The organism is Streptomyces griseoloalbus (assembly GCA_014650015.1).
Taxonomy (GTDB): Bacteria; Actinomycetota; Actinomycetes; order Streptomycetales; family Streptomycetaceae; genus Streptomyces; species Streptomyces griseoloalbus.
This window is the reverse complement of the sequence record BMUD01000026.1, coordinates 1-111690: the sequence shown is the minus strand read 5'-3', so window position 1 is coordinate 111690 and position 111690 is coordinate 1. Positions and strand designations below refer to the sequence as shown.

At 70.7% G+C, this 111690-nt stretch carries 105 protein-coding genes, 1 tRNA gene and 1 pseudogene; 37 read left to right on the top strand and 70 right to left on the bottom strand.

Annotated elements, in window-relative coordinates:
- The 3 genes from IE178_RS29990 to glgB form a co-directional block, all read left to right on the top strand.
- Positions 1–115, top strand: a 115-nt coding sequence (locus IE178_RS29990) for an alpha-glucosidase C-terminal domain-containing protein (RefSeq protein ID WP_193514466.1), incomplete at its 5' end; no start/stop codon positions are given.
- Between the two features lie 110 nt (positions 116–225).
- Entirely contained in the window at positions 226–1641 is a 1416-nt protein-coding gene (locus IE178_RS29985) for a maltokinase N-terminal cap-like domain-containing protein (RefSeq protein ID WP_193514465.1), read from the top strand.
- Between the two features lie 37 nt (positions 1642–1678).
- Positions 1679–4246 carry a 1,4-alpha-glucan branching enzyme gene (gene glgB / locus IE178_RS29980; protein WP_193514464.1) on the top strand — a complete coding sequence of 856 codons (2568 nt, stop codon included), beginning with the start codon at positions 1679–1681 and terminating at the stop codon, positions 4244–4246.
- 76 nt (positions 4247–4322) lie between these two features.
- On the opposite strand, the gene IE178_RS29975 is transcribed toward glgB, so the two are convergent.
- From IE178_RS29975 to IE178_RS29960, 4 genes are all read right to left on the bottom strand, one after another.
- On the bottom strand, positions 4323–6554 hold the full coding sequence (locus IE178_RS29975) for a HelD family protein (RefSeq protein WP_193514463.1): 2232 nt from the start codon (positions 6552–6554) through the stop codon (positions 4323–4325).
- 201 nt (positions 6555–6755) lie between these two features.
- Positions 6756–7070 (bottom strand): thioredoxin family protein, encoded by a 315-nt coding sequence (locus tag IE178_RS29970; protein WP_184764724.1) that lies wholly within the window; start codon positions 7068–7070, stop codon positions 6756–6758.
- Positions 7071–7084: 14 nt separating this feature from the next.
- A complete protein-coding gene (locus IE178_RS29965) occupies positions 7085–7513 on the bottom strand; it encodes a MerR family transcriptional regulator (protein ID WP_193514462.1) in 429 nt (142 codons plus the stop codon).
- Positions 7514–7719: 206 nt separating this feature from the next.
- Complete coding sequence (locus IE178_RS29960) at positions 7720–9114, bottom strand: cation:dicarboxylate symporter family transporter (protein WP_193514461.1); 1395 nt, start codon at positions 9112–9114, stop codon at positions 7720–7722.
- Positions 9115–9269: 155 nt separating this feature from the next.
- On the opposite strand from IE178_RS29960, the gene IE178_RS29955 reads away from it, so the two are divergent.
- Together IE178_RS29955 and IE178_RS29950 are read left to right on the top strand one after the other, a co-directional pair.
- Positions 9270–10904, top strand: coding sequence for a sensor histidine kinase (locus tag IE178_RS29955; protein WP_193514460.1), 1635 nt, complete (start codon positions 9270–9272; stop codon positions 10902–10904).
- The gene (locus IE178_RS29950; protein WP_193514459.1) at positions 10901–11596 is read left to right on the top strand and encodes a response regulator; all 696 of its coding nucleotides are present in this window, start codon (positions 10901–10903) and stop codon (positions 11594–11596) included. The genes IE178_RS29955 and IE178_RS29950 overlap by 4 nt, the downstream gene beginning before the upstream one ends.
- Here IE178_RS29950 and IE178_RS29945 read toward each other — a convergent pair.
- Positions 11593–13983 carry a tetratricopeptide repeat protein gene (locus IE178_RS29945; RefSeq protein WP_221492498.1) on the bottom strand — a complete coding sequence of 797 codons (2391 nt, stop codon included), beginning with the start codon at positions 13981–13983 and terminating at the stop codon, positions 11593–11595. The genes IE178_RS29950 and IE178_RS29945 overlap by 4 nt on opposite strands.
- A gap of 65 nt (positions 13984–14048) precedes the next feature.
- A complete protein-coding gene (locus IE178_RS29940; protein ID WP_184764507.1) occupies positions 14049–14588 on the bottom strand; it encodes a hypothetical protein in 540 nt (179 codons plus the stop codon).
- Positions 14589–14621: 33 nt separating this feature from the next.
- Here IE178_RS29940 and IE178_RS29935 point away from each other — a divergent pair, with 33 nt between their 5' ends.
- Together IE178_RS29935 and IE178_RS29930 are read left to right on the top strand one after the other, a co-directional pair.
- Positions 14622–15491 (top strand): 5'-methylthioadenosine/S-adenosylhomocysteine nucleosidase family protein, encoded by an 870-nt coding sequence (locus IE178_RS29935; protein WP_438874421.1) that lies wholly within the window; start codon positions 14622–14624, stop codon positions 15489–15491.
- 55 nt (positions 15492–15546) lie between these two features.
- The gene (locus IE178_RS29930) at positions 15547–17685 is read left to right on the top strand and encodes a tetratricopeptide repeat protein (RefSeq protein ID WP_193514458.1); all 2139 of its coding nucleotides are present in this window, start codon (positions 15547–15549) and stop codon (positions 17683–17685) included.
- A 228-nt stretch (positions 17686–17913) separates the two neighbouring features.
- On the opposite strand, the gene IE178_RS29925 is transcribed toward IE178_RS29930, so the two are convergent.
- Both IE178_RS29925 and IE178_RS29920 read right to left on the bottom strand, forming a co-directional pair.
- Positions 17914–18507: a recombinase family protein gene (locus IE178_RS29925; RefSeq protein ID WP_318280318.1), complete on the bottom strand. Its 594-nt coding sequence runs from the start codon at positions 18505–18507 to the stop codon at positions 17914–17916.
- A gap of 51 nt (positions 18508–18558) precedes the next feature.
- A pseudogene (locus IE178_RS29920) lies at positions 18559–19770 on the bottom strand (IS3 family transposase).
- On the opposite strand from IE178_RS29920, the gene IE178_RS29915 reads away from it, so the two are divergent.
- Positions 19761–20630 (top strand): ABC transporter permease, encoded by an 870-nt coding sequence (locus IE178_RS29915; RefSeq protein WP_193514457.1) that lies wholly within the window; start codon positions 19761–19763, stop codon positions 20628–20630. The pseudogene IE178_RS29920 and the gene IE178_RS29915 overlap by 10 nt on opposite strands.
- Positions 20631–20737: 107 nt before the next feature.
- Here IE178_RS29915 and IE178_RS36335 read toward each other — a convergent pair whose 3' ends face one another.
- On the bottom strand, positions 20738–21319 hold the full coding sequence (locus tag IE178_RS36335) for a Tn3 family transposase (RefSeq protein WP_318280317.1): 582 nt from the start codon (positions 21317–21319) through the stop codon (positions 20738–20740).
- Positions 21320–21411: 92 nt separating this feature from the next.
- On the opposite strand from IE178_RS36335, the gene IE178_RS29905 reads away from it, so the two are divergent.
- Together IE178_RS29905 and IE178_RS29900 are read left to right on the top strand one after the other, a co-directional pair.
- A complete protein-coding gene (locus tag IE178_RS29905; RefSeq protein WP_193514456.1) occupies positions 21412–22428 on the top strand; it encodes a hypothetical protein in 1017 nt (338 codons plus the stop codon).
- A 194-nt stretch (positions 22429–22622) separates the two neighbouring features.
- Complete coding sequence (locus IE178_RS29900; protein ID WP_193514455.1) at positions 22623–23537, top strand: hypothetical protein; 915 nt, start codon at positions 22623–22625, stop codon at positions 23535–23537.
- Between the two features lie 103 nt (positions 23538–23640).
- Here the strand turns inward: IE178_RS29900 and IE178_RS29895 are convergent, their stop codons facing one another.
- Positions 23641–24666, bottom strand: coding sequence for an ATP-dependent 6-phosphofructokinase (locus IE178_RS29895; protein ID WP_184764511.1), 1026 nt, complete (start codon positions 24664–24666; stop codon positions 23641–23643).
- A 202-nt stretch (positions 24667–24868) separates the two neighbouring features.
- Here IE178_RS29895 and pta point away from each other — a divergent pair, with 202 nt between their 5' ends.
- From pta to pyk, 3 genes are all read left to right on the top strand, one after another.
- Positions 24869–26959, top strand: coding sequence for a phosphate acetyltransferase (gene pta / locus IE178_RS29890; protein WP_184764512.1), 2091 nt, complete (start codon positions 24869–24871; stop codon positions 26957–26959).
- Positions 26956–28221 carry an acetate kinase gene (locus tag IE178_RS29885; protein WP_193514454.1) on the top strand — a complete coding sequence of 422 codons (1266 nt, stop codon included), beginning with the start codon at positions 26956–26958 and terminating at the stop codon, positions 28219–28221. The genes pta and IE178_RS29885 overlap by 4 nt, the downstream gene beginning before the upstream one ends.
- 73 nt (positions 28222–28294) lie before the next feature.
- On the top strand, positions 28295–29722 hold the full coding sequence (gene pyk, locus IE178_RS29880; RefSeq protein WP_184764514.1) for a pyruvate kinase: 1428 nt from the start codon (positions 28295–28297) through the stop codon (positions 29720–29722).
- A gap of 95 nt (positions 29723–29817) precedes the next feature.
- Here pyk and IE178_RS29875 read toward each other — a convergent pair whose 3' ends face one another.
- The 4 genes from IE178_RS29875 to IE178_RS29860 form a co-directional block, all read right to left on the bottom strand.
- Entirely contained in the window at positions 29818–31104 is a 1287-nt protein-coding gene (locus tag IE178_RS29875; RefSeq protein ID WP_193514453.1) for a hypothetical protein, read from the bottom strand.
- Positions 31094–31678, bottom strand: coding sequence for a DUF6114 domain-containing protein (locus IE178_RS29870; protein WP_184764516.1), 585 nt, complete (start codon positions 31676–31678; stop codon positions 31094–31096). Before IE178_RS29870 ends, IE178_RS29875 begins: the two co-directional genes overlap by 11 nt.
- Before the next feature lie 184 nt (positions 31679–31862).
- Positions 31863–32504 (bottom strand): DUF6230 family protein, encoded by a 642-nt coding sequence (locus IE178_RS29865; RefSeq protein WP_184764517.1) that lies wholly within the window; start codon positions 32502–32504, stop codon positions 31863–31865.
- A gap of 655 nt (positions 32505–33159) precedes the next feature.
- The gene (locus IE178_RS29860) at positions 33160–34137 is read right to left on the bottom strand and encodes a tetratricopeptide repeat protein (RefSeq protein ID WP_193514452.1); all 978 of its coding nucleotides are present in this window, start codon (positions 34135–34137) and stop codon (positions 33160–33162) included.
- A 232-nt stretch (positions 34138–34369) separates the two neighbouring features.
- Here IE178_RS29860 and IE178_RS29855 point away from each other — a divergent pair, with 232 nt between their 5' ends.
- On the top strand, positions 34370–35011 hold the full coding sequence (locus tag IE178_RS29855) for a TetR/AcrR family transcriptional regulator (RefSeq protein WP_184764519.1): 642 nt from the start codon (positions 34370–34372) through the stop codon (positions 35009–35011).
- 109 nt (positions 35012–35120) lie between these two features.
- Positions 35121–35933 (top strand): SAM-dependent methyltransferase, encoded by an 813-nt coding sequence (locus IE178_RS29850; RefSeq protein WP_193514451.1) that lies wholly within the window; start codon positions 35121–35123, stop codon positions 35931–35933.
- Between the two features lie 16 nt (positions 35934–35949).
- Here the strand turns inward: IE178_RS29850 and icmA are convergent, their stop codons facing one another.
- Both icmA and IE178_RS29840 read right to left on the bottom strand, forming a co-directional pair.
- Positions 35950–37650: a coenzyme B12-dependent isobutyryl-CoA mutase large subunit gene (gene icmA, locus IE178_RS29845; protein ID WP_184764521.1), complete on the bottom strand. Its 1701-nt coding sequence runs from the start codon at positions 37648–37650 to the stop codon at positions 35950–35952.
- A gap of 78 nt (positions 37651–37728) precedes the next feature.
- Complete coding sequence (locus IE178_RS29840) at positions 37729–38061, bottom strand: DUF3817 domain-containing protein (protein WP_193514450.1); 333 nt, start codon at positions 38059–38061, stop codon at positions 37729–37731.
- 443 nt (positions 38062–38504) lie between these two features.
- Between IE178_RS29840 and IE178_RS29835 the strand changes: the two genes are divergently transcribed.
- Positions 38505–39419: a YceI family protein gene (locus IE178_RS29835; protein ID WP_193514449.1), complete on the top strand. Its 915-nt coding sequence runs from the start codon at positions 38505–38507 to the stop codon at positions 39417–39419.
- Positions 39420–39492: 73 nt separating this feature from the next.
- Here the strand turns inward: IE178_RS29835 and IE178_RS29830 are convergent, their stop codons facing one another.
- From IE178_RS29830 to IE178_RS29820, 3 genes are all read right to left on the bottom strand, one after another.
- A complete protein-coding gene (locus tag IE178_RS29830; protein WP_193514448.1) occupies positions 39493–40002 on the bottom strand; it encodes a MarR family winged helix-turn-helix transcriptional regulator in 510 nt (169 codons plus the stop codon).
- Positions 40003–40063: 61 nt separating this feature from the next.
- Positions 40064–40366 (bottom strand): MTH1187 family thiamine-binding protein, encoded by a 303-nt coding sequence (locus IE178_RS29825; RefSeq protein ID WP_184764525.1) that lies wholly within the window; start codon positions 40364–40366, stop codon positions 40064–40066.
- A complete protein-coding gene (locus IE178_RS29820) occupies positions 40363–40707 on the bottom strand; it encodes a DUF3817 domain-containing protein (RefSeq protein ID WP_184764526.1) in 345 nt (114 codons plus the stop codon). Before IE178_RS29820 ends, IE178_RS29825 begins: the two co-directional genes overlap by 4 nt.
- A 315-nt stretch (positions 40708–41022) precedes the next feature.
- Between IE178_RS29820 and IE178_RS29815 the strand changes: the two genes are divergently transcribed.
- From IE178_RS29815 to IE178_RS29800, 4 genes are all read left to right on the top strand, one after another.
- Complete coding sequence (locus IE178_RS29815) at positions 41023–41655, top strand: AIM24 family protein (protein WP_184764727.1); 633 nt, start codon at positions 41023–41025, stop codon at positions 41653–41655.
- 1 nt (position 41656) lies between these two features.
- Positions 41657–42307 carry an AIM24 family protein gene (locus IE178_RS29810; RefSeq protein ID WP_193514447.1) on the top strand — a complete coding sequence of 217 codons (651 nt, stop codon included), beginning with the start codon at positions 41657–41659 and terminating at the stop codon, positions 42305–42307.
- Positions 42304–43104 (top strand): AIM24 family protein, encoded by an 801-nt coding sequence (locus IE178_RS29805; RefSeq protein ID WP_193514446.1) that lies wholly within the window; start codon positions 42304–42306, stop codon positions 43102–43104. The genes IE178_RS29810 and IE178_RS29805 overlap by 4 nt, the downstream gene beginning before the upstream one ends.
- Before the next feature lie 97 nt (positions 43105–43201).
- A complete protein-coding gene (locus tag IE178_RS29800) occupies positions 43202–43678 on the top strand; it encodes a MarR family winged helix-turn-helix transcriptional regulator (RefSeq protein ID WP_184764529.1) in 477 nt (158 codons plus the stop codon).
- Positions 43679–43734: 56 nt separating this feature from the next.
- Here IE178_RS29800 and IE178_RS29795 read toward each other — a convergent pair whose 3' ends face one another.
- On the bottom strand, positions 43735–45252 hold the full coding sequence (locus tag IE178_RS29795; RefSeq protein ID WP_193514445.1) for a sensor histidine kinase: 1518 nt from the start codon (positions 45250–45252) through the stop codon (positions 43735–43737).
- Positions 45249–45914 carry a response regulator transcription factor gene (locus IE178_RS29790; RefSeq protein ID WP_184764531.1) on the bottom strand — a complete coding sequence of 222 codons (666 nt, stop codon included), beginning with the start codon at positions 45912–45914 and terminating at the stop codon, positions 45249–45251. Before IE178_RS29790 ends, IE178_RS29795 begins: the two co-directional genes overlap by 4 nt.
- 116 nt (positions 45915–46030) lie before the next feature.
- Between IE178_RS29790 and IE178_RS29785 the strand changes: the two genes are divergently transcribed.
- Positions 46031–46792 (top strand): PepSY domain-containing protein, encoded by a 762-nt coding sequence (locus IE178_RS29785; protein WP_193514444.1) that lies wholly within the window; start codon positions 46031–46033, stop codon positions 46790–46792.
- Between the two features lie 149 nt (positions 46793–46941).
- On the opposite strand, the gene meaB is transcribed toward IE178_RS29785, so the two are convergent.
- Both meaB and IE178_RS29775 read right to left on the bottom strand, forming a co-directional pair.
- Positions 46942–47913: a methylmalonyl Co-A mutase-associated GTPase MeaB gene (meaB, locus tag IE178_RS29780; RefSeq protein WP_193514443.1), complete on the bottom strand. Its 972-nt coding sequence runs from the start codon at positions 47911–47913 to the stop codon at positions 46942–46944.
- A 53-nt stretch (positions 47914–47966) separates the two neighbouring features.
- Positions 47967–49199, bottom strand: coding sequence for an acetyl-CoA C-acetyltransferase (locus IE178_RS29775; RefSeq protein ID WP_184764534.1), 1233 nt, complete (start codon positions 49197–49199; stop codon positions 47967–47969).
- A 147-nt stretch (positions 49200–49346) separates the two neighbouring features.
- On the opposite strand from IE178_RS29775, the gene mce reads away from it, so the two are divergent.
- The 7 genes from mce to IE178_RS29740 all read left to right on the top strand — a co-directional run bounded on the left by mce (position 49347) and on the right by IE178_RS29740 (position 59184).
- On the top strand, positions 49347–49787 hold the full coding sequence (gene mce / locus IE178_RS29770) for a methylmalonyl-CoA epimerase (protein WP_184764535.1): 441 nt from the start codon (positions 49347–49349) through the stop codon (positions 49785–49787).
- Positions 49788–50017: 230 nt separating this feature from the next.
- The gene (scy, locus tag IE178_RS29765) at positions 50018–53998 is read left to right on the top strand and encodes a polarized growth protein Scy (protein ID WP_193514442.1); all 3981 of its coding nucleotides are present in this window, start codon (positions 50018–50020) and stop codon (positions 53996–53998) included.
- 183 nt (positions 53999–54181) lie between these two features.
- Entirely contained in the window at positions 54182–55120 is a 939-nt protein-coding gene (locus IE178_RS29760; protein WP_193514441.1) for a coiled-coil domain-containing protein, read from the top strand.
- Between the two features lie 85 nt (positions 55121–55205).
- Positions 55206–56159, top strand: a complete 954-nt coding sequence (locus IE178_RS29755) for an ABC transporter ATP-binding protein (RefSeq protein ID WP_193514440.1) — start codon at positions 55206–55208, stop codon at positions 56157–56159.
- Positions 56160–56161: 2 nt separating this feature from the next.
- The gene (locus IE178_RS29750; RefSeq protein ID WP_193514439.1) at positions 56162–56935 is read left to right on the top strand and encodes an ABC transporter permease; all 774 of its coding nucleotides are present in this window, start codon (positions 56162–56164) and stop codon (positions 56933–56935) included.
- Positions 56936–57055: 120 nt separating this feature from the next.
- The gene (locus IE178_RS29745; protein ID WP_184764540.1) at positions 57056–58294 is read left to right on the top strand and encodes an ABC transporter ATP-binding protein; all 1239 of its coding nucleotides are present in this window, start codon (positions 57056–57058) and stop codon (positions 58292–58294) included.
- Positions 58291–59184: an ABC-2 transporter permease family protein gene (locus tag IE178_RS29740; RefSeq protein WP_193514438.1), complete on the top strand. Its 894-nt coding sequence runs from the start codon at positions 58291–58293 to the stop codon at positions 59182–59184. The genes IE178_RS29745 and IE178_RS29740 overlap by 4 nt, the downstream gene beginning before the upstream one ends.
- A gap of 13 nt (positions 59185–59197) precedes the next feature.
- Here the strand turns inward: IE178_RS29740 and IE178_RS29735 are convergent, their stop codons facing one another.
- Positions 59198–59530: an Rv1322 family protein gene (locus tag IE178_RS29735; protein WP_142193114.1), complete on the bottom strand. Its 333-nt coding sequence runs from the start codon at positions 59528–59530 to the stop codon at positions 59198–59200.
- Positions 59531–59773: 243 nt separating this feature from the next.
- On the opposite strand from IE178_RS29735, the gene IE178_RS29730 reads away from it, so the two are divergent.
- Positions 59774–60802 (top strand): LLM class flavin-dependent oxidoreductase, encoded by a 1029-nt coding sequence (locus IE178_RS29730; protein ID WP_193514437.1) that lies wholly within the window; start codon positions 59774–59776, stop codon positions 60800–60802.
- 80 nt (positions 60803–60882) lie between these two features.
- Here the strand turns inward: IE178_RS29730 and IE178_RS29725 are convergent, their stop codons facing one another.
- Positions 60883–61275 carry an SCO5389 family protein gene (locus IE178_RS29725; protein ID WP_145867205.1) on the bottom strand — a complete coding sequence of 131 codons (393 nt, stop codon included), beginning with the start codon at positions 61273–61275 and terminating at the stop codon, positions 60883–60885.
- A 289-nt stretch (positions 61276–61564) separates the two neighbouring features.
- Here IE178_RS29725 and nucS point away from each other — a divergent pair, with 289 nt between their 5' ends.
- Positions 61565–62236, top strand: a complete 672-nt coding sequence (gene nucS / locus IE178_RS29720) for an endonuclease NucS (RefSeq protein WP_184764543.1) — start codon at positions 61565–61567, stop codon at positions 62234–62236.
- A 68-nt stretch (positions 62237–62304) separates the two neighbouring features.
- Here the strand turns inward: nucS and IE178_RS29715 are convergent, their stop codons facing one another.
- The 4 genes from IE178_RS29715 to IE178_RS29700 form a co-directional block, all read right to left on the bottom strand.
- Positions 62305–64890, bottom strand: coding sequence for an ATP-binding protein (locus IE178_RS29715; protein WP_193514436.1), 2586 nt, complete (start codon positions 64888–64890; stop codon positions 62305–62307).
- Positions 64891–65151: 261 nt separating this feature from the next.
- The gene (locus tag IE178_RS29710) at positions 65152–65475 is read right to left on the bottom strand and encodes an STAS domain-containing protein (RefSeq protein WP_145867208.1); all 324 of its coding nucleotides are present in this window, start codon (positions 65473–65475) and stop codon (positions 65152–65154) included.
- Positions 65476–65626: 151 nt separating this feature from the next.
- Positions 65627–66475 (bottom strand): 3-hydroxyacyl-CoA dehydrogenase family protein, encoded by an 849-nt coding sequence (locus IE178_RS29705; protein ID WP_193514435.1) that lies wholly within the window; start codon positions 66473–66475, stop codon positions 65627–65629.
- 125 nt (positions 66476–66600) lie between these two features.
- Positions 66601–67242, bottom strand: coding sequence for a TetR/AcrR family transcriptional regulator (locus tag IE178_RS29700; protein ID WP_193514434.1), 642 nt, complete (start codon positions 67240–67242; stop codon positions 66601–66603).
- A gap of 79 nt (positions 67243–67321) precedes the next feature.
- Between IE178_RS29700 and IE178_RS29695 the strand changes: the two genes are divergently transcribed.
- The 3 genes from IE178_RS29695 to IE178_RS29685 are packed head-to-tail and all read left to right on the top strand — an operon-like array spanning position 67322 to position 69454.
- Positions 67322–68104 (top strand): ABC transporter ATP-binding protein, encoded by a 783-nt coding sequence (locus IE178_RS29695; protein WP_184764547.1) that lies wholly within the window; start codon positions 67322–67324, stop codon positions 68102–68104.
- Between the two features lie 14 nt (positions 68105–68118).
- Positions 68119–68868, top strand: a complete 750-nt coding sequence (locus IE178_RS29690) for an ABC transporter permease (protein ID WP_184764548.1) — start codon at positions 68119–68121, stop codon at positions 68866–68868.
- A 13-nt stretch (positions 68869–68881) separates the two neighbouring features.
- A complete protein-coding gene (locus IE178_RS29685) occupies positions 68882–69454 on the top strand; it encodes a cob(I)yrinic acid a,c-diamide adenosyltransferase (protein ID WP_193514433.1) in 573 nt (190 codons plus the stop codon).
- Positions 69455–69626: 172 nt separating this feature from the next.
- On the opposite strand, the gene IE178_RS29680 is transcribed toward IE178_RS29685, so the two are convergent.
- Entirely contained in the window at positions 69627–69824 is a 198-nt protein-coding gene (locus tag IE178_RS29680; RefSeq protein WP_193514432.1) for a DUF5708 family protein, read from the bottom strand.
- Positions 69821–70405 (bottom strand): hypothetical protein, encoded by a 585-nt coding sequence (locus tag IE178_RS29675; protein ID WP_193514431.1) that lies wholly within the window; start codon positions 70403–70405, stop codon positions 69821–69823. The genes IE178_RS29680 and IE178_RS29675 overlap by 4 nt, the downstream gene beginning before the upstream one ends.
- A 152-nt stretch (positions 70406–70557) precedes the next feature.
- Between IE178_RS29675 and IE178_RS29670 the strand changes: the two genes are divergently transcribed.
- The 3 genes from IE178_RS29670 to IE178_RS29660 all read left to right on the top strand — a co-directional run bounded on the left by IE178_RS29670 (position 70558) and on the right by IE178_RS29660 (position 74348).
- Complete coding sequence (locus tag IE178_RS29670) at positions 70558–71751, top strand: sensor histidine kinase (RefSeq protein ID WP_184764552.1); 1194 nt, start codon at positions 70558–70560, stop codon at positions 71749–71751.
- Positions 71748–72389: a response regulator gene (locus tag IE178_RS29665; protein ID WP_193514430.1), complete on the top strand. Its 642-nt coding sequence runs from the start codon at positions 71748–71750 to the stop codon at positions 72387–72389. The genes IE178_RS29670 and IE178_RS29665 overlap by 4 nt, the downstream gene beginning before the upstream one ends.
- A gap of 135 nt (positions 72390–72524) precedes the next feature.
- Entirely contained in the window at positions 72525–74348 is a 1824-nt protein-coding gene (locus IE178_RS29660) for a glycoside hydrolase family 18 chitinase (protein ID WP_193514429.1), read from the top strand.
- A gap of 13 nt (positions 74349–74361) precedes the next feature.
- On the opposite strand, the gene IE178_RS29655 is transcribed toward IE178_RS29660, so the two are convergent.
- From IE178_RS29655 to IE178_RS29535, 25 genes are all read right to left on the bottom strand, one after another.
- On the bottom strand, positions 74362–74808 hold the full coding sequence (locus IE178_RS29655; RefSeq protein WP_184764555.1) for a DUF2550 domain-containing protein: 447 nt from the start codon (positions 74806–74808) through the stop codon (positions 74362–74364).
- A 128-nt stretch (positions 74809–74936) separates the two neighbouring features.
- Positions 74937–75314 (bottom strand): F0F1 ATP synthase subunit epsilon, encoded by a 378-nt coding sequence (locus IE178_RS29650; protein WP_184764556.1) that lies wholly within the window; start codon positions 75312–75314, stop codon positions 74937–74939.
- A 132-nt stretch (positions 75315–75446) separates the two neighbouring features.
- Positions 75447–76883 carry a F0F1 ATP synthase subunit beta gene (atpD, locus tag IE178_RS29645; RefSeq protein WP_184764557.1) on the bottom strand — a complete coding sequence of 479 codons (1437 nt, stop codon included), beginning with the start codon at positions 76881–76883 and terminating at the stop codon, positions 75447–75449.
- Complete coding sequence (locus IE178_RS29640; protein WP_184764558.1) at positions 76883–77800, bottom strand: F0F1 ATP synthase subunit gamma; 918 nt, start codon at positions 77798–77800, stop codon at positions 76883–76885. Before IE178_RS29640 ends, atpD begins: the two co-directional genes overlap by 1 nt.
- A gap of 21 nt (positions 77801–77821) precedes the next feature.
- Positions 77822–79411: a F0F1 ATP synthase subunit alpha gene (atpA, locus tag IE178_RS29635; RefSeq protein ID WP_184764559.1), complete on the bottom strand. Its 1590-nt coding sequence runs from the start codon at positions 79409–79411 to the stop codon at positions 77822–77824.
- 138 nt (positions 79412–79549) lie between these two features.
- A complete protein-coding gene (locus IE178_RS29630) occupies positions 79550–80365 on the bottom strand; it encodes a F0F1 ATP synthase subunit delta (RefSeq protein WP_193514428.1) in 816 nt (271 codons plus the stop codon).
- Entirely contained in the window at positions 80362–80910 is a 549-nt protein-coding gene (locus IE178_RS29625) for a F0F1 ATP synthase subunit B (protein WP_184764561.1), read from the bottom strand. Before IE178_RS29625 ends, IE178_RS29630 begins: the two co-directional genes overlap by 4 nt.
- A 40-nt stretch (positions 80911–80950) precedes the next feature.
- Complete coding sequence (gene atpE, locus IE178_RS29620; RefSeq protein ID WP_031485821.1) at positions 80951–81184, bottom strand: ATP synthase F0 subunit C; 234 nt, start codon at positions 81182–81184, stop codon at positions 80951–80953.
- Between the two features lie 75 nt (positions 81185–81259).
- Positions 81260–82078 (bottom strand): F0F1 ATP synthase subunit A, encoded by an 819-nt coding sequence (atpB, locus tag IE178_RS29615; RefSeq protein ID WP_498370649.1) that lies wholly within the window; start codon positions 82076–82078, stop codon positions 81260–81262.
- A 225-nt stretch (positions 82079–82303) separates the two neighbouring features.
- Complete coding sequence (locus IE178_RS29610) at positions 82304–82741, bottom strand: Cg1360 family ATP-synthase-associated protein (RefSeq protein ID WP_184764562.1); 438 nt, start codon at positions 82739–82741, stop codon at positions 82304–82306.
- 315 nt (positions 82742–83056) lie between these two features.
- Complete coding sequence (locus IE178_RS29605; protein WP_184764563.1) at positions 83057–84397, bottom strand: MraY family glycosyltransferase; 1341 nt, start codon at positions 84395–84397, stop codon at positions 83057–83059.
- A 138-nt stretch (positions 84398–84535) separates the two neighbouring features.
- On the bottom strand, positions 84536–85774 hold the full coding sequence (gene glyA / locus IE178_RS29600; RefSeq protein ID WP_193514427.1) for a serine hydroxymethyltransferase: 1239 nt from the start codon (positions 85772–85774) through the stop codon (positions 84536–84538).
- Between the two features lie 173 nt (positions 85775–85947).
- Positions 85948–86625, bottom strand: a complete 678-nt coding sequence (locus tag IE178_RS29595) for an arsenate reductase/protein-tyrosine-phosphatase family protein (RefSeq protein WP_193514426.1) — start codon at positions 86623–86625, stop codon at positions 85948–85950.
- Positions 86622–87269, bottom strand: a complete 648-nt coding sequence (locus tag IE178_RS29590) for an L-threonylcarbamoyladenylate synthase (RefSeq protein WP_184764566.1) — start codon at positions 87267–87269, stop codon at positions 86622–86624. Before IE178_RS29590 ends, IE178_RS29595 begins: the two co-directional genes overlap by 4 nt.
- 53 nt (positions 87270–87322) lie before the next feature.
- Positions 87323–88168 (bottom strand): peptide chain release factor N(5)-glutamine methyltransferase, encoded by an 846-nt coding sequence (gene prmC, locus IE178_RS29585; RefSeq protein ID WP_184764567.1) that lies wholly within the window; start codon positions 88166–88168, stop codon positions 87323–87325.
- A 28-nt stretch (positions 88169–88196) separates the two neighbouring features.
- Positions 88197–89264 (bottom strand): peptide chain release factor 1, encoded by a 1068-nt coding sequence (gene prfA, locus IE178_RS29580; protein WP_184764568.1) that lies wholly within the window; start codon positions 89262–89264, stop codon positions 88197–88199.
- A gap of 328 nt (positions 89265–89592) precedes the next feature.
- A complete protein-coding gene (gene rpmE / locus IE178_RS29575) occupies positions 89593–89814 on the bottom strand; it encodes a 50S ribosomal protein L31 (protein WP_145867232.1) in 222 nt (73 codons plus the stop codon).
- 171 nt (positions 89815–89985) lie between these two features.
- Positions 89986–91098, bottom strand: a complete 1113-nt coding sequence (locus tag IE178_RS29570; RefSeq protein ID WP_193514425.1) for an LCP family protein — start codon at positions 91096–91098, stop codon at positions 89986–89988.
- Positions 91099–91423: 325 nt separating this feature from the next.
- Complete coding sequence (gene rho / locus IE178_RS29565) at positions 91424–93499, bottom strand: transcription termination factor Rho (RefSeq protein ID WP_193514424.1); 2076 nt, start codon at positions 93497–93499, stop codon at positions 91424–91426.
- Between the two features lie 420 nt (positions 93500–93919).
- The gene (thrB, locus tag IE178_RS29560; protein ID WP_193514423.1) at positions 93920–94837 is read right to left on the bottom strand and encodes a homoserine kinase; all 918 of its coding nucleotides are present in this window, start codon (positions 94835–94837) and stop codon (positions 93920–93922) included.
- 576 nt (positions 94838–95413) lie between these two features.
- Positions 95414–96472 carry a threonine synthase gene (thrC, locus tag IE178_RS29555; RefSeq protein ID WP_184817797.1) on the bottom strand — a complete coding sequence of 353 codons (1059 nt, stop codon included), beginning with the start codon at positions 96470–96472 and terminating at the stop codon, positions 95414–95416.
- A gap of 6 nt (positions 96473–96478) precedes the next feature.
- Complete coding sequence (locus tag IE178_RS29550; protein WP_184764573.1) at positions 96479–97771, bottom strand: homoserine dehydrogenase; 1293 nt, start codon at positions 97769–97771, stop codon at positions 96479–96481.
- A gap of 155 nt (positions 97772–97926) precedes the next feature.
- The gene (gene lysA / locus IE178_RS29545; RefSeq protein WP_193514422.1) at positions 97927–99318 is read right to left on the bottom strand and encodes a diaminopimelate decarboxylase; all 1392 of its coding nucleotides are present in this window, start codon (positions 99316–99318) and stop codon (positions 97927–97929) included.
- A gap of 22 nt (positions 99319–99340) precedes the next feature.
- Entirely contained in the window at positions 99341–100435 is a 1095-nt protein-coding gene (gene nrtL / locus IE178_RS29540; protein ID WP_193514421.1) for an ArgS-related anticodon-binding protein NrtL, read from the bottom strand.
- 98 nt (positions 100436–100533) lie between these two features.
- Complete coding sequence (locus IE178_RS29535; RefSeq protein WP_193514420.1) at positions 100534–101037, bottom strand: response regulator; 504 nt, start codon at positions 101035–101037, stop codon at positions 100534–100536.
- Positions 101038–101164: 127 nt separating this feature from the next.
- Here IE178_RS29535 and IE178_RS29530 point away from each other — a divergent pair.
- Positions 101165–101236 (top strand) — tRNA-Arg (locus IE178_RS29530).
- A gap of 233 nt (positions 101237–101469) precedes the next feature.
- Here IE178_RS29530 and IE178_RS29525 read toward each other — a convergent pair.
- From IE178_RS29525 to IE178_RS29460, 14 genes are all read right to left on the bottom strand, one after another.
- Entirely contained in the window at positions 101470–102876 is a 1407-nt protein-coding gene (locus tag IE178_RS29525) for a tyrosine-type recombinase/integrase (RefSeq protein ID WP_193514419.1), read from the bottom strand.
- Positions 102873–103067 (bottom strand): helix-turn-helix transcriptional regulator, encoded by a 195-nt coding sequence (locus IE178_RS29520; protein WP_193514418.1) that lies wholly within the window; start codon positions 103065–103067, stop codon positions 102873–102875. The genes IE178_RS29525 and IE178_RS29520 overlap by 4 nt, the downstream gene beginning before the upstream one ends.
- On the bottom strand, positions 103043–104404 hold the full coding sequence (locus IE178_RS29515; RefSeq protein ID WP_193514417.1) for a replication initiator: 1362 nt from the start codon (positions 104402–104404) through the stop codon (positions 103043–103045). Before IE178_RS29515 ends, IE178_RS29520 begins: the two co-directional genes overlap by 25 nt.
- A gap of 119 nt (positions 104405–104523) precedes the next feature.
- Positions 104524–104853: a SpdD-like protein gene (locus tag IE178_RS29510; protein ID WP_193514416.1), complete on the bottom strand. Its 330-nt coding sequence runs from the start codon at positions 104851–104853 to the stop codon at positions 104524–104526.
- Between the two features lie 20 nt (positions 104854–104873).
- On the bottom strand, positions 104874–105029 hold the full coding sequence (locus IE178_RS29505) for a hypothetical protein (RefSeq protein WP_193514415.1): 156 nt from the start codon (positions 105027–105029) through the stop codon (positions 104874–104876).
- A 15-nt stretch (positions 105030–105044) separates the two neighbouring features.
- The gene (locus IE178_RS29500) at positions 105045–105224 is read right to left on the bottom strand and encodes a mobile element transfer protein (protein WP_145868410.1); all 180 of its coding nucleotides are present in this window, start codon (positions 105222–105224) and stop codon (positions 105045–105047) included.
- Positions 105225–105239: 15 nt separating this feature from the next.
- Positions 105240–105947 carry a DUF2637 domain-containing protein gene (locus tag IE178_RS29495; RefSeq protein WP_193514414.1) on the bottom strand — a complete coding sequence of 236 codons (708 nt, stop codon included), beginning with the start codon at positions 105945–105947 and terminating at the stop codon, positions 105240–105242.
- Between the two features lie 22 nt (positions 105948–105969).
- A complete protein-coding gene (locus IE178_RS29490; protein WP_145868412.1) occupies positions 105970–106182 on the bottom strand; it encodes a hypothetical protein in 213 nt (70 codons plus the stop codon).
- 82 nt (positions 106183–106264) lie between these two features.
- Entirely contained in the window at positions 106265–107626 is a 1362-nt protein-coding gene (locus IE178_RS29485) for an FtsK/SpoIIIE domain-containing protein (protein ID WP_193514413.1), read from the bottom strand.
- Between the two features lie 5 nt (positions 107627–107631).
- A complete protein-coding gene (locus IE178_RS29480) occupies positions 107632–107979 on the bottom strand; it encodes an SCO3933 family regulatory protein (protein ID WP_193514412.1) in 348 nt (115 codons plus the stop codon).
- A gap of 178 nt (positions 107980–108157) precedes the next feature.
- Entirely contained in the window at positions 108158–108979 is an 822-nt protein-coding gene (locus IE178_RS29475; RefSeq protein ID WP_193514411.1) for an integrase, read from the bottom strand.
- The gene (locus IE178_RS29470; protein ID WP_193514410.1) at positions 108976–109827 is read right to left on the bottom strand and encodes a sigma factor-like helix-turn-helix DNA-binding protein; all 852 of its coding nucleotides are present in this window, start codon (positions 109825–109827) and stop codon (positions 108976–108978) included. The genes IE178_RS29475 and IE178_RS29470 overlap by 4 nt, the downstream gene beginning before the upstream one ends.
- A 175-nt stretch (positions 109828–110002) precedes the next feature.
- Positions 110003–110392, bottom strand: a complete 390-nt coding sequence (locus IE178_RS29465) for an ATP-binding protein (protein WP_193514409.1) — start codon at positions 110390–110392, stop codon at positions 110003–110005.
- Between the two features lie 97 nt (positions 110393–110489).
- Entirely contained in the window at positions 110490–111317 is an 828-nt protein-coding gene (locus IE178_RS29460; protein WP_318280316.1) for a helix-turn-helix domain-containing protein, read from the bottom strand.
- Between the last annotated feature and the right edge of the window lie 373 nt (positions 111318–111690).

Here is a 111690-nt window from a genome sequence, read left to right as displayed (position 1 = left end):
TCCCGTCGAGCTGTTCGGCGGGGTGCGCTTCCCCGCCATCGGCGAACTGCCGTATCTGCTGACCCTCGCGGGCCACGGCTTCTACTGGTTCCGGCTCCGCAAGGACGCCGCGTAGAACCCGGGGCGGGGCGGTTTCTCCCGCTCCGCCCGGGGCACGCATCAGTAACACCCCGCCCACCGGCGGCGCCCCCCGGGCGGGCCGAAAAGGGGAAAGGACGCGACGCCATGTCGGAAGCCGTCACACGCACCGTCACGACACCGCCCGGTCTCCTTGCGTCACTGGATCCGCTGCTGAGGGAGTGGCTGCCGCGGCAGCGCTGGTTCGCGGGCAAGGGCCGCCCGGTCACCGGGTTCGCCCTGGTCTCGGCCACCGAGCTGCTGCCGCCCACCGCCAAGCTGAGCCTGTACCACCTGCTGGTGCGCGCCCACCAGCCGCTACTGGCGGGCCACGGCGGCCATGAGCAGCCCGGCGACTGCTACCAGCTGCTGATAGGCGTGCGCGAGGCGCTGCCGCCCCGGCTCGCGCCCGCGCTGATCGGTCATGTGACGCGGGGCCCCCTGGCCGGACGGACGGTCTACGAGGCCCTGCACGACACCCGGCCCGCCGATCTGCTCCTGGAGGCCCTGCGCACCCGGGCGCGCATAGGCGGGCTTCGCTTCGAGCGGGTCCCGCACCAGGAGGTCCGGTCCGGTCTGGTGCCCCGCCTGATGACGGCCGAGCAGTCGAACTCGTCGGTCGTCTATGGAGATACGTTCATCCTCAAGCTGTTGCGCCGGATCGTGCCCGGGATCAACCCCGACCTGGAGCTGCCGCTGGCGCTGGCCCGCGAGGGCTGCCCCCGGGTGCCCCCGCCCACGGCCTGGCTGGTCGCGGACCCCGAGGGTGCGGGTGCGTCGGCCCCGGCGGAGCCGTACGTCCTGGGTGTCCTCCAGCCGTTCGTGCAGGGTGCGACGGACGGCTGGGAGCTGGCGCTGCGGGAGCTGGCCAAGGGCGAGGACTTCGTCGCCGAGGCGCGGGCCCTCGGCCGTGCCACGGCCGAGGTGCACACCGCTCTGGCCCGGGCGCTGCCGACGGTCACCCTGGGCCACACCCAGCTCCGCTCCCTGGTCGACGGCATGACCCAGCGGCTGGAGGCGGCCGTGCACGCGGTGCCCTCGCTGCGGCCGTACGCGGGCGGGCTGCGCTCGGCGTTCTCGGCGCTGGACCAGCTGGCCGCCGAGGGCAGCACCTGGACCGCCCAGCGGGTGCACGGGGACCTGCACCTCGGCCAGTGTCTGCGCTCCCCGGCCGGCGAATGGTCGCTGATCGACTTCGAGGGCGAACCGGCCCGGCCGCTGGCCGAACGGCGGATGCCGCAGCCCGCGGTCCGGGACGTGGCCGGCATGCTGCGGTCCTTCGACTACGCGGCGCGTTCGGTGGACCCGCCGCAGCCGGACTGGGCCGGGCACTGCCGGGCGGCGTACTGCTCCGGGTACGCGGAGGCCGCGGGCCGCGATCCGCGCACCGACCCGGTGCTGCTGCGCGCGTACGAGACCGACAAGGCCGTCTACGAGGTGGTCTACGAGGCCCGGCACCGTCCCGAATGGCTGCCCGTACCGCTGGCGGCCGTGCAACGGCTCGCCTCGCCCGACCCGACCTGACCCGCCCCACCCGACCTTCGTCCAGGAGGCTTCGCCCGTGACCCCCCGCCCCGAGTCCAGCGGTCCGTTCCCGGAGCAGCCGGCCGAGCAGCGGCGTGCCGAGCCGCCCATGCCGACACCGGCGCGGAAGAAGGCAGCCGCGAAGAAGGCCGTGGCCGAGAAGAAGGCCGTGGCCGAGAAAACGGCGGCCGAGAAGACGGCGGTGAAGAAATCGGTGGTGAAGAAGGCGGCGGCCAAGAACCCGGCGGCGAAGGCCGCGACGAAAAAGGTCTCGGCGAAGAAGGCCTCGTCGAAGAAGGCCGCAGCGAAAAAAGCCCCGGCCGAGAAGGCCGCGGCCAGGAAGACGGCGGTGCGGGACACCGCCGCCGTGCCGGGCACCGCCGCCGCGCAGTCCCTCCCGCCCGAGATGGAGATCGCCGTATCCCCCGCGGTGGACGCCGCCGACCGGGAGCGGCTGCTGGACGGTACGCATCACGCCCCGCACTCCGTGCTGGGCGCGCATCCGGTGCCGGGCGGAGTCGTCTTCCGGGTGTTCAAGCCGTACGCCCTGGTGGTGACCGTCGTCTCCGGGGGCCTGACCGTCGAGCTGCACGACGACGGGGACGGCTTCTTCTCCGGCCTGCTCCCACTGCGCGAGGTCCCGGCGTACCGGCTGCTGGTGACGTACGAGGGGACCGTGCAGGAGGCCGAGGACGCCTACCGTTTCCTGCCCACGCTCGGCGAGCTGGACCTGCACCTGATCGGCGAGGGCCGGCACGAGGAGCTGTGGACCGTGCTGGGCGCGCACCCCATGACCCACCAGGGCGTGGCCGGCACCCGGTTCTCGGTGTGGGCGCCGAACGCGCGCGGCGTGCGGGTGGCCGGCACCTTCAACTTCTGGGACGGCACCGCCTTCCCCATGCGGTCGCTGGGCGCGACGGGCGTCTGGGAGCTGTTCGTGCCGGGAATCGGCGAGGGCGAACTGTACAAGTTCGAGATCACCCGCCCCGACGGCTCGAAGACGATGCGCGCGGACCCGCTGGCCCGCCGTACGGAGGTCCCGCCGGCCACGTCGTCCATCGTCACGTCCTCGCGGTACGAGTGGGGCGACGACGCGTGGCTGGAGCGCCGGGCGGAGGTGCCCGCGCACCGGGCGCCGTTCTCCGTGTACGAACTGCACCTGGCGTCCTGGCGCCCGGGACTGACGTACCGTCAGCTGGCCGAACAGCTCCCCGCGTACGTCAAGGACCTCGGCTTCACGCACGTCGAGCTGATGCCGGTCGCCGAGCATCCCTTCGGCGGCTCCTGGGGCTACCAGGTCACCGGGTTCTACGCGCCCACGGCCCGCCTCGGCACCCCCGACGACTTCAGGTACCTGGTCGACGCCCTGCACCGGGCCGGGATCGGCGTGCTGATGGACTGGGTGCCCGCGCACTTCCCGCGCGACGAGTGGGCGCTGGCCGAGTTCGACGGCAGGCCGCTGTACGAGCACGAGGACCCGCTGCGGGCGGCGCACCCCGACTGGGGAACCCTGGAGTTCGACTTCGGCCGGCGCGAGGTGCGCAACTTCCTGGTCGCCAACGCGCTGTACTGGTGCGAGGAGTTCCACATCGACGGGCTGCGGGTGGACGCGGTCGCCTCGATGCTCTACCTCGACTACTCGCGCGAGGCGGGCCAGTGGACGCCGAACGAGCACGGCGGCCGGGAGAACCTGGACGCGGTGGCGTTCCTCCAGGAGATGAACGCGACCGTGTACCGCAGGGTGCCGGGCGTGGTGACCATCGCGGAGGAGTCCACGGCCTGGGACGGCGTCACCCGGGCCACCCACCACAAGGGTCCGAGCGGCTTCGGCGGGCTCGGGTTCGGGCTGAAGTGGAACATGGGCTGGATGCACGACACGCTCCAGTACATGAGCCACGAGCCGGTCCACCGCCGGTACCACCACGGCGAGATGACCTTCTCGATGGTGTACGCCTACAGCGAGAACTACGTGCTGCCGATCTCCCACGACGAGGTGGTGCACGGCAAGCGGTCCCTGGTGTCGAAGATGCCCGGCGACTGGTGGCAGCAGCGCGCCGACCTGCGCGCCTACCTGGGCTTCATGTGGGCCCATCCGGGCAAGCAACTGCTGTTCATGGGGCAGGAGTTCGCGCAGGGCGCCGAGTGGTCCGAGGCGCACGGCCCGGACTGGTGGCTGCTGGACCCGCACTACGGCGCCGAGGCCGACCACCGCGGGGTGCGCGATCTGGTGCGCGACCTCAACACCGTCTACGGGCACACCCCGGCACTGTGGCAGCGGGACACCGAGCCGGACGGTTTCCGGTGGGTGACCGGGGACGCGGCCGAGGACAACGTGCTCGCTTTCCTGCGGTACGACGGCGACGGTTCGCCGCTGCTCGCCGTGTGCCACTTCGCCCCGGTGGTCCGGCACGACTACCGGATCGGGGTCCCCGACGACGTGCCCGCCTGGCACGAGGTCGTGAACACCGACGCCGGCCGCTACGGCGGCGGTGACATCACGAACCCGGACCCGGTCAAGCCGGAGCCGCAGGGACGGCACGGGTTCCCGGCGAGTGTCCGGCTGACCCTGCCGCCCCTGGCGACGGTGTGGCTGCGCCCGGCCTGAACCCCGACCGGGTTCCGGACCCACCCCGGCCGGATCCGGCCCCCGACCCGACCGGATCCGGCCCCCGGCCCGGGTGCTACGCCAGGGCGTCGGCCAGCGGCTTCGGCAGCGGCTCGGTGTGCAGCACGCCGAGCCGCTGGGTGGCGCGGGTGAGCGCCACGTACAGGTCGCTGGTGCCGTAGCGCCCCGGCTCGACCACGAGGACCGAGTCGAACTCCAGCCCCTTGGCCTGGCGCGGGTCGAGCAGCACGACGTCGTGCGTCAGGTCGGGTTCCGCGCCCGCCGTCACGCCGTCGAGGCGGGCGGCCAGGGCACGGTGCGTCTCGCGCGGGGCGATGACGGCGAGGCGACCCTCCGCCGGGGTGAGTTCGGCGACGGCCTGGGCGACCGCGCCGGGCAGGTCGTCGGTGGCACGGGCCCAGGGGGCCACGCCCGTGGACCGCACCGAGCTGGGTGGTGCGAAGCCGGGGTGCTCCGCGCGGACCACGGCCGCGGCCACGTCCATGATCTCGGCCGGGGTGCGGTAGTTGACGCCGAGCCGGGTGTGCTCCCAGCGGTCCTCGACGTACGGCGACAGGATGTCCGCCCAGGAGCCGACCCCGCCCGCCTCCGAGGTCTGGGCCGGGTCGCCGACCAGGGTCATCGAGCGGGTCGGGCTGCGCCGCATCAGCAGCCGCCAGGCCATCGGGGAGAGCTCCTGCGCCTCGTCGACGATGATGTGCCCGAACGCCCAGGTGCGGTCGGCGGCGGCCCGCTCGGCGGCGCTGCGGTGGTCCTCCTCCTCGTGCCGCTCGGCGAAGCGTTCGGCGTCGATGATGTCGTGCGCGGACAGCACCTCGGAGGACTCCGGGTCGTCGTCCTCCTTGTCCTCGAACTCGAAGGTCCGGGAGGCGTACGAGACGTCCAGCACGCCCTGGGCGAAGGCGATCTGCGTCTGCCGCTCGCGTTCGGCCCGCTCGCGCGCCGGCCGGTCGTCCTCACCGAGGAGCTCGGCGGCCTCGTCGAGCAGGGGCACGTCGGAGACGGTCCAGTGCCGGGTGACCGGGCGGCGGACCGCGGCGGCGTCCGCGTCCGGCAGGTGGCCCTCGGGCGCGGCGAGGAAGTCGGCGACCAGGCGCTGTGGGGTGATCCGGGGCCACAGCCGGTCGATCGCGGACCAGACCTCGGGGTTCTCGGCGAGCTCGTCGCGGATCTGGGTGATGTCGCTCGGGTCGAGGAGGTTGCTGCCGTCGTACGGGTCGGTGCCGATCCGTTCGGCGACCATGTCGGTGAGCGCGTTGAGGATGTGGCCCTCGAAGTGCTCCCGGGCCGCGTTGTGCGGCAGCTTGGCGGCGCGGGTGCGTTCGCGGGCGACGTTCACCAGGCCGTCGTCGAGCATGAGGATCTCGCGGTCGTGCTCGATCGCGATCACCGGGTCGGGCAGCGCCTGCCGGTCGCGTACGACCTCGGCGAGCACGTCGGCCATCTCCGCCCGGCCCTTGACGGCGGCTGCCTCGGGAGTGTCCGCCCGGGTGGTCTTCACGCCGGGGAACAGCTCGCCGACGGTCGCCAGCAGCACACCGGTCTCGCCGAGGCTGGGCAGTACCTCGCCGATGTAGCCGAGGAACGCCGGGTTGGGGCCGACGATCAGGACGGCGCGGCGGGCGAGCAGTTCGCGGTGCTCGTAGAGGAGGTAGGCGGCGCGGTGCAGGGCGACGGCGGTCTTGCCGGTGCCGGGGCCGCCCTCGACGACCATGACCCCGCGGTGCGGGGCGCGGATGATGCGGTCCTGGTCGGCCTGGATGGTGCGCACGATGTCGCCCATGCGGCCGGTGCGGGCGGAGTTGAGCGCGGCGAGCAGGACGGCGTCGCCGGTGGGGTCCTCGTGTCCGGTGCGGGTCTCGTCGCCCAGGTCGAGGATCTCGTCGTGCAGGGCGGTGACCCGGCGGCCTTCGGTGGAGATGTGCCGGCGGCGCCTGAGGCCCATCGGGGTGTGACCGGTGGCCAGGTAGAACGGGCGGGCGACGTCGGCGCGCCAGTCGATGAGGACCGGCGTGCGCTCGGCGTCGTCGGCGCGCAGGCCGATGCGGCCGATGTGGTGGGTGTCGCCGGAGACCGGGTCGATCCGGCCGAAGCAGAGGGATCCGTCCACCGCGTTCAGCGCGGCGAGCAGCCCGGAGCGCTCGGCGACGAGGATGTCCCGCTCCAGCCTCGCCTGCATCGGGGTGTTGCCCTGGGCGAGCGCTTCCGTGACGGAGACCTCGGCGTCGCCGCGCAGGGCGTCAACGCGTGCGTACAGTCCGTCGATGAATTCCTGTTCCTGGCGCAATTCATCGTCCGGAAATTCGGTGTTTGACAATTCCACTCCCGCCCGGATATACTGTGCTCATTGAGCTTCGCTGTGACTTCTCTCTTTTGAAGTCGCGAACCAATGAATATACGCAAAGAAAACCCCCGGGCGCAATTGCCCGGGGGTTTTCTTGTGTCGATCCACTGCCGATCCGCTGCCGATCGGCTGCCGATCCGCAGGTCAGAGCACGTCCGCCAGCTCCTCCAGCAGTCGCCGCTTGGGCCGGGCCCCCACCATCGACCGCAGCGGCTCCCCGTCGCGGAACACCATGAAGGTCGGCATCGACAGCACCTTGTACGCGTTGGTCGTTTCGGGATTGGCGTCCACATTCAGCTGGACCACCTTCAGCCGGCCGGCCTCCTCCGCGGCCAGCGCGCTCAGCACCGGGGCCATCTGCCGGCACGGCGGGCACCAGTCGGCCGTGAACTCCACCAGCACCGGCAGCCCCGCCCCGATCACCTCCGTCGCGAAGTCCGCGTCCGTCACCTCGGCCACACCACTCGCCCTGCTCACCGTTGCCGCCCTCCCAGTTCGCACACCGGCTCCGGACCTCCCGGAACCGCCGCGTCGGCGGCCAGCCCGTCCCGTGCCGACTCCGCTCGCGCCAGCTGTCGTCCGACCTGCGCGCGGACGGCCGTCAGCTCGCCGATCAGCGCGTCCAGCTCGTCCAGTTTGCGCCGGTACACCTGGAGCGACGCGGGGCACGCGTCGCCCTCGGGATGACCGGCCCGCAGGCACTCCACGAAGGGCCGGGTCTCCTCCAGGTCGAAGCCGAAGTCCTGGAGCGTCCGGATCTGCCGCAACAGCTTCAGATCACCCTCGTCGTACGTCCGGTATCCGTTGTCCGTCCGCCGCGCGGGCAGCAGCCCGCGCGCTTCGTAGTACCGCAGCGTCCGCGTGGTGGTCCCGGCCCGTGCGGCCAGCTCGCCGATTCGCATACCGCCGAACCTAAGCCTTGACGTCGGCGTCAGGGCAAGGGCGGACGGGACGGAAGCAGCCGAGCGGCCGGGCTCACGGGGGGAGAGCCTGACCGCTCGGCACTGTGGAGGCCCGGATACGGGCGGCGGGCCTCCGGCACCGGGCGGCTGGGCAACGGGGGAGTGTCCCAGCCGCCCGGGTCTGTGGGGGCTTGTGAAGTCGGCCGTCAGGCCTTGGCGAGTTCCTTCTCGCCGCCCTGCTCGGGCACCTCGGCGCGGGCGTCGTCGGAGCCCCCGGTGCCGTGGTCGTCCAGCAGGGTCTTCTCGTCGAAGGGGGCGCGGCCGGCCAGGACCTCGTCCACCCGGCCCCGGTCGATCTCCTTGGTCCAGGTGCCGATCAGGACGGTGGCGACGGCGTTGCCCGCGAAGTTGGTGAGGGCGCGGGCCTCGCTCATGAAGCGGTCGATGCCGACGATGAGGCCGATGCCGTCCACCAGGGCCGGCTTGTGCGACTGGAGGCCACCGGCCAGCGTGGCGAGACCGGCGCCGGAGACACCGGCCGCGCCCTTGGAGGCCACCAGCAGGAAGAGCAGCAGCGGGATCTGCTCGCCGATCGACATCGGCGTGCCCATGGCGTCGGCGATGAACAGCGAGGCCATGGTCATGTAGATCATGGTGCCGTCGAGGTTGAACGAGTAGCCGGTCGGGACGGTGATGCCGACCACCGGCTTGCTGACACCCAGGTGCTCCATCTTCGCGATGAGGCGCGGCAGCGCCGACTCCGACGAGGAGGTGGAGAGGATCAGCAGGAACTCGCGGCCCAGGTACTTGAAGAGCGAGAAGACGTTCACACCCGAGACGACGCGCAGCATCGTGCCCAGCACCAGGAAGATGAACAGGACGCAGGTGGTGTAGAAGCCGAGCATCAGCACGGCCAGGCTCTTGAGCGCGTCGACGCCGGCCGAGCCGGTGACCGCGGCGATGGCACCGAAGGCACCGATCGGGGCCGCCCACATGATCATCGCCAGGACGCGGAAGACCAGCCGCTGGATGTGCTCGATGCCGCGCAGGACGGGCTGCCCGGCGGAGCCCATGGCCTGCAGGGCGAAGCCGCAGAGCAGGGCGACCAGCAGGGTCTGCAAAACCTCGCCGGCGGTGAACGCGGAGACGATCGTGGTCGGGATGATGCCCATCAGGAAGTCGACGGTGCTCTTGGCCTCCGCGTCGACCTGCGCCTGACCGGTCTCCTTGACGGCGTCGGTGACCGCGAGACCCGTACCCGGGTCCAGGATGTTGCCGACGACCAGGCCGATGGCCAGCGCGACGACCGACATCACCATGAAGTAGGCCAGGGCGATACCGCCGACGGCGCCGACCTTGGCGGCCTTCCGCACCGAGCCGATGCCCAGCACGATCGTGCAGAAGATGATCGGCGAGATCATCATCTTGATCAGGTTCACGAAGCCGGTACCGAGCGGCTTCAGCTCGGTCGCGAAGTCGGGTGCGATCAGACCGACGGCGATACCGAGGGCGACCGCGATGATCACCGCGATGTAGAGATAGTGCGTGCGGTCCCGCTTGGCCTTGGGCTCGGCAGGTGCCGTAGCGGCTGTGCTGGTCACGGCGGCCCTCCTTGACGACGTCGTCGGCATCACCGGCGTGCGGCTCACGTCCGGGAGATGGGTATGGGGAATGCCGTGACTATGTCCTGCCTTGTGAGCGCGGTCACCCTTCCGTTCATTTAGTTCATCGTGGAAGGGGGAGGCAGACTGACGACATGCGCATCCCCGTCCCCGCCCCCCGCAGCCTCGCGGGCCAGCTCTTCGCCATGCAGGCCGTGCTCATCGCGGTCGTCGTGGCCGGGTACGCGCTGTTCACCTACGTCAGCGACCGCAGCCAGGCCGAGCAGGCGGCGGGCCGCCAGGCCACCTCGGTCGCCCGCACGGTCGCCGACTCCCCCTCCGTGCGGGAGGCGATCCGCACCGTTGCCCCCTCGGCGAGGCTCCAGCCGTACGCGCTGGCGGTGGTGCGCGACACCGACGTCGACTTCGTCACGATCATGGATCCGCGGGGCATCCGCTGGACCCACCCCGATCCGGACCAGATCGGCCTGGTCTTCCAGGGCCACACGGCCCCGGCGCTGCGGGGCCGCACCTTCACCGAGACCTACACCGGTACCCTCGGCCCGTCGGTCCGCGCGGTCACCCCGATCCGGGACGGCGAGCGGATCGTCGGCCTGGTCAGCGCGGGCATAAGGGTCGAGGAGATCAGCCAGCGCGCCCAGGGACAGCTGACCGCCCTGCTCGCGGTCGCGGCCGGCGCCCTCGGGCTCGGCGCGATCGGCACGTACGTGATCAACGCGCGGCTGCGCCGTCACACCCACGGCATGAACGCGACCGAACTCAGCCACATGCACGACTACCATCAGGCCGCGCTCCACGCCGTGCGCGAGGGGCTGCTGATGCTGGACGGGCAGTACAGGGTGGCGCTGATCAACGACGGCGGCCGGGAGCTGCTGGGCGTCGACCAGGAGGAGGACGTGGTGGGCAGATCGGTGGCGCGGCTGGACCTTCCGGCGCCGCTGACGGGCGCGCTGCTCGCCTCGGAGCCCCGGGTGGACGAGGTGCATCTGACGGCGGACCGGGTGCTGGTGGTGAACACCTCGCCGGTCACCGGCGGGCAGCAGCACGGCTCGGTGGTGACCCTGCGGGACGTGACCGAGCTCCAGTCGCTGATGGGCGAGCTGGACTCCGAGCGGGGCTTCACCCAGGCGCTGCGTTCACAGGCGCACGAGGCGGCGAACCGGCTGCACACCGTGGTCTCGCTGATCGAGCTGGGCCGGGCCGAGGAGGCGGTGGACTTCGCGACCGCCGAGCTGGAGCTGGCGCAGGCGCTCACCGACCAGGTGGTGGCGGCGGTGAGCGAGCCGGTGCTCGCGGCGCTGCTGCTGGGCAAGACGGCCCAGGCCAACGAGCGGGGCGTGGAGCTCGTGGTGTCGCCGGACAGCCGCATGGACGACGGCCTGCTGCCGGACACGCTGCCCGCCCGGGACCTGGTGACCATCCTCGGCAACCTGATCGACAACGCCGTGGACGCGGCGCAGGGCGGGGTGCGGCCCCGGGTGACGGTGACGGCGCTGACCGAGGACGGCTCGGAGCTGATCCTGCGGGTCGCCGACACCGGCCCCGGAGTGGACCCCGACCACACGGAGGCGGTCTTCCAGCGGGGCTTCTCGACCAAGCCGTCCGGGCCGGGCGGACGTGGCCTGGGTCTGGCGCTCGTACGGCAGGCGACGAGCCGGCACGGCGGGGCGCTGTCGGTGACCTCCGCGGACGAGGGCGGTGCGGTGTTCGAGGCCCGGCTGCCGCTGAAGGACGCCGCGGTCGCGAAGAGCCCGGGAGGCGTCATATGAGCGGGGAGCCCATCAGAGTGCTGGTGGTCGAGGACGATCCGGTGGCCGCCGACGCCCATGTGATGTACGTCGGCCGGGTGCCGGGCTTCGTCGCCGTGGGCAAGGCGCACACCGGGGCGGAGGCGCGGCGGGCACTGGAGCGGACACCCGTCGACCTGCTCCTCCTTGATCTGCACCTGCCCGATGTGCACGGACTCCAGCTGGCGCGCTCGCTGCGGGCGGCCGGCCACCACACCGACGTGATCGCGGTGACCTCGGCGCGGGACCTCACGGTCGTACGCGAAGGGGTGTCGCTGGGGGTCGTGCAGTACGTGCTGAAGCCGTTCACCTTCGCGACCCTGCGGGACCGGCTGGTGCGCTACGCCGAGTTCCGCGCGTCCGTGGGCGAGGCCAGCGGCCAGGACGAGGTGGACAGGGCGCTGGCGGCGTTGCGGGCGCCGGGGCCGGCCGCGCTGCCGAAGGGGTTGAGCGGGCCGACGCTGGAGCGGGTGACGGGGGCGCTGCGGGAGGCGGAGGACGGGCTGACCGCGGCGGGGGTCGCCGAGACCGTGGGGATCTCCCGGATCACGGCGCGGCGGTATCTGGAACATCTGGTGGAGGCGGGGAGGGCCGGGCGGGCTCCGGTTTATGGGCAGGTGGGGAGGCCGGAGCTGGTGTACCGGTGGGTTCGGGGGTTGGAGAAGGGGCGTTAGGGAGTGGTGGTGTCCAGGGCGGCGGCGTAGGTGCGGGCCTGGACGGCTTCGGCGGGGGCGTTGGCGCGGGTGTAGGCGTCGGCGGCCTGGAGGTAGGCGGCGCGGGCCTCGGCGGGGCGACGGGCGTCCTCGTGCACGCGGGCCAGGTTGTGGAGGGTCTGCCCCTCGCCGTACCAGTCCTCGAACTCCCGGCAGATCTCCAGGTCCTTGCCGTACGCCTCGACCGCCTCCTCCACCCGGCCCGCCTCCCACAGAGCGACGCCGAGGTTGTTCCACGCCCTGCCCTCGCCATGGCGATCCCCGGTGATCTGGTACAGGTCGCGGGAGCGGCTGTGGGCGTCGATCGCCTCCCCCGCCCGGCCCGCCACCCCCAGGGCGTTGCCGAGGTTGTTCCACGCCCTGGCCTCGCGGCGGCGGTCTCCGGCGTCCTGATGAAGGTCGCGGGAGCGGGTGTGGGCGTCGATCGCCTCCTCCACCCGGCCCGCCACCTGCAGGGCGAGGCCGAGGTGGTCCCACGCCAGGGCCTCGCCAACGCGATTTCCCGCGGCCTGGAACAGGTCGCGGGAGCGGGTGTGGGCGTCGATCGCCTCCCCCGCCCGGCCCGCCTTCCGCAGGGTGAGACCGAGGTGGTCCCACCCGATGGCCTCGTCCAGCCGGTCACCCGACCGGTGGGCGGCCTGCCGCGCCACCTCCGCCACGGCGATCAAGTCGTCGAAATACCGACGCCAGGACAGGTACTCCCCCAGACACTGGGCCAGCCGCACCGCCGCACCCGCGAACCGCTCCTCCCGCCCCCACCCCACCGCCGCGACCAGACCCGCCCGCTCACCGTCCAGCCACGCCAGCGCCTGCCCCCGGTCCTCGAACCGCTCCGGCTCCGCTGCCCCCGGCAGCCACCGCAACCGGTCATCAGCCGCATCCGCCCACCGCACGTAGAACCCCAGCACCCGCTCCCGCGCCGCCTCCCCCTCCTCCCGCAACCCCGCATCCCCCGCCACCACACCCACCCCGAACACCCGCACCAAGTCGTGCAACCGCCACCATCTGCGCCCGCTCCCCCGCTCAACGAGGTGTGCACGGGCCAATGCCTTGAGGTCGCGCACCGGAGGCTCCCCGACACCGACCAGCGCGGCGACGACCTCGTCACTCACCTCGGGTCCCGGAGCGAGGGCGAGCAGGCGCAGCAGCCGCGCGTGCTCGGGCGGCAGTCGGCGGTAGGAGAGCTCGAAGGCGGCGCGGACGCTGCGCTCGCCGTCGTGGAGGTGGTCGAGACGGTCATGGGACTCGGCCAGTTCCGCCACGAGTTCGGTCACCGGCTTGCCCGGGTCCTCCGCCAGCAGCGCGGCCGCGATCTGCAGGGCCAGCGGGAGGTGCCCGCAGAGGCCGGCGAGTCGCTCGGCCGTGTCGGGGTCGTCGACCACCCGGCTGTCGCACGGGTCGGCGATCCGCAGGGCACGGTCGAGGAGTTCGTACGCCTCCCTCGGGCTGAGCTGGTCCAGGGGAACGAGCCGCGCACCCAGTTGGGGCAGCCGGTCGCGTGACGTGGCCAGGACATGGTGCCGGGAGTCGCCCGGCAGGAGGGGCCGTACCTGGTCCGGCGAGGAGGCGTTGTCGGCCAGGACCAGCACCGCGCCGCGCTCGTGAGCCCGGGCGGCCAGCGTCGAACGGTAGAGCGCCGCCCGCTCGTCCGTCGTGGTGGGGATGTGTTCCGGCGGGGTGCCGAGGGCGCGCAGCAGAGCCTGGAGGGCACGGTCGGCGGTGACGGGCTCCCGGTCGTAGCCGTGCAGGTCGATGAAGAGGATCCCGCCGGGGAACCAGCCCCGTTCACGGGCCAGGTGCGCGGTCTCGACGGCGAGCGCGGTCTTGCCGATGCCGCCGAGACCGGACACGGCGGCGACGAGGGTCGCCGCCGACTCGGCCGGCCGCGCCCCGGCCGGGTCCAGCGCACGCAGCAGTTCCCTCGTCTCGCGCTCCCGGCCCGTGAACCCGCCGGGCCTCGGCGGCAGGCCGGCCACCGCCTCCGGGACGGCGGCCCCGCCCTGCTGGATCACGACCTGCACGCCGACCACCTCGCGCAGGAAGACCCCGCCCCGGAAGTCGGTGTGATCGCCGTCGTACCAGGACATCCCGCTTCCCGGCGCGGACCGCTCCATGACCCGCGCGACGGCACCGGCGACGCCCTGCGGATCGGCGGCGAGCAGGGCGGCCACCGCCTTACCCCACTCCTGTACGGCCTCCCGCCGTGCCGGGTCCTCCGCCGCCTTGGCGATCTCCCGGGCGGGTGCGCCGGCGTCGAGCCCCAGCGCCCGCGCCAGCTCCTCCACCGCCCGGCGTCCGCCGTCCCCACCCGCGCCCTCGGCCAGGGCCGTCAGCAGTGCCGCTTCCATACGCCGTACTCGCCCCCGTCGACAGCTGATGACCGTACGTCAAAGGTAGTGCGGTGATGAGGCGTTCATGCTGCCTTCGCGTACCACACAACCTGCGAGGCGAGCCCAGCCACGGCGAGCGCTTCCAGCACCGACAGCGCGACCATCAGCCCGCCACCCTCGCCGTTCGCCCAGAAGACGACCAGGGCGGCCAGCGGTACCGCACAGAACGCCGTCAGGTCGATCACGGTCTGAATCGCCTTACGGGACCGGCGCCGGGTGTCGCCGCGGTGGTACGCCTCCCACCCGAACGTCGTGAAACCACCCCCGTGCGCCGCGAGGCCGGCCAGCCGGGGTCCCAGATCGTCCCGGACGTAGAGACCGATCGCCGAGATCTTCTCGTCGTTGACGAGGTAGGTCCATCCGAGGACCACGCACACCGGCGGCAGCGCCAGGAGCATGGAGGGTTGCTTCGCCTGGGCCGCGGCGGCGATGACGGCGGCCACGACGGCCAGTGTCACGTAGAGGAGGTTGTCCCGGAACCCGATCCTCGCCTTCTGCTCGTCCTTCACACTCTGGTACTCGGCGAGCAGCAACTGCCCGACCGTAACGTCCTGTTCCGGCACTCGATTCCCTTCTCCCAGCTATAACTTATGACTATGCAGGAGACCCGGCCCACTGTTCTGGTCCTGACCGCACTCCCCCTCGAATACGCCGCTGTCCGCGCGCACGTCGAGGAGCGGGAGGAGTTGGTGCACCGTGACGGGACCCGAATCGAGTGGGGCCGACTGCCGGGTACTCCCTGGCACGTCGCCCTCGCCGAGCTGGGCATGGGCGCCGAACGGGCCGCCGCTCTCACCACACAGCTCATCGACTGGCGGCACCCCGAGGCCGTTTTCTTCGTCGGTGTCGCCGGCAGCCTGAAGGACGACGTCGAGATCGGCGACGTCGTCGTGGGCACGCAGGTGTACGAGATCCACGGCGGCAAGCAGACACCGGAGGGCTTCCTCGTCCGGCCGAAGGCCCTGCCCGGCTCGCACGCGCTCGAACAGGCGGCCCGTTCCGCCGTGCGGGACATGCCCGACGTACGGGCGCACTTCATGCCGATCGCCACGGGAGACGTCGTTCTGGCGGACGACGAGTCCGAGATCGCCCGGTTCATCCACAGGAACTACAACGACACGGGCGCGATCGAGATGGAAGGCTCCGGTGCGCTCCAGGCTGCCCACCTGAGCGGCCAGTTGAACGCCCTGGTGATCCGGGGCATCAGCGACCGCGCCGACGCCAAGAAGCACAAGGCCGACGCCTCGGGTTCGCAGATGCGCGCCGCCGAGCAGGCCGCGGCGGTGACGGTGGCGCTGCTGCGCAAGCACCGGCCCCGCGAGGGTTCCTCCGTTTCCTCCGACTCCGAGGAGGGTCCCCATCGGCACGGGGACGGCGGAGCGACGTACGGCGGAGACCACATCGACTTCCGGGGCGGCACTTTCCACGGCCCCGTCACCGGCAAGCAGAGTGGAGGGCAGCGGTAAGGGGACCGTCCACGGGCCTGTCCCGCGAGCGACCGCCACCCTCCCACCCCGCCCGATGGGCTTCACCGGCCGATCGGAGGATCTGGACCGCCTGCTCCCGCATCTCTCCCCCGGCGAGGACGACACGGCCGCGCTGCCGCTCCTCATCTTCGCCGTCACGGGCATGGGCGGCGTCGGCAAGACCGCGCTGGCCGTGGAGGTGGCGCACCGGGCCCGTGCAAAGGGCTGGTTCCCGGGCGGAACGCTCTTCGTGGACCTACGCGGGTACGACGAGGACCCGGCCACGGCTGATCAGGCGGTGCTGGCGCTGCTCGACGCGCTCGGCGTACGGAATGCGAACCTTCCAGCGACGACGGAGCGTCAGTACGACACGTATCGGGCGCTCCTCGCCGAACGACGGGACAGGATGCTGCTGATCCTGGACAACGCCTCGGATCCCGCCCAGTACCTGCCGCTTCTGCCCGGCACGGACCACCACCGGGTGCTCATCACCTCCCGGGACCGTCCCGACGCCCTCCCGGTACGCCTGATCGACCTGGAAACACTCACCCTGGACGACTCCGTCGCCCTCGTGACCCGTGCCCTGCACGACACCGACGAACGGGACGACCGCCCGGTGCGTGAACCCGAGGCACTGCGCGAGCTGGCCGATTTCTGCGGCCATTTGCCCTTGGCCCTCCAGATCGCGGCGGGGATGCTGCGTCGGCGGCGGCATCGTGACATCACCTCTCTGGTGGCAGAGATCCGCGAGGCCGGGGACGCGACCACCGTCCTCGACCACGGCAGCCCCGGGACGGACCTGTACGGACGCCCACTCGTCCTGCGGCCCGTGCTGGAGACCTCGTATCGCCGGCTGCCGCCCGACCTGGCACGGCTGTTGCGGCTGCTCTGTCTCGCTCCGGGCGCGGAGACCGGTACGGAGACGATCGCCGCCCTGGCCGGCCTCGAAACAGATGTGACACTGCCGCTGCTGGAGGACCTGGCCGCCGCGCATCTCGTCTCGTCGCTGCCCTCTGCCGACGGATCGGCCACCGGCATGCTGTGGCGCGTGCACGACCTGGTCCGGGCCTTCGGAACGGGTGTGGTGGCACGGGACGCGGAGTCACGGGAGGAGGGCGAGGCGGCGCGCGAGCGGGTCGTACGGTTCTACATCGAGCGGGCACATGCGGCGAGTGGCCTGCTGTCGGGGCTTCCGCGGGATCATCAGCGGCCTTTCACGGACCGGGCCCAGGCCGTGGCGTGGCTGGACAGGGAACGGTCAGGCCTCGTGGCGGCGGTGCAGTGGGCGCGGGAGGAGCGGTTCGCGGACACGGCGGCCCTGCTGGCGGACTGCCTGGCGCGCTATCTGAACTGGCGGCGGCACTTCGACGACGCCATCGCCGTCGCGCATGCCGCCAGGAAGGCCGCCCGCCAAGCCGGGGACCGGCGCCGCGAGGCGGGGGTGCTGAACGACCTCGGCCAGGCCCTGTCGAAGGCGGGCCGGACGGAGGAGGCGATCGACGCGTACACCCGCGCCCTCGACCTGTTCCAGACCATTGGAGACCGCCGTGAGGAAGCCGGGTTATGGAGCAACATCGGCAACGCCTTGGCCCTGGCGGGCCAGGCCAGGAAGGCGATCGCCGCCTACACCCGCGCCCGCGACCTGTTCCAGGACATCGGGGACCGCTACCACGAGGCCATGCTGTGGATGAGCCTGGGCGTCGCCCTGCGCGACGCGGGCCGGACGAAGAAGGCGATCAAGGCCTGCACCCGTGCCCGCTCGCTGTTCCAGGCCATGGGAGACGGCCTCGGCGAGGCCATGGCCTGGGGGAGTCTCGGAAATATCCTGGAGCGTGAGGGCAACGTGAAGGAGGCGATCACCGCGCACATGTGCGCCCGCGCCCTGTTCGCGGCCGCCGGCGACCGCTACGGCGAGGCCACGGAATGGGGCAACGTCGGCAACGCTCTGCATCGGGCGGGACGCGCGCGCGAGGCGATCGACGCACACGGCAAGTCCCTGGAGATCTTCCGGGAGTTCAAGGACTGGTACGGCGAAGCGGTGACCCTCGACAATCTTGCCGTGGCCCACAAGGCCGCCCGCCAGCACGACCAAGCCCGCGCCGCCCACCTCCAGGCCGCCGACGCCTTCACCCGGGCCAACGCCCCCACCGAAGCCGCCCAGGCCCGCGCCCGCGCCGCCGAACAACCGGAATGACTCGCCCACTCGGGCCGACCCACCTCCGCATACCTCCGGGTGTACTCAGCCACTGAAGAGCTCGCCATATAGCGTATGGAGGAACGGCCCCCGACCGCAGAAGAGGTTCACGCAGCCGGGGCGCTGCCCGTCCCGTCGGGGGAAGCGGGACGGGAGTCACATGTTGCTGCCCTTGCGCCTCGGCCCTGGAGTCCTAGCTCAGACACCAGCCGCAAACGAGCCGGATGATCACGCGCCCGCCGCCGTGGCGGCCTGTTCGTCGTGCTCCCGCAGCATCCGCATGACGGTGGCGGGCGAGGGGTGCTGGCCTCTCTTCGCGCCGGTGGTGATGACGAGGCGCTTGGCGATGTCGCGCAGGCCCATCTCCTGATCGCGTAGGTGGAGGGCCATTGACAACATGTCGTCGTCGGTGACCCCGGCGCCGCCGATGGTCTTGCCGCGCTTCCGCGCCGACTCTTGGCCTTCGAGAGTGCGGTCGCGAATGTACTCGCGCTCCGTGCCGGACATGGCCGCGAGCACGGTGAACACGATGCCGGAGGGGTCGTGCGGGCCCTTCAGCCCCCCGGTGAGGAACTCCAGGCCGACGTCGCTCGCCTTCAGCTCCTCGGCGAGCATGGCGAGTTGGATGCCGCGCCCGAGCCGCTTGTGCTCGTGGACGACGAGGGTGACGGCGACACCGGAGGAGCGGATCTCCCCGGCGAGCTTCACGGCGGCCTCCAACTCCGGTCGATTGGTGGCGCGGGTGGAGAGCGAATCGAATGCGGTGGGGAACCTGTCAAGATGGCGACCCTTCGGGGCATCTCGGCCCTGGCAATCACGCAGCTCTACGCGCCCTGAGCTGCCCCGAGTTTCGTAGAGTCCGGTGATCTTGTTTCAGGCGGACTGCGGGGTGGCTTGCTGTTGTCGCCACCAGTCGCGTTCGTACTCGGCGGGTGGTACGTAGTCGAGGGCGGAGTGGAGCCGTTCCTCGTTGTACCAGGTGACCCACTGGAAGATCGCCCGCTCGACCTGGTCGAAGTCCGCCACGGTCCTTGCATCTCGATCAGCCCGGCCTTGAAGGTGCCGTTCAGCGCCTCGGCCATCGCGTTGTCATACGAGTCCGCGACCGAGCCGACGGACGCGGCGGCCCCGATTTCGGCGAGCCGGCCGGTGTAGCGAGAAGACACATATTGCGACCCGCGGTCGCTGTGATGGACCAGCCCGGAGTCCTTCTTGATCCGGCGTCTCCACAGCGCCATCTCCAGTGCTTCCAGCGGAAGTTCAGTCCGCATGTGGTTCGCGACCTGCCATCCGGCGATCGTCCGGGAGAAGACGTCCAGGACGAACGCCACGTACACCCAGCCTGACCAGGTGCGGACATAGGTCATGTCGGCCACCCAGAGCTGGCCGGGCCGGCTCGCGGTGAAGTCACGGTCGACCAGGTCCGGCGGCCTGGGGGCCGACGGCTCCGGCACGGTGGTGCGGCGCCGCCGGCCGCGGATGACGCCTTCGAGGCCCGGCTCGGCCATCAGCCGCTCGACGGTGCAGCGTGCCACGTGGACGCCCTTGCGCCGCAGTGCGCGGGTGATCCGGCAAACGCCATAGGTGCCGCCGGAGTCGGCATGGACCTGTTCGATCAGCGGCATGAGCTGCTCGTCCCGCAGGCGGCGGGCCGACTTCGGCCGCTTCTTGCGCGCGTAGTACGCCGACTCGGACAGCCCCAGCACCCGGCAGGCGAACCCGACCCCGAGGCCCTTGTCCCTGAGGTGCTCGATCACTCCCCCAGAGGGGGCACCCCCAGCTCGGCCTCGTCCGGGGACGGTCGAGTTCCGCCGCAAAAATCGCGCTTGCGGCCTTCAGGATCTCGTTCGCTCGCCTCAACTCCGCGATTTCCCGCGGGAGTTGGCTCAGCTCTTCCCGCTCGGCGGTGGTCAGCCGGTCGTCGCGTTCGCCGGTGTCCGCCTCCGCTTGACGGACCCAGCCGCGCAGGGCCTCCTTGTGAATGCCCAGGTCCTTCGCGACATGCGCGATCGGACGGCCGGTCGTGCGGACCTCACGGACGGCCCGCTCACGGAGCTCGTCCGCATACTTACGTGGTGCTGGCACTGCTCGTGATTCTCCTTCGGGCCAGGATCATAAGCCTGGCTTCAGGGACTCCACGAAACCGGGGTCAGCTCACCGCCACCCACGCCTTCACCGACTCGGCGACCATGCTGCGCCGCCAGTTGCGGCACATGCTGCGCTACCCGACGCTCACCCTCACCGCCGCCGGGGTCCCGGTGATCTTCCTGCTGCTGTTCGTTTACGTCCTAGGCGGCATCCTCGGCAGCGGCCTCGGCGGGCCGTCGGGCGGCCGGGACACCTACGTGAACTACGTCGTCCCCGGCGTCATCCTGATGACCGCGGCCACCGCGGCCCAGGGCACCGCGATCTCGGTGGCCATCGACATGACCGAGGGCATCGTCGCCCGGTTCCGCACCATGGCGGCCATCGCCCGGGCATCGGTGCTCACCGGCCACGTGCTGGGCAGCCTGGCCCAGACCCTACTGAGCATGGCCATCGTCACCGGCGTCGCACTACTGGTGGGCTTCGAGCCCACTGCAGACTTCGGTGAATGGCTCGGCGTGATCGGCGTACTCCTGCTGATCATCTTCGCGCTTACCTGGCTGTCGGTCGCGCTGGCCATCATGGCCAAGAGCGTCACAGCCGCGAGCAACATGCTGACGCCACTGATGATCCTGCCGATGATGGGCAGCGGATTCGTCCCCACCGACTCGATGCCCGCCGGGCTCAAATGGTTCGCCGACTACCAGCCGTTCAACCTGTTCATCGAGACGCTGCGCGGGCTGCTGATGGGCACCCCGATCGGCAACAACGCAATTCTCGCCATCGGCTGGTGCGTCCTGATCGCCCTGGGCGGCTACCTGTGGGCCAAGAAGCTCTACAACCGGGAGCCCACGCAGTGAGCGGCTTAGTTGTCGGTTTTTGACCACCTAGCCGGTCGAGAAGAGTCCGCTCGGATTCGAGGCCGGCTCGGGGGGCGAGCGCCGGGTCGATGAAACCTGGAAGTCTCTCATCGTGGCTGCGTGCGTGATCGGTCGGCAGCGTCGGCAGATGCGCGGGGGCGGGGCACGGCGGCAACCGGTCCCAGGTCGAGCCGGGCGCCCATGTCCAGGCGGAAGGTGCCGTACGGGTTGACATTTGACCAGAACAGCGCGGTCAGGCCGCGCCGGTCCTCGTCCGAGAGTCTCGATGCCCACGCTGGTTCGGCCAGCACCTGCTGGATTAGCAAGGTATTGATGTGTACGAGCGCGGACTGGATCAGGTGCAAGGCGAGCATCGACGTCTCGACGTGCTCCTCGTCCGGCCCGGTCAGGGTGCCGTCCTTGCCGTAGTGAAGCACGGTGTTCGCGCTGACAACGGCCACGGCGACGCGGGCGACAGCGGCCGGGAGTTCCTTGCCCGGATCGTCGACCACTTCTGTACGGCGGTCGAGGACGGCAGCAACCCGTAGGGGCCGATGCTGGCCGAGGCTCCCATGCATGCCATCAGCCGATTTGCCCGCCCCTGGCACGGGAGAGATCCTGTTGTTGCTGTAGTCCGGCGCGTCCGACAGCAGCCGTCCGCCATTGCGCCGAAGGGCGCCGCCGGTCACCGGACCGATCCCGCGCGAGTTGAGAGGCACGCCCAGGAAGCGCGTCCCGTTTGCGCTGGTCCGCCAGGCTCCTCAGGCACCGGAGGACAGACATGCTGTGCCACGACTGGAAGACGAGGCGATGCTTCGTCATCGCCGTCGCCCTTGTGTTGACCACATTCTTCCCTCTGTGGCCGACTCCCTCGGTCGGGGCGTCGACCGGCGCTTCCCGGCAGGCCATGGAGAATCCGTCGGTCGACTCCACGGAAGAGTGGCAGCAAATGCCGCTTTCCGTTGGAAAGGGCGAGAAGTTCACCGTGTTCTACGTCTCCGGTTCGTGGACCGTGGACGTGCGAAACTTCCCCAGGGTCGGGCCCGACGGCTATGAGCCGGCCATCGACAGAGAGATCCACCAGCCCTGCAAGTTCGTCCCAGGTCAGCCGTTCGGGAAACTGCTGGGCCGCGCCGGAGAGAACGGCACGGAATTCCCGGTGGGGGCGGGCGGCACTCTGACCGCTCCATCGAGCGGCACCTTGTTCCTGCGCATCAACGACGCGGACCGCTGCCTCGGCGACAACGAGGGATCGATCACCGTCGCCATGGCGGGCGACGACGACGATGTGCGCCACCCGCTCTCCCGGCAGAATTTCGATGATTACTGCAAGGACCAAGGATTCGCAGCGGGTGTTGTCACGACGGGAAACGACGCGTACTCCGTGCGGTGCAAGAACAGCGACGGCAGCCTTCAAGGGTTCGACAACCCGGAAGAATTCCACAACTTCGTGACAGAGGTGTGCCAGTCGGCCTATGCCGATATCAGCGTGATGGACCGGCTGACCACCGTGAACGGAACGTACGGTGCCTGGGAGTGCATGAACCGCGCCTCCTACGCGGGAGTGCCCGATCTCCAGGGATGGTGCGGGTCCCGGGGGCTCAACCTGTTCCACAGGGCTGATGTCAGGTATGCCGCTTACGGCTGGACCTGTGTGAACGCCGACCGGACACACAGCGAGGGCATCTCCATGGCTCTGGTGTGCAAGAGCCAGTTCGGACAGGACGCCCTTGATCGCGTGTCCAATGTTCGGGCCAAGACTGTCGGAGACGCGTGGGATTGCCGGTATGTCAGGTAGGTGCGGGGTACGGCAGGAGCGATGACGACGGGGCTTGACAGATGACTCACATGCTCAGCGCCCGGGCACGGGCGGCGACGGTCGCGCTCCTGAGTGGGTTCCTGGCCTTGGCGATGACGATCTCCGTTCCCCCGGCGCAGGGATCCGTCGGAAGCGGAGAAGAGCGGGCGTCCAGGACGGAAGACGTCGAATGGATGAACCGGACCTACGAACTCACCTGCGACGACGAGGTCGACAAGCCGGTCCCGGTCACCTTGAGCGACGGAACCGGGACGGCGACGGACGATGCGATCGGACCGGAACGGTACTGGGAGGTACGCATCGAGCGGACCGTCCACGGCGTCCTGCCCCGCCTCGGCAAGGTCACGGCCATTGTCTTCCGCTGCGAGCCGCAGCCGACGAATTACTTCACAAAGGAGCTACGCGTCTACCGCAGCGGTGACGGAGCCGAGATCGGGCGCACGCCCACCTTTGACGTCTCCGGTTTTTCTCCGGAGTTCCGGCCGGAAACACTGAAAATCGAGGACGGTCGCCTGTCCGCCGATCTCGCGTTCTACGGAGAAAGGGACGCTCACGGCCACCCGTCGATACTCCGCCATGTCACCTGGGCCTGGGACGGCCGGGAGTTCGTGAAACGGTCCGAGACCGACCTGAGCCACACCGACCTCAGCCGTGAACAGGTAACAGTCGACGGAATAGGCCCCGCACGCATCGGCATGAGCGCGGAGCAGGTGGAGAAGGCCGTCGGTGCACCGCTCACCCTCGTCGGTGACGCCTCGCACTGCACCGACGGCACGTTGGCGGGAGCACCCGACGGACTGTCATTGATGTTCATGGAGAACTCCCTCGTCGCCGTGTCCGTGGAACCACCGGCAGCCGTCTCCACGGCCTCCGGGATGCGCGTCGGCACCACACGGGACGAGCTCTCCGACACCTACGGGGACGAGATCACCACGGATTCGGTGGAGGACGGCTCCGAGCGGCTGGTGTTCGCGCCCACCGCGCCACGGTTCGGCGGAAGGATCATCGTGTTCGACCTGAGCGACGGCCAGGTCGACCGGTTCGCCGCGGGAACACGCGACGCGGCGACCGTCGGTTCCTGTCTCTGACGAGCTCCAAACCGGACCCGGATGGATCCCCTGGCACGGGAGGGCGCGGGAGGGCGGGCAACCCTCCCACTCCCTCCCGCGCTCTCCCCGAAGCGCAGCCCTCCTAGAAGACCGACTCCGCCTCGTCCATCCGGTCCTTCGGGACCGTCTTCAGCTCGGTGACCGCCTCCGCCAGCGGCACCATCACGATGTCCGTGCCGCGCAGCGAGGTCATCTTGCCGAACTCGCCCCGGTGTGCCGCCTCCACCGCGTGCCAGCCGAAGCGGGTGGCGAGGACACGGTCGTACGCGGTCGGCACACCGCCACGCTGGACGTGGCCGAGGATGACCGGCTTGGACTCCTTGCCGAGCCGTCGCTCCAACTCGTACGCCAGGGCCGTACCGATGCCCTGGAAGCGCTCGTGGCCGAACTTGTCGATCTCGCCCTTGCCGTAGTCCATGGTGCCGTCGGCCGGGTGCGCGCCCTCGGCGACGCAGATCACCGCGAACTTCTTGCCGCGGGCGAAGCGTTCCTCGACCATCTTGACCAGCTGGGCCGGGTCGAAGGGGCGCTCGGGCAGGCAGATGCCGTGGGCGCCGGCGGCCATGCCGGACTCCAGGGCGATCCAGCCCGCGTGCCGGCCCATGACCTCGACGACCATCACGCGCTGGTGGGACTCGGCGGTGGTCTTCAGCCGGTCCATCGCCTCCGTCGCCACACCGACCGCCGTGTCGAAGCCGAAGGTGCGGTCCGTGGAGGAGATGTCGTTGTCGATCGTCTTCGGGACGCCGACCACCGGCAGACCCGCGTCGGAGAGCATGCGGGCCGCCGTGAGCGTGCCCTCGCCGCCGATCGGGATCAGCGCGTCGATGCCGAAGTCGCGGATCATGTCGGAGGCGTTCTCGCAGGCCTCGCGGAGGCGGTCGCGCTCCAGCCGGGAGGAGCCGAGTATGGTGCCGCCGCGCGCCAGGATGCCGCTGACCGCGTTGAGGTCGAGCGGCCGGTAGCGGCCGTCCAGCAGGCCGGAGTAGCCGTCCTCGAAGCCGATGACCTCGTCACCGTAGTTGTCCACCGCCCGGTGCACGACCGACCGGATCACTGCGTTCAGTCCAGGGCAGTCGCCGCCTGCGGTGAGCACTCCTATACGCATCGTGCTGTGTCTCCTGGTCGCTGTCGATACCGGTGAGCCAGTCCCGATTCTTTCACGTCCCCCCGGGCGCCGCCGACGCCGTACGGGCGGGCGTCCTAGCCAGCGCCGGAGGTATTGTCAAGAGGGATCTGCTCACCTAGGTGGGCGATTTTTGTGGCCTCGACGAAGACCTGTGCGGCCCCCGACGAAACGGAGAGCGCGCGTGACCCGCAGCGTGTACGTGACCGGTATCGACCGCGGCGACGGCCGCCAGGTCGTCGAGCTGGGCGTCATGGAGCTCCTGACCCGGCAGGTCGACCGGGTGGGCGTGTTCCGCCCCCTGGTGCACGACGGGCCCGACCGCCTGTTCGAACTGTTGCGCGCCCGCTACCGGCTCACCCAGGACCCGTCGACCGTCTACGGCCTCGACTACCAGGAGGCGTCCGCGCTCCAGGCCGAGCAGGGCACGGACGAACTGGTGTCCACCCTCGTCGACCGGTTCCACCGCGTCGCCCGCGACTACGACGTCGTCCTCGTCCTCGGCACCGACTACGCCGACACCCAGTTCCCCGACGAGCTGTCCCTGAACGCCCGGCTCGCCAACGAGTTCGGCGCCTCGGTGATCCCGGTCGTCGGCGGCCGGAAGCAGACCGCCGAGTCGGTGCTCGCCGAGACCCGCAACGCCTACCGCGCCTACGACACCCTGGGCTGCGACGTGCTCGCCACCGTGGTCAACCGGGTCGCCCGCGAGGACCGGGACGAGATCGCCGAGCGGCTCGCCACCCGCCTGCCCGTGCCCTGCTACGTCCTGCCGGACGAGCCGGCGCTGTCCGCCCCGACCGTCTCCCAGATCGCGCACACCCTCGGCGCGAAGGTGGTGCTCGGCGACGACTCCGGGCTCGCCCGCGACGCCCTGGACTTCGTCTTCGGCGGGGCGATGCTGCCGAACTTCCTCGCCGCCCTGACGCCGGGCTGTCTGGTGGTCACCCCGGGCGACCGCGCCGACCTCGTCGTCGGCGCGCTGGCCTCGCACAGCGCCGGCACCCCGCCGATAGCCGGGGTGCTGCTCACCCTGGACGAGGTCCCCGCCGACCACATCCTCACCCTCGCCGCCCGCCTCGCCCCCGGCACCCCGGTGCTCTCGGTGCCCGGCACCAGCTTCCCCACCGCCGAGCAGCTCTTCTCCCTGGAGGGGAAGCTGAACGCGGCCACCCCGCGCAAGGCGGAGCGGGCGCTCGGCCTCTTCGAGCGGTACGCCGACACCGCGGAGCTGACCGAGCGGGTCTCCGCGCCCAGCAGCGACCGCGTCACCCCGATGATGTTCGAGCACAAACTGCTCGAACAGGCCCGCTCCGACCTGCGCCGGGTCGTCCTCCCCGAGGGCACCGAGGAGCGGGTGCTGCACGCGGCCGAGGTGCTGCTGCGCCGGGGCGTGTGCGAGCTGACCCTGCTCGGCGACGTCGACCAGATCCGCAAGAAGGCCGCCGACCTCGGCATCGACCTCGGCGACACCCAGCTGATCGACCCGGCCACCTCCGAGCTGCGCGACGCCTTCGCCGAGAAGTACGCGGCCCTGCGCGCCCACCGGGGCGTCACCGTGGAACTGGCCTACGACGTCGTCTCCGACGTGAACTACTTCGGCACGCTGATGGTGCAGGAGGGCCTCGCCGACGGCATGGTGTCCGGCTCGGTGCACTCCACGGCCGCGACCATCCGGCCGGCCTTCGAGATCATCAAGACCAGGCAGGACGCGCGGATCGTCTCCTCCGTCTTCTTCATGTGCCTGGCCGACAAGGTGCTCGTCTACGGCGACTGCGCGGTCAACCCCGACCCGGACGCCGAGCAGCTCGCCGACATCGCCGTGCAGTCGGCGGTCACGGCCGCGCGGTTCGGGGTGGAGCCGCGGCTCGCGATGCTGTCGTACTCGACGGGTACGTCCGGCTCCGGCGCCGACGTCGACAAGGTGCGCACCGCCACCGAGCTGGTGCGCTCGCGCCGGCCCGATCTGCGGATCGAGGGGCCGATCCAGTACGACGCCGCCGTGGAGCCGTCGGTCGCCGCGACCAAGCTGCCGGACTCCGAGGTCGCCGGGCAGGCGACGGTGCTGATCTTCCCCGACCTGAACACCGGCAACAACACGTACAAGGCCGTGCAGCGCTCGGCCGGCGCCATCGCCGTCGGACCGGTGCTCCAGGGTCTGCGCAAGCCGGTCAACGACCTGTCCCGGGGCGCCCTCGTCCAGGACATCGTCAACACCGTCGCCATCACGGCGATCCAGGCCCAGTCCCCGAGCGAGAAGGCGACCGCCCAGTGAGTCCGTCCCACCCGTCTCCCACCACCGCCCCGTCCGACGAGCCGCGCCCGACCCCTTCCACTCGCGTCCTCGTCCTCAACTCCGGCTCCTCGTCGGTGAAGTACCAGCTGCTGGACATGGGCGACGGCAGCCGGCTGGCCGCCGGGCTGGTCGAGCGGATCGGTGAGCGGACCTCCCTGCTACGGCACACGCCGCTCGCGGCGGGCGGCGGGACGCGGGAGCGGACCGGGCCGGTCGCCGACCACGACGCCGCGCTGAAGGCGATGGCCGAGGAGCTGGCCGCCGACGGGCTGGGGCTGGACTCCCCGGAGCTGGTCGCGATCGGCCACCGGGTGGTGCACGGCGGCAAGCGCTTCACCGAGCCGACGGTCGTCGACGACCGCGTCCTCGCCGAGATCGAGCGGCTGATCCCGGTGGCGCCGCTGCACAACCCGGCCAATCTGACCGGCATCCGCACGGCCATGGCGCTGCGGCCCGACCTGCCCCAGGTCGCCGTCTTCGACACCGCCTTCCACACCACGATGCCGGAGGCGGCAGCCCGTTACGCGATCGACGTGAAGACCGCCGACGAGCACCGGATCCGCCGCTACGGCTTCCACGGCACCTCGCACGCGTATGTGTCCCGGGCGACGGCGCGGCTGCTCGGCAGGGCGCCCGAGGAGGTCAACGTCATCGTGCTGCACCTGGGCAACGGGGCGTCCGCCTCCGCCGTACGGGGAGGGCGCTGTGTGGACACCTCCATGGGGCTGACCCCCTTGGAGGGGCTGGTGATGGGTACGCGGTCGGGAGACATGGACCCGGCCGTCATCTTCCATTTGATGCGTGTTGGCGGAATGTCCGCCGACGACATCGACACTCTTCTCAACAAGAAGAGCGGTCTCGTCGGACTGTGCGGTGACAACGACATGCGGGAGATCCGGCGCCGGATCGACGAGGGCGACGAGCAGGCGAAGCTCGCGTTCGACATCTACATTCACCGTCTGAAGAAGTACATCGGCGCCTATTACGCCGTTCTCGGGCGGGTGGACGCGGTGGCCTTCACCGCCGGGGTCGGCGAGAACGCCGCTCCGGTACGGGAGGCGGCCGTGGCGGGCCTGGAAGGGCTGGGCCTGGCGGTCGACGGCGAGCGCAACGCCGTACGCGGCGGGGAACCGCGGCTGATCTCGCCCGAGGGCGCGCGGGTCGCGGTGGCGGTGGTACCGACGGACGAGGAAATGGAGATCGCACGACAGACCTACGCACTGGTCGGAAAGAACAACTGAGCAGGGACTTCCTCATTTGTATTTTCCGCCAGACGGAATATTCCGTAGCGAAACAAACCGATAGGATCGTCCCATGCGCCGTTCGAAAATCGTCTGTACTCTCGGCCCCGCGGTCGACTCCCACGAGCAGCTCGTCGCTCTGATAGAAGCCGGCATGAACGTGGCCCGCTTCAACTTCAGCCACGGCTCGCACGCCGAGCACCAGGGCCGGTACGACCGGGTCCGTGCCGCCGCCAAGGAGACGGGCAGGGCCATCGGTGTCCTCGCCGACCTCCAGGGCCCGAAGATCCGCCTGGAGACCTTCGCGGAAGGTCCCGTCGAGCTGGTGCGCGGTGACGAGTTCACGATCACCACCGAGGACGTCCCGGGTGACAGGACGATCTGCGGGACGACCTACAAGGGCCTGCCCGGTGACGTGTCCAAGGGCGACCAGATCCTGATCAACGACGGCAACGTCGAGCTGAAGGTCACCGAGGTCGACGGCTCCCGGGTGCGGACGATCGTCATCGAGGGCGGCGTCATCTCCGACCACAAGGGCATCAACCTGCCCGGCACGGCGGTGAACGTCCCCGCGCTGTCCGAGAAGGACGTCGAGGACCTGCGCTTCGCCCTCCGGATGGGCTGCGACCTGGTCGCGCTGTCCTTCGTCCGGGACGCCAAGGACGTCGCCGACGTCCACCGCGTGATGGACGAGGAGGGGCGCCGCGTCCCCGTCATCGCCAAGGTGGAGAAGCCGCAGGCGGTGGAGAACATGGAGGACGTCGTGGCGGCCTTCGACGCCGTCATGGTCGCCCGCGGTGACCTGGCCGTCGAGTATCCGCTCGAGAAGGTCCCCATGGTGCAGAAGCGCCTGATCGAGCTGTGCCGGCGCAACGCCAAGCCGGTGATCGTGGCGACCCAGATGATGGAGTCGATGATCACCAACTCCCGTCCGACCCGCGCCGAGGCCTCCGACGTGGCCAACGCGATCCTGGACGGCGCCGACGCGGTGATGCTGTCGGCCGAGTCCAGCGTGGGCGCGTACCCGATCGAGACCGTGCGGACGATGTCGAAGATCGTCCAGGCGGCCGAGCAGGAGCTGCTCTCCAAGGGTCTGCAGCCGCTGGTGCCGGGCAAGAAGCCGCGCACCCAGGGCGGTTCGGTGGCCCGCGCCGCCTGCGAGATCGCCGACTTCCTGGGCGGCAAGGGCCTGGTGGCCTTCACGCAGTCCGGTGACACCGCCCGGCGGCTGTGCCGCTACCGCGTCGCGCAGCCGATCCTGGCGTTCACCACGGACGAGTCCACCCGCAACCAGCTGACGCTCAGCTGGGGCATCGAGCCGCACGTCGTGCCGTTCGTGAACAGCACCGACGAGATGGTCGAGCTGGTGGAGCAGGAGCTGGTCCGGCTGAGCCGGTTCAGCGAGGGCGACATCGTGGTGATCACCGCCGGTTCGCCGCCCGGTGTCCCCGGCACCACCAACATGGTCCGCGTCCACCACCTGGGCGGCCCGACCAGCTGACCCGCACCGGCCCGGTACGGCGCCGAGGGCGCTCCCTGCGGACAGGGGGCGCCCTCGGCGTTTTGTGCGGCTCCCGGAAGGGTCCTGACGGGCTCTCAGCCGGTGACGTACTGCTGGAGTCCGGGGATGTGCAGGGTCCCGCCGAACTGTCCGGCCTGCTGCACCGTCACGTCGGTGAAGTAGATCAGCGGGATGTTCAGCGGCGGCGGGTGCTCCGGGTCGAACGTGATCGGTATCAGCCCGAGCAGCTTGCCGGAGATCTTCTCGGTGTACATCACGGTGTCGCCGTCGCGGATGGTGGACATCGACCCCTCGGCGGCCTGCACGTGGTGCGTCTTGCCGGACTGCTTGTCCTTGACCGTCTGGTGCAGGTCGCCGATGTCGGTGCCGTCGGAGACGACGTACTTCAGCACCTTCTTGGTGCTGCCGTTGGCCGTGCGCACCTCGACGATGCCCTGGTAGTCGGCGCCCTTCAGCGTCAGTGAGCTGGCGTTCAGGAACCACGGGTCGTCGGGCAGCAGGATCTTGTTGTCGACCCCGCCCTCGGCGTCGGTGGCGACCGGGCAGTCCCCGGGGTCGGCCGTGGACGTCTCGCTGGGGCTCGGCGAGGCGGTGGCCCCGGGGGTCGCGGTCGCCTCCTGGGCGGCTTCCTCGACCGTCTCCTCGGCGTCCTCGGCGGCCTGGGACGCCTTGTCGCCGGTGTCCTTCACGGTGTCCTCGACCGTGTCGGTGACCTTCTCGGTGGTCTCCTCCACGGTGCCGGCCGCGTCCTTGCCCTTCTCCTCGGCGGCGGAAGCGGAGGCGGACGGGGTGGGACTCGCCTCGGTTTCCTTCCCGCCCGGGGTGAGGACGTCCTTGACGGCGTCCCCCACGTCCTCCAGGAGGTCGCGGTCGCTCTTCGAGGGGGCCGGGGCGGGCTCGTCCTGCTCGTCGGGCTCCGGCCCGCCCGCGGTCGCGGAGGGGGTGGGCGCCGGCTCGTCCTCGTCGTCGGAACCTGAATCCGACGAAGGGGACGAAGGGGACGCGCCCTGGCCCGCACCGGGGGAGGCCGAGGTGCCGGGCTCGGCGCCGGCGTCCTGTTCCGGGGTGGCCTTGTCGCTCGCCGAGGCGGACGGCGTGGGCGACGCGGTGGCGTCCCCCTTCTCGGCGCCCTCGAGGGCGTCCAGGCAGTCCTTGTACTCGTCGGCGGTCAGGCTGTTCGCCGGCGGCGCCCCGTCGTTGCCGTCGGCGAGCGCCAGGGTCGGCGTGAACCCCATGCCCATGAGGACCGCGGTGGGCATCGCCGCCAGGGCGATCGCCTTGCCGCTCGGTACGTGGAATCTGGTGAACAGCGGTTTCCTGGGGGCCGCGTGACGCGGCCCGCGCACCTCGTCAGCCGACACGGTGCCCCCCGTCGCGGACTGCGGCCCGGACACCGTCCGTCTCCCCGCCTTCCCCCTTGTCGAAGGGGGCGGCCGGGAAGAGCGGCCCTGCGGCGGGGCTTTCGGGCGCGTCGCCCGGGGCCGCCTGCCCCGTGGGCGCGTCGGCGTCGTAGCGCTCACCCGTCGCCCCGGACGACGGCTTGCCCGGCACCCAGGAGAGGGCGAGAGCACCGCCGATCAGCGCGAGCAGGAAGCCGACCACGAAACCGCCGATGTTGGAGACCACGAGCGACACCAGCGCCAGCAGGATCGCCGCGACACCGGCGAAGACACGGGTGGCCGACTGGAACCACATGGTCAGGCCCAGCGTGACCAGCAGGACGCCGATGATCAGTGACCCCGCGCCGGCGGTCGTCGCCATGGCCAGCGACATGTGGCCCAGCTTGAGCGTGGCGTAGGGGAGGTACGCGATGGGGAATCCGCCCAGCATGGTGAACAGGCCGGCCCAGAACGGCCGGGTGCCCCGCCAGTCGCGGAATCGCAGACGCAACCGGGTGAAGGTCCCGGCGCTCTGGCCCGGAGTCTCGGCACTCATGGAAAAAGCTCCCTGGGTCCGGTGGAAGTACGTACCGGCTCGGCCGTTGGCGTGGAGAAGCCGGAAGTCTGAGTCTGTGAGGTGGCCCGGCCCGTGGGCCGGCCGGGCCGGCGGGGCGGAGAAGCGACGGCTTCCCCGCCCCTGGGGCAGCTCGACTGCCCCAGGACACCCGGTGGCGGAGCCGTCAGTAGCACTCCATCTTGGCGTCCGTACCGAGCCGCATCGACAGCCCGTTCAGCGTGAACGTGCCGGCCGTGGTCGCCCACGCCGTCTGCTCGACGCCGTAGAGGTCGGCCGTCCGCGCCTGCTGGGCGAAGCCACCCGGCAGCACGCTCTCGCCCGGCTTGATGTCGGGGCCACGCGTCTTGTCCTTGACCGCGACACCGATGTCGATGTCCGAGAACGTCGCGTCGGCGTCGAGCTGGGCGACGTCGATGAAGAGGTTCTTGGCCTCGACCGGCTTCTTCTCGTCGTTGCCCGCCTCAAGACGGAGGTAGACCGTCCCCACCAGGGGTATGTCCGTCCTGACCGACTGGCACATCCTGTTGATCGTCGCCTTGTCGAACGACGAGATCGCGACCGGGACCTTGGTCTTCTTGTCACCCTTGACCGAGGTGTAGACCTCGTCGATGCCGCCGTACTGGGCGAAACCCTCGCCGTGCAGGTGACTGGCCGTCACCTTGAACTGCTGGCCGGACACGCTGAACGACGCCGCGAGGGCGCCCTGCGCCAGACCGACACCCACCGCCGCCGTAGCGAGCACGCTGGGCACCATGACCACAGCGAACCGCTTCCATCTGGTCCCGCCACGCACTTGGGACTCCATATTTCCTCCTTCTCGGACGTACATCTCCTGTCCCGACTCGCCGCCGTACCGGCGGCCGCAGACGGGCAGGGATGGGAGAAGTGCTACGTCCTCGGAAAGGAGAGCGCCCGCGCTCGGCGGCGTACGTACGCGCCCGAATCACCGGCGATCACCCCCGAGCGACAACCACTGGTCGCGCCTGACACGCATCACGCACAACCCTGCTGGACAGGCTTCGCCGGGTGGGCGAAGACCCCCCTGTCCGAGAACCGGCGCCACTGCCGCCGGTTCTGCTCGGTGGGGACCCTGGAGTTCCCGCGGCCCGACCGGATGTCGGGGTACGGGAATGGACCGAGCGTCGCCGATCGTGGTGCATTCTCGCCGCAGGCACAAGGGGGTTCGTTACTCGCTAGTAACGGCCGGATAACCGAACAACGACCCGCAGGTCTCGCTCGACGACGCTGGGTGCACTGAAAGGGCCGTACAAAACTATTGATCGCTGGACAGAATCCGACAGATCAACGCCTGCGACTTACTGGCAGTAACAGCGGCCGCGATTGCCAAGTTTTGGCAAAACGCGGCCGCATCGGCCTCCGGGGGCCGACCGGCACCTCGGGCCCCACGGGCCCAGCCGGTCGGCGAACCGGTCGTAACCGGGCATCGCCGCCCGGACAGCTCAGAACAGGGCCCGCGCCAGCGCCCGGCGCGCGGCGATCACACGCGGATCGTCGGCACCGACCACCTCGAACAGCTCCAGCAGCCGCATCCGTACGGCGTCACGGTCGTCGCCCGCGGTGCGCCCCACCGTCTCGATGAGCCGGCCGAAGGCGTCCTCGACATGACCGCCCACCAGGTCCAGGTCGGCGGCGGCGATCTGCACCCCGGCGTCCCCCGGCTTCTCGGCGGCCTCCTTGCGCACCTGCTGCGGGTCCATGCCCTGCACCCGCTGGAGCAGTTCGGCCTGGGCGAGACCCAGCTTGGCCTCCGAGTTGCCCGGGTCGTCGGCGAGCACGTTCTTGTACGCCTGGACGGCGCCGCCGAAGTCCCCGGCGTCCAGCGCCTGGACCGCGGCCTCCAGCAGGGCGTCGTAGGGACCGGCGGGCGCGGCCTCGGGCGCCTGCGCTCCGCCGCCCGGTTCGGCGTCGGGGTCGACGGTGAGGCCGGTCAGGCCGAAGCGCTCCTCGCCGACCTGCACCAGCTGGTCCAGGGTCTGGCGGATCTGCGCCTCGCCCGCGGCACCCTGGAAGAGCGGCAGCGCCTGCCCGGCCACCACCGCGAAGACGGCCGGGATCCCCTGGATCCCGAACTGCTGCATCAGCATCTGATTGGCGTCGACGTCGATCTTGGCGAGGAGGACGCGCCCGTTGTACTCGACGGTGAGCCGCTCCAGCAGCGGGCTCAGCTGCTTGCAGGGCTCGCACCACTCGGCCCAGAAGTCGATGACGACCGGGACCTCGGTGGACCGCTGCAGGACGTCGCGTTCGAAGCCGGCCTCGTCGACGTCGATGACGAGATCGGCCGGGGAGACGGCACCCCCGCCACCCTGCCGGGCCGTTTCGGCGCGCGCCTGCTCCGCCTTCGCCTTGGCCTCCTGGGCCGCCTTCACCGCGGCGAGGTCGACGACTCCGCTCATGGACATGTTCCGTGGCTGCATGCGTCTATCCTCCCCCGTACTGCGCGCGTGTGTGAAAACGCGACGGAAAGCCAGGCCATCGTGTGCTGTTGGGCGCCGGGTCCCCACCCCACGCCGTGGTCGTCGCTCGGGCACGCCGGTCACGCGCGCTTCCGCTACGAGTCGTAGCGTAATACCGGGCGGCGCTCCCCGGACACCGCACTCCGGTGATCTCCCTCACGACCGCACGGTTTCCGCCGGTTATGGTCGTGACATGCAGAGCCGCAGCCCAGCCAGTCGCGCCGGGCGTCCGCGCAGTACCGCCGCGGACGCCGCGATCCTGGCCGCGACCCGTGAGGCTCTGGTCGAACTGGGGTGGTCCAGGCTCACCTTGGGAGACGTGGCGATTCGCGCCGGGGTCGCGAAGACCACTCTCTACCGGCGCTGGGCGGGCAAGAACGAACTGGTCGTGGACGCGGTCGCGGAGCTCTTCGACGAGCTGACCCTGCCCGACCGGGGCTCGCTGGCCGAGGACATCGAGGGCGTGGTGCTCCAGTTCGCCGCCATCCTGGCCCGCCCGGAGGCCAGGAGCGGGCTGATGGCGGTGGTCGCCGAGGCCACCCGCGACGACGCCCTGCGCGAGCGCATCCGCGCCTCGATCGTCGAGCGGCAGAAACGGCTGGTCCTCGCGGGCCGGGCGCGCGCCCAGGCGCGGGGCGAGCTGCCGTCCGAGCCGGACGCCCGGGAGGCGGCCCGCACGGTCGATTTGATCTTCGACATGGTGGCCGGCGCGGTGGTCCACCGCACCCTGGTCAGCGCGGAACCGGCGGACGAGGAGTGGGTGCACGGCTTCACCCGGGTCCTGCTGTCGGGCCTCGCCGCCGCGCCGGACCGGGGTGACCGAGAAGCGCCCTGAACTGCCCACCGTCGTCGGGCAGTTGCTTGCCGTCACCGTGATGCCCTGCGAGGATCGCGATCATCCCCCACCGGGGCACGCGCGACGTCGAGCAGCCAGGGAGCCGCCCATGACCGGGACCGAACCCGTCACCGCACGCATCGACACCTCCAGGCCGCACCCGGCCCGGGTCTACGACTGGTTCCTCGGCGGCAAGGACAACTACCCGGTCGACGAGGAACTGGGCCGGCGGATCATGAGCGTCGACGGAACGGCCCGGCACATCGCCCGCACCAACCGCTGGTTCATGCAGCGGGTCACCCGGTGGCTGGCCGGCGAGGCGGGCGTCCGCCAGTACCTGGACATCGGCACCGGCATCCCCACCGAACCCAATCTGCACCAGATAGCCCAGCGCATCGCACCGCAGTCCCGCGTCGTCTACACCGACAACGATCCCATCGTGCTGAAGCACGCCGAGGCACTCCTGCACAGCACCCCCGAGGGCGTCACCGACTACATCCAGGCCGATGTGCGCGACCCCGGCCGCATCCTGGAACAGGCCCGCGAGAAGCTGGACTTCGGCCGGCCGGTGGCGCTGTCCCTCATCGCGCTGACGCACTTCCTCGGCGACGAGGACGACCCGTACGGGCTGGTGGCGCGGCTCGTCGAGGCGCTGCCCCCCGGCAGCCATCTGGTCCTGTCGCAGCTCACGGCGGACTTCGACCCGGAGGCGGTCGGCCGCGGGGTCGAGATGTACAAGGCGGGCGGCGTCACGCTCGCGCCGCGCAGCCGCGCGGAGATCGCCCGCTTCTTCGAGGGACTTCGGCTCGTGGAGCCCGGACTGGTCCAGCTGACCGACTGGCATCCCGAGCTCGCCGTCGGCGAGACCACCGACGAGAACGCCGTGATCTCGCTGTACGGAGCGGTGGCCCGCAAGCCGTGACCTGCGGGCCGAGGCCTCAGAACCCGGCGGGCTCCGTGTAGACGCCCCACTCGTCGCGCAGGACGCCGCAGATCTCGCCCAGGGTCGCCTCCGCGCGGACGGCGTCGAGCATCGGCTCGATCATGTTGGCGCCGGAGCGCGCCGCCTCGACCATGGTGTCGAGCGCGCCGCGGACCTTCGCGTCGTCGCGGGCGGCCTTGCGCTCGCCCAGCAGCCGCACCTGCTCGCGCTCCACCTCGTGGCTGACCCGCAGGATCTCCAGGTCGCCGGTGACCGACCCGGTGTGGACGTTGACGCCGACGACCCGCTTGTCGCCCTTCTCCAGCGACTGCTGGTAGCGGAACGCCGACTCGGCGATCTCGCCGGTGAACCAGCCGTCCTCGATGCCGCGCAGGATGCCGGAGGTGATCGGTCCGATCGGGTGCTTCCCGTCCGGGTGGGCGCGCAGGCCCCGCTCCTTGATCTGCTCGAAGATCTTCTCGGCGTCGGCCTCGATCCGGTCGGTGAGCTGTTCGACGTACCAGGAGCCGCCCAGCGGGTCCGCGACGTTGCCGACGCCGGTCTCCTCCATCAGCACCTGCTGGGTGCGCAGGGCGATCTCGGCGGCCTGCTCACTGGGCAGCGCCAACGTCTCGTCGAGGGCGTTGGTGTGCAGCGAGTTGGTCCCGCCGAGCACGGCGGCCAGCGCCTCCACGGCCGTGCGGACGACGTTGTTGTACGGCTGCTGGGCGGTCAGCGAGACACCGGCGGTCTGGGTGTGGAAGCGCAGCCACTGCGCCTTCTCGCTCCGCGCGCCGTAGACGTCCCTCATCCAGCGGGCCCAGATGCGGCGCGCGGCGCGGAACTTGGCGATCTCCTCGAAGAAGTCGACGTGCGCGTCGAAGAAGAACGACAGGCCGGGGGCGAAGACGTCCACGTCCAGGCCGCGGCTGAGCCCCAGCTCCACGTACCCGAAGCCGTCCGCCAGGGTGTACGCCAGCTCCTGCGCGGCCGTCGACCCGGCCTCGCGGATGTGGTAGCCGGAGACCGACAGCGGCTTGTAGGCGGGGATGCCGGCCGCGCAGTGCTCCATCAGGTCGCCGATGAGGCGCAGGTGCGGCTCGGGCTGGAAGAGCCACTCCTTCTGGGCGATGTACTCCTTGAAGATGTCCGTCTGCAGCGTGCCGTTGAGCACGGCGGGGTCGACGCCCTGGCGCTCGGCGGCGACGAGGTACATGCAGAAGACGGGCACGGCGGGCCCGCTGATGGTCATCGACGTGGTGACGTCCCCGAGCGGGATGTCACGGAACAGCACCTCCATGTCGGCCGCCGAGTCGATCGCCACTCCGCAGTGGCCGACCTCGCCCAGGGAGCGCGGGTCGTCGGAGTCGCGGCCCATGAGCGTCGGCATGTCGAAGGCGACGGAGAGCCCGCCCCCGCCGTTGCCGAGGATCATCTTGTAGCGCTCGTTGGTCTGCTCGGCGTTCCCGAACCCGGCGAACTGCCGGATGGTCCACGTCCGCCCCCGGTAGCCGGTCGGATACAGGCCGCGCGTGAAGGGGTACTCACCCGGCCAGCCGATCCGCTCGAACCCCTCGTAGGTGTCCCCGGGCCGGGGCCCGTACACCGGCTCCACGGGATCGCCGGAGAGCGTGGTGAAATCTGCGTCGCGCTTGCGCGCGGCGTCGTACCGGGCCTGCCAGCGTCGGCGGCCCTCCTCGATGGCGTCAGCGTCCATCCTTCGAATTTACTAGGACGTCCAAGTAAATGTCGATGGGAGACCGCCGCACGCTGCTCCGTACGGCGGTGAGACGCGCTACGCGACCGCGGGGGCCTTGTCCGCGACCTTGCCCTCCAGCTCGCGGCTGATGCTGCGCTCCACGAAGAACGCGGCGGTGGGGACGGTGCCGGCGAGCAGCACCCACAGCTGCTTCTTCACCGGCCACTTCGCCTTGGACCCGAGGTCGAAGGCGAAGACCAGGTAGACGACGTAGAGCCAGCCGTGGGCGATGCTGACCACCTGCGTGAAGTCGGCCGCGCCACCCACGTCCAGCACGTACTTGCCGATCATGCCAAAGGTCAGGGCGACGAGGAGGACACCGGTGACGTAGGCCATGATCCGGTAGCGGGTCAGCACGCTTCGCTTCATGGAGTCGAGCGTAACGGGCCGTTCCGGGAGATCTTGTCAGGGGTCGGCCCCCTTCGGAGTCCCCCGCCGCGGTCTCACCCCCAGGGCGCGTCCAGGCGACATGTGCGCGGAACGTGTGCAATGTGCACCGAAATCGCGGGGATGCGTGAACACTGCGCTACGGCCTTCGCCGTTTGCCGGAGCGTCACTGCAAAGTAATGCCCCTACACATCCACACATCACCCGACATAACACCGCTTCCCCGAAGACCCACTCGACGCCGCCAGGCGCCCGCGCCGACGCCAGGAGCAGCCACTCTTCCCTTCCGTCGGCTTTAAGATCGATCACAGGCCGCCCCCTTCGTGCCGATGGCCCGTTCCCCGTGCTCTTGACGCTCTTGGCAGCCGCGAACGCCGCGTGCCGTACGGGCCGGGCACAAGCATGTGTGAAGAAAGGTGAACACCATGGTCCTCGGACTGCTGCGGCGCCTGCGCCCGCACGGCGCCTCCGACGCCACGCCGGGCCTCTCCGTCCCCCTGCCGCCCGGCGCGGGGGCGTTCGGCTGCGAGGCCGTCGATGTCCTGGGACAGCCGCTGGGCGCGGTCGAGGTCACGGTGACCGCGCTGGACAGCCACCGCGTCGCGGCCCGCGGCACCACCGACCCGTACGGCTACTACATGGCGGTCCTGCCTCCGGGCAGGTACAGCGTGATGCTGTCGGCGGACGGCCTGGCACCCGTCCGCGAGACCGTCGACATAGTCGCCGGGGCGGCTCCCGCCCCCGCACGCGTCGCGCTGGAGCCCGGGCGCCAGCTGGAACTGCCGCCCGCCGGCACCTGGGTGTTCGACCCTCCGCACACCGCGATCCGGTTCATCGCCAAGCACGTGGGCATGGCTCATGTCCACGGCCGCTTCACACGGTTCGAGGGCGGCATCCGGGTCGCGGAGAACATGAGCGACTCCCAGGTCTCGGTGCGCATCGACGCCTCCAGCATCACGACGGGCAACCAGACCCGCGACAACCACCTGCGGTCGGCCGACTTCCTCGACGTCGAGAACTATCCGTACATCGACTTCACCAGCACTCGGTTCGCCTACCACGGCGGCTCCAAGTGGACCGTGCACGGCACCCTCACGATGCACGGCACGAGTCGCTCGGTGGGCCTCGACACCGAGTATCTCGGCACCGTGAACGGCGGCTACGAGCAGGAGCTGCGCTGCGCCGCCCTCGCGAAGACCGAACTGCACCGCGAGGACTTCACCCTCAACTGGCGTTCGATGCTGGCCCGCGGGATCGCCGTCGTCGGACCGACGGTCCAGCTGGCGCTCGACGTACAGGCCATGTACCGGACCCACGACACACCGACCCCGCCCCACTAGGGCCGATGACGAGTGGCGGCGCGGCCCGGCAGCACCACGAGCGGCATCTCCGGGTCGACCGCCGCGGCGGTCCTCAGTCCTCCTCGAAGTCCCCCGCCGCCACTCGCAGCGGGCGGAGCATGGCGAAGAGCTCGGCGCATTCCTCGGCGTCGTAGGCGCCCAGGCCGAAGTCCATCGCCATCAGGTCGTGGGTGGCCGCCTCGACCACCTCGCGGCCCTTGTCGGTGATGGTCGCCAGGGTGCCCCGGCCGTCGTTGGGGTTGGGGCGCTTGGCCACCAGACCCGACCGCACCAGCCGGTCCACGGTGTTCGTCACCGAGGTGGGGTGCACCATGAGCCGCTCGCCGATCTTGGACATCGGCAGCTCACCGGACTTGGAGAAGGTCAGCAGCACCAGCGCCTCGTACCGCGCGAACGTGAGCCCGTAGGGCTTGACGACCGCGTCGACCTCGGCCAGCAGGATCTGGTGCGCCCGCATGATCGAGGTGATCGCGGCCATCGGCGGCACGTTTCCCCAGCGCTGCTTCCAGAGCTCGTCGGCGCGGGCGATGGGATCGAACGAGAGACTGAGGGGCTTCGGCACGGACCAGACCCTACCGGCCGGTCATATGTCGGTCAGCCCCGTCTCGCCCATCGGTCCGCGGTCATCCGTCGGGCTGCGCCAGGTGACGTTCGACCGTGTCCACCTTGGAGGTGAGACCGTCCTCCACGCCCGGGCGGATGTCCGCCTTGAGGACCAGGGAGACGCGCGGAGCACGGGCCTCCACGGCGGCCACGGCACGCTTCACCACGTCCATGACCTCGTCCCACTCACCTTCGACGGAGGTGAACATGGCGTCGGTGCGGTTCGGCAGCCCGGACTCGCGGACCACCCGCACGGCGTCGGCGACGTACTCCCCCACGTCCTCGCCGACGCCGAGCGGCGTCACGGAGAAGGCGACGATCACGCGTTCACGACCCCTTCGGTGCGGGCGCGGGAGGCGATCACCGCGTCCTCGGCCTCACGCTTGAGCCGGCGGTCGGCGAAGAAGCCGCCGGTGGGCAGGACCGACATCAGGAAGTAGAAGGCGGCGGTCTTCAGCGGCCACTTGGCGCGGTTCCAGGCGTCGGCCCAGAAGAGCACGTACAGGACGAAGAGGAAACCGTGGACCGCGCCCATCACCGGTACGGCGTTGAACTCCGTGGTCCGCTTCAGGACCGAGCAGACGAGCAGCAGGAGGAAGGAGATCGCCTCGGGGCCCGAGACCAGGCGGAGGCGGCGGAGGGCGGTGGCGGTCTTGATGTCCACGGGTCACCTTCGATGGGAGAGACGTCGGCGTCGACGGGTCGGACGGCTTGTGAACACACGCACAAGCGCGCGTCCATTGTGGCAAACCCCGTTCACGATCACGGGAGGGGGTCCGTAAGGGCCCATCGGGGTCCGTAGGGGTCCGCAGGGGTCCATCGGGGTCCGCAGGGGTCCATCGGGGTCCGCAGGGGTCCATCGGGGTCCGCAGGGGTCCATCGGGGTCCGCAGGGGTCCATCGGGGTCCGATCAGGGTGCGACTCCACCCACAGGATCTGTCGGCGGGGCAAAGAGGCCGCTACCGTCGCAAGCGTGGCGATGTTCCGACTTCAGAGCAGCAAGGTGCTCGCCGTCGACATGACCGGGGATGCCGTGAAGGCGAAGAACGGCTCCATGGTCGCGTACGACGGCGACATGGCCTTCAAGAAGCTCAGCGGCGGCGGTGAGGGCATCCGGGGGATGGTGACCCGGCGGCTCACGGGTGAGCAGATGACACTGATGGAGGTGAAGGGGCACGGGACCTGCTGGTTCGCGGACCGGGCCTCCGAGATCAATCTGGTGGGTCTTCAGGGGGACAAGCTCTACGTGGAGGCCAGCAACCTGCTGGCGACCGACGGCGCCCTGCGCACCGGGACCGGTTTCACCGGTCTGCGCGGGGCCTCGCAGGGCAACGGACTGTTCACCACCACGATCGAGGGACACGGCCAGGCGGCCGTCATGTCGGACGGGCCGGCCGTGCTGCTCCGGGTCAGTCCGCAGTACCCGCTGACGGTCGACCCCGGCGCCTATGTGGCGCACCAGGGGAACCTGCGGCAGTCCTTCCAGTCCGGTGTGACGTTCCGCACGTTGCTCGGCGAGGGCGGCGGCGAGGCCTTCCAGATCCGGTTCGAGGGCGACGGGCTGGTCTACGTGCAGCCCAGTGAGCGGAACACGATCGCGGGGGACGTCTGACATGGCCTTCCGGGAGATCAACGCGAAGATGGTCGAGGCGACCGTGGCGCCGGGGCAGCGGCTGTTCAGTCAGCGCGGCGCGATGCTCGCGTACAAGGGGGACGTCACCTTCACCCCCAACATGGCGGGCGGCCGGGGCGGACTGGTGTCGATGATCGGCCGTCGGGTGGCCGACGAGGACACGCCCCTGATGACCGTCGAGGGCAGCGGCACCGTCCTGTTCGGGCACGGCGGCCACCAGGTCCAGGTGATCGAACTCGCCGGGGACACGCTGTACGTCGAGGCCGACCGGCTGCTGGCCTTCGAGGGCACGCTGGAGCAGGGCACGGTGTTCCTCGGATCCCAGGGCGGGGTGATGGGCATGGTCCGGGGACAGGTGTCCGGGCAGGGCCTGTTCACCACCTCGCTGAAGGGACACGGCTCCGTCGCCGTGATGGCGCACGGTGGGGTGATCGAGGTCCCGATCACCCCGCAGCGGCCGGTGCGCGTCGACCCGCAGGCCTATGTCGCCCACCACGGCGACGTCCGCAACAAGCTGTCCACCGCCCTCGGCTGGCGGGACATGGTGGGCCGCGGCTCCGGCGAGGCGTTCCAACTGGAACTGAGCGGAAGCGGTGCCGTGTACGTGCAGGCCTCGGAGGAGAAGCTGTGAGCACCTACGCGACCCCCGGCGCCGGACCCACGGTCTTCGACCCGGTGACGCTGCCGTCCGACGACAACGTCGATCACTACACCTTCTGCGTGGAGCTCAAGGGCACCCAGTGGTTCATGCAGAAGGGGAAGATGATCGCCTACTACGGCTCGATCGAGTTCAACGGCATCGGGCACGGCCGGCTCGACCGCCTTGTCCGCACGTCGTTCCATTCGCCACTGCACGCGAGCGACTGGGTCGTGGCGGAGGGCTCGGGCAAGATGCTCCTCGCCGACCGGGCCTTCGATGTGAATTCGTACGACCTCGAGGACGGCAACCTGACCATTCGCTCGGGCAATCTCCTCGCTTTTCAGCCAAGTCTGTCGCTCAAGCAGTCGATCGTGCCCGGTTTTCTGACGCTGATCGGAACCGGGAAGTTCGTCGCCGCGTCGAACGGTCCGGTGGTGTTCATGGAACCTCCCATCCGGGTGGACCCGCAGGCGCTGGTCGGATGGGCGGACTGCCCCTCTCCGTGCCATCACTACGACCATGGCTACCTGACCGGCGTAATGGGCGGCCTACGTGCGATGACGGGCCTCGGCGGGGCATCCGGCGAGGAGCACCAGTTCGAGTTCGTCGGGGCCGGCACGGTCCTGCTCCAGTCCTCGGAGGCGCTGATGGCGGAGCAGGCCACGGGGGTCGCACCAGGTGAGCCCGGGGTACCCGGGGGCGGGGTGCCCGGGGGGCACGGTCAGCCGTCCGGGGCACCGCGCCTTCCCGGACAGCTGGGAGACCTCCAGCGTCGCTTCGGGCTGTGAGCGGTAATGTGCGGGGTGTGACATCGAACGCCTGCACGTGACGTCACACGGTAGCCTCATTAGTTCGCCTTTCAACTTCCTTAGGTAGACTTCATTCATGGAGACCGAGACAGCCACCCGCTGGCTGACCAATGCGGAGCAGTGCGCCTGGCGCACCCACCTGGAGGTCAACAGGCTGTTGACGTACCAGCTCGAGAAGGATCTGCAGCCGTTCGGCCTGACAATGAACGACTACGAGATCCTGGTGAACCTGTCCGAGTCGGAGGACCGGCGGATGCGGATGAGCGACCTGGCCTCCGCCACGCTTCAGTCCAAGAGCCGTCTCTCGCACCAGATCACCCGCATGGAGAACGCGGACCTGGTCCGGCGCGAGAACTGCGAGTCCGACCGCCGCGGCCTGTACGCGGTCCTGACCGAGCACGGCATGGAGACCATGCAGAAGGTCGCCCCCCATCATGTGGCGTCCGTGCGGCGGCACTTCATCGACCTGCTCCCTCCCGAGGCACTCACCGAACTCGACAAGGCCCTCAAGCCCATCGCCGAGCATCTGCGCGGGCAGCGGGGACGCCACTGATTCCCCGGCGCCCCGGCGGCACCCGACCCCTGAGGTCATGACCGGGGCCCGGCGTCCTACCCGGCGAGCGGCAGGCGGAGTTCGAACAGGGCTCCGCCGGCCGGCGCCGCACCCGCCGTGAGCGTCCCGCCGTGCCGTACGGCGACGTCCCTCGCGATCGCGAGGCCCAGCCCGGCGCCGCCGTCGTCGCGGCTCCGGGCGGCGTCCAGCCGTACGAACCGCTCGAAGATCCGCTCCCGGTCGGCCTCGGCCACCCCGTCGCCGTCGTCGGCCACCTTGAGCACCGCCCACGTGCCCTCCCGCCGTACGGTCACGGTGACCCTCTCGCGGGCGTGCCGACGGGCGTTGTCCAGCAGGTTGGCGAGCACGCGGCCGAGCTGCCCCCGCGATCCGGTCACCTCGGCCGGCTCCGCGTCCACCGTCACGCCCGTACGGCCCGTGGCCTCCTCGCGGGCCAGCGCGGCCAGGTCGACCGGGGTGCCGGCGGGCCGCTCCCCCGCGTCCAGCCGGGCCAGCAGGAGCAGATCGGCGGCGAGGTGCTGGAGCCGCACGGTGTCCTCGACGGCGCCGTCCAGATCGAGCAGCTCGGGGTGGGCGGCGGCCACCTCCAGTTGGGTGCGCAGGGACGCGATCGGGCTGCGCAGCTCGTGCGAGGCGTCGGCGACGAACCGCCGCTGCCGTTCCACGGACGTCTCCAGTGCGGCGAGCGTCTCGTTGGTGGTGCGGGCGAGACGGGCGATCTCGTCGTGCGTGGCCGGTTCGGGGACGCGGCGGGCCAGGTCCTCGGAGGCGGTGATCGCCGCCATCTCCCGCCGGATGCCCTCCACCGGGCGCAGGGCACGCCCGGTGACCAGCCAGGTCACGCCGCCGACCACGCCGAGCAGCAGGGGGAGGCCGATGAGCATCACGGTCAGCGAGGTGTTCACGGCGCTGTGCTCGGCGGCGAGCGGGGCGCCCGCGTGGACGGTGAGGCGGCCACGGTCGTGGGTCTCGACCTCGACGGCGGCGAAGCGGTAGTCCTCCGCGTCGCCGTCGATCGTCGCGGAGCCGTTGCTGAAGGTGGTCTCGCGGGCGATCTCCCCCGGGGCCAGGGACTCTCCGGAACCTTCGGAGTCGTCGGAGTCGTCCGCGTCGTCCGCGTTGTCGCCGTCACCGGCGTCACCGGCGTCACCGGCGTCACCGGCATCGTCGGAGCCGTCGGAGTCGTCGGAGTCGTCCGCGTCATCGTCGTCCCCCGGAGCCGGGGCGGACGGCTGTGGCGTCACCTCGGTGGTCGCCGTACCGGTGATCCGCCGCAGGTCCTCGCTCGCCGCGACGAGCTTGCGGTCCTCGTCGACGATCTGCACCGGGCCGTCGTCGCCGTCCAGCCCCGACAGTGTGTCGTAGGGCGTCCGGGCGGCGAGTTCGGAGGCGACCGCCCGCGCGGAGCGCTCCGCCTGGGTGCCCGCCTCACCGATCAGGTTGGAACGCAGCGACAGCAGCACGGCGGTGCCTGCCGCGACGAGGGCCACGGCGACCACGAGGGTGGCACCGAGCGTCGCCCGCGCGCGGACGGAACCGAACAGCCGGCTCATGGCGCCGTCTCCAGCCGGTACCCGGCTCCGCGCACCGTCCGGATCAGCCCGGCGCGCAGCTTGCGGCGCAGGGCGCTGACGTAGACCTCGACGATGTTCGGGTCGCCCTCGTAGGCGAAGTCCCAGACGTGCTCCAGGATCTCGGCCTTGGACACCACCTCCCCTGCCCGCAGCACCAGTTGCTCCAGCACCGAGAACTCCTTGGCGGTCAGCGCCACTTCGGCCTCGCCCAGGAACACCCGGCGGGCGGCGGTGTCCACCTTGAGGTCGCCGTGCACATGCACCGGGGAGGCCCCGGCGCCCTGACGGCGGCGCAGCAGCGCCTTGATCCTGGCGACGAGGACGACGTACGAGAACGGCTTGGTGAGGTAGTCGTCGGCGCCCGTGTCCAGGCCCTCGGCCTCGTCGTACTCACCGTCCTTGGCGGTGAGCATCAGGATCGGCACATCGTGTCCGGCGGCACGCAGGGCGGCACAGACGCGGTACCCGTTCATGCCGGGCAGCATGATGTCGAGGACGAGGAGGTCGTACGTCCCCTCGGTGGCCCGGTGCAGGCCCTCCCGGCCGTCGTGGACGACGTCCACGGCGTAACCCTCGGCGGTCAGACCCTTCGCGAGCGACAGGGCCAGCCGCTTCTCGTCCTCCACGATCAACAGGCGCATGTCGTCCAGGGTCGCAAAACGAAGCTGAAGATCCCTTCAGGGGGCTTCAGCTTCTCCTCAGCGTCGGTCGGCGAGATTGAAGGCGTCGAAAACGAAACGGCTCGGGAGGAACCAGCATGAAGCGCAACATCGTGATCGCCGTCGTGACGGCCGCGGCCCTCGTCGGTGGGGGTACGGCGACGGCCCTCGCGGTCTCGGGGGACAACGGCGGGACGACGCCGGTGGCGCAGACGGAGACCCGGGTGGGGGACGACGACGGGCGGGACGACGACGGGCGGGACGACGACGGGCGGGACGACGACGGGCGGGACGACGACCGGGGGCGTGAGGACGCCGACGATCAGGGCGACGACCGCAACGACGTCCGGGGCGACGACCGCGACGACCGCGACGACGATCGGGCCGTCTCCGGTGGCGTGACCGCTGCCGACGCCATCGCCGCCGCGCTGAAGCACACGCCGGGCACCGCCGTCTCCGCCGAGCTGGACGACGACGCGGACGACGCGGACGACGCGGACGACAACGGCGGCAGGGCCGCCTGGGAGGTCGACGTCCTCGGCGGCGGCGACACCTGGTACAGCGTGCGGGTCGACCCGACGACCGGAAAGGTGCTGAGCGCGCACCAGGACGACGAGGACGACGCCGGCGAGGTGCGGGCCGCGCTGAAGGGGACGTCGGTGACCGCGCAGGAGGCCGCGCAGCTGGTGGCCGCCAAGGGCACGGTGGTCTCGATCGACCTGGACGACGACGATGACCGGGGCTGGGAGGCGGAGACGGTCGCCTCCGGCGGCGGGGAGAAGGACTGGCGCGTGGGGCTGGACGGCGCGGGCGTCAGTGCGGAGCGGGGTGACGACTCCGACGGCTCCGACGACGACTGATCGTACGGGTGTGGTGGGTGGGGCGGTGTGGGGTTCTCGCCCCAGCCGCCCCTTCCCTTCCCTTCCCGTCCCCGGGGGCTGCCGCCCCCGGACCCCCGCTTCGGCCCTGAACGGGCCTCGTCCTCAAACGCCGGACGGGCTGAATCTGCTCAGCCGCCGGACGGGCCGGTGGACGTCAGGCCCGTCACCAGTTCGTCCGCCGCGCGGTACGGGTCCAGGTCGCCTGCGATGATCCGTTCCGCGAGGGCGCCGAGGCGGCGGTCTCCGTGGAGGTCGCCGATGCGTTCCCGCAGGGCCGTGACCGCGATGGTCTCGACCTCGCGGGAGGCGCGGGCCAGCCGGCGCTCCGTAAGGACGCCCCGCTCCTCCATCCAGGCCCGGTGCTTCTCCAGGGCCTCGACGACCTCGTCGACGCCCTCCGCGCGCGCGGCGACCGTCTTGACGATCGGGGGGCGCCAGTCGCCGGCGGCGCGTGACTCGCCGAGGCCCAGCATGTGGTTCAGCTCGCGGGCGGTGGCGTCCGCGCCGTCGCGGTCGGCCTTGTTGACGACGTAGACGTCGCCGATCTCCAGGATTCCGGCCTTGGCCGCCTGGATGCCGTCGCCCATGCCGGGGGCCAGGAGGACGACGGAGGTGTCGGCCTGGGAGGCGATCTCCACCTCCGACTGGCCCACCCCGACCGTCTCGACGAGGATCACGTCGCAGCCCGCCGCGTCCAGGACGCGGATGGCCTGCGGGGCGGCCCAGGCGAGGCCGCCCAGGTGGCCGCGGGTCGCCATGGAGCGGATGTAGACGCCGGGGTCGGAGGCGTGCTCCGACATCCGGACGCGGTCGCCGAGCAGGGCGCCGCCGGAGAACGGGGAGGACGGGTCGACGGCCAGGACGCCGACCCGCCTTCCCTGTTTGCGGTACGCGCTCACCAGCGCCGAGGTGGACGTCGACTTGCCGACGCCCGGGGAGCCGGTGAGGCCGACCACGTACGCGTTGCCGGTCAGCGGCGCCAGGGCCGCCATGACCTCCCGGAGCTGCGGGGACGCCCCCTCCACCAGGGAGATCAGCCGGGCCACGGCCCGCGGCCTGCCCTCCCTGGCCTGGGCCACCAGAGTGGAGACGTCCTGCATCACAGCTCCGTTCAGATCCGTTCGGAAGTAAGGTCCGGCGACGACAGCCGGATTCAGGCCTTGGGTACCCGCACGATCAGCGCGTCACCCTGACCGCCGCCACCGCACAGCGCCGCCGCGCCGACACCGCCGCCGCGCCGCTTCAGCTCCAGCGCCAGGTGCAGCACGAGCCGCGCGCCGGACATGCCGATCGGGTGACCCAGCGCGATGGCACCACCGTTGACGTTCACCTTTTCGGTGGAAACGCCGAGGTCCTTCATTGACTGCACGGCGACCGCGGCGAACGCCTCGTTGATCTCGATGAGGTCGAGGTCGGACACCTCCAGGCCCTCCTTCTCGAGGGCGTGCCGGATCGCGTTGGAGGGCTGCGACTGGAGGGAGTTGTCGGGGCCGGCCACGTTGCCGTGGGCGCCGATCTCGGCGATCCAGTCCAGGCCGAGCTCCTGCGCCTTGGCCTTGCTCATCACGACCACGGCCGCCGCACCGTCCGAGATCTGCGAGGAGGAGCCGGCCGTGATGGTGCCGCCCTCGGTGAAGGCGGGGCGCAGCTTGCCGAGGGACTCGGCGGTGGTGTCGCCGCGGATGCCCTCGTCCTGGCTGAAGAGCACCGGGTCGCCCTTGCGCTGCGGGATCTCGACCGGGGTGATCTCGGCCTCGTAGACGCCGTTCTTCTGCGCGGCGGCGGCCCGCTGGTGGGACAGGGCGGCGATCTCGTCCTGCTCCCGGCGGCCGAGGCCGAGGCGGGTGTTGTGCTTCTCCGTGGACTCGCCCATGGCGATGTTCTCGAAGGAGTCGGTCAGGCCGTCGTACGCCATGGCGTCGAGCATCTGGACCGCGCCGTACTTGAAGCCCTCGCGGGACTTCGGCAGCAGGTGCGGGGCGTTGGTCATGGACTCCTGGCCGCCGGCGACGACCACGTCGAACTCGCCGGCCCGGATCAGCTGGTCGGCCAGCGCGATCGCGTCGAGGCCGGAGAGGCACACCTTGTTGACGGTGAGCGCCGGGACGTTCATCGGGATGCCGGCCTTGACGGCGGCCTGGCGTGCCGGGATCTGCCCCGCCCCGGCCTGGAGCACCTGCCCCATGATCACGTACTGGACCTGGTCGCCACCGATCCCCGCACGGTCGAGGGCGGCCTTGATCGCGAAGCCGCCGAGGTCGGCTCCGGAGAAGGACTTCAGAGAACCGAGCAACCGCCCCATCGGGGTGCGGGCGCCCGCGACGATGACGGACGTCGTGCCGTTCGTTGTAGATGACACGGAAGATGCGCTGGATGCAGATGACATGAGCTGCGGTCCCCTTCCGGCTGCACAGCCGAGGAGTGAACGAGGGTTTACTTCGAATGTACTGACGTGCGGTGGACCCCGTCATCGGCCTTTCGGTGTGATCGCGCGCACGTTGCGTAACCATCCCGGGAGCGCTGCACTGATTCCATGCTGACGCGAATCGACCACATCGGGATCGCCTGTTTCGACCTGGACAAGACCGTGGAGTTCTACCGGGCCACCTACGGCTTCGAGGTGTTCCACTCCGAGGTCAACGAGGAGCAGGGCGTGCGCGAGGCCATGCTCAAGATCAACGACACCTCCGACGGCGGGGCCTCCTACCTGCAGCTGCTCGAGCCGACCCGCGAGGACTCCACCGTCGCCAAGTGGCTCGCGAAGAACGGCGAGGGCGTCCACCACATCGCTTTCGGCACGGCGGACGTGGACGCGGAGGCCGCCGACATCCGCGGCAAGGGCGTACGCGTGCTGTACGAAGAGCCCCGGCGCGGCTCCATGGGGTCACGAATCACCTTCCTGCACCCCAAGGACTGCCATGGCGTTCTGACAGAACTGGTCACTTCGGCGCCTGTTGAGTCATCCGAGCACTGACCCACGTACATAAGGGCCGGTAGGGTTGGGTCCGGTCGCCGCTCGATCCGTGGTGACCGCGTCCCGTCGTCTTTGCCGGCGGGATCACCGGGGTCCGGGTTTCGGGGGGCGAGGGCGGGGCAGCAGCCCATGCTCCGCCGTAGATCTGACACCATTCCCCCGGGGGCCCCGTTCGGCGGATGAACGGGGCTCGGCCAGACTTGCGACCAGGGGACGGATGGGACCGCGCAGTGCGGGGCTACGAGAGCCAGGAGCGAGAGCCGGCGGCTGACGTCGACCACCTCTCTCGGTTCGAAGCCGAGATGAAGCGGCTGAAGACCGAGCGGGAAAAGGCGATCCAGCACGCCGAGGACCTCGGCTACCAGGTCGAGGTGCTGCGCGCCAAGCTGCACGAGGCGCGGCGCACCATCATGTCCCGGCCCGCGTTCGACGGCGGTGACCTCGGTTACCAGGCCGAGCAGTTGCTGCGCAACGCGCAGATGCAGGCCGACCAGCTCCGCGCGGACGCCGAGCGGGAGCTGAGCCAGGCGCGGGCGCAGACCCAGCGGATCCTCCAGGAGCACGCGGAGCAGGCGGCCCGGCTCCAGGCGGAGCTGCACCAGGAGGCGGTGACGCGGCGCCAGCAGCTCGACCAGGAGCTGGCGGAGCGCCGGCAGACCGTCGAGTCCCACGTCAACGAGAACGTGGCGTGGGCCGAGCAGCTGCGCGCCCGGACCGAGCAGCAGGCCCGCCGGCTCCTGGAGGAGTCCCGCGCGGAGACCGAGCAGGCGCTGGCCGCCGCCCGCGCGGAGGCCGAGCGGCTGACCGCCGAGGCCCGCCAGCGGCTGCAGAGCGAGGCCGAGTCGGCCCGCGCGGAGGCCGAGCAGATCCTGCGCCGGGCCCGCGCGGACGCCGAGCGGCTGCTGAACGCCGCCTCCACGCAGGCTCAGGAGGCCACCGACCACGCCGAGCAGCTGCGGACGTCGACCGCCAGCGAGTCGGAGTCCGCGCGCCGTCAGGCGCAGGAGCTCAGCCGCGCCGCCGAGCAGCGCATGGCGGAGGCCGAGACCGCGCTGCGCGAGGCGCGCGCCGAGGCGGAGAAGGTGCTCGCCGAGGCGAAGGAGGCCGCGTCCAAGGCCCTCACCTCCGCCGAGTCCGCCAACGAAACCCGTACCCGCACCGCCAAGGAGCAGGTCGCCCGGCTGGTCGAGGAGGCCACGAAGGAGGCCGAGCAGACCAAGTCCGAGGCGGAGCAGCTGGTCGCCGACGCCCGCGCGGAGGCCGAGAAGATCGTCTCCGAGGCCGCCGAGAAGGCCCGCAGGATCACCGCGGAGGAGTCCGCGACGCAGCTGTCCAAGGCGGCCAAGACCGCCGAGGACGTGCTCAACAAGGCGTCGGAGGAAGCGAAGCGGACCACCAGGGCCGCGGCCGAGGAGGCCGAGCGGATCCGCAGCGAGGCCGAGGCCGAGGCGGACCGGCTGCGCGCCGAGGCGCACGACATCGCCGAGCAGCTCAAGGGCGCGGCGAAGGACGACACCAAGGAGTACCGCGCCAAGACCGTCGAGCTGCAGGAGGAGGCCCGCCGGCTGCGCGGCGAGGCCGAGCAGCTGCGCTCCGACGCGGTGTCCGAGGGCGAGAGGATCCGCGCGGAGGCCCGCAAGGAGGCCGTGGCGCAGATCGAGGAGGCGGCGAAGTCCGCCGAGGAGCTGCTCGCCAAGGCGAAGGCGGACGCCGATGAGCTGCGCTCCACCGCGCAGACGGACAGCGAGAAGGTCCGCACCGAGGCCATCGAGCGCGCCACGACGCTGCGCCGGCAGGCCGAGGAGACGCTGGAGCGCACCCGCAAGGAGGCCGAGCGGCACCGCGCGGAGGTCGTCGAGCAGTCCGACGCGCTCAAGGCGGACGCCGAGCGGGCCGCGCGCGAACTGCGCGAGGAGACCGAGCGGGCGGTCGAGGCGCGGCGCGCGGAGGCCGCCGAGGAACTGACGCGGCTGCACACGGAGGCCGAGGAGCGGCTCGCCGTCGCCGAGCAGGCGCTGAGCGACGCGCGCGAGGAGGCCGCCCGGATCCGCCGGGAGGCGTCCGAGGAGACCGAGCGGCTGCGCACCGAGGCCGCCGAGCGGATCCGTGCGCTCCAGCAGCAGGCGGAGGCGGAGGCCGAGCGGCTGCGTGACGAGGCCGCCGCCGACGCGTCCGCGTCCCGCGCGGAGGGCGAGTCCGTCGCCGTGCGGCTGCGGTCGGAGGCCGCCGCCGAGGCGGAGCGGCTGAAGTCGGAGGCGCAGGACAGCGCCGACCGGATGCGGGCGGAGGCGCAGGCCGCCGCCGAGCGGATCGCCGCGGAGGCGTCGGAGACGCTGGCCGCCGCGCAGGAGGAGGCGGCCCGCCGTCGCCGCGAGGCGGAGGAACTCCTCGGCGCCGCCCGGCAGGAGGCCGACCAGGAGCGCGAGCGGGCCCGCGAGCAGAGCGAGGAGCTGCTGGCCTCGGCGCGCACCCGCGTGGAGGAGGCGCAGGCCGAGGCCGTGCGTCTGGTCGAGGAGGCCGACCGGCGCGCCACCGAGATGGTGTCGGCCGCCGAGCAGCACGCGACGCAGGTACGGGACTCCGTCGCGGGACTGCACGAGCAGGCCCAGGAGGAGATCGCCGGGCTGCGCAGCGCCGCCGAGCACGCGGCGGAGCGCACGCGCCACGCGGCCGAGGAGGAGGCGGACCGGGTCCGCGCCGACGCCTACGCGGAGCGGGAGCGGGCGAGCGAGGACGCCGGACGGCTGCGGCGCGAGGCGCAGGAGGAGACGGAGGCCGCCAAGGCGCTGGCCGAGCGCACCGTGTCCGAGGCGATCAGCGAGGCCGAGCGGATCCGCGCGGACGTGTCCGAGCACGCCCAGCGGGTGCGCACGGAGGCGTCGGACGCCATCGCCGAGGCCGAGCAGGCGGCGGCGCGCACCCGGGCGGACGCCCGCGAGGACGCCAACCGGATCCGTTCGGACGCGGCGACGCAGGCGGACACCCTCATCACCGAGGCCCGCAGCGAGGCCGAGCGGCTCACCACCGAGACCATCACGGAGACCGACCGGCTGCGCACGGAGACCGTCGCCGAAGCCGAGCGGGTCCGCTCGGAATCGGTCGCCGAGGCCGAGCGGCTGCGCACGGAGACCGTCGCCGAAGCCGAGCGGGTCCGCTCGGAATCGGTCGCCGAAGCCGAGCGGCTGCGCACGGAGTCGGTCGCCAAGGCGGAGAAGCTGATCGCGGACGCCACCGGCGACGCGGAGCGGATGCGGGCCGAGGCCGCGGAGACGGTGGGGTCGGCACAGCAGCACGCGGAGCGGATCCGCGGCGAGGCCGAACGGGTCAAGGCCGGCGCGGAGTCGGAGGCCGAGCGGCTGGTGTCGGCCGCGCGCGAGGAGGCCGAGCGGACCCTGGACGAGGCCCGCAAGGAGGCCAACAAGCGGCGCTCCGAGGCGGCCGAGCAGGTCGACACGCTCATCACGGAGACCACCGCCGAGGCGGACAAGCTGCTCACCGAGGCGCAGCAGCAGGCGCTGAAGACGACGGCGGACGCGGAGTCGCAGGCGGACACGATGGTCGGCGCGGCCCGCAGCGAGGCCGAGCGGATCGTCTCCGACGCGACCGTCGAGGGCAACACCCGGGTGGAGAAGGCCCGTACGGACGCGGACGAGCTGCTGGTCGGCGCGCGCCGGGACGCGACACAGATCAGGCAGCGCGCCGAGGAGCTGCGCGAGCGCATCACCAGTGAGATCGAGGAGCTGCACGAGCGGGCCCGCCGTGAGGCGGCGGAGACGATGAAGTCCACGGGGGACCGCTGCGACGCGCTCGTCAAGGCGGCCGAGGAGCAGCTCGCCAAGGCGGCGGCGAAGGCCAAGGAGATCGTTTCCGAGGCCAACTCCGAAGCGGGCAAGGTGCGCATCGCCGCCGTCAAGAAGGCCGAGGGGCTGCTCAAGGAGGCCGAGCAGAAGAAGGCCACGCTCGTCAAGGAGGCCGAGGAGCTGAAGGCCGAGGCGGTCCGCGAGGCGCGGCGCACGGTCGAGGAGGGCCAGCGCGAACTGGACGTGCTGGTGCGGCGTCGCGAGGACATCAACGCCGAGATCTCCCGCGTGCAGGACGTGCTGGAGGCGCTGGAGTCCTTCGAAGCGCCCTCGGGCGGCAAGGACAACGGGGTCAAGGCGGGGGCCACGGCGGGTGGTACCCGTACGGGTGGCAAGTCATCGGATAACTAGCAAAGCGGACGAAATCCCCTGCCTGGGAGGGACTTTGACCAAGGGTTTGGCAAGCCCTGGGACGGTTAGCCACTCAAAAGGGGTGTCATTCTCCGTATCAAACGTGCATCCGCTCGATGACACAGCGCTTCGACCCCTAGGATTCCACCTATCACCTCACCGGTCTCATTCGACAGGAACCCCATGAGCGACACTTCCCCCTACGGCTTCGAGCTTGTGCGGCGTGGGTACGACCGCGCTCAGGTGGACGAACGTATCTCCAAGCTCGTCTCCGACCGTGACAGCGCTCTCGCCCGCATCACCGCTCTGGAAAAGCGCATCGAGGAGCTCCACCTCGAGACGCAGAACGCCCAGGCCCAGGTCACCGACGCCGAGCCGTCGTACGCCGGTCTCGGCGCGCGTGTGGAGAAGATCCTCCGCCTCGCCGAGGAGGAGGCCAAGGATCTGCGCGAGGAGGCGCGGCGCGCGGCGGAGCAGCACCGCGAGCTCGCCGAGTCGGCCGCCCAGCAGGTGCGCAACGACGCCGAGTCGTACGCCGCCGAGCGCAAGGCCAAGGCCGAGGACGAGGGCGTCCGGATCGTCGAGAAGGCTCAGGGCGAAGCCACCCAGCTGCGCTCCGAGGCGCAGAAGGACGCGCAGTCCAAGCGTGAGGAGGCGGACGCCCTCTTCGAGGAGACCCGCGCCAAGGCCGCGCAGGCCGCCGCCGACTTCGAGACGAACCTCGCCAAGCGCCGCGAGCAGTCCGAGCGCGACCTGGCGTCCCGTCAGGCCAAGGCCGAGAAGCGCCTCGCCGAGATCGAGCACCGCGCGGAGCAGCTGCGCCTGGAGGCCGAGAAGCTGCGCACCGACGCCGAGCGCCGTGCCCGCCAGACGGTGGAGACGGCTCAGCGCCAGGCGGAGGACATCGTGGCCGACGCCAACGCCAAGGCCGACCGGATCCGCTCGGAATCCGAGCGCGAGCTGGCGGCGCTGACCAACCGCCGCGACTCGATCAACGCCCAGCTGACGAACGTCCGCGAGATGCTGGCGACGCTCACGGGTGCCGCGGTGGCCGCGACCGGCGCGCCCTCCACCGAGGACGAGCCGATCTCCCGCGGGGTGCCGGCCCAGCAGTCCCGGTAACGTCCCGCCGAACGGCGACCGAACATCGGCGAAGCCCTCTGCCACTGAGGTGGCAGAGGGCTTTGTCCCGTTTTAGCGTGGCCGCATGATCGAGCTCGAGGGGCTGACCAAGCGGTACGGCGAGAAGGTGGCGGTGGACCGTCTGACCTTCACCGTCAGACCGGGCATCGTCACGGGCTTCCTCGGCCCGAACGGCGCGGGCAAGTCGACCACCATGCGGATGATCCTGGGCCTGGACCGGCCCACCGCCGGGGACGTGCGGATCGACGGCACGCACTACGACCGGCTCAAGGATCCGCTGACGTACATCGGCGCCCTGCTGGAGGCCAAGGGCGTGCACCCGGGCCGCAGCGCCTACCACCACCTGCTGTGCCTCGCCCAGAGCAACAAAATCCCACGGCGGCGGGTGCACGAGGTGCTGGACACGGTCGGCCTGACGGCGGTGGCGCGGAAGAAGGCCAAGGGGTTCTCGCTCGGCATGGGCCAGCGGCTCGGCATCGCCGCCGCGCTGCTCGGCGACCCGCGGATCCTGATGTTCGACGAGCCGGTGAACGGCCTCGACCCCGAGGGCATCCACTGGATCCGCACCCTGATGAAGTCGCTCGCCGCCCAGGGCCGCACGGTCTTCGTCTCCTCCCACCTGATGAGCGAGATGGCGCTGACCGCCGACCACCTCGTCGTCATCGGCCAGGGCCGGCTGCTCGCCGACACCTCCATGGCCGAATTCATCGAGCACAACTCGCGCTCCTACGTCCGGGTGCGCAGCCCGCAGCGGGAGCGGCTGCTGGATGTGCTGCACCAGGCCGGGATCACCGCCGTGGAGAACGGCAACGGGTCGCTGGAGGTGGACGGCTCCAAGGCCGAGTACATCGGGGAGCTGGCGGCCCGGAACCAGCTGGTGCTGCACGAGCTGAGCTCGCAGCAGGCCTCCCTGGAGGAGGCGTTCATGCGGTTGACCGCGGAGTCGGTGGAGTACCACGCCCACTCCGGCGCGCCCGAGCCCCGGCAGCAGTGGGGCGACGACTGGAGGAGGGGCTGAGCATGGCGGCAGCGCAGGTCGTCCGGTCCGAATGGACCAAGATCCGGTCGGTGGCGTCCACCGTCTGGACGCTCTCCCTGGCGGTCGTCGTCACCATCGCGCTCGGCATGCTCATCTCGGCGCTGTCGAAGAACGAGTTCGAGACGATGAGCGCGCGGGACCGGCTCGCCTTCGACCCGACGTTCATCAGCTTCGCCGGGATGAGCCTCGGTCAGCTCGCGATGATCGTGTTCGGGGTGCTGGTGGTGTCGAACGAGTACAGCACCGGCATGATCCGCGCCTCACTGGCGGCCGTGCCACGGCGCGGCACCTTCCTGTCCGGGAAGCTGACGGTGGCCACCGCGCTCGCCCTCGTCGTCTCCATGGCGACCGGTTTCGCCGCCTTCTTCCTGGGCCAGGCGATGCTCGGCGAGCACAAGGCGTCGATCGGGGACGCCGGGGTGCTGCGGGCGGTCATCGGCGGCGGCCTCTACATGACCCTGATCGCGCTGTTCTCGATGGGCGTGGCCGCGATGCTGCGTTCCCCGATGCTGTCGCTGGGCATCCTGATGCCGTTCTTCTTCCTGATCTCCAACATCCTCGGCAACGTCGACGCCACCAAGAAGGTCGGCCGGTTCCTGCCCGACCAGGCGGGCAGCAAGATCATGCAGGTGGTCCCGCCCCTGGAGGACGAGACGCCGTACGGGCCCTGGGGCGGCCTCGGCATCATGGCGCTCTGGGTGGTCGCGGCGCTCATCGGCGGCTACGTGCTGCTGCAGCGGCGGGACGCCCAGTGAGTGACCGCCCGGGACCGGTTTTTACCTCGGTTTGAGCGGAACCGTCAGCGCCTCGATATCCTCCTAACCCTTACGGGGGCGTGTGCCCCGCTGTCCTGAACCTTTCGATGGGTGCGGAGCATGATCGAGGCAGTCGGCCTGACCAAGCGGTACGGCGACAAGACCGCTGTGTACAACCTTTCCTTCCAGGTACGGCCCGGTGCCGTCACCGGGTTCCTGGGTCCGAACGGCTCGGGCAAGTCGACGACGATGCGCATGATCCTCGGTCTGGACAACCCCACCGCGGGGCAGGTCACGATCGGCGGCTATCCGTACCGCAGGCTGCCCAACGCCCCCCGTCAGGTCGGCGCGCTGCTGGACGCCAAGGCGGTACACGGCGGCCGGTCCGCCCGCAACCACCTGTTGTCCCTGGCCCAGCTGTCGGGCATCCCGGCCCGGCGGGTGGACGAGGTGCTGGGGGTGGTGGGTCTGCACGACGTGGCCCGCAGGCGGTCCAAGGGCTTCTCGCTGGGCATGGGCCAGCGGCTGGGCATCGCCGCCGCGCTGCTCGGCGACCCCCAGGTGCTGCTGTTCGACGAGCCCGTCAACGGCCTCGACCCCGAGGGCATCCTCTGGGTCCGCAATCTGATGAAGTCGCTCGCCGCCCAGGGCCGTACGGTCTTCGTCTCCTCGCATCTGATGAGCGAGATGGCGGTGACCGCCGACCACCTCATCGTCATCGGGCGCGGACAGCTGCTCGCCGACATGAGCGTCACGGCCTTCATCTCCGCCAACTCCGCCGACTTCGCGCGGGTGCGCACGCCCGACACCGAGCCGCAGCAGCGCGAGAAGCTGTCCGCGGCGATCACCGAGGCGGGCGGCCACGTGCTGCCCGAGCAGGACGGCGCGCTGCGGGTGACGGGACTGCCGCTGCCGCGCATCAGTGACATCGCCCACGACAGCGACGTACGGCTGTGGGAGCTGTCGCCGCACCAGGCCTCGCTGGAGGAGGCGTACATGCGGATGACGCAGGGCGCCGTCGACTACCGCTCGACCATCGATCAGAAGGAAGGGCTCCAGCAGCCGCTGCCGCCCGGTACGCAGCCGCCGCTGCCGGTTCCGGGCCAGGGGCAGCCCGGCTGGTACGCCCCGCCGCCGGCCCCGCCGGGCGGGCAGCCCTTCGCGGTGCCGCAGGGCGCGCCGGTGCAGCCGCCCGCGGGGCCCTACGGCGCTCAGGGCGCCCCTGGCGCGGCCCCGGGCGCCCCGGCGCCCAACCCGTACGCCCAGCCCGCCCCGCCGGCGCCCCAGGGCCCGGCTCCGGCCGCAGCTCCGGCCGCTCCCCCCGCCGCCGACCTGACCAAGCCCGAGGACGCCCGATGAGCACGCCCCCGCCCCCGATGCCGCAGACCGCCGCACCCGACTGGCAGGCCGCGCCCGGCGCCGCGTATCCCGCCCCCGGCTCGACGCATTCCGGCTACCACTCGCCGATCCCCGTGGTGCGTACGCACCTCGGGCACGCGATCGCCTCCGAATGGACGAAGATCAAGTCCGTGCGCTCCACGATGTGGACGCTGGGCGTGTTCGTACTGCTCGTCGTCGGCATCGGTCTGCTGACCGGTCTGGTGGTCTCCGGTTCCGACCCCGACGCGGGTGGCGAGAGCCCGCTGTCCCTCGGCTTCTTCGGACTGCTGCTGGGCGGCATGTGCGTCATCACGCTGGGCGTGCTGACCACGGCCTCGGAGTACGGCACCGGCATGATCCGCACCACGATGGTCGCCTGTCCCTCGCGCGGACGGGTGCTCGCGGCGAAGGCCGTGGTGTTCTTCCTGCTCGCCTTCGTGGTGACGCTGGTGTGCGCCACGCTCATCGGCTTCCTGCACGTGGCGCTGCTGGAGGGGCACAACGCGAAGGAGCCCTCGGGCGAGGAGTGGCTCAAGGGCACGGTCGGCATCTCGCTGTACCTGGCGCTGCTCGGCACGCTGTCGCTGGCGGTCGGGTCGATCATCCGGCACTCGGCGGGCGCCATCACCATCATGATCGGTGCCGTGCTCGCCCCGCTGGTGATCGCGCTGTTCATGTTCTCGTCCTCGCTCCAGGACGTTCAGCAGGCGCTGTTCGAGTACTCCATCCCGAACCAGATGAGCATCTTCTACGCCAACTCCCTGAGCGAGTCCGGCCCGTCCGGCTGGGACCCGCTGTGGATCATGCTGGTCGCCACGGCCGCCGCGCTCGGCGGCGCCTTCGCCCTGCTGGAGAAGCGGGACGTCTAGGCCCTGGCGCGGTTCAGTACCTCGGCGCGTCACGGGACCGCCGCACCCGCGTGGTGCGGCGGTCCTTGGCGTTCCAGCACGCCTTGTGCCAGTGCCGGCGCTCGTCGACGCCCGAGTGCTCCGGCCAGGCCACCACGTGCGGGACCCCGTCCGGGATCAACTGGTCGCAACCGGGGCACCGGTAGGCCTTGCCCTGCGCGCTGGCCCCCGCCACGTGGCGTACGCTCCACTCCTCGCCCTGCCAGCTCTCCGTGGACTGCCAGCCGCCGTAGCGGCCGGACCGGTCGTCCTCGGCGCTCCGGCCGGACGAACCGGCTCCCTTGGGTCGGTTACGACGCGGGGACACAGGACACCTCTCGGGGGCGGTAGCAGGATGCAGGGGCCGCATCCAGCCTACGCGGCACGAGCAGGGGTACGTGTACGGCACCAATCGCCACAAGTCGCCTTCGTGGTGACGCGGCACCCTTCCCGAGCGGCGCATTCTGCAGACAATCCGCAAAGTCCCCCGCCCAGCCGTGTCCTCGGCACGTGTCGGGCGGTTATGCCCTGCGGGGGAGCTCCGCGTCGGAGCCAAGGAAGCAGGAAAGCGATGCGCGTTGGAAGTTTCGTGTTGGCCGCCCGGTTCCCCGGGCAGGGCGAGGGTGAGGCGCTGCACCGCGCGGTCCGCTCGGCCGAGGTGGCCGAGGAGTCGGGGCTCGACACGGTCTGGCTGGCCGAGCACCACTTCGTGCCGTACGGCAGCTGCCCGTCCGCCATCACCCTGGCCGCGTTACTGCTCGGCCGCACCCGCCGCCTGAGGGTCGGCACGGCGGTCAGCGTGCTGTCCACCACCCACCCGGTGGCCCTCGGCGAGCAGGCCGCACTGCTGCACATCACGAGCGGCGGACGGTTCTCCCTGGGCCTCGGGCGCGGCGGCCCGTGGGTCGACCTGGAGGTGTTCGGGGCCGGACTCCAGGCGTACGAGACGGGGTTCCCGGAATCACTCGATCTGCTGGTGCGCTGGCTGCGTGAACCGTCCGTCGCGGCCGACGGCGAGCGTTTCCGCTTCCGCGAGGTGCCCGTCGTCCCCCGCCCGTCGGAGTCCCTGACCGAGACCGAGGGTCCCGAGGTCGTGGTCGCCTGCACCTCCCCGGGGAGCGTGCGGCTGGCCGCCGAGCGCGGACTGCCGATGCTGCTCGGGATGCACATCGGGGACGAGGAGAAGGCCGAGATGGTCACCCTGTGGCGGCGGCACGCGCGCGCGTGCGGGCGGCCGGCCCGGGAGATCCACCGCGCGGCCCATGTCTCGGCCGGCGTCTGCCAGATCGCGGACCGGCGCGCGGACGCGGCGGAGGCGCTGCTGAAGGCGATGCCGGGCTGGCTGAAGCAGGGGCTGGAGGCCCATGTCACGGTGGACGGGCGGCGGCGGCGGATGCGCGATCCGCTGGCGTACACCGAACTGCTCTGCGGGCTGCACCCGGTGGGCACCCCGCGGCTGTGCGCCGACCGGCTCGCCGCGACCAGCGAGCGGACGGGCATCTCCCGCTTCGCCCTGCTCGTCGAGGGTTCCGGCGACCTGGCGGCGACCGAGGAGAACGTACGGCGGCTCGGCACCGAGGTGCTCCCCCAACTCGCCTGAGCGGGGCTCCGCGAAGGCTTGCCGCCCCGGTACAAACTGCACCTCCCGCGTACGGAGCGGCAAGCGAACGATGGAGCGCGTCAGCAGTCGCGCAGTTCCGCCGACTGGTTCAGCACTTGACTGCGTACCGAGGTGAAGCGGGCCAGCTTCTCGTCGACCGAGGAGTCAAGCGGGAAAACGGCCACCCGGTGGCAGTTCTGGAAGGCCAGCCGCACGCCGAAGTGCCGTTGCAGCGCGCCGCGTATCGCGTCGCTCGCGAGCGCACGCAGCAGCTGACCGCGTGCCTGCTCGTCCGGCGGGGGCGTCTGGTTGTCGGCGAACGCTCCGCCGTCCACCTTCAGCTGGGCCACCAGGGAGCTGATCATCTCCCACGCGAAGGGCAGGGAGGTCCGGACGCAGTCGACGAATTCAGCTTCGTCGACCTCGCCTCGCTCGGCCTGTTCGAGTAGGGCCGGTGAGACGTCGAGCGACATGGGTTCTCCTCTCGCACCCCCAACGAACAGGGGTTGCCTGACAGATAGGGAAGGTGCGCGATATCGGACACGCTGCGTACACAGTTCGCGACCTCCCGTTCAATACCGTAAGCAACGGACCGTAACGGCACCAGCAGAATGCTCGGATGCGGAACTTCCTGTGGGCCGGTAATCGGCCACCGCCGAACACGCGTTTTCCAGGAGATTCAGGACGCGCCCCACGGGGCCCGAGGGGTGGCTGGGAGGGCGAATCGCCTCGACCCCGTCCGGTCGAGTAGCGTTGCCGACCATGCGTCTCGTCATTGCCCGCTGCTCCGTGGACTACGCCGGGCGGCTCACCGCGCACCTGCCGTCGGCACCCCGTCTGATCCTGATCAAGGCGGACGGCAGCGTCTCGATCCACGCCGACGACCGGGCCTACAAGCCCCTGAACTGGATGTCGCCGCCCTGCACCCTGAAGGAGGGCACCGGCGAGGAAGAGGGCGTCTGGACCGTCGTCAACAAGGCGGGCGAGAAGCTCATCATCACGATGGAGGAGATCCTCCACGACTCCTCGCACGAACTGGGCGTCGACCCCGGCCTGATCAAGGACGGCGTGGAAGCACACCTCCAGGAGCTGCTCGCCGACCGCATCGAGACCCTCGGCGAGGGCTACACCCTCATCCGCCGCGAGTACATGACGGCGATCGGCCCGGTCGACATCCTGTGCCGGGACGCCGAGGGGCGGACCGTCGCGGTGGAGATCAAGCGGCGCGGCGAGATCGACGGCGTGGAACAGCTCACCCGCTATCTGGAGCTGCTGAACCGCGATCCCCATCTCGCCCCGGTGCGCGGCGTCTTCGCCGCCCAGGAGATCAAGCCGCAGGCCCGGGTCCTCGCGACCGACCGGGGCATCGGCTGCCAGGTGCTCGACTACAACGCGCTGCGGGGCATCGAGGACGACAAGCTGCGCCTGTTCTGAGCCGCGCGCGGCACAGGAGCCGAGGGCCGGGTTCCGTCGGGAACCCGGCCCTCACGCGTGTCCAGCGGTCAGATCACCGTCTCCGAGCCGCTGGGCGTGCCGACGCCGACGCTCTGCGGGGCACTCGCCGAACTGCTCGTCCCGGCGGGGGCGGACGAGGTGGGCCCGCTCGCCGTATCGCTGGTGGACGGCGGCGGAGGCTCGGAGGTGACAGGCGGCTCGGAGGTCGGCGGCTCGGACGTCGGCGGCTCCGACGTCGGCGGCTCGGAGGTGGGCGGCTTGGACGTCGGCGGCTTCGAACTCGTCGGCGGCTTGGACGTCGGCGGCTTCGGCGTCTGCGTCTGCGTCGGATCGTCCGGCTTCGCCGTCCCGCTCGGTCCGTCCGACGGCTCCCCCGACTCGGTGGCCGTCGGGGTCGGGTCGTCGGCGGTGCCCAGGGTGCCGTCCGGGCCCGGGTCGGTCGGCCGGCTGGTGGCCTCGCCGGTGTCGCCGTCGCCCTCCTCGGCCGCGGGGTCGGCGCCGAGGCTGCCGTCGTCGACGCCCTGGCTCGCGGACGGGTTGACGCCGACGTTGTCGGACGGGGTGCCCGCGTCGTTCTCGGACGTGGCGCCGAGGGTGACCACGGTGCCCAGCACGGCGACGAGCAGCGCGCCCGCGCCGGCCGCCACCAGGTTGCGCCGGGCCAGGCCCTTCAGACCGCCGCCCGCCTTGGCCGGCCTCGGGGACGACGGCGGCACGCCGCGGTTGATGACCAGGGCGGTGTCGGAGGGCGGCTGGAGCTCCGGGAACGCGGTCGGCACCCCGCGGGGCGGCGAGGCCGACTCCTCGTAGCGCGCCTCCGGCACCTCGTCCCCGGCGGTCGGGGTGAGCGCCAGCGGAACACCGGAGCGGTCGGCGACCAGGGCCAGCGCGCGGCGGCCGGCGACGGTGCCGCGCTTGTCGGCGAGGGCACCGCGCAGCCCGATGGACGTCTCCAGTTCCGCGCGCGAGCGGTCGAGCTGTCCGGAGCACAACGCGTGGATGCCGAGCTCGTGGTGGAAGTAGGCCTGTTCCGCCACGTCCCCGGCGAGCCGGGCGGCTTCCGCTCCGGACCTCAACGCCCGTTCCCAGGCGCTCCAGTGCAGGCCCGCGGCGAACGCCGGTGCGGCGGCACGGGCCAGCTGCACGGCCGTGCCGGCCTCGCCCTCGGTGGTGGCCTCGGTGAGCGGTGACAGCACGGCGAGCGCGGCGAGCACCGCGTCGGCCTCGGCGCACACCCGCTCCGGGGTGACCGAGGGGTGCCCGGCCCACCAGGCGTAGTGCTGTGCGGCGGCCCGGGCCTGTGCCTCGGCCTCGTCGGCGTATCCGGCGGCCTCCAGCTGGGCCGGCACCCCGGCGGCGAGCCGGTAGCGGGAGCCGGCCGGGGAGACCAGTCCGCAGGAGACGAGCTCGCCGAGCGCGGCGTCGGCGTGGGTGTCGCCCACCAGGGCGGGCAGGTGCGCCTGGTGGGGCACCTCGCCGCCGAGGGCGACGGCGAACCGCAGGGTGGCGCGGGCGGAGGCGCTGAGCCGGGAGGCCAGCAGCGGAGCGGGCGCGGCTGCCTCGCCGAGCGAGGGCAGCGGGACCTCGTCGGCGTCGGCGGGGCCGTGGGGCGTTTCGGCGGGCGTGTCGCCGGGCGTTCCGCCGGGCCATACGTCCTCGAAGACGCCGTACTCGTCGACGGCGTCCGCGCCGGCCCGCAGCCGGTCGCGCTGCCGCAGCAGGGCACCGGCCTGGACGAAGCGCAGCGGCAGGCCCTCGGACTCGAACCAGAGGTCGCCGGCCCAGTTCGACTCGTCCTCGGTGAGGGGGCGGCCGACGGCGTGTTCGAGCAGGTCGAGGCCGGCCGCGCGGTCGAGGTGGGAGAGGGAGACCTCCTCGACGCCGGCGTCGGCGGACGGCTCGGGCACGTCCGGGGTGACGCCGAACACGAAGGCGCACTCAGGGGTGGCGTCCAGCAGCTCGTCGAGGGCGGCGCCGCCGAACTCGAGGTCGTCGACGACGACGACGGCACCGATCTCACGGACGCAGTCGACGAGTTCGTCCCGGTCCGGGCGGTGCAGCGGGGCGTTGTGGACGGCGTAGAAGAGGTCGTGGAGCAGGTCGTCGGCGGAGCGGCGGTGGCCGTTCAGGCGGACGACGCCGTCGGGCGCGAGGTCCGCGCAGTCCTCGGCGACGACGTCGAGGAGCCGGGTGCGGCCGGAGCCCGCGGGGCCGGTGAGGCGTACGGAGCGGCCGCGGGCGAGCAGCCGGACCAGCTTCTCGCGCTCGTCCTGACGGGCCAGCAGCGGCAGCCTGGGCCGCGTGGGTCCGGGCGGGGCGGGCGGCCGGGCGGCCCGCGCCACCTCGGCGCGCTCGGCCTCGCCCATCTTGGCCGGGCGGGCGGGCCGTTCGGCCGGCGGGCAGGGCTCGATCTCGCTGCCGTCGACGGGATTGACGGTGAGCAGGAAGTCGCCGGAGACGAGCTGCACCGTGCGGGCGAGCGCGGGCACGTGCTGTCCGAAGTCCGCGGTGAGGGATTCCCGGGGTGGGCGCTGGCGCGGCGCGGGGCCTTTGCCGGTCTCGAATTCACTCGACCGGGAGGTGCCCCCACCGCCCTGGCCGTACTCCTCGGGTCCCGGGTTGATCGGGTCCATAGGTCCTAGCCCCCCAAAAGCGTCGTGTGGCTGAAGCCCCTCCCGGCCTTGCTGCACACCGCGCTGTCGCTTCTGGTCCGGGCCCGCTCGAGGGTTGCACGGCAGCGGGCAGCCGAACCCTAAACCTTCGCTCAGTATCTACGACAGTCCGGGGTACCGCGCCGCCCGAGACGTCACAGTCTCGTGAGGATTGTGCGCGTCGCACGGTTCGCCGAGGTCGGTCCGGGTCGTACCGGTCGTCCGTTGCGTACCCGTACGGCCTCACACGCGGGGCAGCGTGTCCACCCCGATACCCCCCTCGATCGCCAGGATGCGGTGCAGCCTGGTGGCCACCAACAGGCGCTGCATCTGCGGCGGAACGTCGCGCAGTACCAGCCGCCGGCCGCACCGGCCGGCCCGTCGGTGGGCCCCCATGATCACCCCGAGTCCGGTGGCGTCCCAGGAGTCGAGTTCGGACAGGTCCAGCACCAGATCGCCGACTCCGTCGTCGACGGCCGAGTGCAGGACCGTACGGGCGTCCGCCGCGCTGCGGACGTCGAGGCGGCCCCCGACGACCAGCTCGACGTGGTCGCCCCTGATGTGCATATGCGCTCCCCGTGCGTGCGCCTCGCGCTCCGCGTTCGTGATGCCGGTAATGCAACCTCTGACTCCGTGGCGGCGGCCGAGGTTGCTCCTTGTAAGCGAACCGATACCGAATTCACCCTGGCGTGTGATGCGCGCCGGGGTGGTTGCGGTCTCAGTGCTCGTAGAAGCCCTGCCCGCTCTTGCGGCCGATGTCACCGGCATCAACCATCCGGCGCATCAGCTCGGGAGCCGCGAACTTCTCGTCCTGGGACTCGGTGTAGATGTTGCCCGTGGCGTGCAGCAGGATGTCCACGCCGGTCAGGTCGGCGGTGGCCAGCGGCCCCATGGCGTGGCCGAAGCCCAGCTTGCAGGCGAGGTCGATGTCCTCGGCGCTCGCCACGCCCGACTCGTACAGCTTGGCGGCCTCGACGACGAGGGCGCAGATGAGGCGGGTGGTGACGAAGCCGGCGACGTCGCGGTTGACGACGATGCAGGTCTTGCCGACCGACTCGGCGAACTCCCGCGCCCTGGCGAGGGTTTCGTCGCTGGTCTTGTAGCCGCGGACCAGCTCGCACAGCTGCATCATCGGCACCGGCGAGAAGAAGTGGGTGCCGACGACCCGCTCCGGGCGCTCCGTCACGGCCGCGATCTTGGTGATCGGGATGGCGGAGGTGTTGGAGGCGAGGACGGCGTCCTCCCGCACGAGCTTGTCGAGCGTGCGGAAGATCTCGTGCTTGACCTCGAGCTTCTCGAACACCGCCTCGACGACGACGTCCGCGTCCGCGCAGGCGTCCAGGTCGGTGGTCGTGGTGATCCGGGCGAGGGCGGCGTCGGCGTCGTGCGCCTCCAGCTTCCCCTTGGCCACGAACTTGTCGTACGACGCCTTGATGCCGTCGGTGCCGCGCGTGAGCGCCTCGTCGGTGACGTCACGCAGGACGACGTCCCAGCCCGCCTGGGCGGAGACCTGGGCGATGCCGGACCCCATGAGACCGGCCCCGATGACGGCGAGCTTGCGTGCCACTGTACGACTCCCCTGATACGCGCTGTCTTGTTCTCCAGAAGCGGACATTAGCGTTCGCCGGGCGCCGTGTGACCGGTAAGTAACGCGCGTCACGTCTCACATGACGGACATCACACGGCCGAGGGTCATTCGGCGCCCCGGACGGCGTACTTGAGCACCTTCGGGCTCAGCAGACCCTCCATCTCGTCCAGCAGGACCAGGGTCTCGCGGGACACCTCGGCGGGTCGGCCGCCGGCGAGCATGCGCTGGCCGATGGCGGCGATGACGGTGCCGTGCAGCCAGTTGATCTGACCGGCCATCAAGGCGGGGATCGGGTCGTCGTCCCCGGCGCCGGTCTCCTCGCGCAGGGTCTGCTCCAGGTTCGTCAGGACCTCCTGGCCGATGGCCCACATCCGGGACCGCAGGGTGGGCGATTCCTGGATGACCTTCATGAACTTCTCGTAGCCGTCCATCAACCCGATGCGGGGCGAGACCGCCTCGGTCTCCTCGCGCAGTTCCCGCAGGACGGCCTCGGCCGCCGACTCGCCGTCACCGCGGCCGCGCACCCAGCGGGAGAGCCGGTCGACGACCCCCTTGGAGCGGTCGAGGAACAGGTCCTCCTTGGCCGGGAAGTAGTTGTACACGGTGTTCACGGAGACGTCGGCCGCCTGCGCCACCTCGGCCACGGTCACGGCCTCGAAGCCCCGCTCCATGAAGAGCCCCGTGGCGACGTCGGAGATGTACTGCCGGGTCTGCCGCTTCTTCCGTTCCCTGAGTCCTTCGGCCATGCCCGCATCCTAGCTTCGCTGGGTCCGCTGGAATTTTGGGGACGTTGCAAAATTCAAGTCATTCTGTTTTTCTGGGGCCATGGCAATCATCAGTACGGCCGGACTGGCCCGTACCTTCCGGACCAAGCGCGGCCCGGTGGAGGCCGTGCGCGGCATCGACCTCACCGTCCGCGAGGGCGAGATCCTCGGCTTCCTCGGCCCCAACGGCGCCGGCAAGACCACCACCCTGCGGATGCTCACCACCCTGCTCGCCCCCACCGGCGGCGCGGCCACCGTCGCCGGTCACGACCTGGCGGCCGATCCGGCCGGGGTCCGCCGGGCCTGCGGCTACGTGGCGCAGTCCGGCGGGGTCGACCCGCAGATCACGGTGCGGGAGGAACTGGTCACCCAGGGCCGCCTGTACCGGCTCACCAAGGGGCGGGCGGCCGAGCGCGCCGAGGAACTGGCCCGCGACCTCGACCTCACCGAGCTGCTCGACCGCAAGTGCGCGGCGCTGTCCGGCGGGCAGCGCCGCCGGCTGGACATCGCGATGGCCCTCACCCACGGCCCGGAGGTGCTGTTCCTCGACGAGCCGACGACCGGTCTCGATCCCGGCAGCCGCGCCGACCTGTGGGACCTGGTGCGGCGGCTGCGCGACGAGCACGGCACCACCGTGTTCCTGACCACCCACTACCTCGACGAGGCGGACGCGCTCGCGGACCGGCTGGTCGTCGTCGACCGGGGCGTGGTCGTCGCCGAGGGCACGCCGAGCGCCCTGAAGCTGGAGTACGGGGGCTCGATCGACGCCTCGCTCCAGGACACCTTCCTCGCGATCACCGGCCGCAGCGCCTCACCGGCCGACGCCGCCCCCTTAGCCGTATAGGACACCGACACCCCATGCTGCTCCACGACACCGCGCTCATCTACGGGCGCTATCTCCGCCAGTCCCTGCGCTCCCGCTTCGCGCTGCTCTTCGGCGTGCTGATGCCGCTGCTGTACCTGCTGTTCTTCGGCCCGCTGCTGACCGGTCTGCCGCTCGGCGGGCAGGGCAGCTCCTGGCAGCTGCTGGTCCCGGGGCTGCTGCTGCAACTCGGGCTCTTCGGAGCCTCGTTCGCCGGTTTCACGATCATCCTCGAGAAGAGCCAGGGGGTGGTCGAACGGATGCGCGTCACCCCCGTGAGCCGCCTCGCCCTGCTGCTGGGCCGGGTGCTGCGGGAGGCCACCGTCTTCGTCTTCCAGGCGGTGCTGCTGGTACTGGCGGCGCTGGTGATGGGCCTGCGGGCACCGCTGGCCGGCGTGCTGATCGGGTTCGCCTTCGTCGCCCTGCTGACCGTGTCCCTGGCCGCGCTGTCGTACGCGCTCGCCATGAGGATGGACACCCCGCAGAGCTTCGGGCCCGCGATCAACGCCCTGACCATGCCGTCGATGCTGCTGTCGGGCCTCATGCTCCCGATGACCCTGGGCCCGACCTGGCTGGACGTGCTGTCCCACCTGATGCCGTTCCGCTACCTGGTGGACGCGGTGCGGGACGCCTACGTCGGGGCGTACGCGACGGCCCACATGCTGTACGGCGTCCTGGTCGCCGTCGGCCTCGCGGTCCTCGCCGTGACAGTGGGCACACGCGTGTTCCGGACGGCCGGAGCCTAACTAGGCTGGTCACATGGTCAACCTGACGCGCATCTACACCCGGACCGGCGACAAGGGCACCACCAACCTCGGTGACATGAGCCGGGTGCCCAAGACCGATCTTCGGATCTCCGCCTACGCGGACGCCAACGAGGCGAACGCGGTGATCGGGACGGCGATCGCGCTGGGCGGTCTGGAGGACGAGGTCGTACGGGTCCTCACCCGCGTGCAGAACGACCTGTTCGACGTGGGCGCGGACCTGTCGACGCCGGTGGTGGAGAACCCCGAGTTCCCGCCGCTGCGGGTCGAGCAGTTCTACGTCGACCGGCTGGAGGCGGACTGCGACCGCTTCAACGAGCGGCTGGACAAGCTCCGCTCGTTCATCCTGCCCGGCGGCACACCCGGCGCGGCCCTGCTGCACCAGGCGTGCACCGTCGTACGGCGGGCCGAGCGCTCCACCTGGGCCGCGCTGGAGGCGCACGGCGAGACCATGAACCCCCTCACCGCCACCTACCTCAACCGCCTCTCCGACCTCCTGTTCATCCTGGCCCGTGTCGCGAACAAGGAGACCGGCGACGTGCTGTGGGTCCCGGGCGGCGAACGCTAGGGCCTGTCTGACCATTCGCGTCGTCGCCCGCAGGGCGGCCTCGCGGCGTCAGGTGCGTGCTCTCGGCGTGCCGGGCGCAGAGCCTCGTACGGGATGTTTCCTGCGCCCGGTGCGGCGAGAGTGCGTGCATGGCGTCGCGAAGCAGGCGGGAATCGTCAGACAGGCCCCAGCCCTACCGGGACCCCGCCGAGGTGCGCGCGGCCCGGTACAGACCCAGCAGGACCTCGGCGGCGCCGACGCACATCATCACCACCCCCACCTTGGTGGGGGTGATTCCCGGCAGGTCCACTCCCCCGGCGAACAGCCACAGCCCCAGGCCCACCACCAGCGTGGCGGCCCCCGCGAGCAGATTCCTCGACGCCCGCGTCATCGGCCGACACGCTCCTTGCCGGTGCCCTGCCCGGCCTCCGACTCGGCCGCCGGGGCCTTCTTCGGCCAGATCCAGTACGCCAGGGCCACCAGGCCGTGGATGCCGGCCGCCCGCCAGGCCACGAAGCGCCAGCTCTCCAGGGAGGTGCTGCGGCCCGGGTCGTCGACGTACCAGATGGCGATCTGCAGCAGCACGGTCGCCACGGCGGCGCCCGTCAGCGTGCCCAGCCAGACCTTCGTCTCGTACCGGGCGCGGGCCATGCCGTAGCGCGGCGGGCCCAGCGGCGCGGGCGCGCCGCCCAGCCGGTGCGCGGCATGCCCGTCGAGCCACTTCACCGTGCGGTGGCCGTGGCCCACGGTGTAGCCGATGTAGAGGGCCGCCAGTCCGTGCGTCCAGTTCGGCTCGGCGCCGTTCTTCAGGTCCAGCGCGGTGGCGACCAGCAGGACGACCTCCAGCAGCGGCTCGCACAGCAGCAGCGCCAGGCCGGTGCGCGGCATCCTCAGCAGATAGCGGCAGGCCAGTCCGGCGGCCAGCAGCACCCAGAAGCCGATCTCGCAGGCGGCGATCAAGGCGACGATCACGGTTCGCTCCTCTCGGTCACCCCTTCAGGCTCCCGTCCGCGGCGGCCCGACGCGTCGTCACCGCCGACGAATCCGCGGTACATCGAACGATGCAGTCCAGGACCCTTCGCGGGCATCAGGCGGCGCACCGGCGCACCGTGTTGGATGGGCCCATGGCCGTACGACTCCCGCGTCCCCACCGCTTCGACCGGTGGCTGGCGCTCACCGGACTGCTGGGCGGACTGCTGCTGTGGAGCCTGGGACTGGGCACCCGGCCGGCCGACGAGCCGATCGTGCTGTTCGACGGCCGCTGGCCGCTCCTCGTCCCGCTCCTCGTGACGGCCGGCTGCGAGCTGCTGCGCCGGACCGCCCCGCGCACCGCTCTGCTGACCGGCACCCTCGCCCTGACCGTTGACACCCTCACCCAGGGCAGTCTGGTCACGGTCCTGATGTACACCGACCTGATGTACGCCGCCGTCCTGTACGGCACGCCCGCCTCCGCCCGCCGCATCCCTCGGATCACCGGGCTGCTCAGCATCGTCGCGGCGCTGGTGCCGTACGCCGTCTGGCGGGTGCCGGAGGCGCTGCTGATCGGGGTGGCGGTCGGTGTCGTCTCGTTCGCTCCCGCGTCGACCGGTCTCATCGTGCGCAACCACCGGGAGGCCGCGGACGCGGCCCGGCTGCGCGCCGAACAGACCGCGCTGCTCGCGGAGATGGACCGCAGCCAGGCGGTGACGGCGGAACGTTCGCGGATGGCACGGGAGTTGCACGACATGGTCGCCAACCACCTCTCCGCGATCGCCATCCACTCCACGGCCGCGCTCTCCCTGGACGACCCGGCGACGTCCAAGGAGGCGCTCACCGTGATCCGGGAGAACAGCGTCCAGGGACTGTCCGAAATGCGTCGGCTCATCGGCATCCTGCGCGACGGGGCCGACGACCGGGAGCCCGCCGCGACCCCCACGCTCGACAGCCTCGGCACGCTGGTCGAGGGCGCCCGCGCCAACGGCCTGGACGTCACCCTCGACGCCGCCCACGACTGCGTCCCCGCGCCGGTCGAGCTCGCCGCGTACCGGATGGTGCAGGAGTCACTGACGAACGCGCTGAAGCACGCCGGGCGGGGGAAGGTCACCGTGTGGCTGCGCCGCCTCGACGACTCCCTCGCCCTCCGCGTGACCAGCCCCTACGACGGCCGGGACGCCCCGCGCGCGCCCGGTTCCGGGGCCGGACTCGTCGGCATGCGGGAGCGGGCCGCGCTGCTGCGCGGCACGTTCGAGGCCGGACCGGAGAGCGGCCCGGACGGCAAGCTGTGGGTGGTACGCGCCACCCTCCCCGTCACCGACATCGCCCAGGGAGACAACGAATGATCCGCGTCCTGGTCGCCGAGGACCAGTCCGCCGTCCGCGCGGGACTGGTCCTCATCCTGCGCAGCGCCCCCGGCATCGAGGTCGTCGGCGAGGCTGCGGACGGCGAACAGGCGGTCGCGCTCGCCCGTGAGCTCCGCCCCGACCTGGTGCTGATGGACGTGCAGATGCCGCGCCTCGACGGGGTGTCGGCGACCCGGCAGGTGGTCGGGGAAGGGCTCGCCGACGTCCTGGTGCTGACCACCTTCGACCTCGACGAGTACGTGTTCGGGGCGCTGCGGGCCGGTGCCGCCGGGTTCCTGCTGAAGAACACGGAGGCGAAGGACCTCATCGCGGCGGTGCGCACGGTGGGGCGCGGGGAGGGCATCGTCGCCCCGGCCGTCACCCGGCGGCTGATCGCGGAGTTCGCCGCGAAGCCCACGCGTCCGGTGACGGTCGATCCGGCGGTGCTCGACTCCCTCACCCGGCGCGAGCGCGAGGTGCTGTCCTGTCTCGGCGAGGGTCTGTCCAACGCCGACATCGCGGTCCGGCTCGGCATGGCCGAGGCCACGGTGAAGACGCACGTCAGCCGGCTGCTGGGCAAGCTGGAGCTGCGCAGTCGGGTGCAAGCGGCGGTGCTGGCACAGGAATTGGGCATCTAGTGGGAACTTCGGCCACATCGAGGACAGTGGTCCAGACCTATTGACCCGTGGTCCAGACCTTTCTATTCTCGCGGCACTGCGGGCGTGATGGCTCAGTCGTGCCCCCACCGGTTTCTCCCCATAAGGAGGCGCAGCATGCGCTTCAGACACAGAGCCGCGGCAGGGTTCGCGACCCTGCTGCTCCCCTTCGCCGGCCTCGTCGGCCTCGCGAGCCCCGCCCAGGCCGCGACCTCGGTGACCGCCACCTACGCCAAGACCCAGGACTGGGGCTCCGGCTTCGAGGGCAAGTGGACGGTGAAGAACACCGGCACCACGACCATCAACTCCTGGACCGTCGAGTGGGACTTCCCCTCCGGCACCAAGGCCACCTCGGCCTGGGACGCCACGGTCACCAACTCCGGCGACCACTGGACCGCCAAGAACGTCGGCTGGAACGGCACCCTCGCCCCCGGGGCGTCGGTCTCCTTCGGCTTCAACGGCAGCGGCACCGGCTCACCGACCGCTTGCAAGCTCAACGGCGGCAGCTGTGACGGCACGTCGGTCCCCGGTGACGCGGCCCCGTCCGCGCCCGGCACCCCGACCGCCTCGAACGTCACCGACACCTCGGTGCGGCTGTCCTGGTCGGCGGCCACCGACGACAAGGGCATCAAGAACTACGACGTCCTGCGCGACGGCGCCAGGGTCGCCACCGTGACGGGCACCTCGTACACGGACTCGGGCCTCACCAAGGGCACCGACTACTCCTACACCGTGCGGGCCCGCGACACCGCCGACCAGACCGGCCCGGCCAGCGGCGCGGTCCGGGTACGCACCACCGGCCAGACCGAGGAACCGCCGCCCACCGGCGACAAGGTCAAGCTCGGTTACTTCACCGAGTGGGGCGTCTACGGCCGCAACTACCACGTCAAGAACCTGGTGACGTCCGGCTCGGCCGCCAAGATCACCCACATCAACTACTCGTTCGGCAACGTCAAGAACGGCCAGTGCGTCGTCGACGACACCTTCGCCGCGTACGAGAAGGCCTACACCGCCGACCAGTCCGTCAGCGGCACCGCCGACACCTGGGACCAGCCGCTGCGCGGCAACTTCAACCAGCTGCGCCAGCTGAAGGCCAAGTACCCGCACATCAAGGTGCTGTACTCCTTCGGCGGCTGGACCTACTCGGGCGGCTTCGGCCAGGCCGCGGCCAACGCCGCCGCGTTCGCCAAGTCCTGCAAGTCGGTCGTGGAGGACCCGCGCTGGGCCGATGTCTTCGACGGCATCGACATCGACTGGGAGTACCCGAACGCCTGCGGTCTCACCTGTGACACCAGTGGTCCCGCGGCCTTCAAGACCCTCTCGCAGGCGCTGCGCGCCGAGTTCGGCCCCGACTACCTGGTCACCGCGGCCATCACCGCCGACGGCTCCTCCGGCGGCAAGATCGACGCGGCCGACTACGGCGGCGCCGCGCAGTACCTCGACTGGTACAACGTGATGACGTACGACTACTTCGGCGCCTTCGACGCGGACGGCCCGACCGCCCCGCACTCGCCGCTCACCTCGTACCCCGGCATCCCGCAGGCGGGCTTCAACTCGGCCGACGCGATCGCCAAGCTGAAGTCGAAGGGCGTCCCGTCCGCCAAGCTGCTGCTCGGCATCGGCTTCTACGGCCGCGGCTGGACCGGCGTCACCCAGTCCGCCCCCGGCGGCACGGCGACCGGCCCGGCCCCGGGCACCTACGAGCCGGGCATCGAGGACTACAAGGTCCTGAAGAACTCCTGCCCGGCCACCGGCACCATCGCCGGCACGGCGTACGCGCACTGCGGCAACAACTGGTGGTCCTACGACACCCCGGCCACCATCAACAGCAAGATGGCCTGGGCCAAGAGCCAGGGCCTCGGCGGCGCCTTCTTCTGGGAGTTCAGCGGTGACACCGCGAACGGTGAACTGGTGAGCGCCATCGACGGGGGCCTGAAGTAACCCTCGAGCACCACTAGGCGACGTTGACGCGCTGACCGGGCGGGGCTGCCTCCAGCCACGCGAGGAAACCGGTCAGCGCGTCCTCGCTCATCGCGAGCTCCAGCCGCGTGCCCCGGTGCAGACAGGCGAGGACCACGTAGTCCGTGAGCAGCGCCAGCTCCTCCTCGCCCTCGGGGACGCGGCGGCCGGCCACCTCGATCGCGGAGCGCTCCAGGACGCGGCGCGGGCGGGGGGCGTAGGAGAACACCCGGAACCACTCCACCCGGTCACCGTTGTAGCGGGCCACCCCGTAGGCCCAGCCCTTGCCCTGGGAGTCGCCCGACTCGGGCGCGTCCCAGCGCAGGCTGCAGTCGAAGGTTCCGCCGGAGCGCTGGATGAGGCGACGGCGCATTCCGAAGACGAAGAGCCCCACCACCACGAGCGCCACGACAATTCCGCACACAGTCAGAGCGAGGACCATCGGCACCGACCTCCTCGTCTCCTAGGTAACGGAACGGAAAAATCATCCAGATCTGCCTCAGCCGCGACCGGCTCCGGATCGCTCCGGTGCCGGCCGCGGCTGAGTGACGTCATCTCACCGCGCTGGGATCAGCGGCCCGCCGTCGCCGCCCGCAGACGGACATCCGCGCGGCGCTGGGCCTCGGTGTCGTCCTCGGCCTTCGCGCGGGCCAGCTCCTGCTCGGCGTGCTGGACGTCGATCTCGTCCGACAGCTCGGCGATCTCGGCCAGCAGCGACAGCTTGTTGTCCGCGAACGAGATGAAACCGCCGTGCACCGCGGCGACGACCGTCCCACCCTCGGGCGTACGGATGGTCACCGGGCCCGACTCCAGCACACCGAGCAGCGGCTGGTGACCGGGCATGACGCCGATGTCGCCGGACGTGGTGCGCGCGACGACCAGGGTGGCCTCGCCGGACCAGACCTCTCGGTCGGCCGCGACCAGCGCGACGTGCAGCTCAGCAGCCAAGGTGGCTCCTCGGGTCACCACCCGGCGGGTCTGCCGGGTGTTGGTTACAAGTCTAGTGGGCGTGGGAGAGGGGGCGGGACGCGCCCGCCCCCTCGAGTGTGAGCCCGGTGGGGCTCACGGTGAGCTCGGGGCTCAGGAGACGCCCAGCTCCTTCGCGTTCTTCTTCAGGTCCTCGATGCCACCGCACATGAAGAACGCCTGCTCCGGGAAGTGGTCGTACTCACCGTCGCAGATCGCGTTGAACGCGGCGATCGACTCCTCCAGCGGCACGTCCGAACCGTCCACGCCGGTGAACTGCTTGGCGACGTGGGTGTTCTGGGACAGGAAGCGCTCCACGCGACGGGCACGGTGGACGACGAGCTTGTCCTCCTCGCCGAGCTCGTCGATACCGAGGATCGCGATGATGTCCTGCAGGTCCTTGTACTTCTGCAGGATGTTCTTCACGCGCATGGCCGCGTTGTAGTGGTCCTGCGCGATGTAGCGCGGGTCCAGGATCCGGGACGTCGAGTCCAGCGGGTCCACGGCCGGGTAGATGCCCTTCTCCGAGATCGGACGGGACAGAACCGTCGTCGCGTCGAGGTGGGCGAAGGTGGTGGCCGGGGCCGGGTCGGTCAGGTCGTCCGCGGGGACGTAGATCGCCTGCATCGAGGTGATCGAGTGACCACGGGTCGAGGTGATGCGCTCCTGGAGGAGACCCATCTCGTCGGCCAGGTTCGGCTGGTAGCCCACCGCGGAGGGCATACGGCCGAGCAGGGTCGACACCTCGGAACCCGCCTGGGTGAAGCGGAAGATGTTGTCGATGAAGAACAGCACGTCCTGCTTCTGGACGTCACGGAAGTACTCGGCCATGGTGAGGCCGGCCAGCGCGACGCGCAGACGGGTGCCCGGGGGCTCGTCCATCTGGCCGAAGACCAGGGCGGTCTTGTCGATGACGCCCGACTCGCTCATCTCGTCGATGAGGTCGTTGCCCTCACGGGTGCGCTCACCGACACCGGCGAACACCGACACACCGTCGTGGTTGTTGGCGACGCGGTAGATCATCTCCTGGATGAGCACCGTCTTGCCGACGCCGGCACCGCCGAACAGGCCGATCTTTCCACCCTTGACGTACGGGGTGAGAAGGTCGATGACCTTGACGCCGGTCTCGAACATCTCGGTCTTCGACTCGAGCTCGTCGAAGTTCGGCGCCTTGCGGTGGATCGGCCAGCGCTCGCCCGTGTACTGCTCGTCGACGTTGAGCACCTCACCGAGGGTGTTGAACACCTTGCCCGTGGTGAAGTCGCCGACCGGCACGGAGATGGCGGAGCCCGTGTCCGTCACCGGGGCCTGGCGGACCAGACCGTCGGTGGGCTGCATGGAGATGGTGCGGACCACGCCGTCACCCAGGTGCTGGGCGACCTCCAGGGTCAGCGTCTTGAGCTCGCCCGCCTGCGCCGGGTCGGCGACCTCGACGTGGAGGGCGTTGTAGATCTCCGGCATCGCGTCGACGGGGAACTCCACGTCGACGACCGGGCCGATGACCCGGGCGACGCGGCCCGTAGCCGCCGCGGTCTCAACAGTGGTGGTCATTAGTTGTCACTCCCCGCGGTCGCGTCGGCCAGGGCACTGGCGCCACCGACGATCTCGCTGATTTCCTGGGTGATTTCGGCCTGGCGGGCCGCGTTGGCAAGACGGGAGAGCGTGTTGATCAGCTCGCCCGCGTTGTCGGTGGCCGACTTCATCGCGCGCCGCGTGGCGGCGTGCTTCGAAGCGGCCGACTGGAGCAGCGCGTTGTAGATCCGGCTCTCCACGTACCGCGGCAGCAGGGCGTCGAGGACGTCCTCCGCCGACGGCTCGAAGTCGTACAGCGGAAGGATCTCTCCCTTGGTGGACGTCTCCTCCACGACCTCTTCGAGGCGCAGCGGAAGCATCCGGGAGTCGATCGCCGTCTGCGTCATCATCGACACGAACTCGGTGTAGACGATGTGGAGTTCATCCACGCCGCCGTCCGCCGTCTCGTTCCCGATGGCCTCGATCAGCGGAGCCGCGACCTTCTTGGCGTCCGCGTACGAGGGCTCGTCGGTGAAGCCCGTGAACGACTCCGCGACCTTGCGCTCGCGGAAGTTGTAGTGGGCCAGACCGCGGCGGCCGACGATGTACGTGACGACCTGCTTGCCCTCGCGCTCGAGGCGCTCGGTCAGCTGCTCCGCCGCCTTGATGGCATTGGAGTTGAAGGCGCCGGCCAGACCGCGGTCGCTCGTGAGGAGCAGGACCGCGGCACGGGTCGGGTTCTCCGCCTCCGTGGTCAGCGGGTGCTGGGTGTTCGAACCGGTACCGACCGCCGTGACCGCGCGGGTGAGTTCCCGCGCGTACGGCGTGGAGGCCGCCACCTTGCGCTGCGCCTTGACGACGCGCGAGGCGGCGATCATCTCCATCGCCTTGGTGATCTTCTTGGTCGCGGTGACGGATCGGATGCGACGCTTGTAGACCCGGAGCTGAGCTCCCATGAGTCAGGTCCCTTCCTTACGTCACTTGGCGGCGGACGGGGCGTCCTCGCCGAGCAGCTTGCCGTCGCTCGTCTCGAACTGCTTCTTGAACTCCGCCACGGCGTCGCCGATCGCCTGGATCGTGTCGTCGGACATCTTGGCGCCCTCGCGGATGGAGGTCATGAGGCCCTGCTCCTTGCGGTGCAGGTACTCCAGCAGCTCCTTCTCGAAGCGGCGGACGTCGGCGACCGGGACCTCGTCCATCCTGCCGGTGGTGCCGGCCCAGATGGAGACGACCTGGTCCTCGGTGGCCATCGGCTCGTACTGGTTCTGCTTCAGCAGCTCGACCATGCGCTGACCGCGCTCCAGCTGGGCCTTGGACGCGGCGTCCAGGTCGGAGCCGAAGGCGGCGAACGCCTCGAGCTCACGGAACTGGGCGAGGTCCACGCGCAGACGGCCGGAGACCTGGCGCATCGCCTTGTGCTGGGCGGAACCACCGACTCGGGAGACGGAGATACCGACGTTCAGCGCGGGGCGCTGACCGGCGTTGAACAGGTCCGACTCCAGGAAGCACTGGCCGTCGGTGATGGAGATGACGTTGGTCGGGATGAACGCCGAGACGTCGTTGGCCTTGGTCTCGACGATCGGCAGACCGGTCATCGAGCCCGCGCCCATCTCGTCGGAGAGCTTGGCGCAGCGCTCCAGCAGACGGGAGTGCAGGTAGAAGACGTCACCCGGGTAGGCCTCGCGGCCCGGCGGGCGGCGCAGCAGCAGGGACACGGCGCGGTAGGCGTCGGCCTGCTTCGACAGGTCGTCGAAGATGATCAGGACGTGCTTGCCCTCGTACATCCACTGCTGGCCGATGGCCGAACCGGTGTACGGCGCCAGGTACTTGAAGCCGGCCGGGTCGGACGCCGGGGCGGCGACGATGGTCGTGTACTCGAGCGCGCCGTTCTCCTCCAGCGCGCGGCGGACCGACGCGATGGTGGAGCCCTTCTGGCCGATGGCGACGTAGATGCAGCGGACCTGCTTCTTCGGGTCGCCGGTACGCCAGTTGTCACGCTGGTTGATGATCGTGTCGACGGCCAGGGCGGTCTTGCCGGTCTGGCGGTCGCCGATGATCAGCTGACGCTGACCACGGCCGATCGGGGTCATGGCGTCGACGGCCTTGTAGCCCGTCTCCATCGGCTCGTGCACCGACTTGCGCTGCATGACCGTGGGGGCCTGCAGTTCGAGGGCGCGGCGGCCCTCGGTCTCGATCTCGCCGAGGCCGTCGATCGGGTTGCCGAGCGGGTCCACCACGCGGCCGAGGTAACCCTCGCCCACGGCGACGGACAGCACCTCGCCGGTGCGGGTGACCGGCTGGCCCTCCTCGACGCCGCTGAACTCACCGAGGATGACGCAACCGATCTCGCGCTCCTCGAGGTTGAGGGCGAGACCGAGGGTGCCGTCCTCGAACTTCAGCAGCTCGTTGGCCATGGCCGAGGGCAGGCCCTCGACCTTCGCGATGCCGTCGCCGGCAAGGGTGACCGTACCGACCTCCTCGCGCGAGGCCGCGTCCGGCTTGTACGACTGGACGAAGTTCTCCAGCGCGTCCCGGATCTCCTCCGGCCGGATCGTGAGCTCCGCCATCTGAGTTCCCTGCTCTCCTTGTTGGGCCCGAAGTTTCACTTGGGGGGTCTGGGGGCGACCCCCAGGAATCCTCTGCACGGCCCAACCAGGGCCGTAAGTACGTACTGCCTATTCAGAATGTGCTGCTCAATGTGGTGCTCAGCTCGCCAGCCGACGACTCGCGTCCTCGAGCCGGTCCGCGAGGGAGCCGTTGATGACCTCGTCACCGACCTGCACCCGGATCCCGCCGACGACCGAGGGGTCGACGTCGAGGTTGAGGTGCATCCCGCGACCGTAGAGCTTCGCGAGGGCCGCGCCCAGGCGCTGCTTCTGCTGGTCGCTCAGCGGCACCGCGGAGGTGACGACGGCCACCGTGCGGTCCCGACGCTCGGCGGCGAGCTTGGACAGGGACTCCAGTCCCGACTCCAGGCTACGTCCCCGCGGCGCGGTCACCAGACGCGTCACCAGACGCTCGGTGGTCGCGTTCGCCCTGCCCCCGAGCAGGCTGCGCAGCAGCTCGCCCTTGGCGGAGGCGGAGGCGCTCCGGCTGGTCAGCGCGGCACGCAGCTCGGTGCTGGAGGAGACGATCCGGCCGAACCGGAACAGCTCGTCCTCGACGTCGTCGAGCGCGCCGGCCTTCTGGGCGGCGGTGAGGTCGGCGACGCCCGCCAGCTCCTCGAGTGCGTCCACCAGGTCGCGAGACTGCGACCAGCGGGAGCGCACCATGCCGGACACCAGGTCGGCGGCCGGACCGCTGACCTGCGAGCCGAGCAGGCGCTGGGCCAGGTCGGCCTTGGCCTCACCGGCCTGCGCCGGGTCGGTGAGGACCCGACGCAGCGACACCTCGCGGTCGAGCAGCGCGGTGACGGCGGCCAGCTCGTCGGCGAGCGAGCCCGCGTCCACGGACGTGGAGTCCGTCAGCGCGTCGAGACGCTCACGTGCGGCTGCCAGGGCCTCGCGGCTCGCTCCGTTCATCGTGCGGCCTCGGCCTTCTGGTCGAGCTCGTCGAGGAAGCGGTCGATCACGCGGCTCTGCCGGGCGTGGTCCTCGAGGGACTCGCCGACGAGCTTGCCGGCCAGGTCGGTGGCGAGCTTGCCGACGTCCTGGCGCAGCGCGGACGCGGCGGCCTTGCGGTCGGCCTCGATCTGCGCGTGACCGGCGGCGACGATCTCCTCGCGCTGACGCTGGCCCTCGGCCCGCATCTCGGCGATGAGCGTGGCGCCCTGCTCCTGCGCCTCCTGGCGCAGACGCGCGGCCTCGTGCCGGGCCTCGGCGAGCTGAGCCTTGTACTGCTCAAGGACGCTCTGGGCCTCGACCTGCATGGCCTCGGCCTCTTCGATACCACCCTCGATCGCCGCGCGGCGCTCCTCCAGAACCTTGTTGATGTTCGGAAGCAGCTTCTTCCAGAAGACGAAGAAGACGATGGCGAAGGCGATGGTGCCGACGAGCAGCTCGGGGCCCGGAGGAATGAGCGGGTTCTGCTCCTCCTCGGCCGCCAGCTGTACCAGGTTGGCGATCACATCAATGCCTTTCGTTGAAAGGTTGGCTCGTCAGGGTCCGTCATCCGTAGACGAACGGCATGACGATGCCGATGAGGGCGAGCGCCTCACAGAAGGCGAAGCCCAGGATCTGGTTGGCACGGATCAGGCCGGCGGCCTCGGGCTGGCGGGCGAGCGCCTGGGTGCCGTTACCGAAGATGATGCCGACGCCGACGCCGGGGCCGATGGCGGCGAGGCCGTAGCCGATGGAACCGATGTTGCCTTCGACGGCGGCGAGGGTCTCAAGGGCAGCCATGCTGATTCTTCCTTCTCTTTCATGGACCGGCGGGGGTTGGCCACCGGACGATCACGGGGGTCTGGGGCTGGTCGCTCAGTGGTGCTCGGCGAGCGCGCCCTGAATGTACGAGCAGGCCAGCAGTACGAAGACGTACGCCTGGACGGCCTGCACGAAAAGTTCGAAGAGGATCATGACCATCGTCATGACGAAGGAGACGCCGGCTGCCGGGATCATCCAGCTGTTCAGCAGGTACCAGGAGGCGACGGTGAACATCACCAGCATCAGGTGACCGGCGAACATGTTGGCGAAGAGTCGCACGGCGTGGGTGAACGGCCGGACCAGCAGGTTCGAGAAGAACTCGATGACCATGACGAGCGGCAGCACGGCGCCGAGCGACTTGTCGTAGCCCGTCACGTTCTTGAAGAAGCCGACGAAGCCGTGGCGCTTGAACGTCAGCCCCACCCAGATCACCCAGACGATCAGCGCGAGCACCATGGGGTACGCGATGATCGACGACACGGGGAACTGGGCCAGCGGGATCACGGACCAGATGTTCATGATCCAGATGAAGAAGAACAGCGAGACCATGAAGGGGACGTACTTCTCGCCCTCCTTCTTGCCGAGGGTCTCGTAGACGATGCCGCGGCGGACGAAGTCGTAGCCGGCCTCACCGACCATCTGCAGCTTGCCCGGCACCACCTTGGCCTTGCCGAAGGCCGCGTAGAAGAAGCCGATGACGAGGACGGTGGTGATGAGCGCGAGCAGCATCACCTTGTTGAACTCGAACCCACCCACAGTGGCGATCGGCTTGAAGAGGAACGAGTGCAGGCCCGGAGCCGGAAAGCCACACCCGTTGTCGGACATGATCCGACAGCTCCAGTCAAAGGCGAGCTGGGTCTGGTCAGCACTCACCGCGGGCTCCTTCGGCGTGACGCATAGGTACGGCAACCTCGTTGTGTCGGCGCGGCACGCAGCCGCGGATCGGCACCGGACAGGTGTTACGGATGTGGGGGCGGCTGGGGGGCATCAAGCCTCGCGATGGAGCAGGCGTCAGCTCGGATGCCCGCGCCCGCGATGCCGCAGTTGGCACCGGACGATAGCAGGATCTCCGACACGCCTTTATCCCGGGCCTACCCCTCACGACGAGTGCTCCGACTTGTCGGGCTTCCTGCCCGTCGTCGACTCGGGCTCGACGTAGAGAATCTTGGACTTCATGTGGGCACGCGTCTGCGCGGCGATCCAAGCCAGAGTGCCGGCGACCAGCGTGAACGCGAAAGCCTTGGGGTGGAACAGGGTGGTGTCCTTGAACACCGTGAGGAAGACGAACAGCAGCAGGATCTGCGCCGCGTAGAGCATCAGCCCCATGGCCTGGAACAGATGCGGAAGCGATTTGGCGGTGCGCTGCAGCACGTACAGACCGATCCCCATGAACAGGACCACCACCACGGTCGCGACGAGCGCCCCGATCGCTCCCTTGCCGCCGGCGACCACAGCGCTGACGACGGCGGCGACAGCGCCGACGGCAGCCGTGGGCACAGCGGCCTGGGCCAGGATCCGGACGTCGTTGGACGGCATGGCGGCAACTCCGCTTTTCACAGGGGGCAAGGGGTGTCGTCATGGACGAGCGTAGTCCCCCGGGTGGAGTGTGAAGACCTCACGAGAATGGACCGTCGCACTGCGGTCCTTCGACTCTGTCCCCGGGTTCTCGTGAACGGTATCACAAACTATTTGATGCAGTCTTTACCTGAATGGCGTGCTGGGCGTCACACATGAGAGTGAATTCGTGCGCCCGAGCGAAAACCCGGCCGATCTGTCTGGTATTGGGGGTAAACGCACCCCCAAAGCAGACCCATCACAGCCCCACGACTTGGCAATGCTCTAGTCGGATTCTTACCTTGACCGTGATCGGTCGGCCAGGCGTGCGCGGGAGCCGATGGCCGTGGCGCCGTTGACGCCGGAGACTCCCGCGGCGACCGGGGCGCGGTGGCCGGTGCTCTCCTCGGGATCGCCGGCGGAGCCGGGATCCGCGGGAGTCGACGCGTCCGGGGCGGTCGCCGGGGCACGACGGCGGCGGTAGCGCGGCGGGACGAAGGCCTCGGCCCAGCGCGGGGCGCGCGGGGTGAAACGGGGCAGCAGGAGCAGGATCAGCCCGATCGTGGAGAGGATGACCACACTCAGCACGATCCACATCGACGCCGAGTTCACCGAGTACGTCAGCGCGCCGAAGGCGATGAGCGCCGACCAGAAGTACATGATCAGCACGGCCCGGCTGTGCGAGTGGCCGATCTCCAGCAGCCGGTGGTGCAGATGCCCCCGGTCCGCCGCGAACGGCGACTGGCCCCGCCAGGTCCGCCGCACGATCGCCAGGATCAGGTCGGCCGCCGGCACCGCGATGATCGTCAGCGGCAGCAGCAGCGGGATGTAGACCGGCACCGTCTGGTGCACGGCCTCCTTCTCCGAACCGGCGAACAGCTTCAGCGCGTCCGGGTCGACCTGCCCGGTGACGGAGATGGCGCCGGCGGCCAGCACCAGGCCGATGAGCATCGAACCGGAGTCACCCATGAAGACCCGCGCCGGGTGCATGTTGTGCGGCAGGAAGCCCAGGCACATGCCCATCAGGATCACCGCGAACAGCGTCGCCGGGGCAGCCGCCTCGATGCCGTACGAGTACCAGATGCGGTAGGCGTACAGGAAGAACGCGGTCGCCGCGATGCACACCATGCCGGCCGCGAGACCGTCCAGGCCGTCCACGAAGTTGACCGCGTTGATCGTGATGACGACCAGCGCGACGGTGAGCAGCGTGCCCTGCCACTGGGTGAGCGCGACCGAGCCGACGCCCGGGATCGGCAGCCACAGGATCGTCAGACCCTGCATGACCATCACGCCGGCGGCGATCATCTGGCCGCCCAGCTTGATCAGGGCGTCGATCTCGAACTTGTCGTCCAGCACACCGATCAGCCAGATCAGCGCGGCCCCGGAGAGCAGCGCCCGGGGCTCGTTGGACTTCTCGAAGAGCTGGCTCAGGTTGGTCAGGTGATCGGCGACGAGCAGGCCCGCGCACAGGCCGAAGAACATCGCGATACCGCCGAGCCGCGGAGTGGGTTCCCGGTGCACGTCACGTGCCCGGATCTCCGGCATCGCCCCGGCCACGATCGCGAACTTCCGTACCGGCCCTGTCAGCAGGTACGTCACCGCGGCCGTGATGCAGAGCGTCAGCAGGTATTCACGCACGGGCTTCCCCACAGGTCTCGCTGGCCATCACAGCCCCACACCCTAGCGAGGCGCGCATACGAGTGGGGACTTCCGGGTAGCGACGATGGTTGCACGCGAGGCTGTGCACGCGGTGCGCCTACCCCCGCTCGGACGCGTTCAGCGCGGATACGGCGGGAAAGCGGCGGTCAGTTCCCGCACGTCCTCCCGGGCCCGCGCGGTGTCGGTGCCGCCCCGCAGGACGCTCGCCAGCAGCCCCGCGATGTGCGTCATCTCCCGCGCCCCCATGCCCTGCGTCGTCACCGCCGCCGTGCCCAGGCGCAGCCCGCGGTCGTCGGCGTGCGGAAGCGCGCAGCAGTCCAGCACCAGACCGGCCGCCGCGAGCCGGCCGCGGGCGGTGCGTCCGTCCACGCCGAGCGGTGCCGGGTCGGCGGTGATCAGGTGGGTGTCCGTGCCGCCGGTGGTGACGACCAGCCCCTCGGCGGCCAGTGCGGCGGCCAGCGCCCGCGCGTTGGCGACCACCTGGTGCGCGTACGCGGCGAAGGCCGGGGTCGCCGCCTCGCCGAACGCGACCGCCTTGGCGGCGATGGTGTGCATCTGGGCCCCGCCCTGGGTGAAGGGGAACACGGCGCGGTCGACGCGCTCGGCCAGCTCGCTGCCGCACAGGATCATCCCGCCGCGCGGGCCCCGCAGCACCTTGTGCGTCGTCGCGCACACGATGTCCGCGTACGGCACCGGACTGGGCGCCGCTCCCCCGGCGACCAGGCCGATGGGGTGGGCGGCGTCCGCGATGAGGTAGGCGCCGACCTCGTCGGCGACCTCGCGGAAGAGGGCGTAGTCGAGGTGGCGGGGGTAGGCGATGGAGCCGCAGACGATCGCCTTGGGGCGGTGGGTGCGGGCGAGGGTGCGGAGCTGGTCGTGGTCGATGAGGCCGGTCTCCGCGTCCACTCCGTAGCCGACGAAGTCGAACCAGCGGCCGGAGAAGTTGGTGGGCGAGCCGTGGGTGAGGTGGCCGCCGTAGGGCAGGCCGAGGGCGAGCACGGTGTCGCCGGGCCGCAGCAGGGCGGCGTAGGCGGCGAGCACGGCGGACGAGCCGGAGTGCGCCTGCACGTTGGCGTGGTCGGCGCCGAACAACGCCGTGGCCCGCTCCACGGCGAGGCGCTCGGCGACGTCGACGATCTCACAGCCGCCGTGGTGCCGGTTGCCCGGGTAGCCCTCGGCGTACTTGTTGGCCAGCGGCGAGCCGAGGGCGGCCAGCACGGCCGGCGACGTGAAGTTCTCGGCGGCGATCAGCTGGAGCGTGGTCGACTGCCGCTCACGCTCCCCGAGCAGCACTTCGGCGAGCTCGGGGTCCTGCCGCCGCAGGACATCGGCCTCGAGGGCATGGCTGACCGTCATGATCCGCTCCCGGACGTCGACACTGACGTACGCCCAATGTAGGCCGCACACGCCGACCCCGCCCGAGTTCTTACACCCCGCTCCCGCTGTGGGCAGTCGTTCCGCAGAGCGGAACGGGTGGGCACAGCGGAACAACGCCGGAGGCCTGTGAACCCACCCCGGCACCCACCCGCCTACGCCCGAGCAGCCACCCCGGTCAACGCCGTCACCACAGGATCCAGCGCCTCGTATATCTCGTCCCCGATCGACCGGAAGAACGTCAACGGCGCCCCGTACGGGTCGTACACCTCGTCCGCCTCGGCCGTGGGCGCCAGCAGCCACCCCCGCAGCGCCGCGGCCGCCCGCACCAACGCCCGCGCCCGCATCACCAGCCCGTCCTCCAACGGAGGCAACGTCGCCGGATCGATCGCGTTCACCAGCCGCGTGAACTCCTTCAGCGTGAAGGTCCGGAACCCCGCCGAATGCCCCATGGAGATGACCTGCGCCCGATGATCCCGCGTAGCGGTCAACACCAGGTCCGCGCGGATGACATGGTCGTCCAGCAGCTCCCGCCCCACGAACCCGGTCGCGTCCGCGCCGAAATCGCCCAGCACGGTCTCCGCGTGGGCCTCCATGGGCGCGCCCTCGTGACCCCAGGTGCCCGCGCTCTCCACGATCAGCCCGCCGCCCAGGATGCCCAGCCGCTGGCTCACGAAATGCCGGGTCAGCCGCTCGGTGATGGGCGAGCGGCACACGTTTCCGGTACTGACGTGGAGGATGCGGAAGGTGTCGCGCGGAAACCCGAAGGTGGTGGTCACCTCCGCGCTGGATTCCCCGTTGCCTATGCCACGCCCCGCTTCAGGGGCCGTCAATTCGCCACCTCGAGGTCGGGTACGACCTTGCGCAGCTCATCCGGCGAGATCGCCCCCTCGCGCAGCAGCACGGGCACGGGCCGTGTGACGTCGACGATGGAGGAGGGCACGTTGCCCGGGGTGGGCCCGCCGTCGAGGTACACGGAGACGGAGTCGCCGAGCATCTCCTGCGCCGCGTCGCAGTTCTCCGGCGCCGGGTGGCCGGTGAGGTTGGCGGACGAGACGGCCATCGGGCCGACCTCGGTGAGCAGCTCGATCGCGACCGGGTGCAGCGGCATCCGGACGGCCACCGTGCCACGGGTGTCGCCGAGGTCCCACTGGAGGGACGGCTGGTGCTTGGCGACCAGCGTCAGCGCGCCCGGCCAGAACGCGTCGACCAGTTCCCAGGCCATCTCGGAGAAGTCGGTGACCAGGCCGTGCAGCGTGTTCGGGGAGCCGATGAGGACGGGCGTGGGCATGTTGCGGCCCCGGCCCTTGGCGTCGAGCAGGTCGGCGACGGCCTCCGAGGTGAACGCGTCGGCGCCGATGCCGTACACGGTGTCCGTCGGCAGCACCACGAGCTCGCCACGGCGGACGGCGGAGGCGGCCTCGCGCAGACCGGTCGCGCGGTCGGTCGCGTCGTTGGTGTCGTATCGCCGAGCCATCTAGCGGGCCTCCTCGTACACGTGCTGCTGGGGGGTAGAAGTATCCAGGCTGCTCACGGCAACGCCTTGCGTGCGGTGGCGAACCGGGGGCGGTTGTTCAGATCGGGGTGGTCGGCGGCGTCGGTCCAGCCGCGGTCCTCGGCGAAGATCCACGGCACCTGGCCGCCCTGGGTGTCGGCGTGCTCCACGACGACCACCCCGCCGGGGCGCAGCAGCCGGTGCGCGGTGCGCTCCAGGCCGCGGATCAGGTCGAGGCCGTCCTCGCCGGAGAACAGGGCCAGGTCGGGGTCGTAGTCGCGGGCCTCCGGGGCGACGTACTCCCACTCGGTGAGCGGAATGTACGGCGGGTTGGAGACGACCAGGTCGACCTGACCGTCGAGGTCCGGGAAGGCCGTCAGGGCGTCTCCCTGGCGCAGCTCGACCCGTGACCCCTCCATGTTCTTGCGGGTCCACCGCAGGGCGTCCTCGGACAGCTCCACGGCGTACACGCGCGAGCGCGGCACCTCCTGGGCGAGGGCCAGCGCGATGGCACCCGAGCCGGTGCACAGATCGACGATGCACGGCTCGACGACGTCCATCGCGCGGACGGCGTCTATGGCCCACTCGACCACCGACTCCGTCTCCGGGCGCGGTACGAACACCCCGGGCCCGACCTGGAGTTCCAGGTAACGGAAGTAGGCGTGCCCGGTGATGTGCTGGAGCGGTTCGCGGGCCTCACGGCGGGCGATGACCTCCCAGTACCGGGCGTCGAAGTCGGCGTCCTTCACGTGGTGCAGCTCGCCGCGCTTGACGCCGTGCACGAACGCGGCGAGTTCCTCCGCGTCGGTGCGCGGCGAGGGAACGCCGGCGTCGGCGAGCCGCTGGGTGGCCTGGGCCACCTCGGCGAGCAGCAGGTTCACGCTGGTCCCTCCGGACTGTGTACGGACATCACGCGGCGGCGAGCTTGGCGGCCGAGTCCGCGTCGACGCAGGCCTGGATCACCGCGACGAGGTCGCCGTCCAGGACCTGGTCCAGGTTGTACGCCTTGAAGCCGACGCGGTGGTCCGAGATACGGTTCTCCGGGAAGTTGTACGTGCGGATCTTCTCGGAGCGGTCGACGGTACGGACCTGGCTGCGACGGGCGTCGGCGGCCTCCCTCTCCGCCTCCTCCTGCGCCATGGCCAGCAGCCTGGAGCGCAGGATACGCAGTGCCTGCTCCTTGTTCTGCAGCTGGCTCTTCTCGTTCTGGCAGGAAGCGACCACTCCGGTCGGGATGTGCGTGATGCGCACGGCGGAGTCGGTGGTGTTGACGGACTGCCCGCCCGGCCCGGAGGACCGGTAGACGTCGATGCGCAGGTCGTTCGGGTTGATCTCGACGTCGACCTCCTCCGCCTCGGGGGTCACCAGGACGCCCGCCGCGGAGGTGTGGATACGGCCCTGGGACTCGGTGGCCGGCACGCGTTGCACGCGGTGCACGCCGCCCTCGTACTTCAGCCGCGCCCACACGCCCTGTCCGGGCTCGATCTGGCCGCGGGCCTTCACGGCGACCTGCACGTCCTTGTAGCCGCCCAGCTCGGACTCGGTGGCGTCGATGATCTCGGTCTTCCAGCCGACGCGCTCGGCGTAGCGCAGGTACATGCGCAGCAGGTCGCCGGCGAACAGGGCGGACTCGTCGCCGCCCGCGCCCGCCTTGATCTCGAGGATGACGTCCTTGTCGTCGCTGGGGTCGCGCGGGACCAGCAGCAGGCGCAGCTTCTCGGTGAGCTCGTCGCGGTGCCGCTCCAGGTCCTTGACCTCGGCGGCGAATTCGGGGTCGTCGGCGCCCAGTTCGCGCGCGGTCTCGATGTCGTCGCCCGTCTGCTTCCAGGAGCGGTACGTGGCGACGATCGGGGTGAGCTCGGCGTACCGCTTGTTCAGCTTGCGCGCGTTGGCCTGGTCGGCGTGGACCGACGGGTCGGCGAGCTTCTTCTCCAGGTCGGCGTGCTCGGCGACGAGTTCCTCGACGGCCTCGAACATCTTGGGCTCCTGCTGGTACGTGGGTGAAGGGGCGGGCGACCAAAAACGCCGGTCCCGGCCTGCCCCCGGGCGGGGACGCGGCCGTGGACCGGCGCTAGGGCCTGCCCGGCGGATCAGGTCGGAGGAGATCCGCCGTACCTCTTAGTGCCGGTGAGCGGGGCCTGGTGCGTGCAGCTGCAAGGCGGAGGAAGGAGTCGACGCGGAGCGATCGGGGTCCCTCCCGCTTGAGCGAAGCCGAAAGTGGGGGAGACTGACGACAACGCCGCAGAAGTGCGTGCCAGGCCCCGCGTCTCCGACAGGATCCGCCGGGCAGGCCCTAGGAGGCTCGCTACTTCTTGGAGCCGGCGGCCTTGCCGAAGCGGGCCTCGAAGCGGGCCACACGGCCACCGGTGTCGAGGATCTTCTGCTTGCCCGTGTAGAACGGGTGGCACTCGGAGCAGACCTCGGCGCGGATGGCACCGGAGGAGATCGTGCTGCGGGTGGTGAACGACGCGCCGCAGGTGCAGCTGACCTGCGTCTCGACGTACTCGGGGTGGATGTCGCGCTTCAAGGTGTCTCCTAGGTTTCGGGAGGGCGCCGGGTCGCTGCCGCGGGGTGCGGAGGCGTGAACCGGAGCCGACGTACCAGTCTGCCAGGACTGGGGCCCTCTCCCAAAACCGGGGGTTGCCGCCGATTGTTCCCTGCGGGCCGCTGGGAGTCGTTCGCGCGGTTCCCCGCGCCCCTACGTGGTGTTCACGACACCCTTCGCCTCACCCGCGGCCGTGTCCTCGGTGGCGCTCTTCGGGATCGGCTCGTCGTTCCGTAGGGCGTCCCAGACCAGCTGGGCCTTGTCCGTCAGGGGCAGGACGCGGTTGAGGTCGGCCGGGTCGTACCGGACCGGCATGGTGACCATGTGCAGGTGGGCGGGGCCGATGCCCTTCAGGCCGTTGGCGAAGGACATCAGGGCGTTCACCGAGCCCAGGCCGGAGTCGGTGGTGACGGCCTTGGTGGCGCTGTCGGCGAGGTCGTACAGCCTCTTGGGGTCGGTGAAGACGCCGACCTCCCCGACCTGCTGGACGAGGGCCCTGACGAAGGCCTGCTGGAGCTGGATGCGGCCGAGGTCGGAGCCGTCGCCGACGCCGTGCCGGGTGCGGACCAGGCCGAGGGCCTGCTCGCCGTCGAGCCGGTGGGTGCCGGCCGCGAGGTCGAGGTGGCTGCCGGGGTCCTCGATGTCCTCGGTGGTGGTGACCTCGACGCCGCCGAGGTCGTCGATGAGCGTCTGGAAGCCGCTGAAGTCGACCTCCAGGTAGTGGTCCATGCGCAGGTCGGTGATCGACTCGACGGTCTTCACCGCGCAGGCCGCGCCGCCCGTGGAGTAGGCGGAGTTGAACATCACGCCGCGCGCCGCGGGGTGCGTGCCGCCCTCGGTGTCGGTGCACTCGGGGCGGTCGATGAGGGTGTCGCGCGGTACGGAGACGACACCGGCCTTCTTGTGGCCCTCGTAGACGTGCACGATCATCGCGGTGTCGGAGCGGGCGCTGCCGTCGTCGGCGCCGCCGCCGAGCTCCTTGTTGCCGCCGGCCCGGGTGTCGGAGCCGAGGACGAGGATGTTCTCGGAGCCGTTGTCCACCTTCTCGGGCCGGTCGGCGCCGAGGACGTGGTCGATGTCGACGCTCTCGAGGTTGCCGTTGAGCTCGAAGTACAGGTATCCGGCGCCGGTGCCGCCCAGGACGACGATGCCCGCGGCGGTCCAGGCCATGACCTTCAGGCCCTTGCCCCCGGGCCGTGCGTCGCGCGGTTTGCGGCGCTGCCCCTTGCCCCCACGGCGCGGACCTGTGGTGCTCTCAGCGGACATCTGCTCCTCAGCTCATCTCCGGCGGTCCCCCTGCACTCGGCGCCGACCAGGCCGGTCACGGCCTGCATGACACCCATCGTCCGCCGTCGGGTCGGACGGGGAAACCCGGCACAGGGTTGCACGGCACTCTGTGCCGTGCCCGGGGGCGATGGAGAGGGAAACGTTCCGGAGGGAGGTCGCGAAAGCCTCACTGACCTGCGGTTTCAGCGGAGGAGGACGTACCGCTCGGCCTCGGCGCCGGCCGGAGACCTTGTGGCGAAGGTCTCGCCGCACGCCGAAGGGCCGCACCCTTCGCGGGAGCGGCCCTTCGGCGTGAGACGGGACGTCAGTCGCCGTTGCCCGGCGTCGGCGTCGTCTTCTGGATCTGCATCAGGAACTCGGCGTTCGACTTCGTCTGCTTCATCTTGTCGAGAAGCAGCTCGACCGCCTGCTGCTGGTCGAGGGCGTGCAGCACCCGGCGCAGCTTCCAGACGATGGCGAGCTCGTCGGGAGCGAGCAGGATCTCTTCCTTACGGGTGCCGGACGCGTCGACGTCCACCGCCGGGAAGATGCGCTTGTCGGCGAGCTTCCGGTCGAGCTTGAGCTCCGCGTTGCCGGTGCCCTTGAACTCCTCGAAGATGACCTCGTCCATGCGGGACCCGGTGTCCACCAGGGCGGTGGCGAGGATGGTCAGCGAGCCGCCGTCCTCGATGTTGCGGGCCGCACCGAAGAAGCGCTTCGGCGGGTACAGGGCGGTCGAGTCGACACCACCGGACAGGATGCGGCCGGAGGCCGGCGCGGCGAGGTTGTACGCACGGCCCAGACGCGTGATCGAGTCGAGCAGGACGACGACGTCGTGGCCCAGCTCCACCAGGCGCTTGGCGCGCTCGATGGCCAGCTCGGCGACCGTGGTGTGGTCCTCGGCCGGGCGGTCGAAGGTCGAGGAGATGACCTCGCCCTTCACCGACCGCTGCATGTCGGTGACCTCTTCCGGACGCTCGTCGACGAGGACGACCATCAGGTGGCACTCGGGGTTGTTGTGGGTGATCGCGTTGGCGATCGCCTGCATGATCATGGTCTTACCGGTCTTCGGCGGGGCCACGATCAGACCGCGCTGGCCCTTGCCGATCGGCGACACGAGGTCGATGATCCGGGTGGTCAGCACGCCCGGGTCCGTCTCCAGGCGGAGGCGGTCCTGCGGGTAGAGCGGGGTGAGCTTGTTGAACTCCGGGCGGCCGCGGCCGTGTTCGGGCGCCATGCCGTTGACGGAGTCGAGGCGGACCAGCGCGTTGAACTTCTCGCGCCGCTCGCCTTCCTTGGGCTGGCGGACCGCGCCGGTGATGTGGTCGCCCTTGCGCAGGCCGTTCTTGCGGACCTGGGCGAGGGAGACGTACACGTCGTTGGGGCCCGGCAGGTAGCCGGAGGTCCGGATGAACGCGTAGTTGTCGAGGATGTCGAGGATGCCCGCGACCGGGATCAGGACGTCGTCCTCGGTGATCTGCGGCTCGGCGGCCATGTCGTCGCGGCCTCGGCGGCCACGGCGGTCGCGGTAGCGGCCGCGACGGCCACGGCGGCCACTCCCGTCGTCGTCGTAACCGTCGTCCTGACGACCGCCGCCGCCCTGCTGGCTCTGCTGGCGGCCCTGGCCGCCGCCCTGGCTCTGCTGCTGGTCGTCGCCCTTGTTGCGGCGGTCGCCGCGGTCACCACGGTCACGGTCACGGTCACCGCGGTCACGCTCGCCGCGGTCACGGTCACCGCGCTCACGGTCGCCGCGGTCACGGCCGCGCTCACGGCGGTCGCGGCGGCGGCCCTCGCCACCGTCGTGGTCGGACTTGGCCTCGCCCTGCTGCGGCTGCTGGGCGGCGGTCTCGGCCTTGGGCTCGGCCTTCGCCTCGACGGTGACCGTCTCGGCCGGGGCGGCCGGGGCGCCGGCGTCGGCGGTGGCGCGGCGGCGGCGGCGCTCGGTGGGAGCGGCCTCCTCGGCCTGCTCGGCCGGGGCGGAGGCCTTCGGGGAGGGCTGGCCCGGAATCTCGATCTGCTGCTGGGCCGCGGCCTTCTCGGCGGAGACCTGCTCGTCCTTGGCGCCGGCCTTCTTCTCGGCGGCCTCGCCCGTACGGGTCCGGGAGGTCGCGCGGCGCTTGGGCTTGGTCTCGGTGGCGGACTCGGCCTTGGCCGGGGCGGTGCCTCCGGCGGCCTGCGCCTCCTTGATGACCTCGATCAGCTGGCTCTTGCGCATCCGCGCGGTGCCCCTGATGCCGAGGCCGGATGCGACCTGTTGCAGCTCGGCCAGCACCATGCCCTCGAGGCCGGTACCGCGGCGCCGCCGGGAGCCGGCACCGGTGGCAGGCGCGGAAGCGTCCGTGGCGGGCGCGGCAGCGGTCTCCTCGACACGTGCGCCCATCAGATCGGTGGTGTCGCTCACGAAGGGTCCTTCCCTGGAGCGGACGTCGGCCTGTCTGGCTCGGCGACCGGTTGTGCTGTCCGGCATCGGTCCTTGCTCTGTGAACCGTGCCGGGGCGGTGGTCCGCCTAAGCGGCGGAAGAGATATCTGGTGATGGCGCTTCCTCGAGCCGTGGCACCCAGTGTCACGTGGCGTGGTCGCACCGGTTCCGGAGCTCCCCCAGAGGGGTTGCCCCCACCGTCGGGCCGTTCAGTGTCCGCGTACGACGTACTGCCCGCATACGAAGCAGAGAACACAGTGCGGCTTGGGGGGCTCCCGGAAGAATGTCTGTCCCGGACGGGGACACGAGGCACCTCGCCATGGTGGGGTCGGGTGCAGACTTGAGATTAACACTACCGGATCCAACAAACATTCCCCCTCTCCAAATCCGGCAACCGTGTGTCACGTGGCGAGCGGAAGCACGCTCGCTCCCCGCGCGTCGAGGCCGAGCCGATTGGCGGCCCAGTCGGTGCCGGCCAGTGCTTCGACCTTGTCGGCGGTGTCCGCGTCGGCCAGCGCCATGACCGTGGGTCCGGCGCCGGAGATCACCGCGGGGATCCCGTCCCCCCGCAGCCGCTCCACCAGGGCGGCGCTCTCGGGCATGGCCGGGGCGCGGTACTCCTGGTGCAGGCGGTCCTCGGTGGCGGGCAGCAGCAGCTCGGGGCGCCTGGTGAGGGCCTCGACGAGCAGGGCGGCACGGCCCGCGTTGGCGGCGGCGTCGACATGCGGCACGGTGCGCGGGAGCAGTCCGCGCGCGGTCTCGGTGAGGACCGGCTTACCCGGCACGAAAACCACCGGAACGATGGAATCGGCGGGCTCCATCCTGATCGCCCGGGCCGAGCCGCCCTCCATCCAGGACAGGGTGAAACCACCCAGCAGACAGGCCGCGACGTTGTCGGGGTGGCCCTCGATCTCGGTGGCGAGCTCGAGGAGCGCGGTGTCGTCGAGCTTGGCGTCGGCCCCTATCGTCACGGCGCGGGCGGCCACGATTCCGGCGCAGATGGCGGCCGAGGAGGAGCCGAGGCCCCGGCCGTGCGGAATGCGGTTGGCGCAGACGATCTCCAGGCCGCGCGGCTGTCCGCCGAGCAGGTCGAAGGCGGTGCGCAGGGAGCGTACGAGCAGATGCCTCTCGTCGCGCGGGAGGGTTTCCTCGCCCTCGCCGGCGATGTCGATGTGCAGCCCGGAGTCGGCCACCCGGACGACCACGTCGTCGTACAGGCCCAGCGCGAGGCCGAGGGCGTCGAAGCCCGGGCCGAGGTTGGCGCTGGTGGCGGGGACGCGCACCCGGACGGCGGCGGCGCGGAACGCGGGACCGGCCATCGCTCGAAGACTCTCCTTGAGCTGCGGGACTGTCGAATGACATTCGATGGACATTCGATGACGTACGAAACCCTGGGGCCGCCGCCGACCGGGGTGGCCGACCGCTTTCCGGGCCGCTCCGGGCCACTTTCCGGACCACGGGGACGACGCACTACCGCGGCATATGCGGCGGGCGGGTTCAGTACAGCCTATCGAAGGAAGGTTCAGTGGCGACATAGGGCGCACGGGAGGCGCACGATGCGTGTCGTAAGCCCCCTGTGCACCCCCTGGGATTGACTTTCCCAGGTGAGCGCACCCTTACGCCGTTTCTGCGGTGGTGTGGTTCCGCTGTCGTGCGTTTCCGCGGACCGCGTGGCCCGGCGCGGCACCCGGCTCGCCGGACCGCGCTGCGCGGCAGGCGGCATGGCGCGGCAGGCGGTGCGATCCGGCAGGCGGTGCGATCCGGACTGCCGAGTGACCCGACCGGCCGGCCGCGTGGTCCGCGGACCGTTCGCGTGGCCCGCAGACCGTTCGCATGGTCCGCAGACCGTTCGCCTGGTCCGCGGACCGCTCGCGTGGTTCGCAGGGCCGCTCGCGCTAGACGAGACCGAGCCGCTCGGCGGCGGTCGCCGCGTCGACGGGGACGGTGACCGGCTGCGGCGCGCCGGCGACGGCCCAGTCCGGGTCCTTCAGGCCGTTGCCGGTGACGGTGCACACGATCCGCTGCCCCGGGTCGACCTTGCCCTGCTCGGCGGCCTTCAGCAGACCGGCGACCGACGCGGCGGACGCGGGCTCGACGAAGACGCCCTCCTGCGAGGCCAACAGGCGGTAGGCGCGCAGGATCTCACGGTCCGTCACCTCGTCGATGGCGCCGCCGGACTCGTCCCGCGCGGCGAGCGCGAAGTCCCAGGAGGCGGGGTTGCCGATGCGGATGGCGGTGGCGATGGTCGACGGGTCCTTGACGACCTCGCCGCGCACGATCGGGGCACTGCCGGACGCCTGGAACCCCCACATGCGGGGCGTCCTGGTGGCGACGCCGTCGGCGGCGTACTCCTTGTACCCCTTCCAGTACGCGGTGATGTTGCCCGCGTTGCCGACCGGCAGCACATGGATGTCGGGGGCGTCGCCCAGCATGTCCACGATCTCGAAGGCGGCGGTCTTCTGCCCCTCTATACGCACCGGATTGACCGAATTGACCAGCGCCACGGGGTAGTTGTCGCTCAGCGCGCGGGCCAGCGTCAGGCAGTCGTCGAAGTTGCCGTCGACCTGGAGGATCTTCGCGCCGTGGACCAGCGCCTGGCCCATCTTGCCGAGCGCGATCTTGCCCTGCGGCACCAGCACGGCGGACACCATCCCGGCGCGCACCCCGTACGCGGCGGCGGAGGCGGAGGTGTTGCCGGTGGAGGCACAGATGACGGCCTTGGCCCCCTCCTCCTTCGCCTTGGAGATGGCCATGGTCATCCCGCGGTCCTTGAAGGACCCGGTGGGGTTCGCGCCCTCGACCTTGAGGTGCACCTCGCAGCCCGTGCGCTCGGAGAGCACCTGCGCGGGCACGAGCGGCGTGCCGCCCTCACGGAGCGTCACGACCGGCGTGGTGTCGGAGACCGGCAGCCGGTCCCGGTACTCCTCGATGATTCCGCGCCACTGGTGGGTCATTGCTGGTTACTCTCCTTCAACCCGCATGATGCTGGCGACACCACGCACGGTGTCGAGATTGCGCAACGCCTCCACGGTCCCGCCGAGGGCCGCGTCGGACGCACGGTGAGTGACGACGACGAGGGAGGCCTCACCGTCCTTGCCCTGCTGGCGCACCGTGTCGATCGAGACACCGTGCTCCGCGAACACGGTCGCGACCTGGGCGAGAACACCCGGTTTGTCGGCCACGTCGAGGCTGATGTGGTAGCGCGTGACGACCTCGCCCATCGACGAGACGGGCAGCGCGGCATACGCGGACTCGCCCGGTCCGGTCGTCCCGCTGATCCGGTTGCGGCCCACGGCGACGAGGTCTCCGAGCACGGCGGAGGCGGTCGGCGCACCACCGGCGCCGGGCCCGTAGAACATCAGCTGCCCGGAGGCGTCCGACTCCACGAAGACGGCGTTGTACGCGCCGCGCACCGAGGCGAGGGGGTGGCTGAGCGGAATCATCGCCGGATGCACCCGCGCGGTGACCGACGCCCCGTCCCCGGCCCGCTCGCAGATGGCGAGCAGCTTGATGGTGCAGCCCATCTCCTTCGCCGAGGCGAAGTCGGCGGCGGTGACCTCGGACATGCCCTCGCGGTAGACGTCGTCGAGGCGCACGCGCGTGTGGAAGGCGATCCCGGCGAGGATGGCGGCCTTCGCGGCGGCGTCGAAGCCCTCGACGTCGGCGGTCGGGTCGGCCTCGGCGTACCCGAGCGCGGTGGCCTCGTCGAGCGCCTCCTGGTAGCCGGCGCCCGTGGTGTCCATCTTGTCGAGGATGAAGTTGGTGGTGCCGTTGACGATGCCGAGCACCCGGTTGACCTTGTCACCGGCGAGCGACTCGCGCAGCGGCCGGATCAGCGGGATCGCGCCGGCCACGGCGGCCTCGTAGTAGAGGTCCTTGCCGTGCTCGTCGGCGGCGGCGTGCAGCGCGGCGCCGTCCTGGGCGAGCAGCGCCTTGTTGGCGGAGACGACGGAGGCGCCGTGCTCGAAGGCGGTGGTGATCAGCGTCCGGGCGGGTTCGATGCCGCCGATGACCTCCACGACGATGTCGAGGTCACCGCGTTTGACGAGGGCGGTGGCGTCGGTGGTGACCAGGGCCGGGTCGATGCCCTCACGCACCTTGTCGGGCCGCCGCACGGCGACCCCGGCGAGCTCCACCGGGGCCCCGATGCGGGCGGCGAGGTCGTCGGCGTGCGTCGTCATGATGCGCGCCACCTCTGAGCCGACCACTCCACAGCCCAGCAGCGCCACCTTCAGCGGACGCGTACGCATCATCCGACCTCGTTTCCTGATTACCGTCTCGGTTGCACCAGTCTCACTCACCGAACGGGACTTTCTGCCCCTGGTCCGGATCGTGAGACGTCTATTTCATTTCTCTGCACCGGGCAGGCCGAAGATCTTCCCGGCGCGTGGGGCGCCGGACTCCCCGGCTACCCGACGTCGAGACGGAGGAGGTCCTCCTCCGTCTCCCGGCGCACGATCACGCGCGCCTCGCCGCCCCCGACGGCGACGACCGGCGGCCGCAGGACATGGTTGTAGTTGCTGGCCATCGACCGGCAGTACGCCCCGGTCGCCGGTACGGCGATGAGGTCACCCGGTGCCAGGTCCCCCGGCAGGAAGGCGTCACGCACCACGATGTCACCGCTCTCGCAGTGCTTGCCGACGACGCGGCACAGCATCGGCTCGGCTTCGGAGCTGCGGGAGACGAGGGCGACGCTGTACTCGGCGTCGTACAGCGCGGTGCGGATGTTGTCCGACATCCCGCCGTCGACGGAGACGTACGTCCGCAGCCCGTCGAGCGGCTTGACCGTGCCGACCTCGTAGAGCGTGAAGGCGGTGGGCCCGACGATGGCGCGCCCCGGCTCGACGGAGATCCGGGGGGTCGTCAGGCGCGCGGCGTCGCACTCCCGGGTGACGATCTCGGTCAGCGCCTTGGCGATCTCGTGCGGCTCACGGGGATCGTCGTCGCTCGTGTACGCGATGCCGAGCCCGCCCCCGAGGTCGATCTCGGGCAGTTCGACCCCGTGCTCGTCCCGGATGTCCTTGAGCAGCCCCACCACCCGGTGCGCGGCGACCTCGAACCCGGACATGTCGAAGATCTGCGACCCGATGTGGGAGTGGATCCCGATGAGCTCCAGCCCGTCCAGCTGCAACGCCCGCCGCACGGCCTCGGCCGCCTGCCCGCCGGCCAGCGGGATGCCGAACTTCTGGTCCTCGTGGGCGGTGGCGATGAACTCGTGCGTGTGCGCCTCGACGCCGACGGTGATACGGATCTGCACCCGCTGCCGCTTGCCGAGCTCCTGGGCGATGTGCGCGACCCGGACGATCTCCTGGAACGAGTCGAGCACGATCCGCCCGACCCCGGCCTCGACGGCCCGGCGGATCTCCGCGGACGACTTGTTGTTGCCGTGGAAGGCGATGCGCTCGACGGGCATCCCGGCGGACAGCGCGGTGGCCAGCTCACCGCCCGAGCACACGTCGAGATTCAGCCCCTCCTCGTGCAGCCACCGCACGACGGCCCGGGACAGGAACGCCTTGCCCGCGTAGAACACGTCGGCGTCATCGCCGAAGGCGGTACGCCAGGCCCGCGCCCGGGCCCGGAAGTCGGCCTCGTCGAGGAAGTAGGCGGGGGTGCCGAACTCCTCGGCGAGCCGCTTGACGTCGATCCCGCCGACGGTGAGCACACCGTCCTGGTTCCGCGTGACGGTCTCGGACCACACCTTGGGGTCGAGCGCGTTGAGGTCGGCGGGCGGTGCGGAGTAGTGCCCCTCGGGAAGGACGTCGGCGTGACGGGGCCCGGCGGGGTGTGCGGAACGGCTCATGTCGGTGTCTCTCTGGACTCTCTCAGAGGTGATCGGGTGCGTCGATGCCGAGCAGGGACAGGCCGCCGGCCAGCACCGTCCCGGCGGCTTCGGCGAGGGCGAGCCGGGCACGGTGGGCGGCCGAGGGTTTCTCCTCACCGAGGGGCAGCACGGCGGGGAGCAGGGGCAGCACGGCGTCGGCGACGGTGACCAGATGCCGGGCGAGCCGGTCGGGCGCGCGGTGGGTGGCGGCGCCCGCGAGGATGCGGGGGTGGTCGGCGAGGACCTGAAGCAGCGGCTGGGCGTCTGCCGCTTCGGGCCCGGGCTCAGGGGCGAATCCGACGTCGACGGCGTTACGGAGGAGGGCCCGGGTGCGGGCGTGGGCGTACCGGACGCGGAAGAGCGGGTTGCTCTCGCGCTGCACCAGGTGCGCGTCACTGATCCGGGGCCGGTCGTGCGGGGCGGGGTGCAGCAGGGCCCACCGGGCGGCGTCCCGGCCGAGGGGAAGCGGGTCGGCGGGCGCGGGGACGGGCCGGACGTCGACGTGGTCCCGGATGCCGATGTCGTCTCCGACGGAGACGTGATCCGCGGGTCCGCCATGGCCGCCATGGCCGTCCATACGGAGGACGACGCCCAGGACGCTTCCCCACTCCGCCGCGGGCGAGCCCTCGCACGTGGCGCGAACCAGGGCGCCCTGGGAACGGAGGAGGCGGGAGAGGACGTCGAGATGGACGACGGCCCGGACCTCGCGGGGCGCGTGGAGTCGGACGACCTGCCCGGCGAGGGCGTCGGAATGTCCGTACCGGGGACCGCGCCGCAGGACCTCGTGGACGAGGGCGGCGGGGGCGCCGCTCCGCAGGCTGATGTTGAGGAACCCCGGTCCGGTGACGACGACGTCGGTGATGCCGCCGCTGCGCAGCAGGTGCGGCCGGAGGATTTCGGCCACACGCCGAGGCGGCTGGCCGGCCGGGCGGGCGAGCTGGAGGGCGACGTTGGTGGCGTAGTCACCGCACCCACCGGGCCCGGGAGGCGCGACCACGACCCGCTCGGGCACGGGCACCGCCACCGCCAGCTCCCCCTCGTCGACGGCACGGCGCACCGCGTGCAGCACGGTGCGGGAGAGCTCGACGGGGGTCACGGGACAAGCGTAGGGGAGGAGGGGGGTGGGTAGGCGAACGGGTTGACCGGCGATTCCGGGATGTGGACGGCCCCGCCGGCCTTCGGGCACCGCCGCTCTCAGCCGCCGGCGTGCCCGGCGGCCGGCTCGGCGTCCCCGGGCCCGCGAACGCGCCCGAGGCGATCCGCGCCATCCCCACGCCGCCCCACGATCAACTGCCGGACGAGCCGGACGAGTTCCCCCGGCTCGAAGGGCTTGGCGAGGAAGGCGTCCACACCGACCTCGAGCCCGCTCTCGACCTCGCACTGGGTACAGGCGCTCACGATGACGAGCGGGAGATCACGCGTACGGGGATCGGCACGCAGCCGAGCGGCCGTCCCGAGCCCGTCGAGCCGCGGCATGACGACATCGAGGGTGACGAGGTCGGGCTGCACCTGATGGACGACTTCCAGACACTCGGCACCATCGGCCGCGGTCACGACCTCGATGCCCTCCAGCTCGAGGTTGACCCTGATCAACTGCCGGATGACCTTGTTGTCGTCCACAACAAGGACCCGGCTCGACGCGCCTGGCACAACTCGAGAGTAGGTGCGGACCGGCCACCGCGTCCGGCGTTTCCCCACTTCCGCCCCGCACGGGCGACTCCCCGCACTCCGAACCGACCGCCCGCCCACCCGGAAAACGGGTTCATGACCACCCCACCGGAACTGGTAGTGTTCTACCCGTCGCCGCGATCACCGCGACCGACACGCCCCCGTAGCTCAGGGGATAGAGCAACGGCCTCCGGAGCCGTGTGCGCAGGTTCGAATCCTGCCGGGGGCACCCCTTGTGAGGTGCCTAAAGACCCCGTCATCAGCGGAAACGCTGAAGCCGGGGTCTTCGCGTTTGTGCAGCCGTGTGCCACTCGGAGCGGCCGTATGTCAGGTGCTGTGGACTATGCGTGGACTGGCCGCAGAGCAAGAATCCGCAGGTCAGACCCGGGAAACGACGAGGCCCCCGGACTGTGGTTCAGGGGCCATCATGCCGCAGGTGCATGTGTCGGGGGTGTGTCGGGATCAGGTTCCGTCGCCGTGCGCGTCTTCTTGATCGTCGCCCTCGCCGAGGAGTTCAGCGATCCGACGGTTGGCGACGTCCTGGCGGCCGTCGAGGCACTTGGCATACCGGCTCAGGAGCACTTCGACGCTGTTGCCCGCGCGCTCCGCAACCTCGGTGGGGTCCACGCCGGCGTTGAGCCAGGAGGAGAGCGCGGCGTGCCGCAAGTCGTACGGCCGAGCAGCCAGCGGCGAGGCCACCTGCTCAGGTGTAAGCGCCAGGTGCCGCGCCTCGTCCCAGACACGCCAGTACGTCGTCGAGGCGACCACTCCCCCGCGTTCGTTGGCGAACAACCGGCCGTCCAGAGCCGTGCCGAATTCTTCAATGTGAGCTCGGAGCATGCGAACGAGGCGGGGCGGAATCGGAACGATGCGGGTCTCGTTCGCGGGCCGGTTCTTGAGACCGCGGTTGTCGTGCACTTCCCCCGTTCCGGTCCAACGCTTGCCGACCGTAGGACGACTCTTCTCCAAGATCAACGAGCCCCACCCCGTGTCCGGCAGTGTGCAATCCGGGCGACGCAGGGCCACGGCTTCCGCCGGCCGCAGCCCACCGAAGTACATACAGGCGAAGAGTGCGACGAGTCGGCGCCCACGGGCCCGACGGTAGCCACCGACGTACGAGACAGCCGCAAGGAGCTCGGCCGCCTGTCGAGGGTTCACCACGACTCGGCGGTCCACTTCCTTGGTCACCTTGGGAAGCTTCCATTTCACGAGCGTGACCGGGTTCTCCGGCAGCTCCCCCAACTCGACCGCATACGCCAGGGCGTTGAAGAGGACGGCCCGCTTGCGCCGCACCGTCTCAGCAGCCGCCGGGGCACCGGAAAGGGTGAGCTTGAGCGAGTCGAGGACGCTGCGAATGTCTGCCGGGTTCTTGAGCGTCGTCAGGGGCAGCGAAGCTTTGCCTACCCACCGGAGGGCGTTCGCGATGTCTACCGGCGGGGTGTTCTCGTCCTCGGTCTGGAGGACGAACGCCCATCCGCGGAGGGCCCGCCGCAACACATCGTCTGCCGGACGACCGGGGCGGTCGCCCAGGAGCTGAGTTGTGACGAGCGTCATCGTCTCGTTCAGGCTGTCGCGGGAGTTCGGAGCCGCGTACGGCCACTTCATGGCCACATACGCCCGTGCGAAGTCATACCAGGTAAGGGACTCTTTGACCGGTGCCATGGAGTCCGGCAGACCGGTTTCCGTGTCGAAGGCCTCCCCCTTCTGTGCAGCCCGGAGCAACTGCGCACGGAAATTGTCAGCGAGCGCCTTGGTCCGGAAGGTCTCGGAGAACGGCGAAGCGTCGCCGACCTTCCACCGCACGTCGTACGACGGCGTTTTGTAGGGCCGCTTGCGAATGCTCCACACCTTCACGTCGTGCGACTTCACGCCGCCTCCCCCAGCCCGTGAAGCCACGCGGTGAAGTCACTGCGCCAGAAGCGGAGCTCGCCGTTCGGAAGCTTGATCGCTTCCGGCGCCTGCCCCAGCTCCCGCCAACGGTAGAAAGTGCGACGGGAGACCCCGCCCAGCTCGGCGAGAACCTGCGGGACAGTCATCAGTTCGTCTCGTCGGCGGTCCATGCGGAGTCTCCTTCCGTGTCGAGGGTGGGTCGGCGTGAGGTTGCGAACCAGGCCTCTGCGGCGGTCAGCCCGGTTCCGGCGAAGCGCCAGTGAGAGAGGACGAGGACGGTGTCCGGGTCGGGCAGCGGGTGGCCGGCTTCAGCCGCGCGTTCGCGGGTGAGCGCTTCGTTGTAGTCGGCGCGTTCCTGGCGGAGGGCGCCGAGGGTGACGGAGTAGGCGCGGGACTTGGTGGAGAAGTGGCCGCGGAAGCCGAGCATGTGGGCCCACTTGCGCAGGCGCAGGTCTTCGAGTTCGGGCAGGGCGCCGAGGTGCCAGCAGGTGAGGATCATGCGCCGGGCGTGGTCGGTGACGCCGGAGCCGATCAGGTCCGTGATCGGGTTACGGATGGGGCGGTCGAGGGTGCCCGCGGTCTCGGCGCCCTTGGTGGCGTACTTGGCGATGTAGGCGGCCACGGCGCGGCTGGACAGTTCCGAGGTGCCCGCGAAGTCAGCCGAGCGGATGGGGCGGATGTCGAGCTGTTCGCCGAAGCGGAAGGCGTACGCGTGGCCGTCGAGGACCGGGCCGGGTGTCTCGGCGAGGCGGGCCGCCGCGCGGATCGCGTCGGTGAGCAGGTCGGTCGTGGCCCAGGGTGGAGGGGCGTCCTCGGCGCCGTCGGGTCCGTCGAGGCGGATGACGGCATGGAAGTGGACGGCGCCGCGCCGCTGGTACTCGGCGACCTTGGCGTACGAGACCTTGAGGCAGTGGCGCAGTGCCGAGCGGCCGATGCCCGCGCGGGAGGCGAGCTGTTGGCGCAGGTAGGTGGTGAAGCGGCCCCACAGTGCCCCGGCGTGCGCGTTCCACAGGACAGCCGCGCGGTAGTCGTAGCGGTCCGGGTCCAAGGGCGTGCCCAGAGCGGGGTCATCGTTCGCGTGGAGGCGTCCGCAGCGGCACCGGCCGCCGCCGGGGCGGTTGTGGACGGGCCCGAAGGACGGGGCCGTGAAGGTGGCGAAGACGCGGGGGTGTTGGGCGACGGCCGGGCTGATGCCTTTGCCGCCGCTCAGGCCGGCCGTGACGAGGTGGAAGGTGTCTTTGCGGTACACCTCGGCGCAGGTGGCGCACCGGGTGGCCCGGCGGTTGTTGCAGCGGATGAGGAGTTGCCCGGCCGGAAGGTCCCGGTCGGCGATCTCGCGGACGATCTCGCCCGTGGCGGCGTGGACGTCGAGCCGGTGGCCTTCCATCCGTACGGGTCGCTCGCAGCCGCCAAGGCGCTGGATCTGTCGGGCGTAGGCGCTCAGGTCGCCATACCGGGCGAGGGACACCAGGTGGCGGACGGCTCCGGCCGGAGCCATGGACTGCATGTGCGGTTTCCTCCTTGCAGAGAAGTCGGGGGTTCCCTGTGCGCAGGCACCCCCGCCCGGCTTGTCGAGGGGGCTAGACAGTGCAGGCAAGCTGGGCGGGCGGGCCAGAGACGAGCGGGTCAGCGGCGGCTCAGAAGAGAGCGCATGACGACGGCGCACACGGCCACGGACGTGGCGGTGATGGCGACGGCGAGGAGCATGGAGACCAGCACGGCGCCGACGACCAGGACCACGGCGGCGCCGCCCCCGACGAGGGCGAGCGCGGTGCCCGGGGTGAGCTGGACGGCCGGACAGGACGGTGCCGGGGGCACCGGAGCCGGGACGGCCGGGGTGACGGCGGTCGGCTCCACAACGGCGGCCGGGGCGACAGCGGTGGGCGGGGCGACAGCGGTGGGCGGGGCAACCAGACCGGTCGGTTGGGGCATGGTGGGGATCTTCGGCCGGAACATCAGCGGGTCTCCCTTCGTGGTTACTTGACGACGATGTCGATGACGGGGGCCAGCAGGCTGTCGGCGAGGAGGTAGCCGCCGAGCAGCAGTGCGGCGATGAGCCACCAGGGCGGGCGGATGAGCTTGATGCCGAGGACCCCGACGACGAGCAGGGCGAGCCAGAGCGGAACGTCCATGGCGGTGGTCTCCTGTCAGGCCGAGCAGCGGTGGGTACGGGCGGCGAGTTCGGCGGCGGCGCGGCTGTCGTACTCGGCGGAGAAGTCGCAGCGGGGCGCGGTGCAGGCGGCCAGGTGCCGGTGCCGGCCGCGGTGGATGTACGAGGCGACGTTCACGGGGCCGATGCGACGGACGTTGCGGAAGCGCGGGTTCACGGTGGTGCTCCTCTCTCAGAGGTGAGCGGCGACGGATGCGGTCATGGAGGGAGGCAGACCCAGCCGGACGCGTACGGCGTCGGGGTCGGCGGGGCGGCCGGTGGTCGAGCGGTGTTCCTCGGCCATGGCCCGGACGCGGTCGACCAGGGCAGGCGGCAGAGCAACGGCGGGAGCGGGCACCGGGGTCGAGGTGGCCACCGGTTCGGCGGCGATGGGCTTGGGGACGGGCTCAGGCTCGGTGAGCGGCGCCGGGAGCGCTTCTCGGTCGGTCGTGTCGTCAGTGGCCGGAGCAGGGCGTGGCTCCGTGTCCCCCGTCCGCGAGGCCGGGACGGTCGGCGCTTCCGGGAGGTGTGGTGCGTGGGCCAGAAGCGTTCCGCCGAAGAAGGCGACGGCGGGCCAGCCGGCGACCACGACGCGGAGCGAGGCGGGGACGTCGTCCAGGTCGAGGAGCCCAGCGGTGGCCACGTTGGCGCCGAGGGAGGCGGCCAGGGCGATGAGGAACCACAGTCGCGGGCCGCCTGCCGCCTGTCCCGCTCGCTGCAACTGCCTCATCCGGCGCCAAGCGGCTACCAGCAGCAGGTCGACGCTGACGGGGTAGGCCCATGCCTTCCAGCCGTTCTGTCCGGCTGCCTCGGCCAGGTCGTGCAGGTGTGAAAAGGACAGGGCGCCCGCGATGACGGCTTGAACGATCACAGCGTCCACGCGGGCCAAGTGGGCTCGCATCGGATCGACTCCTTCCGCTCGCTCAGTCGGCGGGCTTGAGGGCGTCGGCGCGCTCACGGGCGAGGCGGGCCACCTCTGCGGCGTCGGCGTCACCGGGGGTGTGGGCGGCGATGCGCTCCAGGACGTCCGCCTTGCGTTGCATGAGCGCGGCGTGGTCGGCCGGGGTCCGGTCCTGCCGAAACGCGGCCAGATCGGCGATCAGCGCGCTCACCTCGGCGATGGTGGGGCGGGGCATGGGCTTCCTCTCGGTTTCGGGCATGGGCGGGGTAGGGACGTGGCGCGAGACGGTCACGCCGGCCGCAGAAGGGGGAATGCGGCTACTCGGTCGCCAGGCGGGTGGCGGGCACGGCGGCGGAGGACGAGGACGGCGCGGCCGACTCGATGACGGGCCGGAAGGAGTCGAGCCGCGGGAGTTCCGGAACCAGGGCGGCGGTGTCGCGGCAGACGGCTGCCGCGTCATCGAGGGTGAGGTGGGGCGAGCGGACTCGGGACCAGCCGCCGGAAGAGTCTCCGACGACGGCGACACCAGGCCGGTCGGCGGGAATCGAGGTTGCGGCGAGTGCCGCCTCAGGGGAGATGTCGGCGAGCGCCATGTTCGCCGACGACTCGTCGTTGACGCGGTGGCACACCCGGCCGGTCAGCTGAGCGCGCAGCATGGTGGCCCCCTTGCCGAGTTCGGAGCCGAAGCGCTGGCCGCACACCTCCAGGTAGATGCCGGCCGCGCGGCCGAGCTGGGCGATACGGATGAGCTTGGTGACCATGGCATCCCGGCGCTTCTCTTCGTCCTTGCCCGCTGCGAGGAAGAGTTCGGCCACCTCGTCCACGACGACCACGACCGGCACCGGCCGCACGGATTCCGGCAGTCCCCACACGTCCGAGGTGAGCACGGAGTCGGGTCCGGCATCTCCCGAGAGCCCGATCAGGCGGAACCGTGCTTCCATCTCATCCAGCAGGACGTCGAGGAGATTGTTCGCACGGTCCGGGTGGTCGGCGAGCGCGGACAGGCGGGGCGCGAAGGGCGCCAGTTCGACGCCCCATTTGCAGTCGATGCCGACCAGCACGACCGGTTGCCGGGCCAGGCCGCACAGCAGGTTGCGCAGGTAGACGGACTTACCGGACTGTGTGGCGCCGAGGATGAGTTCGTGTGGCACGGTGCGGAAATTCCGTACATGCCACTCGCCGTCCTCCCGCAGTGCCAGCGGCAGCGAGAGCGGTTCAGTCGCCAACCGTCGCCGGGCGGGCCGTACCTCGGCGAGCACGTCCCAGCCGACCAGCCGCAGTTCGAGCCGTCCCGGCTTCGTGGGACGTACGTGCACGGCGTGGGCGCCCCAGGCGTGCCGCAGCCGGTCGGCCGAGGCGGTGAAGTCTTCGGGCGCCTGCCCGGCCGCCATGCGCAGTCGCATCACGAGCCCGGACGCGGTGGGCAGCGGGAACGAGTGGCGAGGAGGGACGGGGGCCGCCTGCCGCCCGATCATCCGGGCGGTGGCCCGGCGAACGGCCGAGGCAGGGACCGTCAGCCCGCACGCGTCCATGGTGGCGCGGTACGAGGCGAGCACTCGGAGCACGGCGACGGGATATCCGACGAGCCACCAGAACAGCACCGGCACACGGCGGCGCACTACCAGCAGCGCGACCACGACCAGCAAGACGGGTAACAGAGTCCGGAAGGTGTCGGTCATGGCGCTCAGCCCCGCACCGGTGCCGGGGCGTCGACCATGACGGCGTCGGCACGGTACGCGATGCCGTGCCGGGCGCGTCCGCCGAACTCGCTCTCCCACGGCCGGGCCACCAGACCGGACAGGATGACCGGCGCGCCCATCACCAGGCCGTCACCGATGCCCTGTTCGGGGACGGTGACTTTCATCATGTCCGAGCCGCCGGCCGCGATGAACACCAACTCCAGGACCATGAGGCGCTGGTTGGTCACCGGGTCCACGGCGACTTCTCCGGTCTGCCGGTCCCTGACCTTGACCTCGGGCAGCTTGGTCACGAGCAGCGTCGCGCCCGAAGTGTCCACGGGGATGACACGCATTTCTGTACCTCACAGGGTTGTTGACGCCGGTCAACCGGCGTGACGCGAACTGAATACCCCCCTAGACAGCCAGGGGAGGCCCACCCTCAACTGTCTAGGGGGGTTGACACCCACCGTAAACCGACGCACCGTCAACTGTCTAGGGGGGTATGCAAGTCCGTCTTGGCGCCCGAAGGCGTTAGGGAAGCTCCCAGTGCAGGACGGTGGCGTCATCCCGCGCCTTGCCGCGCGGCCAACGTCGACCGTCGGGGTCGTCGGCTTCGGCTTCGCGTACGCGGCGGATCAGCTCGTCCGGACCGGAGGAGTCGAGTACAGACAACGCCTTTTGCCAGTCGATGAGTTCGAAGCGGTCGACCAGCCGGGTCGCGCCATCGCTCAGCAGTGAGACGGACGCCAGGTACGACAGCGGCACCGCCCCTGCCAGGGCGTGCTCGGCCGCCCGCGGATCGGGGCCGGCGACCCAGAAGCCGCCCGGACGGTTGCGCAGCCCCGTCAGTGCGTCCCGGAACTCGGCCAGTGCGGCGGAGTGTTCGGGGGAGCCGGTGGGCAGTGCGTCGACTGGCCCACGCAGCCGCCTGCCCACCTCGTCCAGGCGCCGGTCGGTGCGCACGTCAATGCTTCCGTCCGTGCCGGCGAGGAGAAGCGAGGAGTCACCGAGAACGAGGTACTCCAGGACTTCCCCATCAGCCCGTGCGGCGACGACCGTACTGGTCGGACTCGCCCGGTAGGCCAGGTCACAACTGTCCTCGTGCAGCGCCCGGACGAGCCCGATGGAGTCAGCCAGGCAGTCGGTGAGCGGTCGGGCAGGCTGCGTGGTGATGCTGCGCAGCAGCAAGCCGCCCAGCGTTGCCGAGAACCACGCGACACCATGCGCGCACCCGGTCTCGGCCCCGCCGACGCCGGCACCGTCGAGGAGGACGGCAGCGCCGGGAGCGGCGGCCGCGAAGTCTTCGTTTTCCCGGTCCGGGTCGGCAGGCAGCGTGGAGAGGGTGACCCTCACGCCGCTGTCTCCTCGTCGTGCCGGTACAGAGGGCAGAGCAGTTCGACGGACTGTGGTTCGCTGGTCTCTGGGTCGTACTCGACACCCACCAGCGTGGAGAAGCGGTGGTCCCCCACCTGGCCCCACAGCGCGTTGAGGTCGGAGGCGAGCAGCTGCACGACGCCGAGGGAGCCTTGCGTGTGGATACCGGCGATGGCCAGCAGCGAACCGGAGCCGTCCGGGCGTGACAGCCTGCCGAGATACCCGACGTCGTACGGGCGGGCCGGCTCACTGTCCTGGCCCGACCGGTACACGACGCCGGTACGGCGGTCCACCAGGGTCCAGGGCCCGTCTTCCGCTCGCTCCCAGCGCAGTACGGGATCCTGCGCGTACGTCTCCCACATCTCCTGGGACATGCGCGGCCCGCAGACGACGACCAGGCCGTCCCGGTTGAGGTCGATCTCACCGCTCACCGGCACATGCTCCGAGGTGACGTCGAGCCCGTACGACCGCGCCAGGTCTTCCAGACGCTTGCCGGAACTGACGTCGTCCACGGCAACGACCGTCCGCCCGCGTTCGTCGTCACGACGCAACGGGGTAGCGACCGTGACGGCGCCCCTGCCGAGGAAGGCCCCTTCCGGCGCCGGCCCGGTGTGCCGGATCTGGTGAATCCGCCCGCGACTCAGCCCGGCCTTTGCCGCGATCTGCGCATACGACAGCCCTTGCGCATGGAGGTCCTGCACCACACGGCGCCGGAGCCGGGCCAGCTCGGTCACCTCTTGCTGCGCGTCGGCCAACCGAGTCGTGACCTCGCGCAGAAGCCGGTACGGATCATCGATCGCCATGATCCGTTGCAGCTCGTCCGACATGACCTCACCTCCTAGCAGTAACCAGGAGTCTAGGGCCCTAGACGGAATGGGCGGGAGGCGCCGTCCCGACTGAACGCCGATCACGTAGAAGTCGGCCAATCGCCGCGGTACACCCCGAGGACTCACCCGCTACCGCCCACAAAGGAGCCACGACCCGACACCGGGCGGAGCGTGGTCACACGCCCTCCCGCGCGAGATCGGCCCAGACGGACCGCCCTTCGGGCCAGGTCTTCACGCCCCAGTCCTTCGCGCAGGCCGCGATCATCTGCAGCCCGCGGCCGCCCTCTTCATGAGTGCTCGCGTCGCGCAGCTGCGGCACGTGTTCGCCGCCCTGGTCGACCACCTCGATGCGCACGAGGTCATCGCCGAAGTCGATCACCACGAGGAACCAGCCGCCGACCGTGCCGCTCAGCGTGTGCCGCACGGCATTGGTCGCGAGCTCGCTCACGACCAGGACGGCATCGTCGACAGGACCGTGGTCGCTCAGCAGGGCGGCGACGAAGTGACGGGCCCGTGCCACTTCCTCAGCCAGTCCGGGGAAGGCACGGCACCACTTGGAACGCATGGGACTCTCCTCACCTACGTCTAGGGGGCTAGACAGCCCAGCGGCAGAGTATTCCCATGCATCACCAACAGGCCAGGCATCGAGAGGAATTATTCCTCTAAGGAGTGAGGGTGTCTCCCAAGTCGCGGAACTCCTTCATCACCAGCAACAGCAGGTGCCGCGCCTCCTCACCAAAGACAGCAGCCTCCTCGAAGCGGCCGAACGTCTCCTCGTAGGAGGCCAGTTCGTCGGCATCGTCGGAGACCCGCTCACCGCTGAAGCTCTCCACCACGACGGCCCGCTGATCGCACAGCGTGAACCCGTGGCGAGGCAAGACCGGCACCGGTCGGCGCCAGGGGATGATCCCAAGGCGCACAGTGCTCAGACTCTCGACGGCCAGCAACCGGTCGAGCTGGGCCAGCATGAGAGCCGGACTCCCCGGCCAGGTCCGCAACACGGCTTCCGTCAGCACGAACACCGACTCCCGCCCCGGCTCGTACAAGACGCTCTGCCGCTCCACACGGGCAGCGACAGCCCGGCCGACTTTCTCCGGGGTCGCCCTCGGTGCGCTTTCAAAGACGTGCCGGGCGTACTCCGCACTCTGGAGCATGGCCGGGAGAACGACACATTGGAACGAACGCACCAGGCGAGCGGACCGAACCTCTTCATCGACCGTCAGGCCAGCCGGAGCACCACCAGAGACCGGTTGCTCGGTGTCTGACGCAGACTCCACCGCAGCCAAGAGATCACGCACTTCACCCGCAGTCGACTCATCGAGGTCGAGGGCCCGCGAGAGCCGGTCAAGCACATCAGCACTCGGAACCATGCGCCCGGTCTCGACTTTGGACACGGTCGGCTGTCCCACTCCAGCCCGCTGCGCCAACACGGCACCCGTCATGCCGGCCTCTGCACGAAGCCCGCGAAGACGTGCCCCGAGCGTCTTCATCCGCTCCCGCCGTTCACTCCCCATGCCCAGGGTTCTACACCACGCACCAGCAGGAGCCAGGCTCACGAGCCGCATCAACCACCCGGGGCCCGAGCATGATTCAAACTTTCTCTACTGGTTCAAGGCCCGCGCACGGCGCGGGCGCGCGCCGCCTCTGCGGCGCGGCCCGCCTCCTGTCTGCGCCCCGGCTGGCCGCGCCCGGCGGCGCGCTCGGCGGCTGCGGGCATGAAGCGGGGAGACACCCTCTGTGGCTGGGGCGGTCGGCTCCACGGCTTTAGAGGTCGTTCTCTTTCCGAACCTCTTGTGTCATTTCTGCTGGTCAGGTGTGACGTCGTGGCCGCTGCGGAAGTCTCGGCTCGTTACTGGCCGAGAT

Coding starts and splice junctions, on each gene's coding strand:
- atpD (WP_184764557.1), bottom strand. CDS start 76,883: ATGACCACCACTGTTGAGACCGCGGCGGCTACGGGCCGCGTCGCCCGG.
- IE178_RS29860 (WP_193514452.1), bottom strand. CDS start 34,137: ATGCAGCCACGGAACATGTCCATGAGCGGAGTCGTCGACCTCGCCGCG.
- IE178_RS29715 (WP_193514436.1), bottom strand. CDS start 64,890: ATGGACCCGATCAACCCGGGACCCGAGGAGTACGGCCAGGGCGGTGGG.
- IE178_RS29900 (WP_193514455.1), top strand. CDS start 22,623: ATGAACCGGACCTACGAACTCACCTGCGACGACGAGGTCGACAAGCCG.
- IE178_RS29930 (WP_193514458.1), top strand. CDS start 15,547: ATGGGCTTCACCGGCCGATCGGAGGATCTGGACCGCCTGCTCCCGCAT.
- IE178_RS29460 (WP_318280316.1), bottom strand. CDS start 111,317: ATGAAGACGCTCGGGGCACGTCTTCGCGGGCTTCGTGCAGAGGCCGGC.
- IE178_RS29480 (WP_193514412.1), bottom strand. CDS start 107,979: ATGCGTGTCATCCCCGTGGACACTTCGGGCGCGACGCTGCTCGTGACC.
- IE178_RS29680 (WP_193514432.1), bottom strand. CDS start 69,824: ATGACGCGGGCGTCGAGGAATCTGCTCGCGGGGGCCGCCACGCTGGTG.
- IE178_RS29730 (WP_193514437.1), top strand. CDS start 59,774: ATGCGCGTTGGAAGTTTCGTGTTGGCCGCCCGGTTCCCCGGGCAGGGC.
- IE178_RS29465 (WP_193514409.1), bottom strand. CDS start 110,392: ATGCGTTCCAAGTGGTGCCGTGCCTTCCCCGGACTGGCTGAGGAAGTG.
- IE178_RS29745 (WP_184764540.1), top strand. CDS start 57,056: ATGATCGAGGCAGTCGGCCTGACCAAGCGGTACGGCGACAAGACCGCT.
- IE178_RS29655 (WP_184764555.1), bottom strand. CDS start 74,808: ATGGTCCTCGCTCTGACTGTGTGCGGAATTGTCGTGGCGCTCGTGGTG.
- IE178_RS29700 (WP_193514434.1), bottom strand. CDS start 67,242: ATGGCCGAAGGACTCAGGGAACGGAAGAAGCGGCAGACCCGGCAGTAC.
- IE178_RS29755 (WP_193514440.1), top strand. CDS start 55,206: ATGATCGAGCTCGAGGGGCTGACCAAGCGGTACGGCGAGAAGGTGGCG.
- IE178_RS29810 (WP_193514447.1), top strand. CDS start 41,657: ATGGCCTTCCGGGAGATCAACGCGAAGATGGTCGAGGCGACCGTGGCG.
- IE178_RS29695 (WP_184764547.1), top strand. CDS start 67,322: ATGGCAATCATCAGTACGGCCGGACTGGCCCGTACCTTCCGGACCAAG.
- IE178_RS29685 (WP_193514433.1), top strand. CDS start 68,882: ATGGTCAACCTGACGCGCATCTACACCCGGACCGGCGACAAGGGCACC.
- IE178_RS29725 (WP_145867205.1), bottom strand. CDS start 61,275: ATGTCGCTCGACGTCTCACCGGCCCTACTCGAACAGGCCGAGCGAGGC.
- IE178_RS29590 (WP_184764566.1), bottom strand. CDS start 87,269: ATGGCTCGGCGATACGACACCAACGACGCGACCGACCGCGCGACCGGT.
- IE178_RS29895 (WP_184764511.1), bottom strand. CDS start 24,666: ATGCGTATAGGAGTGCTCACCGCAGGCGGCGACTGCCCTGGACTGAAC.
- thrC (WP_184817797.1), bottom strand. CDS start 96,472: ATGACCCACCAGTGGCGCGGAATCATCGAGGAGTACCGGGACCGGCTG.
- IE178_RS29740 (WP_193514438.1), top strand. CDS start 58,291: ATGAGCACGCCCCCGCCCCCGATGCCGCAGACCGCCGCACCCGACTGG.
- IE178_RS29785 (WP_193514444.1), top strand. CDS start 46,031: ATGAAGCGCAACATCGTGATCGCCGTCGTGACGGCCGCGGCCCTCGTC.
- IE178_RS29470 (WP_193514410.1), bottom strand. CDS start 109,827: ATGTCGGACGAGCTGCAACGGATCATGGCGATCGATGATCCGTACCGG.
- icmA (WP_184764521.1), bottom strand. CDS start 37,650: ATGGACGCTGACGCCATCGAGGAGGGCCGCCGACGCTGGCAGGCCCGG.
- IE178_RS29570 (WP_193514425.1), bottom strand. CDS start 91,098: ATGTCCGCTGAGAGCACCACAGGTCCGCGCCGTGGGGGCAAGGGGCAG.
- IE178_RS29835 (WP_193514449.1), top strand. CDS start 38,505: ATGGTCCTCGGACTGCTGCGGCGCCTGCGCCCGCACGGCGCCTCCGAC.
- IE178_RS29630 (WP_193514428.1), bottom strand. CDS start 80,365: ATGAACGGAGCGAGCCGCGAGGCCCTGGCAGCCGCACGTGAGCGTCTC.
- IE178_RS29690 (WP_184764548.1), top strand. CDS start 68,119: ATGCTGCTCCACGACACCGCGCTCATCTACGGGCGCTATCTCCGCCAG.
- mce (WP_184764535.1), top strand. CDS start 49,347: ATGCTGACGCGAATCGACCACATCGGGATCGCCTGTTTCGACCTGGAC.
- IE178_RS29550 (WP_184764573.1), bottom strand. CDS start 97,771: ATGATGCGTACGCGTCCGCTGAAGGTGGCGCTGCTGGGCTGTGGAGTG.
- IE178_RS29505 (WP_193514415.1), bottom strand. CDS start 105,029: ATGGACGTTCCGCTCTGGCTCGCCCTGCTCGTCGTCGGGGTCCTCGGC.
- IE178_RS29660 (WP_193514429.1), top strand. CDS start 72,525: ATGCGCTTCAGACACAGAGCCGCGGCAGGGTTCGCGACCCTGCTGCTC.
- IE178_RS29870 (WP_184764516.1), bottom strand. CDS start 31,678: ATGAGTGCCGAGACTCCGGGCCAGAGCGCCGGGACCTTCACCCGGTTG.
- prfA (WP_184764568.1), bottom strand. CDS start 89,264: ATGTTCGAGGCCGTCGAGGAACTCGTCGCCGAGCACGCCGACCTGGAG.
- IE178_RS29790 (WP_184764531.1), bottom strand. CDS start 45,914: ATGCGCCTGTTGATCGTGGAGGACGAGAAGCGGCTGGCCCTGTCGCTC.
- IE178_RS29965 (WP_193514462.1), bottom strand. CDS start 7,513: ATGCGAATCGGCGAGCTGGCCGCACGGGCCGGGACCACCACGCGGACG.
- IE178_RS29850 (WP_193514451.1), top strand. CDS start 35,121: ATGACCGGGACCGAACCCGTCACCGCACGCATCGACACCTCCAGGCCG.
- IE178_RS29945 (WP_221492498.1), bottom strand. CDS start 13,983: ATGGAAGCGGCACTGCTGACGGCCCTGGCCGAGGGCGCGGGTGGGGAC.
- IE178_RS29935 (WP_438874421.1), top strand. CDS start 14,622: ATGCAGGAGACCCGGCCCACTGTTCTGGTCCTGACCGCACTCCCCCTC.
- IE178_RS29515 (WP_193514417.1), bottom strand. CDS start 104,404: ATGCAGTCCATGGCTCCGGCCGGAGCCGTCCGCCACCTGGTGTCCCTC.
- IE178_RS29840 (WP_193514450.1), bottom strand. CDS start 38,061: ATGAAGCGAAGCGTGCTGACCCGCTACCGGATCATGGCCTACGTCACC.
- IE178_RS29905 (WP_193514456.1), top strand. CDS start 21,412: ATGCTGTGCCACGACTGGAAGACGAGGCGATGCTTCGTCATCGCCGTC.
- IE178_RS29485 (WP_193514413.1), bottom strand. CDS start 107,626: ATGACCGACACCTTCCGGACTCTGTTACCCGTCTTGCTGGTCGTGGTC.
- IE178_RS29490 (WP_145868412.1), bottom strand. CDS start 106,182: ATGCCCCGCCCCACCATCGCCGAGGTGAGCGCGCTGATCGCCGATCTG.
- IE178_RS29800 (WP_184764529.1), top strand. CDS start 43,202: ATGGAGACCGAGACAGCCACCCGCTGGCTGACCAATGCGGAGCAGTGC.
- IE178_RS29495 (WP_193514414.1), bottom strand. CDS start 105,947: ATGCGAGCCCACTTGGCCCGCGTGGACGCTGTGATCGTTCAAGCCGTC.
- IE178_RS29670 (WP_184764552.1), top strand. CDS start 70,558: ATGGCCGTACGACTCCCGCGTCCCCACCGCTTCGACCGGTGGCTGGCG.
- atpE (WP_031485821.1), bottom strand. CDS start 81,184: ATGGCTGCCCTTGAGACCCTCGCCGCCGTCGAAGGCAACATCGGTTCC.
- IE178_RS29985 (WP_193514465.1), top strand. CDS start 226: ATGTCGGAAGCCGTCACACGCACCGTCACGACACCGCCCGGTCTCCTT.
- IE178_RS29855 (WP_184764519.1), top strand. CDS start 34,370: ATGCAGAGCCGCAGCCCAGCCAGTCGCGCCGGGCGTCCGCGCAGTACC.
- IE178_RS29795 (WP_193514445.1), bottom strand. CDS start 45,252: ATGAGCCGGCTGTTCGGTTCCGTCCGCGCGCGGGCGACGCTCGGTGCC.
- IE178_RS29950 (WP_193514459.1), top strand. CDS start 10,901: ATGAGCGGGGAGCCCATCAGAGTGCTGGTGGTCGAGGACGATCCGGTG.
- IE178_RS29665 (WP_193514430.1), top strand. CDS start 71,748: ATGATCCGCGTCCTGGTCGCCGAGGACCAGTCCGCCGTCCGCGCGGGA.
- IE178_RS29775 (WP_184764534.1), bottom strand. CDS start 49,199: ATGTCATCTGCATCCAGCGCATCTTCCGTGTCATCTACAACGAACGGC.
- IE178_RS29640 (WP_184764558.1), bottom strand. CDS start 77,800: ATGGGAGCTCAGCTCCGGGTCTACAAGCGTCGCATCCGATCCGTCACC.
- IE178_RS29520 (WP_193514418.1), bottom strand. CDS start 103,067: ATGGACCGCCGACGAGACGAACTGATGACTGTCCCGCAGGTTCTCGCC.
- glyA (WP_193514427.1), bottom strand. CDS start 85,774: ATGACGGTCAGCCATGCCCTCGAGGCCGATGTCCTGCGGCGGCAGGAC.
- IE178_RS29865 (WP_184764517.1), bottom strand. CDS start 32,504: ATGGAGTCCCAAGTGCGTGGCGGGACCAGATGGAAGCGGTTCGCTGTG.
- IE178_RS29955 (WP_193514460.1), top strand. CDS start 9,270: ATGCGCATCCCCGTCCCCGCCCCCCGCAGCCTCGCGGGCCAGCTCTTC.
- IE178_RS29750 (WP_193514439.1), top strand. CDS start 56,162: ATGGCGGCAGCGCAGGTCGTCCGGTCCGAATGGACCAAGATCCGGTCG.
- lysA (WP_193514422.1), bottom strand. CDS start 99,318: ATGAGCCGTTCCGCACACCCCGCCGGGCCCCGTCACGCCGACGTCCTT.
- IE178_RS29710 (WP_145867208.1), bottom strand. CDS start 65,475: ATGCACATCAGGGGCGACCACGTCGAGCTGGTCGTCGGGGGCCGCCTC.
- IE178_RS29510 (WP_193514416.1), bottom strand. CDS start 104,853: ATGTTCCGGCCGAAGATCCCCACCATGCCCCAACCGACCGGTCTGGTT.
- IE178_RS29815 (WP_184764727.1), top strand. CDS start 41,023: ATGTTCCGACTTCAGAGCAGCAAGGTGCTCGCCGTCGACATGACCGGG.
- nucS (WP_184764543.1), top strand. CDS start 61,565: ATGCGTCTCGTCATTGCCCGCTGCTCCGTGGACTACGCCGGGCGGCTC.
- atpA (WP_184764559.1), bottom strand. CDS start 79,411: ATGGCGGAGCTCACGATCCGGCCGGAGGAGATCCGGGACGCGCTGGAG.
- IE178_RS29610 (WP_184764562.1), bottom strand. CDS start 82,741: ATGCCGTCCAACGACGTCCGGATCCTGGCCCAGGCCGCTGTGCCCACG.
- IE178_RS29760 (WP_193514441.1), top strand. CDS start 54,182: ATGAGCGACACTTCCCCCTACGGCTTCGAGCTTGTGCGGCGTGGGTAC.
- pyk (WP_184764514.1), top strand. CDS start 28,295: ATGCGCCGTTCGAAAATCGTCTGTACTCTCGGCCCCGCGGTCGACTCC.
- meaB (WP_193514443.1), bottom strand. CDS start 47,913: ATGCAGGACGTCTCCACTCTGGTGGCCCAGGCCAGGGAGGGCAGGCCG.
- thrB (WP_193514423.1), bottom strand. CDS start 94,837: ATGGCCGGTCCCGCGTTCCGCGCCGCCGCCGTCCGGGTGCGCGTCCCC.